Origin of the sequence: Salinicoccus halitifaciens, from assembly GCF_021026095.1 — a bacterium.
Lineage (GTDB): Bacteria > Bacillota > Bacilli > Staphylococcales > Salinicoccaceae > Lacicoccus > Lacicoccus halitifaciens.
This window is the reverse complement of record NZ_JAJNCU010000001.1, coordinates 403700-519042: the sequence shown is the minus strand read 5'-3', so window position 1 is coordinate 519042 and position 115343 is coordinate 403700. Positions and strand designations below refer to the sequence as shown.

Sequence of the window (115343 nt, the reverse complement as noted above, 5' to 3'; positions counted from 1 at the left end):
TGCAGACTCGATCGCCCGCTCAAGATCTTCAAAGTCATGCCCATCCACGGGGCCGATATATTTGATGCCGAGCTCTTCAAAGAAGATGCCTTCAACAACCAGATATTTCAGGCTGTCTTTGACACGGTCTGCCACATCCCTCAGCCTTGAGCCGACCTGCGGCATTTTCTGTATCGCATCTTCGATATCATGCTTGAATCTGTTGTAGTTGCTGTTCGTCCGGATCCGGCCGAGCATGTTATGAAGCGCACCGACATTCGGCGCGATGCTCATTTCGTTATCATTCAGTATGATTGTCATATCCGTCTTATCGGATCCGATGTGATTGAGCGCTTCAAGCGCCATTCCGCCGGTAAGGGCACCATCTCCGATGACAGGGACGACATGATAATCCTCAGACTTTATATCCCTTGCTTTGGCGATACCCATCGCTGCAGACAAGGAAGTGCTGGAATGTCCGGCTTCCCAGACATCATGTTCTGATTCACGTGTTTTTGGAAAGCCGCATAACCCTTTGTACTGCCTCAAAGTATCGAACTGGCTGATCCTGCCGGTCAATATTTTATGGATATATGCCTGGTGGCCCACATCAAAAATGAATTTGTCTTCAGGGGAATTGAAATGTTTATGCATAGCGATGGACAATTCAACCACCCCGAGATTGGCACCGATGTGGCCGCCTGTAATCGCACATGATTCTATTAGAAATTCCCTGATATCCTGGGAGAGTGATTCCAATTCTTCTGTGTCCAGGGTTTTGAGGAACTTTGGATTTTCGATTTGAAAAAGATTCATAATACATCCAACCTTTAAATTTACTGTTTTCAATTATAACATCACTAACAGTATCTAAGAATACAATAAGTGAAAATAATTCAATTCTCCCTTATTGCAAATTTATTCAGGACGTTTTTCAGCTCGGTGATGTCGATTGTCCTTTTTACAGCGTCCAGTTCCGTTTCTGCGAGTGACACTTTCTGCTCCATCCGTTCTTTCGCACCTTCGAGGCCGAAGGCACTGACGTATGTGACTTTATCCTTCCGCGCATCGCTTCCGGTGTTCTTCCCTGTCACCTTCACGTCGCCTGTGACATCCAGTATATCATCCCTGATCTGAAAAGTGATTCCAAGATACTCGGAAAACCTCAAAAGATGCGACGCAGTTTCGTCGTCGGCCTCTGCAATGGTCACTGCAGCATGGACAGGCGCGCTGATCAGCCTGCCTGTCTTGTATTTATGAATCGTTTCCAATTCTTCGAATGTGATGTCTTCATTTTCCGCCTCGATATCCAGCATCTGTCCGCCGATCATCCCATTCTGCCCGGCTGAATCAGCGATGATGCGTACGAGTTCCAGCCTGGTCCCTGCACTGAGTTTTTCATCATTTACAATTAAATGGAAGGATTCAGTCAGCAGATTATCTCCAGCGAGTATCGCTGCCGCTTCCCCGAAAACTTTATGATTTGTTGGATTCCCTCTCCTTAAATCATCATCATCCATCGCCGGCAGATCATCATGGATCAGTGAGTAGGTGTGGATCATTTCGATGGCACTTGCGGTCTTCAGCCCTTTATCCAACGGGGTTGAAAAAGCATCCAGTGCAGCAAACAGCAAATACGGCCTGAATCTCTTACCACCCGATTTGATGGAATATCTGCTCGCTTCCGCAATGGTGCCTGAAATATGGTTCCCGCCCAGATGGGATAAGATGACCTCATCTATTTTTTTTAAGTATTCTTCAATGTTATTTTTCATTATCCGTATCCTTATTTAAAGTCTCCACTTTCAATTCTGCATCTTTCAGTATGCGTTCGCATTCCCTTGAAAGCTCCACGCCCTGCTTATAAAGTTCGAGAGATTTTTCAAGCGGGACCTCTTCTTTTTCGAGTTCCTGGACGATTTCGTCAAGTCGCTTCATCTTCTCTTCAAAAGTCTCAGTTTTTTGCTCATTCATCTTCGTTCACCTCTATAACTTTCGAGATAATATTGCCTTTAAAGAAATGGCTGGTGATCATCTCACCTTCCCGGAGATCTCCGGCGTTTTTCACCACACCGCCGTCTTTGACAGTATAGGAATAGCCGCGTTTCAATACGGCGCTCGGGCTGAGTGAATCCAGTATTTCCAGCCTGTTGAACAATTTCTGCCGGAGGTTCTGGTTGACCATCCTCATCGCATCGTTCAAATCTTCACTGAGGCCCGCCAGCTGGTTGCGCCCATTATTAATCGCAGGCATCGGGGAGAGATGGCCGATGCTGGACTTCATCTGGTTCAGGGTGTATGCATGCTCCCTGAAATGCCGGTTGAAATTGCCTGTCAGCTTATCTTTTTGCATCATGAGCCTTTCTGTCTGCTGGTCGTAGAGCAATGCCGGTGTTTTAAACTTATAATAACCGGAAAGGGACAGGAGTGCCTGCTTCCTGTACTGTATTGCCTGCAGCTGATTGCGGGTCAGTTTAAGTTCAGTCTCCCTCAGCTTCTCCACTATATCATGGTGGAACGGGACAGTTAATTCTGCGGCTGCAGTCGGAGTCGGCGCCCTTAGATCGGAAATGTAATCCACAAGTGTGGTGTCCGTTTCATGGCCGACCCCGGTGACCACCGGTGTGCGGGTATTGAAGACCGCCATGGCGACGTCCTTTTCATTGAATGTCCATAAATCTTCAATCGAACCGCCCCCGCGTGCAAGCAGAATGACATCTGCCCCAAGACTGTCCGCTTTTTTGAGGTTGGCGATCACATCCTGCATGCTGCCCGAACCCTGCACAAGTGTATCAATCAGTGTAAGTCGGACCAGTGGATACCGTCTTTCAAACGTGGTGATCATATCTTTTACTGCAGCACTCGTGGCCGAACTGACAATCACGATATGATGCGGGTATTTCGGTATGGGCTTTTTATGTTCGCTGTCGAAGTACCCTTTTTCTGCAAGTTCCTTCTTATCTTTTTCCAGCTGCTCAAAAAGCTGGCCAATACCGTCTATTTGAATATCATCCGCATAGATCTGATATTGGCCGTTCATTTCAAATATACTGATCCGTCCCTGAATGAGCACTTTCTGTCCTTCTTCAGGCTTGAATAAAAGCTTCCCCGCAGAAGATTTGAACATGACGCCCCTGATCACCGAGTGGCCGTCTTTCAAAGCAAAATATAAATGGCCGTTCGTATGATGCTTGACGTTGGATAATTCACCTGTAACAAAGACCCGTCGTAAATACGGGTCTTGGTCAAATTTATATTTCAAATATTTTGTCAGGGCCTTCACAGACAGATATTTGTTAGTTTCCATCACGATCATCATCCGTTTCTGTAAAAAACTCAGGGAAGTTCTTAAGTACTCCGTTCACGAATTTATGGCTGTCCTTATCTCCGTAGAGTTTGGCGATCCTGACCGCTTCATTGATGATCACTTTCGGCGGGGAGTCCTGAAGCAGCAGTTCCGCCACCGCCATCCTCAGAACATTTCGTTCAGCTTTGGAGATCCTCTCCAGGGTGTAATTGCTCAAGTGCCTGCTGATGTGGCCGTCCACCGTTTCCTTATTGCTGATGTAGTGGCTGATCACACCATTCATATACTCCTGCTCCTGGAACAGGTTGTGGAAGGCGGCCTCCTCAAGGGCGACTAAATCGTGATCGATCTGGAATAAGATTTGAAATATTTTCTTTCGCTGTTCATGTCTGTTCATAAATAACACCAATCTATCTTCTATTTAATGATGTTCACGATGTGAACATTGATTTCTTTGACCTGCTGCTCCAGCATGGTGTGCAGAGTCTGATTAACATTGGACTGAATATTCTCAGCAACCTTATGAACATTCACACCTTCTTTTAATGCAACGTAAATCGAAAGGATGACTTCATCGTCTTTCAAGTCGACTCTGACTCCGCGTCCGCGGAACTTTTTGCCGAGCTTCTCTATATTTCCACTGGCAAAGTTATTCTGCAGGCTGTGCACACCCGGGGTTTCGGTCACTGCAATGCTCGTTATGACCTCTATGACTTCAGGCGAAATATTGATAACTCCCAGATTTGAATTTTGGGTTGAAATTTTCACTGACATCACCTCTTGGTACCATTATACCATGATATCATTTTCAGCTAAAAAATTTGTGTTGTAGTTATTAGTTATGAAGTCATCATTTTTGAGCAGATTCATATGAAACGGGATCGTCGTGTCGATACCGTCGATTATGAATTCTCCAAGCGCCCTTTTGGAAATATTGATGGCTTCCTCTCTTGAATCGCTGTGCACGATCAACTTGGCGATCATCGAATCGTAATATGGCGGGATAGTGTAACCGCTGTAGGCAGCTGTATCCATCCTGACACCGAAGCCGCCCGGAGTGATGTAATTGGTGATTTTACCGGCGGAAGGCATGAAGTTCTTTGAAGGGTTCTCGGCATTGATGCGGTATTCAATCGCATGGCCGTTGAACTTGATATCCTCCTGCTTGAACGGAATCTCTTCCCTCATGGCGATTTTAAGCTGCATTTTGACAAGGTCTATGCCCGTGATCATTTCCGTGACGGGGTGCTCAACCTGGATGCGCGTATTCATTTCCATGAAATAAAAATTATCATCATTCAGGTCATATATGAACTCGATTGTGCCTGCACCGATGTAATCGATGCTCTTGGCCGCCCTGACCGCCGTCTCACCCATTTCACGGCGTTTCTCTTCCGTGAGCACCGGGCTCGGCGCCTCCTCGACAAGCTTCTGCATACGGCGCTGCACGGTGCAGTCCCTTTCACCGAGATGGACCACATTTCCGTGATAGTCTCCAAGCACCTGTATTTCAATATGACGGAAATTCTCAATATACTTCTCAATGTAGAGGCTCTTATTACCGAAAGCACTTTCGGCCTCCTGCTCCGTCATCTTGTAATTCTGAATCAGCTCTTCTTCGTTGCGTGCAACCCGGATGCCTTTTCCGCCGCCGCCGTAGCTCGCCTTGATGATGACCGGATAACCGACACCCCCGGCGACTTCCATCGCATGTTCAATCGACTGGACGACACCGTCGCTTCCCGGCACTGTCGGGACGCCGGCTTTTTCCATAGTGTTTTTAGCCACGTCTTTGACACCCATCAGCGAAATCGTCTCGTACATCGGACCGATGAAGATGAGGTTCGATGATTCACACATTTCTGCAAAGTCGCTGTTCTCCGCTAAAAATCCATAACCCGGATGTACCGCATCACAGCCGGTCTTCTTGGCAATCGTGATGATGCTGATCATATCCAGATAACTGTCTTTTGAGAGTTTCGGGCCGATGCAGTAGGATTCAGTTGCAATCTTCCGGTGCAGACTGTCCTTATCCGCTTCTGAGTAGATGCTGACAGATTCAATTCCAAGCTCACTGCATGCACGTATGATCCTTACTGCAATTTCTCCGCGGTTGGCAACGAGTACTTTTTTAATCATATTATTCTGAACAATGGCTGATCGTACTCAACCATTTCCCCGTCCTCAACGAGAATTTCTGCAATTTCACCGGAAGTTTCTGCCTGGATTTCATTGAAGAGCTTCATGGCCTCCAAAATACAGACTACGCTGTCATTCGTCACTTTATCTCCGACACTGACGAATGGATCGGATTCAGGAGAAGGTGCTTTGTAGAAAGTTCCAACCATCGGCGCTTTCACAAGCACGCCGTCTTTTTCAGCCGGAGCAGCTTCAGCAGCCTTGGCAGCGGGCTGAGCGGCCGGTGCGGGCTGGGCAGGCGTCTGCACCACTTCTTTTTGCATTTCTTTTTTCAGTTTGATATCGACTTCGCCATCCTTATAGGATATTTCGGACAGGGAAGCTTTTTCCATGCGTTCAATTAATTTATCAAGATCATCAAAGTTCATAGCAATACTCCTTAAGAAAATTTCTTTCTATAATTCTACTTCAGTGGTCATACCAATTCAAGTGAAAATAATAAAAGCAGAGAGTTCTCTGCTTTTATGCTCTGGACAAGTATGACCCGTCTTCGGTGCTGACGATCACGCTGTCCCCCTGGTTGACGAACAGCGGCACCTGGACGGTGATGCCGGTTTCGAGCGTCGCCGCTTTGGTAGCACCCGAAGCGGTATCGCCTTTGATGCCGGGCTCTGCTTCAGTCACTTCAAGCTCCACCGATTTCGGCAGTTCAACGCCGAGCGTCTCATTGCCATACATCATGATGGTCACATTCATATTCGCTTTCAGGAACTGCAGTTCGTGCTTTAGCTGGGAAGCCTGAAGCTCCACCTGCTCGTATGAATTATTATCCATGAATATATGGCTGTCTCCATCCGCATACAGATACTGCATCTTCATATTATCAATCTGCGCCCGTCCGACTTTCTCGCCTGCCCTGAAAGTCTTTTCCTGGATGGCACCGGTTCTCAAGTTCTTCAGTTTGCTGCGTACGAACGCCGCACCTTTTCCGGGCTTGACGTGCTGGAAGTCCGTGACCCTCCATATGCCGCCGTCCGTTTCTATCGTTAAACCTGTTTTGAAGTCATTTACTGATATCATTTAGTCTTCCTCCTATTATTATATTATAAAATGAACAGTTCCTTTGAGCTGTAGGTGAGTTTTTCCAGACCCGTGCCGGTGACCAGACAGTCATCCTCGATTCTGACACCGCCGAGATCTTCAACGTAGATGCCCGGTTCGATCGTGACACACATATTTTCTTCAAGCACCGTATCACTGCTCTTTGCAAGAGCCGGTCTTTCATGGACTTCCAGTCCGAAGCCATGTCCTAGGGAGTGGCCGAAGTTTTCGCCATAGCCGTGTTCAGTGATGACATCCCTTGCCACCTTATCGGCTTCCGCCCCCGTCATGCCGGCTTTGACATGATCCAGTGCCTTCAGCTGTGCTTCGAGAACGATATTATATATGCGTTCCATTTCATCGCTGACACCGCCGACTGCGAATGACCGCGTGATGTCGGAAGCATATCCTTTATAATACGCCCCGAAGTCCAATGTGACCATATCACCGGTCTCAATGATCTTCTCCGACGCCACCCCATGCGGAAGTGCACCTCTGTAGCCGCTGGCCACAATCGTATCGAAGCTTGCACCGCTTGCCCCCAGTTTGGTCATATGGCTTTCAAGCGCATTCTTCACCTGGAGTTCAGTCATGCCGGACTGAACATACTTCAGGATGAATTCATATGATTCATCGGCAATTTCACATGCTTTCCTGATCAGTTGAAGTTCATCCGACGTCTTGTACATCCTGATCTTCTCGACTTCATCCGTCAAAGGTGTCAGTTCGAAATTTTCCTGAAGCCGGCTGTATGTATTATAATTTACATGAGCCCCTTCAAACCCGATGACTTTCAAATTTTTCCCCTTCATGAATTGAATGAGGAAATCCAGCAGGCCCTTCTTCTGCAATACGAATTCGAAATCCGGTGCCTGTTCCCGTGCCTGGGCATCATATCTGAAATCTGATATCAGATACTTCTCATCTTTCGTAATGATCACGGCCCCGCTTGATCCTGTAAAACCGGAAAGGTACCTCCTGTTGTAATCACTCATCACGAGCAGGCCGTCAATCCCTTCGGAATCGATCAATGCGCGAACTTTATCGATTTTAATCATGTTTTCACCTCAAAATGTATTCTACAGTAATTAAGATCCTTTTTCATTTATAAGTATGACATAACATGTTAAAATAATAAAATGATGTTAGGGAGTCAGCGTATGAAAAAATTATTGTTTATAAGTACATTTATATTTATTCTCACTTCATGCGGCGGTCCGTCGCCCGAAGAGGAACTTGCTTCTGCCGAACAGCAGAAGGAAGAGCTCGTGGAAGTGCTGCAGACAGAAACAGTGGAGCTCGAAAGAAACAAACAGAGACTTGAAATTATAGAAAATGAAATTTCCCAGGCTGAAACTTCACAGAGTGATGAGAATGTCCAGGCATACATAACTGTCATTGAGGATTATTCCGCTTCCCTGACCGAAGAACTGGAAGCTCTCGGTTCTGTGATTGAAGAAATCCGGCAGGAGGGGGACGTCGATGAAGCGGATGATGACATTGAGTCCATCATCCGGAACATTGAGGATACCATCAGCACTTATGAATCGGAAGTCAGTGACATTGAATTGAATGAGACTTTGATGAGAAGGCACAATTCCATCCAACTGGCTCATGAGGAGATCCCACAGGCCCTTGAAGCCATCAGAAATGGTGCAGAAGACAACAATTTGAGCATCATTGAAGAAGGCATTTCCGCCCTGAATGATGTCAGTGAATTTTATTAACGAGGAAAGTGGCGTAAATTATGGAAAAAGCAAAGTTTGGCGGCCAGGCAGTCGTTGAAGGTGTTATGTTCCAGTCCTCCAGCAATATGGTGACTGCGATACGGAGGACGAACGATGAAATAGAATATTTTGAAATGGAACGCCCACAGAAGAAATGGATCCAGAATTTAAAGAAGATACCAATATTGAGAGGCAATGTGGCAATTATAGAATCGACCGTATACGGGATGAAACACATGGAATATGCCACGGACCGGTTTGAAAGGGATCCTGAGGATGATGTAAAGATCGAATCGGAAAAACAGTCCGCCAATACGGCCAAAATCGTCGTTTCTACGGTGATCGTCGCAATACTTTCCTTCTTGGTGGGTAAATTCCTCTTCACGCTCATACCGGTATTTGTTGCGGAAATGTTCTCAGGCATCATCACCGGACATTTCGGCCAGGTTGCGCTTGAGACGTTCTTCAAGCTGCTGCTCCTGCTCGGCTATATTTATGCGATATCATTTACGCCGATGATCAAACGGCTCTTCCAGTATCATGGTGCGGAACATAAAGTCATCAATGCATATGAGTCGGATAAGCCCCTCACGGTCGATAATGTACAGAACAGCTCGAGGCTTCATTACAGGTGCGGGAGCTCATTCATACTCTTCACAGTCCTGGTCGGTTTCGTCGTCTACATGTTCGTTCCTGTCGATCCATTCTACGTGCGGATCATCAACAGGATACTCCTCATACCGGTAGTTCTTGGATTATCCTTTGAAGTGCTGCAGCTGACCAATAAGCTGAGGGATATACCGGTTCTCAAATGGCTCGGTCTCCCTGGATTGTGGCTGCAGTATTTGACGACGAAACAGCCTCACGATGATCAGGTCGAGGTTGCGATCCATTCATTCAATCAACTCGTACGGAGGGAAAAAGCTTGAAGAAGATTCTTCTATATTTATTTATAGCAATCGCAATTGTCGGTTTGTTGTTCAATCTTGATATGGTGCTGAATATGATCGTCAGTTCATTGATATTCATCCTTGTACTCGGTGCAGTACTGTATGCGGTGTATTATTTCTTTATATTGACGCCGAGCCAGAGGCAGTACAGACGGGCTGTGCGTAAATCAAAAAGAAAATACAAAAAGAAAAAGTGATTTGATGAATCCGCCGGAAAACTCCCGGCGGTTTTTTCATCGCCCGGCGCCCCCCCCCCTTTCCCTCTGGCGTGCGCCTTACATCACTTTACCCTTTAAAAGTAGGCCGAAGTTAATTATAATATTAGATATGCATGAATTTACGAGGAGGACAAGAAGTGGACACTTGGTTAATAATATTAATCATATTGGCTGTACTTATAGCAATATTATTAATAAATGGGCTTCGGAACATGAAGAGCGTCAAAGCCCTGTCAGAAGATGAATTTAAACAGAATATGCGCAAAGTGCAGGTGGTGGACCTGCGTGAAAAGGAAAAGTTCGAGCACGGGCATATCATCGGAGCAAGAAACATCCCGATGATGAACTTTTCCATGAAAATGAATTCACTCAGGAAGGATAAACCGATCTATCTATATGATCAGAACGGCAGGCTTTCCATCAGGGCTGCAAGGATGCTGAGGAAACAAGGATATACGGATATATACATGTTGAAGAACGGCATCAATAAATGGACCGGTAAAATAAAATCCAAAAACAAATAAAAGCAATTCTCCAGTTTCGGAGAATTGCTTTTTTATCTGCATTGATTTAGTTTTTGTGGAAAGGTGTTTTGACGAACTTGGCTTCCACATCTTTGTTTCTTACTTTGATGATGAATTCTTTGTCAATTTCGTGGAAGTCGGTATCGACCATCACAAAGCCGATTGAACGTTTTGAAGCCGGAGACTGCGTACCGCTTGTCACGACACCGACCTGGTTACCGTCTTTGTCGTACGCTTCATAACCTGTACGTGCGATACCTTTGCCTGTGATTTCAAAGCCTTGGAGTTTGCGGGATGCGCCCTCTTCTTTCTGCTTCTGGAGTACATCTTTACCGATGAAGTCACCTTTATCGAGCTTGACCGCAAAGCCCATTTTCGCTTCGATAGGTGTAATCTCTTCAGTCAGATCCTGACCGTGGAGCGGCAGGCCTGCTTCAAGTCTTAGAGTGTCACGGGCACCCAGGCCACATTCAACTGCGCCTTCTTCTTTGAACAGTTTCCAAAGATCTAAAGTATCTTCGCTCTTACAGTAAATCTCAAAGCCGTCCTCGCCTGTGTAGCCTGACTGGGAAAGGATGACATCCTTGCCAGCGACTGAGATATCCTTTTTGAAGCCGAACATCTTGATGCCGCTGATGTCCTCCTCAACGTGCTTCTGCACCATTTCCCTTGCATTTGGACCCTGAACAGCAATCTGGCCATATTCAGGAGAAACGTTTTCAACCTTCACGTCGAAGCCTTCGATTGAATTCAACCATTCGAAGTCCGCATCAGTATTGCCCGCATTGACTACAAGAAGATACTCATCTTCACCGATTTTGTACGCGACGAGGTCATCGATGACGCCGCCCTTTTCATTACAAAGGAAAGTGTAATGCGCTTTTTCATCAGTCAATTTGGTAATATCATTTGTCAATGTATGATTCAGGAATTCCACAGCTTCTTTACCGGAAACTTTGATTTCACCCATGTGGCTGACATCAAATATTCCAGCGTTTTCCCTTACTGCGTTGTGCTCTTCCTTGATGCTTGAGAATTGGACCGGCATTTCCCAGCCGCCGAAATCCACAAGTTTCGCACCACTTTCATGATAATACTCTTTCAACGGTGTTTTTTTCAATTCTGCCATTGATATTCCTCCTTAAAATAGTTAAAACAGAACAACTGCCCAGTTGCCCTGTTGAATGATCTTCAGGATTGCGTCACAATACTGTTCTTTTGCCTGAGAGATTCACCTGGCGGCTTGCTCCTTCGGCGACGATTCAACGTGCTCTCCAGTATTGATCATACGCTGATTTAACTGTTATTCTGTACACTACTGCATTATACCAATAATGAGAATTGGTAGGCAAGTAATACATCCAATTAAACTATTCTCCCGCCGTTTTTTCGAGATCTGCTATGATTTCAACCGTCTCTTCCACTGAGAGTGAGGCGTCAACCGCATAATGGGACGCCGACTCATAATGAGATATGCGGGACTCATAGAGGGCTTTTGCCGCATCGTATCCCCCTTTCAGCATCGGTCTGTTTTCATCATCCTTGATGCGGTCGTATAATGCATCGAAAGGTGCGGATAGATAATATACCGTGTGATGTCCGTTATTTTTAAGGAGGGACCTCGATTCCTCATATGTAATGATGCCGCCGCCGGTCGAGATGACGGCATCAGTGCTGTTGATGATTTTTTTCAGCGATTCCTTTTCAATCTCCCTGAAACCCGCCTCCCCTTCCAATTCGAAAATCGAAGGGATCGGCCGTCCTTCACTTTCAACGATGTAATGATCGAGATCGATGAACTCTTTCTCCAGTCTTTCCGCGAGCCTTTTGCCGACAGTCGTCTTGCCGCTGCCCATAAAACCTGTCAAAATCATTGTTTCACCTTATTCCGATTATTTGATGGATAGAGTTTTCATAAGTCAATATCAGGTTTGTCCTGATCTCTATGATCATCATATATCTATTATAAAAATGAAAGTACAGGGTAATCAAATAAATCAACACTATATAAAGTGAAAAACTGATAAAGCCGTCATTTTCTGATAATAATCGTTTCATCAAATTCCCCATTCGTTTTTATCCTGATACTCACCGCTTCCTCCTCGTTTGAGATCTTCCACTCCACTACGTCGAACAACATGGTGATGAAGCCTTTGCCGTCAATGCTCTTGATGATCCTTGAATCACGGTATCTGTATTCTTCAAGCCCTCTTTCTGTCTCGAAAGCGATCATGTCCCTTCCATTCGTAACGACTTCTTCTGCAGCCTCTGAAACTTCGATGATATCCATGACAAGTATATCACCATCCAGATTTGCATCCACCATCTTCAGCTGGGAGAAGACACCAAACACACCGGGCAGTATAAATGCAATCATACTCATGATTGAGAGAGAAAATAACACCTCAATATAGCTGAAACCCTCATTCCTGGTAGCGGAGGCATAAATCTTCATTCGATTTCTCACATATCTCATCCTGTCTGATAATGTATATTTCATTTCCGGTCTTGAATTCATCGAAATCTTCATATGCTTTCAGATCAAGGAACAACTGCCTGCTGAATTCCAGCTGTTCTTTCGTTTTGATGTCATACTGCACCAAAATGATCAAGGCAGGCAGGAGTATACTGGTGATGATGCCGAGCATCATCAGTGATAATAACGAATCAGCAAGCAGAAAGCCTTCATCTTTCGATTCTGAACTGGCCCTTTTGTATTTGAAACACAAAACTCACATCCTCCCCCCCGCATTTCAAATTCACTCTCCCAAAAGCGTTTGTGTCTCCTGAAGCAATGTACATGAATCTCTTCAACCCGCTGGCAGACAACCGGCAGGCAGTCAGGGCATAAACGTAAGTATCGCTGCCATCCGAAGACCTTGCAATCAACTGGTTGTTCTCATGATCCATCATGACGATATGGGCGGACTCCTCGTATATCGTTTTGGTCTGTGCCGCTTTGAAGAAATAGGAAATATTGCTGATTTCATCATCTGTGTTCAGTACATCATAGTCGGGAAGTGCGCTCACGGATATCAGCAAAATGATGCTGACGACTGCCAGTGTCAGCATCATTTCCATCATTGTAAATCCGTCAGTTCCCTGCTGCCCGTTGTGCCTGACCATTTGTCACCACGATTTGAACATTGTTCGCACAAGTGGTCTGTTCACTTGTTATATATCCGCCAGTGACGAGCGCACCGATATTTGCAGGGTCCGAACCTTCGTTCAACGTATATGCTTCCACCTGGCTCTGGACCATTTTCACTTGTGCGTCACACCCCGTGTCCTGCACATTCGAACTTTGGGCAGCAATATTTGGGATGATGAGTATAATCAGTACTGAAATGACGAGAAGCACCAAAAGCATTTCTATCAATGTGAACCCGTCTTCCTCTTTAAAGAATTTTTTCATAAATGATTTCTTCATATTAAATCCTCCATTTTTTAACCGACGACCGACATCATCTGAAATATGGGCAGAACGATCACCAGGTAAAGGCAGACAATCAGGGCACCCAATACAGTGAATATCACCGGCTGTATTTTTTTGGTCAAATTTTCAATTCTCATGATTATCTTCTCAAGCGTATATTCACTGAAAATGATCAGTTCTTTACCGACTTCGCTGTTCAGTTCCCCGTGACTGATGAACGTTGCGAGCTTATCGTCAAGGGCGGGAATATGGCTGACAGCCACAGAGAGGGAATCCCCCCGGTTCAGATCATTTTCGATAAGTGAAGCGATGTAACTTAAGTGGACGCTCAAAGATTGGTTTTTAAACAATGTTATAATCTCTTTCACTTCAAGTCCGTTATTGATGAAATATCCGAATTCCCTGGAAAAACGGTAAGTATGATAATTCATTACATAGAACTTCACAAGGGGAAATTTGAGCAGGATGTTCAATTGACCTCCAACAGGTGCATATTTGATGATGACATAAATGAGAAATGCAAGGGCGGCAACCCCCGTCAATCCAATCATCACTGCGCCGGGCAGAATTTCCAGCAGGAGCGTAAGTATGCTGACCACCCCATCTGCTTCAGCTCCGACTGATACATACAGAGACTGGAACTGAGGGATGACGGTATAGTTCAGCACGATCAGCATGACTATGAATATGCTGATCAACACCACCGGGTACTGAACCGCTTTGATCAGCTTCGAAGCTGTCGCCCTTCTGTTCTCCAGATAAAGCGATGATTCTTTTAAATTATTTATCATCTCTCCATGAATTTCGGCAAAAGTGATCTGCATGATGATGGATTTGCCAAAACCCAGTACTTTCAGAATTTCACTGAGCTTTTCCCCTTCGTCTATCATCCGCCCTGCCTCTTCTTTAGTGCCTTGTTTGAGGACATCATACTGTTCGAGCAAAAACTTCAATGCATTGTACATCGTAAAACCGCTGTTCATCAGAGCACTCAATTTCAACAGGAAATGGGCATCGTAATTCTTGAGTTTATTGGAATTTCTGGCTGTAAAAAATGAACTTTTCATGATTAAGATAACCTTCTTTTTTTAATGAGATGAGCCGGTCGTTTAATCTCGTGTACTCCACCGGCCTGCCCATCAAGTAATCATTAATCTGTGGTGCAGTTAAAAACTCATATATGATGAAACTTTCAGCATCCGAATGAAGGATTCTCTGATTGACGATAAGGGAGATGCTCTGTTTCAATTCCTCGTCATAGAGACCGAAATCCTTCAGTCTGCTGAGGGTGCTGATGGCCGACTTGCTGTGGAATGTGCTGAATACAAGATGGCCTGAGAGGCTGGCGCGTATCAATTCCCTTGCAATCGTCTTATCTCTGATCTCCCCGAACATCAACACATCCGGATCACACCTCAGGGCACCCTTAAGCAAAGGTGCATAGGATATATCCGCTTTTTCGTTGATCTCCACCTGCACCATGCCGTCAATCTCATATTCCACCGGGTCTTCAATGCTGATCACCTGGCGTGTGCCTTCCTTTATGATTTCATTGAGCAGATTGAACATAAGTGTGGATTTCCCGGAGCCGGTCGGTCCCGTGAACAGGATGAGGCCCTGGGATAACTGCATGTATTTTTTAAAGAAGTCGAATTCGGCGTCATTTAAAAATAAGGACCCGGCCTGCCGCTTTGCCAGGGAACCCAAAATCCTGATGACGACGACTTCATCCATTAAGGTGAGAGGCAATGTGCTGACCCTGATTGCCAGCTCCTCATCGTTCACCTGCATGGCCGTCTTTCCGCTTTGAGGGATCTTATGTTCATTGATATCGAGTTCAGCTATGAATTTTAAGTAATTCACTATACGCTTGAATTCATCTTTTGTGATTTCCATGAAATCTTTCATTATGCCCTTTTGCCGGAACCTTATTTTTCCGCAGTCGCTTTCAAGGATGATATGGATGTCCGTCGCCTGGCCTTTTTTAGCATTCTCCAAAATATCGATAATTTTATTTTTCATAAATAACCCTCCTACTATATATATGCCAATAAACTCGCTTTTTGATCTTTTCTGAGTTAATTCGGCAATTTTTCCGATTCTCTCTATATAATTGAGGGTGATTATAGTATTATGTAATTAACTGACAGCAGATTTAATATAAAGCCTATTTACTTTACTAAATTCTTTACTTATAATTGATAGTGATGAAATGTTTATAACTATCACCTCGATGAAAGGACTGTTCCTATGGATAAGGTATTTAAAACTTTAGGTTTCTGGACAGCGATGTTTACCATTCTGTTCTACGTGGGAGATATGATGATGATGTCTTTATTCTTCCTTGCACAGACAGGATTCTTCGTCCTACTCGGATATATGAAATTGACAGAGAGAATGTATATGTATGTATTTGCAGCTTATCTTGTATTCTTCTTCGTTGGATTTACATACTACACGACATTTATTATGGAGCCGTCATTCGGCTAAGACAAAAAAGGTTCAAACCCGAGGGTTTGAACCTTTTTTATTAATATATATACGGATTTGTCGCTTTTTCATGCTTCACCGATGTCTCCATGCCGTGACCCGGATACACCACCGTGTCGTCCTCCAGCCGGAAAAGTTTATCCTTGATCGAGCGCCTCAGCACATCAAAGCTGCCTTCAAGCAGGTCAGTCCTTCCGACACCGCCATTGAACAGTACATCGCCTGAGAATATCTTCTGTTCATCCCTGAAATAAAAGCTCATGCTTCCGGGGGAATGTCCGGGCGTATGTAGTATCTCAAAGTTGAAGCTGCCGATGGAATACGGCCCTTCACTCAAAATGACGGGGCTGATCTCACTCGCAATCGGCTCGATGCCCATGGAAGCGCGTTTTGCGGACATGTTGAGTTCAGGGTCCCTGATCCATTCCCTTTCCTCACTGCCCATATGGACGTCCACCCCGTACTTCTCATGGACTGCATCCAATGCGCCGATATGATCGTAGTGTGCGTGGGTCAGCAGGATGGCCGACACCGGCAGTCCAATCTCCTCCACAGCATTGAAAATCACCTCAGCCTCAGCTGCAGGGTCGATGATCAGCACTTCCTCTTCGTTTGACAACACATAACAGTTCGTGCCGAGCATTCCCAACGATAAAGTTTTCACATTCATATAACCACTCCCTAAAATTCTTCTAGACATGGTACAATATTAATTATACAATAACAATGAGCTTAAAGAGAAATATGGGGGGTTAAAATACTATGCCTTTCTTAGACACAGGAGAGTTATTTGAAATTGGCGGCGTCACGATCCGCATCGGTCTGAATGCTTTCGCATTGCTGATGGTCATCGTCACTGCCTTTTCAATCTGGGGCATCGTCGGTGCACTTAGAGCAAGAAATATACTGGCTGTTGTATTCAGTATAGCCGCAACTTTGACATTCGGTTTCTTTACGGTGGCTACAATACTTACATACGGCTATCCGGAACTCGGAGTTTAAATTGTAAATCATTGAGATTAGGATATCCTAATCTCTTTTTTTATATTATATAAGGAGTGACTTGAATGAGATATGTATTCATTACGGGAACATCCAGAGGTCTTGGCAATGCTTTACTTGAGATGTTCCAGGAAGACAGGATCATCAGCATTTCACGCAGCGAAGTGGAGACGGACTACCCTTTACATAAGATTTTCCATATCGATTTCCTTGATGAGGGCAGGCTGGAGCAGTCCGTGGACGAAATTTTCTCCTCCATTGATCCCGAGTCCGGCGATGAAATATTCCTGATCAATAATGCCGGAATCGTCGACCCGGTGAAATCTGTCGCAAACATAGATGCTGAAAGCTTCCTGAATAATTATAAGGTCAATGTCCTGGCGCCTGCGCTCTTCATGAAAGGGTTCGTCAACCATTTCAAAGACCATCAGGGTGCAAAGAGGATCCTCACAGTTTCAAGCGGTGCCGCACTGAATCCGATTGAAGGATGGGCCGCGTACTGCAGTTCGAAAGCAGCCGTGAACATGGTCAGTGACGTTTTGAGACTTGAAATGGACAGATTGAAATATCCGATTTTCAGTGCGACTTTCAGGCCCGGGGTCATCGATACGGATATGCAGGAGGAAATCAGGGCTTCGGAAGAAGAAGATTTCCCTGACGTCGCCCGTTTTCAGAAGTATAAGGAAACCAATAAACTGTACAATAAAAAGACCGTCGCCTATGTGCTGAAACGTGTGATCACGTCGGATAACTTCGCCTTCAGCGAAAGCTTCAGCATCAGCGACTTTCTATAAAGATAAAGACTGCCCTCCGGTGATACATTCATCACCGGAGGGCAGTCTTTATTCATTTATGACCGGTATATTGCGCCACTATTTTTGCAGCGCCGTATATCCCCGCATCATTACCGAGTTCTGCAGGTACGATCTCAGTGCCTTCTGCTGCAGGGGGGAAGGCATATTCTTCAAAATAAGTCCGCACCCTGCCGAGCAGAAAATCTCCCGCCCGGCTCAGACCTCCGCCTATAATGATGTGCGAAGGGTTCGTCAGCGATGCGAGGCTGCTGATCCCGACCCCGAGATAGAATGACATTTTGTCCACAAGGAACAGGCTGAGCGGATCTCCGGCCTCCGCATTTTTAAAAACCGTGATGGCTTTCAGGCTGCCGTCCTCGATATGCGTCTTGAGTGCTGATGATTCAAAATCTCCGGAGTACTTCAAAGCAAGGTTTTTAAGCCCGATCGTTGAAGCCACGGATTCGAGGCAGCCGGTCCCGCCGCAGTTGCATTTGAAGTTCTCTCCCACTGCAACTTTCATATGGCCAATCTCCCCTGCACTGCCGTGTGCACCATGCACCAGGTGATGGCCTGCGATGATGCCGCCCCCCACCCCGGTGCCGAGTGTAAGCATGACGACGTCGCCATGGCCTTTTCCTGCCCCGAAAGCCTGCTCGCCGAGGGCTGCGAGGTTTGCATCATTATCCACCACGGCAGGGATGCCGCTGAAGCGTTCAAACTCCTGCCTGATATTTTTATGCGTCCGCCAGTTCAGGTTGATCGCACCATTCACAATGCCCGTACTGAAATCCACGGGGCCCGGCACACCGATGCCGATACCCCGGCAGTCGCCGTAACCCAGCCCCGATTCCTCAAGTTTTTGTTTGAAGGACATATGGACCGCTTCGAGTATGCCACTCCCCTCACGGCTCGTATCCGTCGGAATCTGCCATTTTTCAACCTGTTTCAGGGAGGCATCGAATATGCCGAGCTTGCATGTCGTCCCGCCTATATCTGCTGCTAAAATCATTTTTCTTCAGCCATCCTTCCATTGATGATCAAAATGGAATTCAAATACTCTTCCTTCGTTATCAGCCCGTTTCTGTGAAGCTCCTGGATCTCCATCTTCATCAGCATCAGCCTGTTGACCATGTCCCGATCGTAAACATAGATTCCAAAACGCAACAGTATGTCATTTATATATGTCAGATCATTCTTCAATTCCATTTAGCTCCTCAATGATCAGCTGCAGTTCGGGGTCGCTTACGTCATCCAGCTGGCTTGCCACGGCCTGCATTTCCTCGAACTGGCGATATTTGCGCAGCTCCATCAAACGGTGTTTGGCGACCACTTCGCTCTCCGGTGCAATTTCGTAGCTCAAATCATAGTATTCCCGGGCCCTCTCATCTTCCCCTGCACGTTCATACAGCGAAGCGAGGGCGAAGTAAGTGACTCCGGTCCCGTCACCATCGGCAAAAGTCCGGTTCACGATGGCGAGCGCTTCTTCGTACTCTCCATCTCCAATCGCTTCGAGCGCTGCCGTGTCCATCGGCTGTTCCCCGTCCCCGCTGTTGACGATGAAAAAAAGCGGAACCACAACCATCACAATGACCGCTGCGGCTGCCCCGAGATACCATTTCATCTGCAGCCTGTACGGATTATAGAGCACCCCGAGCAGCAGCCCGGAGATGAGGCCCCCGAGATGCGCATAATGATTGACGTTGCTGAATAATGAAGAGAGCACCGCGATGGCGACCAATGCCAGTGCAACTTGAGAGAGCAGTTTATAGCCCAGGCTTTTATTGAGCAGGAGATGCACCACAATCACCCCGAGGAGCCCGTATACTGCCCCGCTGGCACCGAGAGAGACGGCATCAGTGAGGAACATCAGGGAAAACAGGCTGGCAAGTGTACCCGTCAATACGTATGTAAGAAGCATACGCCACTTACCGTATAATGATTCCACAAACTTACCGAGTACGAATAATGCCGTGATATTAAAAAGGAAATGCTCTACGCCGCTGTGCATGAATGTGCTGGTCAGCAGGCGGTGGTAATCGCCGCCCGCTACGGCAGGATGGCTCACAGCCAGCCGGTCCACCATCTCCAATGAGCCCAGTATATTGATGTAAAAGGCATTGATCAGGAAGAGCACTGCATTGATGGCAATCAGAAGATAAGTCATCGGCGTATACTTGGTCAAGTGCGATTCCAAAGGATGGGCGGACATCACTTTCCTGGCATAGTGATTTTCCGTCTTTTTGGTTTTCTGATGCATCTCGAGCCTGTAGAAAGGATGGTTGATCAGGCTGCTGTAGCTGGTCATGCCTCTGTGGGTGATTTTGACCCCGTCATCCTTGATCTTCTCCTTGAAGGGTTCAGGCCCTTCATAATACACCTTGAAGCTCTTGACATTGTATCCGGCAAGCCTTGAGAACTCCATATGCCGGTTCACTATATTCTCTGTCAGCAATTGCCGCCTCTCCGCCGAAAGCGTCCCGTCATTGATGAGCATCATCGTCCGGGTGCCTTCATCCTTCAGCCAGATGATATTGTTGTAATCATCATGGTTGAAGAACGAGTAGTTTGTAAAACGGATGACTTCATAGGCGGTTTTCCATATTTCAGCCATTCATCAACGACCCGCTTCGGCATTCAGTTTTCTTTCGGGCGTGATGATGAAGTCCACCGGGATGTCATGCGCTTCCTTCTCTACTTCACCGAACTGCTCTTCGAAGATGACCGAAACTTTATGCCCTTTGAAATCTTTCAGGAATTTATCATAAAACCCGCCGCCGTATCCGATGCGGTAGCCTTCTTCATCAAATACGAGGCCCGGCACGACGACCAGGTCGAAGTCATTGTATGGGGTCGTCACCGGTGGTATCCTGATACCTTTTTCATCTTTTTTGACTTCATCCATGGTGGTGAACGGATAGAAATTCATGACTTTTTCCTTGTAGTCGCAGACGGGGTTATAAACCTCTATGCCATCATCAAGCAGGCTCAGGATGATGTTGTCGGTATCCATCTCATGAGGCATTGACAGCACTATCCCCACTGATTTGAAGTCATTTCCTTTGATATAGTCGAGCAGCTCGGATTTCAACACGTTTTCCTGCTGCTGCTTATATTCCTCATCGAGATTGGACAGGCGCTCGATCATCTGTTTCCTTGATTCTTTTTTAGACATTCATAATCCCCACTTTCTTTAATATGACTCAATTATAAATATATACAACTTAAAAACAAAATAAAAGTATCCTTAAGGATACTTTTATAAATGATTAATCCAGTTTTTCGATCTTTTCACCGGTCAGAACAAAATAAACATGTTCGGCGATATTCTTGACATGATCACCGATTCTCTCCAGATATTTCGCACAAAGCTGGCTCTGTCCGGTGATGAACAAATCCGTCTCCTCGAATATATCGGAAGTGGTGACGTGGACGAACAGGCTGTCGATATCCTTATCCCGTTCATAAACTTCCTCACACAGCGAAGCATCCTGCTCCTGATAAGCCGTGTAGACGTCCTTCAGCATCAGGGAAGCCAGCTGCTCCATCGTGCTCAGGCGTAGCAGCAGCTTTTCATTCGTGATTTTCACGCGTTTCCTCACTTCGCCGAGGTTGCTGATGTTGTCACTGATCCGCTCAAGGTCGTAGGCGATCTTGATGCTTGAGATGATGATGCGTGTATCCGTTGCGACGGGTGCCTGTGTCGTGATCAGTGTAACGGCATGTGAGTTGATGTTATATTCCAGCCTGTTGACTTCCTTATCGCCCGCCACCAGTTCCCTTGCCGGGGTGATGTCCTCCCTGCTGAGCAGGCCTGTCGCCCCCTGCAGACGCTCATAGCATATATGGCCGAGGTCTATCACTTCATTGACCAGGGACTGGAGGTCGTTTGTATATTTTTCCCTGTAGGACATATTACCCGAATCTTCCGGAAACGTAATCTTCAGTTCTCTGATCCCTCGGGTTTTCAAAGATGACTTTTGTGTCATCGTGTTCAACCACGTAGCCCTGATAGAAGAAAGCCGTCGTATCGGATACCCTCGCCGCCTGCTGCATATTGTGTGTGACCACGATGATGCTGTAGTTCTTCTTCAGCTCATGCATGAGGTCTTCGACTTTCGTCGTTGAAATCGGGTCGAGTGCACTGGTCGGTTCATCCATCAGGATGACATCCGGTTCAGTGGCAAGCGCCCTTGCGATGCATATGCGCTGCTGCTGCCCGCCTGATAAGCCGTACGCATTTTCATTCAGGCGGTCTTTGACCTCGTCCCATATTGCCGCATCACGCAGGCTTTTCTCAACCACTTCATCAAGTATCTTCTTTTTACGAATCCCGTGTACACGCGGACCGTATGCGACATTATCATAGATCGACTTCGGGAACGGGTTCGGCTTCTGGAAGACCATGCCGACTTTCGTCCTCAATTCTTCAACGGTCATTTTACGGTTGAAGATATCCTGGTCACGGTAAAGTATCTCACCTTCGGTTCTGACGATCGGCACAAGTTCGACCATGCGGTTCAACGCTTTGACGAATGTCGACTTGCCGCAGCCCGACGGGCCGATGATCGCAGACACTTCATTTTGGTTGAACCTGAGATTGATGTCCTGCAGAGCGTGGTTATCGCCGTACCATAAGTTGAAGTTATTCGTCTTGAAAACAGGCTTCCGCTCGGCACTTTCCTGTGTCCCCGTATGCGCCCTGTCCTCCAGCACAGCTGTGCCTGCATTTTTTGTGATAGTGTTTGCTTCCATTATATTTACCATTTATGTTCCCTCCAAATTAATAACGTCTTGAAAATTTATTGCGGATGAAAATTGCGACCGAGTTCATCAAAATCAGTATCGCAAGCAGCACTATGATTCCCGCTGCCGCCAAATACTGGAATTCTTCCTGCGGCATCTTGATCCATGCATAAATCTGCATCGGCATCGCCTGGAAGGAATCCAGGAAACCGTCAGGCGTCACGAGCAGTGTCGTCGGTACACCGATGACGACGAGTGGTGCCGTTTCGCCGATTGCACGTGATATTGCCAGTATGATACCCGTGATGATGCCGGGGATTGCCGCCGGCAGGATGATCCTTGATACCGTCTGCCATTTTGTCGCACCCATGCCGATGGATGCTTCACGTACAGTTGAAGGCACTGACCGGATCGCCTCCTGTGATGAGACGACGATGACCGGGAGGATCATCAATGCGAGTGTAAGCCCTGCAGCGAGCACCGAGTTCCCCATCGCCATTGCACGGACGAAAATCGCAAGCCCGAGGAGGCCGAACACCACTGAAGGCACCCCTGCGAGGTTCGAAATGTTGATCTTGATGAAATCCGTCACTTTATTTTTCGGTGCATATTCTTCAAGATAGAGTGCAGTCGCCACAGACAGGAAAATCGCAACGGGCACGGTCACGAACATCAGCCAGAGTGAACCGATGATCGCCCCGTAGAATCCGGCTGATTCAACCCTGGAAGAACTGAAATTCGTCAGGAAATCCATGTTCAGATAGCCGACGGCATCCATCAGTGTATCCACGATGAGTGTCACGAGTACAATCAAGCCGACCATGGTGCAGAGGAAGAATATCCACTTCATGGCATTGTTCAGCGTCAGTCGGCCGGAACGTTTTTTCGCGATTACATTTTTATCGATGAGCTGCATTTAATATTCCTCCCTGTACCGCTTCGTTATCCACTGCGAAATGATGTTCATTGTGAATGTCATTACGAATAATGTCATTCCCACTGCAAATAAGCTGAAATAAAGAGATGATCCGTATGCCGCATCACCTGAAGTGATCTGCACTATGAAGCCGGTCATCGTCTGGAGTGATGATGTAATGTCAAGACTTGCATTCGGGGTACTTCCCGCTGCGATGGAGACGATCATCGTCTCACCGATCGCCCTTGAAACTGCAAGGACGATAGAGGCGATGATGCCCGATACAGCGGCAGGCAAAACGATTTTGAACGTCGTTTCAAGCCTTGTCGCACCCATGCCGAGTGAACCTTCACGCATTGAGTTTGGTACGGAGCTCATGGCGTCCTCACTCAGGCTCGCAATCATCGGGATGATCATGATGCCTACGACAAGGCCCGCACTGATGGCATTGTATAATGAAATCTCAGGCCAGATCGACTGAAGTACAGGCGTCACGAAGTTGATCGCAAAGAAACCGTACACCACTGTCGGAATACCCGCCAGCACTTCGAGGATCGGTTTTATGATCTTTCTGACGCGCTCTGTCGCATATTCGCTCAGGTAGATCGCCGCGCCGAGGCCGACAGGCACCGCAAAAACCGTTGCGATGGCGACCACTTTCATGGTGCCCATCACCAGCGCCCAGATTCCGAACTCAGGCTCTGCCCCGTACGGGCTCCAGTTGGCGGATGTGATGAATGTCATGAATGATTCTCTGCTGAAAAATTCCAGTGACTGGGAGATCAGCGTGTAAAGGATGCCGATGGTCGCTAAAATGGATACAGATGTAATAAGGAATAGTATGACAGGAATCGATTTTTCAACGACCGCACCTTTATTGGATTTATTTTTTTGAATCATTTCTTGTATATTATAATTACTCATGATTTGCCTCACTTTCAGTCAAAAAGGACGGGCAAAGGTCTCCCGTCCGATAGTATGATACTGGTTTCTGATTAGTTCCCGGTATTTGGCAGCTTGTCATATTGTTCCTGTTGAGCATCTTCTTCAAGTGGAACATATCCGACTGCTTCAGCAGCTTCAGTTGAATTCACTACTACGAATTCAAAGAATGTATGAAGCGTTTCATTATTTTCCAGAGCCTCGTTGCTTACATAAGAGTACAGCGGGCGGGAAAGTGGATATTCAAAAGTCATGACATTCTCGTTTGTCGGTTCAACTGCTTCCTCATCTTCAGGCCCCTGGATCGGTACTGCTTTCAGCGTATCCTGATTTTCAAGGTAGAAAGCATAACCGAAGAAACCGATTGAGTTTGGATCACCGACTACAGAAGAAACGACCTGGTTGGTATCCTGGATGAGTTCAGCTTCAACACCTTCTTCATCCATCACTTCTTCATTGAAGAAATCGTGTGTACCATGAGACTGGTCCGGACCGTAAGCAGTGATCGGCTCGTCCGGGAAATCTTCACGCACATCGGACCAGCTTGAAGCTTCACCGCTGTAAATCGTGTTCAGTTCATCGAAAGTCAGTGAATCGACGAAATCATTTTCCTGGTTGACTGCAACAGTCAGGCCATCGGTGGCGATCAGCATTTCCGTGACCTCGACACCCGCATCGTCAAGCTGCTGCTGCTCTTCGTCGGCAATCGGACGTGAAGCGTTCGCAAACTGTGCCGAACCGTCGATCAATGCACTGAAACCTGAACCGGTTCCGTTGCCGCCGAGCTCGACAGGAATGCCGTATTCAGCGTTGAAATCTTCAACAAGAACGTTAAGTATCGGGAATACTGTAGATGAACCTTCACCGACGATCTGGTCGTCTTCTTCGTTGACATCACCCGTTACGGCAAGGCCGTTTCCGTTTGATGCACTTTCATCTTCAGAACCCTCTTCTTCAGTGGATTCTTCGTCCGCCGATCCTTCTTCAGCACTTTCTTCATCTGTCGACTCTTCAGTGGACGCTTCCTCTGAAGTCTCCTCTTCCGACTCTCCGTTCCCGCCACCGCAGGCAACAAGAATGAACATCAAGCTCATAAGCAAAGCCGTAAGAAACAAGCTCTTCTTCATACTAAAATTCCTCCAATTGTCAATGTAGTAACTGCTGTTACATATATACAATAACGGTTGAATGTAAATGTGTAATGAACGAATTGTAAAGTTTATGTAAATTCGGGGAATAAAAAAACCTGCCAGATCATATCTGGCAGGTCAGTAGTCCCCGTATTCCAATTGTGGATAGAACCAGTCGAGGTCGTAGTCGAAAGGCGCTTTCTCCTCCTGGCCGTATTCAATTTCATAAAACTTATTGACGACATCCGCACCGAAATACTGTGCAGGGAAGAATGGTATGGTGTACGGCATGTTCGGGAATATGACCGAAAAGGCCATATCCGGATCATCATAAGGTGCATACCCCAGATAAGTCTGGTTGAAGACGTCATTGCCGTCTTTGAATGTTTCCGCCGTCCCGGTCTTGCCGGCAGCTTTCGGCTCAAGTTCGTGATATGCATCCCAGCCGGTCCCGTAACGGTCCGTCGACTGGTCATGGGTGTTGAACACATCATAGAAACCGTCATGCACCTGCTGCCACTCATCATCCGAGATGTTGACATTGTTCAGGACCCTCGGGTTGAAAGTCTTCAAAACCGGCCCTTCATCGTTGGCATTGCTGCCGCGCACCTCTTTTGCGAGATTGAGTTCCATCCGCTTGCCTTCGGTCGCTATCGTCGACACATACTGGCTCAGCTGCAGGGCCGAGTATGTATCATACTGCCCGATTGATAAATATAAATAGTTGCTGGCCGGATACTGTCCGAAATCCGGTGAAAGCCCCGTTGCCTCGTTCGGCAGGTCGATGCCTGTGGAAACACCGAGCCCGAACTGGTTCAGGCCGTTTCTGAGTGTCTGCCCCGCTGCCGTAATATCGTGCGGCAGTGACATGCCTTCGGCATACTCCAGTCCGGCAAGCCTCAGGGCGATCTTATACATATAGACGTTGGAGGACACCATCAGCGCCTCCTGGTCATCGATCGGGATCTGTGAGTTCCGGTTGAAGAAGGAAGTCCTTGGATTGTCTCCGCTGAAACGGAGCGGCTCATCCAGCATGACCTCCCCTGCTTCGAGTACATCTTCCTGATAGCCGGTCACTACAGTGGCACCTTTGATCGAGGATCCCGGCACAAATGTCGAAGTCAACGTCCCGTAATGGAAGTCGACGATCTCCCCGTCCTCGTTGATCTGCTTACCCACCATGGCCAGCACATCACCGTTGTTCGGGTCCTGGACAACGAGCAGCACCGTGTCGAGATATTCCGGGATGATCGTATAATCGATGCTTCCTGTCACCGCATCCCTCGCATTGACACCTTCAGCAAGTTCCCTTAGGGACGACAGATGATGTTCCGCAAGTTCCTCCAGCTCAAGCTGCAGTTCGATATCGATGGTGAGGTACAGATCATCTCCCGGTTCACCGCTCTCCACCGTCTCCTGTCCGATGATCTTACCTGACTTGTCGGTCGAATACTTGACCTGTTCCTTTTTACCCCTCAGTACATCTTCATACTGAAGTTCGAGGTAGGTCTTCCCGACCCTGTCATTCCGGGAGTAGCCCATGGCCAGATATTCCTCAAGCATCTCCCTCGGCAGGCCTTCATCCGGTGAAGAGACTTCGCCGAATATGGTTTTAAGCGTATTGTCGTAAGGGTAATACCTCTCCCAGTCCATGCCTGTGGAGATGCCTTCAAGGTCATCGAGTGCTGCATTGACGCTCGCGAACTCCTCTTCCGTCACATCTTCATTTTTAATGATGGCAGGGTTCAGTTCCGGCGCATTCACCATTTCCACGTATATGCCAAGGGTGTTCAGGTCTTCCTCGGATAAAATATCATCGACGAAGTCCTCGTCTGCCCTGTTGTAGAATTCCTCATTGAAATCCGCCCTGCTGATATTGCCGTCCTGGAGCAGCGTATATTCATCACTCATCAAAGTGCTGACTTCATCAGGATAATTGTTGATGATGAAATCCTGCTTGTCCCTGAGTGAAATGGTATCTATATCCATCTGTATGTACTCGCTTAATTCGACTGCCACATCCATTATTTCAGATGTGCTCATATTTCTGTGCCTCGTAAAATAAATCGCCGGCCTCGACTCATTGCCGACAAGGAGGTTCCCGTTTCGGTCATAGATTTCGCCGCGCGGCACGCTCTGGTTGATCTCGACATACTGGGCATTTTCAATCTCTTCCTGGTATTCATCACCCTGCACAATCTGCAGATATCCCAGTCTGAAGATCAATATCAGGCACAAAAAGAATATGACTGAAATGATGATATTTATCCTGGCCCTTAAAGTCTGCCTGTTTATGGCTTCCAAACTTTTAACTTTAGCTCTTCTCACTGGACTTCATTCCTTAATACAAAAATACTAACGTCATTTTATCACAGGAGGCCGTTTATAGATATAAAAAAAGACGGGGCCCAAGCCCCGTCCATGACAATTTAATATTATTTAGCAGCTTTATAAAGCTCGTTCACTTTTTCCCAGTTAACAACGTTCCAGAATGCTTTGAGGTATTCAGGACGTTTGTTCTGATACTTGAGGTAGTATGCGTGCTCCCACACGTCCACACCAAGGATCGGTGTTTTGCCGTCAGTGATCGGGTTGTCCTGGTTCGGTGTAGACACAACTTCAAGTTCCCCGTTGTTGACGACCAGCCACGCCCAGCCTGAACCGAATCGACCTGCGCCGGCTGCTTCAAATTCTTCTTTGAAAGCATCCAATGAACCGAATTTTGATTCGATGGCGTCTTTTACGTCACCGCTCGGCTCGGAAGAATCAGGAGTCAGCATCTCCCAGAATAATGAGTGGTTGTAATGTCCGCCGCCATTATTGCGTACTGCAGTCTTGATATCTTCAGGTACAGAGTTCAGATTCTTGATGACCTCTTCGATATCTTTGGATTCAAGATCCGTTCCTTCCACTGCATCGTTCAATTTGGTGACGTACGTGTTGTGGTGCTTAGAATGGTGAATTTCCATAGTTTCTTTGTCAATGTGTGGTTCCAATGCATCATATGCATACGGTAATTCTGGTAGTTCAAAAGCCATAGTTAATTCCCCTCCAATAAGATTTTACATATTAAATATAACAATTCAATGTTAGAATAACAAATGAATTGTTTCAGCTTCCATCATAATCATACCTTCGTATGGTTTTTTATAAACATTACCGGCCGGAGCTGCTGAAATACTGCATGAGATGTGCATCATGGTCCTTTAAAATTTGGTAAAGATTGAGTTAAACGATTCGTTACGGTTACAATTCAATGTTATATTTAGTATAATAACAAATGATTTAAGAAAGTATTTATATGAGGAGTTTGGATATGTCTGAAATTATACATCGTACTAAAACAAGACAGGTGAAGGTCGGCGACCTGACCATCGGTGGTGAGGACCAGATTGTCATCCAGAGCATGACAACGACCAAGACACATGATGTGGAAGCGACTGTTGCTGAAATCAAACGTCTGGAAGAAGCCGGTTGTCAGATTGTTCGAGTGGCATGCCCGAGAGAAGAAGATGCTTTAGCAATTCCTGAAATTAAAAAACAGATCAACATACCTTTGGTTGTGGATATACATTTCGATTATAAACTTGCGCTTCTCGCCGTCGAGGGCGGTGCTGATAAGATCCGTATCAACCCGGGCAACATCGGCCGCCGTGAACGTGTGGAAGAAGTCGTCAAAGCCTGTAAGGCAAAAGGCATTCCGATCCGTATCGGGGTCAATGCGGGAAGCCTGGAGAGGCATATCATCAAAAAGTACGGCTACCCTACCGCAGACGGCATGGTGGAAAGTGCACTGCACCATATCAAGATACTTGAAGATCTCGATTTCCATGACATCATCGTTTCAATGAAAGCCTCCGATGTCAACCTTGCGATCGAAGCATACACGAAAGCCGCCAAGGCTTTTGATTATCCGCTGCATCTCGGCATCACGGAGAGCGGAACTTTATTTGCCGGAACAGTCAAAAGTGCTGCAGGACTCGGTGCAATCATTTCACTCGGCATCGGCAGCACACTCAGGATTTCACTGTCGGCCGATCCGGTGGAGGAAGTCAAAGTCGCAAAAGAACTTCTGAAATCTTTCGGACTGGCAAGTAATGCAGCCACTCTGATCGCCTGCCCGACATGCGGAAGGATTGAAATCGATCTGATCGCCATAGCGAATGAAGTGGAAGAATACATTTCCACGATTAAAGCTCCGATAAAAGTTGCGGTGCTCGGATGTGCCGTCAACGGTCCGGGTGAAGCCAGGGAAGCGGATATCGGCATCGCCGGTGCGCGTGGCGAAGGCCTGCTCTTCATGCATGGCGAGACGGTCAGGAAAGTGCCTGAAGAAACGATGGTCGAGGAACTGAAGAAAGAGATCGACATCCTGGCGGAAGCACATTACGAAAAAGAGCGCCTCGCCAAAGAGGAAGCTTCTGTAAACAAATAAAATATCTTTTAAATGGACATGGGTCTTATCCCATGTCTTTTTTATCGTCATTTGATTGAATATTCCGTCAAATGAAAAATACTTGCATTCCTTTTGCATCCTTAACATATTCTTTACAGAACCACTGGTACTATTTAAATATTTGTAAATTATAATCAAGGCTGAGTCGGATGCGAGGAGGGATATTATAAAATCTGCAATCATACGAAGAATCGATGACCATTACGGCACATTATCAAAAGGACAAAAAGCGATCGCGGATGAGCTGATCAAAAAAGATAACCATTTCGTCTATTTGAACATTGAGGAATTGAGTTCGGACCTCGGCGTCTCCACTGCCTCACTCTCAAGGTTCATAAAGAAAATCGGCTATGAAAACTATTCATCCTTCAAACGGGATATGCAGGCGGTCCAGCATAAAGCCCTGGATCCTTCGATGAAGATGAAATCCTTCCTCTCGGGATTCCAAAGTGATGATGACAACATCAAATCCCAAATTTTGAAGGACATCGATGTCATGTCATCATTCATGCAGTCTCTGGATATGGAGTCCGTAAAGGAATCGGTCCTCAAAATTTCAAGAGCGAAAAGTATAGTGCTCGCAGGGCTCGGCATTTCCAAGTCGCTCGTATATTTCTATGACTTCAGGCTTCAGAGGATGGGCATAAAGACGAAATGCCTGATCAATGGCGGCACCGAATTCATCGAAGCACTCTCAACACTCACAGATGAAGATCTGATCATCGTCATCAGCTTCAAAAGGGAGTATAAAGAAATGGTGCTGGCACTGAAGTACGCCCGTGAAAATAATATCCAGTCGATTGCACTGACCGAAAACGCGCAGGGCAACATCACGAAATACGCAGATACCGTCCTGCATGTCACACGCGGCCCGGATCATGCCCTGAATTCCCTGAGTGTGCCGATGTCCCTATCAAACGCACTGCTGCTTGAGTCGGCTTCCCACAGGAAGGAAGTCATTTACGAACACATGAACAAAATCAAAAATCTGAATGAGGATTACTTTAAAATGGAGGAATGAAATCAATGAAAAAACTTGCTTATCTGACACTTGTATCAATGATTACTGTTTTGCTTGCCGCCTGCGTGAATGGTGAAAATACTGAAGTTGAGGCGGAGACCGGAGGTAACGAAGACTGGCCCGAGACGCTCAGGTTCGGTGCCGCCGATATAGAAGGAATGGAACAGCTCCACACAGAGTTCGAACCGTTCCGTGCGGAACTGGAAGATGCCCTCGATATGGAAGTTGAATTTTTTGCCCTGTCCAACCGTACGACTGCCGTCACTGCGATGGAATATGATCAGGTGGATCTTTTATTTGCCGGCGGTGCTGAATATGTCATGATGGATTCGGCCGATGAGAATACAGAACCGATTGCTGCACTGACACGTCCCGGCTATCTACCGGTGATCATCTCACATGAGGGCAGCGGAATCGAATCGATCGAAGATATGGAAGGTGCAAGCATCGCATTGAGTGATATCGGTTCAACCAGTGCATATATCATGCCGATGAAGATGTTTAATGATGCCGGCTTTGATGTGGAGAACGACATTGAAGCATATACGCTCGGTGATACGATGTATGAGGCATTTTTGACCGGTGAAACGGACACTCTGGCGCTTACCGCCCTGAATTATGAAGATATTGTTGAAGAAGAAGGTGATATCTTCAATGTGGTCGCGGAAGGTCCGGCACTGCCGAACGATCTGATCGTCGCTTCCCCCCACCTGCCTGAAGATCTCGTCGAATTTTTGGAGGAGAAGATGATTGAGAACGGAGATGTGCTCATTGATGCCATCGTCAGCACCGGGGAGAATGACAAGTTCAGTGAATCTGAATTCATCAGCGCAGAGGACAGCGACTACGACGGTTTGAGGGAAGCATATGAGCTTCTCGGCCTCGATTTTGAATGATGCGGAAGGAGATGGATATATGTTTAAAATAGCAACCTCGACGGATGTCATCCGGCATCTCCCTTTTGAAGAAGCCCTGCAGTTGATCCGTGATACCGGTTTTGAAGGTGTTGAAATCTGGATGGGCCATGTGAATCAAAGCGGCCTGTCCGCCCGGGAAATAAAAAAACTGATGTCCCGTCACCGGTTCGATTACCAGGTCCATGCGGATGTGAGGGACGTCAACCTGACATCAATCAACCCCGGGATCAGAAAAGAATCCATACGCCAGACTAAAGAGACACTTGAATTCTGCAGGGATATCGGTGCAGAACTCCTCATCCTCCACCCCGGGCGGATGTCATCGTCGAAGGATAAGCCCGAAGACTTGTGGCCGGTGCAGATTGAAACATTCAAGGAGATCGCGGATCACGCCGAAAAAACGGGTGTCAAAATCGGGATAGAGAATATGGAGAAACGGCCGAAGGAATTCATCAACACGGCCGCAGAAATGTGCCGACTGATCAAAGCCGTGGACCATCCTTTAATCGGAATGACGCTCGATCTCGCCCACTGCCATAGTGTGGGAGATGTTGAGGAATATATCAGGAAAATCGATGTGCCTGTATTCAATGTACATATCAGCCAGGCGGACCATGAAAAGATGCATCTGCCGTTCAACAGCAGCTCCCGGGATCTGATCAACTTTGAAGAAGTGATGCATGTGCTCTCTTCAATCTATTCCGGAATGATCGTCAATGAATCATATGACGGAAAAGACCCGGAAGCTGTACTGAAAGAGGCGTTTCATGCGATGAAGCATCTGAACAGTGAAATAATAAAGTGATAAAAAAAGACTTCCGGGGTGATTTACCCCGGAAGTCTTTTTTATGCGGACGTCCTGCACCTTTGACAAAAGCCGTACAGCTCGACCTTATGGTTCGTAATCTCCACATCCTGCAGTTCCTTCTGCCACGTTTCAAACGGGCAGTAGCGTATCACTTTTGTATCTCCGCATGCTTCGCAGATGAAGTGATGATGATGGTGGTCGGAGCAGGCGATCTTAAACTGCATCTCACCTTCAAAATTCGTGCTTTCAAGCACTTCAATTTCCTTCAAAGTATATAAATTCCTGTAAATCGTGTCGTAACTCAGACTCGGATAGACTGAATGCAGCTTCTCCTGCACTTCCTTCGCACTTAAGTAACGGTCTTCATTTAAAAACAGTTCAATCATCGTCATTCTTCTTGCGGTGATTTTCAGCTTGTTATCCTTAAGCATGTTCTCATACTTCCTGAGCTCTTCTGCCATTCCGGTTCACCCCCAGCTGATTAAATAGTATGGTTCCAAGCAGTATCAATATGGAAATCAAAACGATCGTGCCGCCAGGTGATATATTGAGGTAAAAACTCAGGATCAGGCCGGTGATCACGGAGATCTCCCCAAAAATCACACTGACTGTCATCAGTTGCCTGAAGCTGGATGTTATCCTCATTGCACTGGCCACCGGCAGTGTCATCAGGGCACTGACGAGGAGTATTCCAACGATTCTCATTGAAGCGCTGATGACGAGCGCCACCACGATGATGAAAGCGATGTAAATCCATTTATTGATTTTCATGACATTGGCATACTCTTCATCGAAAGAAACCATGAACAGTTCTTTATACAATAAAAATATGAAAGCGACGACGATGATGCCGATGACTGAAATCAGGATCAGATCATTGAAGCTCACTGCACTGATGCTCCCGAACAGATACCCAAACAGATCCTGGTTGAAGCCGTTCGCAAGGGAGAGGAACACGATGCCCACCGCTATGCCAAGACTCATGATGATCGGGATGGCAAGCTCCTGGTAGTGTTTATATACATTGCGCAGCCGCTCTATGCCGAGTGCCCCTAAAATGGAGAATATGATTCCCGTGATAAGCGGGTTGATCGTGACGGCAAAGACAGAAGACAAATAAACACCGAAGGCAATCCCGCCGAGAGTGACATGGCTGAGTGCATCCGCAATCAGTGACAACCGTCTGATCACTATGAAAGTCCCGATCAGCGGTGCAATGAAACCAGCAATGATGCCGCTGATGAAAGAGTATCTTATGAACTCATAATCCATGAGTGCCTGTATCATCCGCAGCACTCCCTGTCGTGATCGTGGCTGACGAGCTGGAGAGGGAACCCATAAATTTTGGAAAGTTCCGCCTCACCCAGATTTTTGAACTCATGGTTGGTGCCATGAAAATGAAGATGTTCATTCAGGCAGGCAACTTCATTCGCGTGGTCGACGACCACCCCGATATCATGCGTGACCAGGAGTATTGTGACCGAACGTTCCTTCAGTTTCAAAAGCACTTCATAAAATTCCTTGACATGCTTATTGTCGATGCCGACGGTCGGTTCATCAAGGACAAGGATGGACGGGTCATTGATCAAGGCCCTTGCAATGAAAACGCGTTGGGTCTGGCCGCCCGACAATGAGGAGATGTTCTTATCCTTCAGATGCTCTATATCCAAAAGCCTCAACACTTCATCCAGCCTCTCCCGGTCCTTTTTCTTAAACTTTTTGAAAAGGCCTTTCTGCCTGGTGAGGCCGCTCATGATCACTTCACTGACAGATGCGGGGAAACCTTTGGCAAAGCTGTTGGACTTTTGGGAGACATACCCTATTTCCTGTCCGGCATCATACTTTTGATAATTCCGCCCGTTGATATAGATTTCACCCTGCTGCGGTTTTAATGCGCCGAGGATCAATTTTATCAATGTCGTCTTTCCGGAGCCGTTCGGCCCGACAAGAGCTACAAAGTCACCCTTATCAATCTTTAAATTTATATTTTTCAATGCAGGTGTATGTTCAAGTTTATCTTTATAGGTGTATGAAATATTTTTTATTTCAAAGACCGGTTCAGACATTCGATCGCTCCTTTAAAATAATGATCATTTTATTATATCGTAACCATTACGGTCTGTAAATAGGAATGATTACGGAAAAGCCGCAGCATTTTTTAAATGCTGCGGCTCGATATCATTCTGCTTCCGCCATTACAGGATTGATGTCGGTCAACAGATTCGGATTGAATTCACCCTTTTTGATCATTTCAATTTCATGTTTATACGGCGGCTTTTTATTCTTCTTATCCGTTCCGACAAAAGGTGTCTCCAGAATCTTTGGAACCGATTTGAATTCCGGATGGTTGATGATGTAGCTGAGGGCATCGAAACCGATATGGCCGTAGCCGATGTTCTCATGACGGTCCTTATGTGCACCTGCCGGGTTTTTTGAATCATTGACATGCACGACTTTAATGCGGTCGATGCCGATGATCTTATCGAATTCTTCAAGTACACCGTCGAAGTCATTGACGATATCATATCCTGCATCATGGACGTGGCAGGTATCCAGGCAGACGCTCAGGCGTTCATTGTTTTCGACCCCGTCGATGATCTGTGCGAGTTCTTCGAAATTCCTTCCGATTTCCGATCCTTTGCCTGCCATCGTTTCAAGTGCGATCTGGACATCCTGTTCCACACTCAGTGTCTCGTTCAGCCCTTTAATGATCGACTTGATCCCTTCATCCGCACCTGCGCCGACATGGCTTCCCGGATGGAGCACGATTTGATTCGAGCCGAGGTGTTCGGTCCGTACGATTTCCTCCTGCAGGAACTCGACACCATGGTCGAAGACACCGTCCCTCACGGTGTTTGCAATATTGATGATATAAGGCGCATGGACGACGATATTGGAGATGCCGTGGGCTTCCATATGCGCCTTCCCCGCTTCAATATTAAGGTCTTCTATCTTTTTCCTGCGTGTATTCTGCGGCGCACCCGTGTAGATCATAAATGTATTGGCGCCGTAGCCTGCAGCTGATTCACTCGCTGCTTCAAGCATTTTTTTGCCACTCATGGAGACGTGTGATCCTATTAACATATTACCATCCTTAACGATTATTTTTTCTTCTTCGCTGCTTTCGCATGCTGGCGTCTTGCTTTCTGCTTCAATTCACCGAGCTCTCTGGACATCTTCTTTTTATAGCCCGGCTTGACTTTCTTCGGCTTCCTGACTTTATGTTTCAGATCCTGGCCGATATCTTTCTGGTTTTTTTTCCTGTTGACGCGTGCAGTCCGTGATTTGACCGGTTGCAGCTCGCCCTGTTTGACGTCCTCGTGCCTGAACTCATAGCCTTTCTTCTCAAGCTGATCGATCAGTCCTTCTTCATCCGGCGTATAAATCGTGATCGCCACACCTTCATACTGTCCGCGTCCGACACGGCCCACACGGTGTGTGAAGAATTCAATGTCCCTCGGGATGTCGTAGTTGATCACATGGGAGGCACCGTCAATATCGAGGCCGCGTGCAGCAAGATCACTTGCTATGACCCACTCATACTTCAGTTCCCTGATATTTTTGATTTCCTTGGTCCGCTCACGCGGCTTGAGGCCGCCGTGGAAGATGCCGACATTCAGGTTCTCCTGCCTCAAATAGTCGAACAGTTCATCCGCCCGGGCTTTGGAATTTGCGAAAATGATTCCGATATACGGTGTGATGACATCTGTCAGCTCTTTGACTTTCGCCATCTTATCATCCCCTTTTACAGGGACAAGCAGGTATTCTATGGAAGCTTTATTCCTGGGCTGATCAATAATGATGGTTTCAACATGACCGATATATTTTTGGAGGAACTGCTGGAGCATTTCCGGGATTGTGGCGGAGAACACGAGGAACTGTGCCTCCTCCTGCAGGGCATTTGCCAGGATGTCCACATCTTCCAGAAAACCTAGGTCGATCATCAGGTCGGCTTCGTCGATGACGATTGACTTCGACTGACGGATCTTGAGTGCACCTTCCTGCATCAGCTCCTTGATGCGCGTCGGGGTGCCGATGACGATCTGGGGCGACTTTTCAGCCTTTTCAACATCTTTGCTGAAATCCGTCCCGCCGATGAATAAAGTCGTCCTGATTTCCCTGTAATGCTCCAGGATCTCATTGGTCATCTGGAACAGCTGACTTGCAAGTTCCCTTGTAGGTGCTAGAATTATAGATTGAGTTGAGTTTTGGCCCGCGTCAATGCTTTCAATGATCGGCAATAAAAAAGCATGGGATTTACCGCTGCCGGTTTCACTCATTGCAACGACGTTCTCACCTTTCTGGATTTTGGGTATGACTTTTTCCTGCACCAGTGTCGGGTGTGTGAAATTTATTGATTTAATGGCTTCAAGTAAAGAATCATTAAAGTTGAAACGTTTAAATGCGTGACTCATAGTATCACCTTTTCATTATTGAATTCGAACTCAATTATAACTGATATATACAATACATGCTATAATGTAATTTCGGACTTCATGATGATTTCAATTGGATGCGGGAACAGGTATAATGATTATTGAGGAGGAATGTACTCTATGGATATTATAAAAATAACACCACGCGGCTATTGTTACGGTGTTGTCGATGCCATGGTCATCGCAAGGAATGCATCGATGGACAAAACATTGCCGAGGCCGATATATATTTTGGGTATGATTGTGCACAACAAACATGTGACAGACGCTTTTGAAGAGGATGGCATCGTTACGCTCGACGGACCGAACAGGCTTGAAATCCTGGAAAACATCAATGAAGGCACTGTGATTTTCACGGCGCACGGCGTGTCCCCTGAAGTCAAAAGGCGGGCAAAGGAAAAGGGGCTCACCTGCATTGACGCGACCTGCCCGGACGTCCAGGTGACGCATGATCTGATACGTGATAAGACGGAAAAAGGATACGATGTCGTATACATCGGCAAAAAAGGGCATCCTGAGCCTGAAGGTGCAGTCGGTGTGAATCCTGAGCACGTGCATCTCGTCGAGACGATGGATGATATCGAACTGCTGCCTGATGTGCTGCAGGAGAGGAAATTGATTGTGACGAACCAGACGACGATGAGCCAGTGGGACGTCGGCCACCTGATGGATGAGCTGAAGAGAAGATATCCGCATATCGAGGTCCAGCAGGAAATCTGCATGGCGACTCAGGTGCGCCAGGAAGCGGTCGCCGAACAGGCAGATCAGGCAGAGCTGCTGATCGTCGTCGGCGATCCGAAGAGCAACAACTCCAACAGGCTCGCACAAGTATCAAAGGAAATCGCCCACACGAATGCATACCGCATCAGCTCGCTCAGTGAACTCGATACGGACTGGCTGAAAGGCATCAACTCGGTTGCAGTCACTGCAGGCGCCTCCACCCCGACACCGATCGTCAGGGAAGTGATTGATTACTTGAACAAATACAATGAAGAGTCATATGAAGCACCTCAGTCGAAGGTGCCGAAAGATAAGATCCTTCCAAAAATCAAAAAACCGAAACCGGTTGAAATTATGAAATAATGATAAAAGAGCATCCCTCCAGTTCACCTGGAGGGATGCTCTTTTGCTTTTTATATATACTTTGCACGTATTCTCTGTGAGATGTTCTCCACTACCAGGACAAGTATCAAAATGATGATGATGATCATCAATGCCTGATCGAAGTTTCTCAGTGACATTTGTGCACTGAGTTCAACCCCGATGCCGCCGGCACCGACCAGGCCGAGAACAGTCGCACCCCTGATCGATTTCTCCAGTGCAAACAGGCTTGTACCCACAAATGACGGGGTGGCCTGCGGCAGCACTGAACCTGTAATGACACCGAAATATCCGGATCCTGTGGATTCAAGCGCCTCTTTAGGTTTCTTATCCAGCTCATCGATCCTTTCCGAGAAGAACCTGGCACAAAAGCCGATCGTGTCGATGGTGATCGTCAATATCCCTGCAAAAGGACCGAGCCCTACGGCAATCACGAAGAGCAATGCCCATACAAGGTCGGGCACAGTCCTCATGACCGTCACTGCCCCTCTCGTCAGAGAGCGCAGGAATGAAATCGAATTCGTCGTCCTGGAAGACAGGAGCGCAACAGGTATGGATATGATTACACCCGCCAGCGTGCCCACCAGCGCCATCTCGAAAGTTTCAACCATGGCACTCATTATCGGGCCGATACGGCTGAAATCAGGCGGGAAGGCCTGTGCCAGGAAATCCCCGATGTTCATAACGCCGCCGATTACACGGCTTAATGTGATGTTGGCATTATTGATGCCGGTCACGAGAAACAGAAGAACGACGAGTATCAGAATGAAAGACCAGATCGACGGCTTTTCAAATCTTTTTGGAGGCGTCGGACTCATAAGCTTTTAGCCTCCTGTTCCATAGATCCGGGTTTTTCGTCAGCAGGAGGGTCTTTTGGCCCCTCACTGCCGAAAAGTGCCGTCTCAAAATCTTCATCGATGACGGAGACATTATTATCAGCAAACACTTCACCATTTTTCAGTGCGATGAAACGGTCGGCATATTTTTTGGCAATCGGAATCTGGTGCAGGATCATCAGCAGCGTGATGTTCCTTTCAGCAGCGATGTCGGCCAGCAGATCCATGACTTCCCTGCCCGCTTTCGGATCGAGGCTTGCTATCGGCTCATCCGCCAAAATGATTTCCGGGTCCTGCATGAGCATCCTCGCAATCGCGATCCGCTGTTTCTGCCCGCCTGAAAGCCTGTCCGCCCGCCTTTCCGACAAGTGGGCAAGACCCACCCTGTCGAGGCACTCCATTGCACGTGTTCTAAGGGCTTCCGAAGCAAATAAGCTGTAGGTTGCCGGTGCAAACTTGACCTGCCCCAATGCACCGAACAATACGTTTTGAAATACCGAAACGTTATCGACAAGGCCGAAAGCCTGGAATACCATGCCGACTTTCTTCCTGGTTTCGCGCAGATGACGCCGCTTCCCGGGGTCCACTTCCCGGCCGAGTAATGTGACGGACCCTTCGGTCGGTTCCTCGAATCCCGTCAATGTACGGAAGAGCGTGGACTTCCCGGAACCGTTGTGCCCGAGTATGACGACACTTTCACCCTCTTTAATGGTGAACGATACACCATCCAATGCGACATCCCGCTGATTGTAGACTTTCCTGACTTTGTTCACTTCAATCGCATTCATATTATTCCTCGATCTCCAGGCCTAAAATTTCGTAGGTTTCCCTCATGTTGTCATAGTCCTCATCGGAAACTTCGATGATGCCGCCGTCTTCATATTTGTCGTTCTCCTCACTGGATAATATCGCATCCAGCACCTCTTCTTCATTTTCCATCAGTATGTTCAGGAACTCTTCTTTAAATTCTTCGGGCAGGGTATCATTCAGTATGAACGGATCTGCCGGCAGCGGCTCCCCTTCATAAATCAGCCTGAAGTCATCTTCAAGCCCTTCTTCCTGGATGGTATGCCAGTGCTTGACGCCGTCCGCCATGACATCAACCTCACCGTTCAGCAGTGCCTCAAGGGAGCTGTCCCCCAGCAGCTGGATATCAAAATCTGCATCCAGGTCATAACCTTCATCGACCAGCACGCCGCTCGGCCCGATATGTCCGGACGTCGAACCGGTATCTTTCATGGCAATCGTTTCGCCCACTGCATCATCGAGTGATTCAATCCCGCTTTCTTCACTTGCGATGAAGACGACGTGATAATGTCCGTCGGCCCTGTGGACACCGCCGGCAAGCTCGATTTCAGGTTTCGCTTCTTTTGATAATATGTATTCAGATGGTCCGGACAGTACGATGTCGACCTGACCGTATTCCAGTGCCGTGGACGAGACGGTCCTGTCGGAAAGCGCAAAAAGTTCCACCTCCGTATCAAGCATGTCCTCCATCGTCTCCTCGAACGCTTCAAAGCGCAGCAGCAATTCCTCCTGCCCTTCGATGCCCGCTACAGCGAATGTCACGGATTCGGGCCAGTCATCACCGCGTGCTTCCCCGTTACCGTCTGAAGCATCCACTGTATCCCCCGCTTCGCTCTGCGCGCTGCAGGCTCCAAGGACAACAGCAAATAATGCGCCCATCAACAATAAAGCAATTCTTCTCATAAAAAATCCTCCTAATATGATTACTGCTTCACATAATATCAGTGGTTTATTAACCTGATATGGTGAACATGTAAATGTATATTAGGGGGATGTAAAAATTGTGTAAATCCTGTAAAAAGGATAGTTTTTTATTTTCTGTTTTGGAATGGGTCCGTATCCACTTTGCTCGCAGCGACTTTAATATCCATTTTACGGCGTATCAGATCTTCAAGACCTTCTGCCATGAATGACTCAAGATAGTGTCCGGCGTCTATGATGTTGCGGCCGAGGAGTTTTGCATCATAGGCTTCATGGTATTTGACATCGCCCGTGATCAGCACGTCGATCCCCTGCCTGAAGGCATCGTCTGCATAACCCATCCCGGAGCCGCCGATGATGCCTGCCGTTAATATTTCCTTATCATTTCCCTTCACGGCGTTTACAATCCTTCCGCCGGTCTTCTCCTCAATCAACGCCGCCAATGACTCGAGGGAACCTTGGTAATCGAACTTCACGCCGAGGCCCTTGTTCGGTACGTTGTTGATCGTGAATATATCAAATGCCGGCTCTTCATATGGATGAACCTTCAATAATGCATCAATGACCTTATCCTGTTCATCGGACTCGAATATTGCCTCGACGATATATTCATCGACGATTTCAAGCTCATTGTTGGTGCCGATATGTGGATTCGCATCCTCGTTCGGCCTGAACTGGCCGGTGATCGGGTATTCGAAGAAGCACTCACTGTAATCACCCTGGTTGCCCACACCGCTTTCTGAAAGGCCCTGTTTCAGTTCTTCCTTGTTCTCAGCTGGTATGTTGACCCTCAATTTCTTCAGTTCATACTTTTTTGGGATCAGTATTTCCGTGCCGTTGAACCCGAGGGCTTCGGCGATCATATGACTGACACCTTCCGGCTGGTGATCGAGGTTCGTGTGCATCACTATGAGGTTGACGTCATTTTTGATCAGTTTCCTGATGATCCTGCCGTAGAAGTCTTCAGTCACTGCCGAGATTTTCGGGAAAATTAAAGGATGGTGTGCAATGATTGTATTAAAACCGTTACCCACTGCTTCATCGACCGTTTCAAGCGCGCAGTCGAGGGCTGTCAGGATGCCGGTGACCTCATCTTCCATATCACCGACGAGGAGGCCGGTATTGTCCCAGTCCTCACTGTCCTTGAAAGGCGCGATCTCATCAAGTTCCTGTAAAAGTTCCTTAATCTTCATCTTCCAACACCTCTTCTAAAAGTTTGATTTTGGATTTAATTTCTTCTTTCTTATCCGGATTTCTGCCGCCGTCGATACTTTCAAATATCCTCTTCTGATGGTCATATTCCCATTTGATTTTTTTAAGAAACGCCTCTTCCCTCTCCACAAGGTTCAAAGGGCCGAAATGCAGTTCCTTCTGCGACATCCTTTTCCGGTTTTCATCGTAATCGCATACGATGATTTCGTAAAAATGCTTCCCGAGCTTCAGCACTTTTTCATGGACGATGCGGTAATTCAGATTATCGACTGCCTGCCGCAGAGGGTACATATGATTATTCGCCTGGAGGACAAGGCGGGGATGACCGCCGACATTTTCAAAACCCCCGGTCAATATGCGGGCAATCAACGGTCCGCCCATCCCGCATATCGTGATCGTATCCACTTCATCATCCGGAGTCAAAATGTGCAGCCCGTCACCAAGACGTGCCTCGATCTTTTCCTCCATGCCGTATGATGCGATGTTCTTCAATGTAGCCTCATAAGGCCCCTCTGCGACTTCACCGCAAATCGCACCGCCCGCCATGCCTTCCCTTATGGCATAGATTGGGAGGTATGCATGATCGGAGCCGATATCTACAAGGATTTCTCCCTTTATATGATTTGCTGCATACTTCAAACGTTCATCTATCATTCCAACCATCCTTTAAAATAAAAACCTCCACGATCCGTGGAGGTTTCCCGTTAAATATTATTCTGCCCACATTTCATACATTGCAGTCAGTTCTTCATCGCTCACCTGGTCTTCGCTGAACGCTGGCATTGAACCTTGCCCGTTTCTGACGATATCGGTGAACTCCTCTTCACTCAAGTCAGTGCCTGCAAGTGCCGGCCCCATACCGCCTGAGAAATCTTCACCGTGACATGAAGCACAGCTGTTCTGAGCAACGCCTTCTGCGTCGACGTCACCTGATGAAGCGCCATTACCTTCTTCTTCCGAGCCTTCTTCGCCGTTTTCTTCAGTGGCAACTTCCTCGCCTTCTTCCTCCTGGTTTGCACCTTGGGCAGAAAGCAGGAACACCAGACCCACACCTAAAAAGATGATAAGTAAAAATGGTATAATCGGATTCTTATTCAAATGTTGACCCTCCCTTATATTAATGCATATACAATTATAATTGTAGCTCAAATATCAGCAATGTCAAAATAAATTTAGAGATAAAATTACACGTTAATGTGTAATTATTAATCCATGAAATCCTTCAGCCTTTTACTTCTGCTTGGATGGCGCAGCTTCCTGAGTGCCTTCGCTTCAATCTGACGTATTCTTTCCCGCGTGACACCGAAGACTTTTCCGACTTCTTCAAGCGTTCTTGTACGTCCGTCATCCAGCCCGAAACGCAATCTGAGAACGTTCTCCTCACGGTCGGTCAGTGTATCGAGTACATCTTCCAGCTGTTCCTTCAATAATTCATAAGCTGCATGGTCAGAAGGGCTCTGCGCTTCCTGGTCTTCGATGAAATCACCGAGATGGCTGTCGTCTTCCTCACCAATCGGTGTTTCAAGTGAGACGGGCTCCTGTGCAATTTTAAGAATTTCACGCACTTTGTCAGCAGGCAGATCCATCTCTTCACCAATCTCTTCAGGAAGCGGCTCGCGGCCGAGGTCCTGAAGCAGCTGACGCTGGATTCTGATCAGCTTGTTGATCGTCTCCACCATATGGACGGGTATGCGGATGGTTCTGGCCTGGTCGGCGATCGCTCTCGTGATCGCCTGGCGGATCCACCATGTTGCATACGTGGAGAATTTGAACCCTTTTGAAAAGTCGAATTTCTCGACGGCCTTGATTAGCCCCATATTACCTTCCTGGATCAGGTCGAGGAAGAGCATTCCGCGTCCGACGTATCTTTTCGCGATGCTGACCACAAGCCGCAGGTTGGCCTCTGCGAGGCGGCTTTTCGCTACCTCATCACCCTGTTCGATCCTCTTGGCGAGTTCCACCTCTTCAGCAGCACTGAGGAGGTCGACGCGGCCGATTTCTTTAAGGTACATGCGGACCGGGTCATTGATTTTTACGCCGGGTGGTGCACTCATATCATGCAGGTTCAATTTTTCATCTGTATCTGTGGCATCTTTTTCATTTATCAGACGGATGTCATTTTCACCGAGTTCTTCAAAAAATTCATCCATAGCATCTGCATCCAGCTCAAAGTTCGCCAGCTTGTCAGCGATTTCTTCATGTGACAGATGCCCTTCCTTTTTCCCTTTTTCAAGTAGTACCTGTTTAACTTGTTCAATTGAGGTAAACAACTCCGCTTCTTTATTTCCAGTTGTCCCAACGGTATTTTCAGCCATAAATGTACCTCCTAAATATATTACTAACTTTTATATCTGCTGTTGATTTCCAAAAGCTGCTGCATGAGCTGCGCCTGCAGATCGATGTCATTGGCCGATTCGGCTTCCCTGAGGCGGGCGAACAAAATCTGCTTTTCCTTGGCGCTGTTTCTTTTTCCACTCAAATCATCAAGGTAATCATCGATTTCATCCCTCGAAACTTCGCTTTGAATACTGAGATTATCAATATTTATAACGACTTCAAGCAGTTCATGCGGAAGCTGGTGGATAAACGATGATACTTCAAATGTGTCTTGAGTGTCAAAATAATTGCACAACCCTTTAAATATACCATAATAATGGTCTGAGGTTAATACTTCCCTGTCCACCCTGTCTTTCGAATATTCGAAAAGGCTTTTATCGTTCATGAGCGCTTTTAAGAAATAACGTTCCTTTTTTTCCCTGATGGAAAGTCTTTCGGTGTGTTGTATAACACTTTCCCGTTTTTGCGATGTTCTAACAGGAAGTTTGCTTTCTATTTGAGATTTATCCATGCCGTATCTCTCACTGATATGCTGTATGAGCCTTGTCCTGATGGCGTCATCATTCACATAGGTGAGCAGATCCGTCAAAGTGTTGATATTTTGTGAGAATGCCAGGTCATTGTGCATGCTTTCATTCAGCAGCTTCTCCGCAAGGAAGTGGATATAATGCCTTTTCTCGTTCTTTACGAGATAACGGAAACTCTCTTCTCCGCTGTTCTCGATGTACTCATCGGGATCCATCCCGCCGGGCAGCTGGATCACGAATGTGTTCAGTCCGTGCTTCAGCAAAGTCTCCCCTATATCCACCGTCGCCCGCTGGCCTGCCCCATCGCCGTCGAACATCAGCGTTACATTCGAGGCAAGACGGTTGAGCAGATTGATGTTCTCCTCGCTCAGCGCGGTGCCCATCAACCCCACTATATTCTCTATATTCAGCGACTTGACTTTCAATACATCAAGGTGGCCCTCCATCAGGATGATTTCATCCTGGTTCCTGATGGACTTCCTTGCATCGCTCAAGTTGAACATGAGATGCCGTTTTTGGAATACTTTCGTCTCAGGGGTGTTCAAATATTTCGGTTCTGAACCGTCCAGACTTCTCGCAGTGAATCCCACAATATAGTTCTGGTGGTTCTTTATCGGGATCATTATGCGGTTGACGAACCGGTCATAATAAGAGAAATTGGTCTCGTTCCGTGAAAGCAGGCCTGCACTGTACGCCGCTTCTTCTGTAAAACCCTTCTCGAGTATTGCATTTTTGGTGAACGAAGACATCTTCGGCGCAAGACCTATTTTTTCCTTCTTCAGCAGTTCGCTGCTGAATCCCCTATCCAAAAGATAGTTCAGGGCTTCGCTGCCTTCATTGGTATGCATGAGAATGTGATGGAACAGATCTGAAACATGTTCATGCATTTTAATGAACTGCATATCATCATCATCGACCCTGCTCTCATTTGAAGAAACTTCGACTCCAAGCGGCTTCCCGAGCCTTTTCACGGATTCTGTGAAGGAGATGTTTTCAATCTCCATTAAAAACTGAAAAACATTGCCGCCCTTTTTACAACCGAAACAGTGACAGATCTGCTTTTCCGGACTGACACTGAATGAGGGGGTTTTTTCATCATGAAAAGGGCAAAGACCGACGTAGTTCCGTCCCCGCTTCTCAAGTTTGAGATAACCAGAAACCAGATCGGTAATGTCGGTCCTTTCTCTGACATATTCTATTGTTTCCTGCGGGATACTCATAAGCCATCACCCTTTGATATCTATTTTGCCATCAACGTATTTCATAATTTCATTTGCGGTTTCTTCAATGGCTTTTTCAGAGACATCGATGACAGGACAGCCTATCTTTTCAATGATCGAGTCGAAATATGCTAATTCCTCTTCTATCCTTTCATCCCTGGCATAACTTGCCGTGTCTTTCAGACCCAGCTGGGTCAGCCTTTCTTTTCTGATCTTATTGAGTGAAGAGGATTTGATCCTGAGTCCGATGCATTTGGACTTGGGGATTTCAAACAACTCTTTCGGCGGCGTCACTTCAGGCACAAGGGGCATATTCATGACTTTATATTTTTTCAGCGCCAAATACTGGGACAAAGGTGTCTTCGAAGTCCTTGAAACACCGATCAGGACGATATCCGCCTTGTCAAGACCGCCTGCGTCCTTGCCGTCATCATATTTCACTGCAAATTCGATCGCTTCAATCTTTTGGAAATAATCTTCGTCCAGCTTATGCACACGGCCCGGTTCATAATATGGCTCCGCTTCAGTCTTGCCTTCCAAAATCGACATAAGGGGGCCCATCACATCCACCGACGGAATATTTTCCTTCTTCAGTTCTTCTTTGATATACTGCCTGAGCTCCGGGGTTATGATCGTGAAAACCACAGTCGCTCCCTTGCTTTTGGCAAGATCGACGACATCATCTATATTGTCTTCGGAATCGATATAAGGATATTTGATCAGCACATCGGAAGTACTGTCTATATCAAACTGGGCCAAAGCAGCCTTTGCGACAAGTTCACCTGTTTCCCCGACCGAGTCCGATGCAATGATTATTTTTATATTAGACATAGGGACACTCCTTATTCCATTAAATTGACGAACACTCTTGTGATATTGGTTTTGGTGATTCTGCCGATCACCACTTCTCTGCCGTCTTCCTTATCTATTACCGGTATGGAATCGATCTGTTTTTCTATCAGCTGGTTCGCCGCATAAATCAGAAGATCGTTCGGATAGCATGTCGTGATATGGGGCTTGCGGGTCATGATGATGCTCACAGGTGTCTTCTCGATATCATTCTTCCCCATCGTGCCTTTCAGAAGGTCTTTCCGGGATATGACGCCGACCAGTTCCCTGTCATCATCTATGGCATACAATGTACCCACATCTTCAAGGAACATCTTTACAATGGCTTCATAGATGGATGTGTCCTCTTTGATCAAAATCGGCAGGCTTTGTACATCCCTGACCAGAATATTCCGGATTTTGGTGGTTAATATTTCCTCCGGTTCCTTGCCGGTATAAAAATACCCGACGCGTGGGCGGGCATCCAGATAACCGCTCATGGTCAAAATTGCAAGGTCCGGCCTTAAAGTTGCTCTTGTCAAAGACAGCTGTTCAGCGATTTTGCTCCCGGTTATCGGTCCGTGCTGCTTGACGATTTTCAATATCTTTTCCTGCCTGCTGTTCAGTTCCATGGCCTCACTCCCAATATCAATAATTATAATACATCTTGAAAGATAAAGAAATACAATGAAATGTTTGCACTTCCAATTAACATTTTATATAATGGGCTTAAGCGAGTTAAGGACGGTGTGAGCTTAACATCTGTAAATGGCATATATGAATTATTTAACATGAAATTGTATATTAAAAGTGAGTGGAAACACTAATTTGGGTGGAACCGCGGGTATAAACTCGTCCCAGGACAGCATTTCATCGGCTGTCCTGGGACTTTTTTATATTCAAAATTATTTTAAGGAGTGGTATTTATGGACATGGACAAAATTGTCAATTTATCAAAATCACGAGGATTTGTATTCCCGGGAAGTGAAATTTACGGCGGCCTTGCCAACACATGGGACTACGGTCCGCTCGGCATCGAGCTTAAGAACAACGTGAAAGCCGCCTGGTGGAAAAAGTTCATCCAGGAATCCCCGTACAACGTGGGTGTCGATGCTGCGATCCTCATGAACCCGAAAACATGGGAAGCTTCGGGACATTTGAACAACTTCAATGACCCGATGATCGACTGCAAGGAATGTAAAAGCCGTCACCGTGCAGATAAACTCATCGAAAATGTGGTTCAAAAAGAAGACGATACTTTTGTGGCCGACGGTTTGAGCTTCGATGAGATGAAAAACATCATCGATGAGCGTGAAATCAACTGCCCGACCTGCGGTGCACATGATTACACCGACATCCGCCAGTTCAACCTGATGTTCAAAACATTCCAGGGTGTGACGGAATCGTCGACAAACGAAATTTTCCTGCGTCCTGAAACGGCCCAGGGCATCTTTGTAAACTATAAAAATGTCCAGAGGACGATGCGCAAAAAGCTGCCTTTCGGCATCGGCATGATCGGTAAATCATTCCGTAACGAAATCACACCGGGCAACTTCATCTTCAGAACGAGGGAATTCGAACAGATGGAACTTGAATTCTTCTGTCAGCCGGGCACCGAAGTCGAATGGCAGAAATACTGGAAAGATTTCTGTCAGAACTGGCTCCTTGAACTCGGTCTTGCAGAAGACAACCTGCGCATGCGTGATCATGATGAGGATGAGCTTTCCCACTATTCGAATGCCACAACGGATATCGAATATAAATTCCCGTTCGGCTGGGGAGAGCTGTGGGGCATTGCGAGCCGTACAAACTTTGACTTGAAGCAGCACATGGAACACTCGAACGAAGATATGACTTACCATGATCAGGAATCAGGCGAGAAATTCATCCCGTTCGTCATCGAGCCGGCTCTCGGACTCGACCGTGTGACACTCGCCTTCATGAGTGATGCTTATGAGGAGGAAACACTCGAAAACGGTGAATCCAGGACGGTCATGAGATTCCACCCGAGTCTTGCGCCATTCAAGGCAGCAGTCCTGCCGTTATCTAAGAAGTTGAGTGAGGATGCCATCAAAGTCTATGAAAAATTGGCACCTGATTTCAACGTGGAGTTTGACGAATCACAGTCGATCGGTAAGAGATACCGCCGTCAGGATGAAATCGGTACACCTTACTGCATCACATTCGACTTCGATTCACTGGAGGACAACATGGTGACAGTGCGTGAAAGGGATACGATGGAACAGACGAGGATGCCGATTGATGAAGTGAGCGGCTTCCTGAAGGAAAGAATCAAGTTCTAAACAAGCAATATGAAGAACAGGCGATGGAAAATCCGTCACCTGTTCTTTTTCATGTCTTTCTGTCTCATATATGGAACAGTCAGGAGCTCTCATCCGGGCCGGTCATGCCTTTGACCATCTTCCTTGCCTTGAAATACACCCCGGCATATTCATCATAGATCAGTTCCGTGAAATTCAGCAGCCGTCTGCCGTTTTCCGGGGTGACATTGATCGAGTTGATCAGATCCAGCTTGACGTTTTTCATATATGCAGCCAGATATATGATCCGGTTGCCGATGTTCACCGTCCGCTCCAGCGTTTCCTCATTTGCGCAGTGATCACATATTACACTGTGGTATATAAATGAGTAATGGCTGAAAGTGTCATACGCCCTGCTTCCGCAAAGTGCGCACTCATCCACATTGATTTCGATGCCGTACTGAGGCATCAACTTGATGGCCACCATCGATGTTGTCGCATTTTTCTCGTTTTCTTCCTTCTTTTCAAGCAATTTAAAACCTTTCATAAGCAGTTCGAAGTTCTTCGGCGTAACATCCTCGTCATTCAATATACGCGTCACAAATTCCATTATATAACTGCCATAGGAGAACAGCTCAAAATCCTCGTTGATGCCCTTGAAGTGGGAGATCACATCCACTTCGTTCAGCGTGCCGATGCCCTTGAAGCGGTTATAGGTGAACAGCGCCTCCTTGAAACCCTGCCGTAGAACGATGAACGGGCTTTTCGGTTTGTTGAAGCCGCGGGCCATCAGTGGCACCATCACGCCATCTTCATTTAAAATAGTAATGATCCGGCTGGACTCACTGTAATTCGTCTGCCGGATCATTACGCCTTTTTGCTGATATATCATCTCATCACCTAGTATTCATCATCCCTGTAGCCAAGTGAACGTATGAAGTTTGTTTTATTGCGCCAGTCCTTCTGTACTTTCACCCACAGTTCAAGATAGACTTTGCTGCCAAGAAGATTCTCTATATCGACCCTTGCCAGTTTGCCGATTTCCTTGAGCATCTTGCCGCCCTTACCGATGACCATGCCTTTTTGCGACTCACGTTCCACATAGATCGTGGCCTGCACATGTACCTTGCCGCCTTCTTCATTCGCCTTCATCTTTTCCACTTCCACACCGATGGCATGGGGGATTTCCTGGCTCGTCAGATGCAGTGCTTTTTCACGTATGAGCTCACTGACTATGAAATGCTCGGGGTGGTCGGTCACCCTGTCTTCAGGGTAATACATCGGCCCTTCGGGCAGGTAGCTCTCTATGACTTCAAGAAGCTTATCGACATTATTGCCCTGCAGTGCAGATATCGGCACGATTTCGCTGAATTCCAGCGTATCTTTATATACTTCAATCTGTTTGATCAGATCATCGGGGTGTACAAGATCTATCTTATTCAGGACCAGGATGATCGGTGTCGTTGTGTTTTTAAGCATCTCGATGATGAATTCATCACCCCTGCCGATTTCCTCTGCAACATTGATGATGAAAAGGATCACTTCCGTCTCCCTCAGTGTATTGCGGGCGACTTTCATCATATGCTCACCGAGCTGGTGCTTTGGTTTATGGATGCCCGGTGTATCGATGAAGATCATCTGTGATTGGCCGGTCGTGTAGACACCCTGTATTTTATTCCTCGTTGTCTGCGGCTTATCGGACATTATCGCAACCTTTTGGCCCAGCACTTTGTTCATAAAGGTTGATTTTCCTACATTCGGCCGGCCGATGATGCTGATGAAGCCTGATTTGAATTTATCTTCACTCATTTTCCATATCCTTCCCTGAGAAGCCCAGCGGCAGCAGATCATCCACTGTGCGTTTGATCACTTTTCCGGTTTTGCTGGTCAGATATACCGGCATGTCATCGTGGCAGAGCTCCTTCATGACCTGGCGGCATATGCCGCACGGGCTTGCTGCCTCATTCGAATCCGTTACGACGACGAGTGCCTTGAACTCCGTGATGTTGTTCGAATAAGCACTCACCAAAGCGCTGCGTTCAGCGCAGATCGTCGCGGGGTATGATGCATTTTCTATATTTGCACCGTATATATACTGGTCATCTTCAGTCACAAGCAATGCACCCACATTGAAATTCGAGTAAGGTGTGTAGGCGCGGCTCTGTGCTTCAATGGCTTCCGCCAGCCATTCTTCCTTAAAAATCCCGTCGTTCATGTATTCACTCTCCTAAGTAAAAAAAACAATTATTTTCGGGATGAAGATGATCAATCCCGTTATTGCCGCATACAGCGATGCAAGCAGCACAGCAAGGGCTGAAGTGTCCTTAGCACGCTTTGCAAGCTCGTGGAATTCATCCGTCACGAGATCCACCGTATACTCAACGCTTGTGTTGACGACCTCACTGATCAGCACGATGAAGACCGCACCGATGATGAAAAGCCATTCCAGCGTGTTCAGTCCGAATAAAAAGCCGGCTGCTGCAACAAGCAAAGCAAACAGCAAATGCACCGCGAAATGATGATCCTTATCAAACAGGACCCTGATCCCCTGAAGCGCATATTTAAAACGCTTCATCCTCACTCATCTCTCGATACACCGAATTTTTCCAGGATCTCATCCTGCATCCGGTTCATTTCTCTTTCATCCGCTTCTTCCATATGGTCATATCCGAGCAGATGAAGGAAACCGTGAAGTGACAGGAACAATAACTCGCGCCGGTAACTGTGCCCGTAATCTTCCGCCTGCTCCCTGGCGCGGCCGGTGGAGATGATGATGTCACCGAGCGCCCTCGGTGCTTCTTCATGTATCAGGTTGAATTCATCATCTTCCATGGCAAATGAAATGACATCAGTCACCTGGTCTTTATCCCTGTACTGATGGTTGAGCTCACGTATCGCCTCATTGTCAACAAACGACACACTGATTTCCGCATCTGAACCGGCTTCCAGCTCTTCGTAGGCGAAGTTCAGCAAACGGCTGATTTCATCCCTTTCGCTTCCGGAAGTAAACTCTTCTTCATCTATAAAATCGACTGTCAGCATAGTGCACCCCTATTCATAAGCTTTAATGATTTTTGAAACAAGCGGATGTCTGACTACATCAGTTTCGTCCATGCGGTTGATGGCGACGCCCTTTACATCATCAAGCCTTCTCACAGCCTCTATCAGGCCGCTTTTAGTCGCCCCCGGCAGGTCTATCTGCGTCTCATCTCCCGTGACGACCATTTTTGAGCCGAAGCCGAGGCGGGTCAGAAACATTTTCATCTGCATTTCTGTAGTATTCTGCGCTTCGTCGAGGATACAGAATGCATCATTCAATGTACGTCCCCTCATATAGGCGAGCGGTGCAACTTCGATGACGCCGCGCTCCACCAGACGGTCAGTCTGCTCCGTCCCGAGGACGGTGTGCAGGCCATCATATAACGGCCTTAAATAAGGGTCCACCTTCTCCTTCAGATCCCCCGGCAGGAAACCGAGATTTTCCCCCGCTTCGACGGCAGGCCTTGTCAGAACGATCCGTTTGACCTGGCCTTCCCTCAGCATCTGGCATGCAAGCACAACAGCAAGAAACGTCTTGCCTGTCCCCGCCGGGCCGATGCCGAAGGTGAGGTCACTCCGTTTGATGTTTTCAATATATAGTCTTTGTCCGGTGGTTTTGGCACGTATGCCCTTGCCTTTATTGTCTTTGGCAATCACTTCATTATATAGATCAAGGAGATACTCAATCGTCCCGTTCTTCGCCATGGTTGATGCCGATTGAACATCCCTCAAATTCACTTTCATCCCCCGCTGGATGATTTTAAGCAAATGAATGAGCACATCCTCTGCCAGTTCGACATTATCATCATCCTGCCCGCTCACTGTAATCTCATTGCCGAGCGTATGGATGGTGACATCGAACATATCTTCCAAAAATGTAATATGTGCATCATTCGCCCCGATGAGCGCCTGGGCCTCCTCGAGACTGTCTATATTTATTATATTAGGCATGTACAAACCCCTTTAATTTATTTGTGGTTACCTTAAATTTACCATTATAGAAACCCGTCTGCAATAAATTCGCCGGGTCTGGCACAGCCTGCACAATAAAAAAATAAGCCCTTATGAGCTTATTTCACTTTATCATTTTTTTCGAATCTTCTTCCCTCTCCATAACTGCCCTTGCGAAGGGGCATGCCGGGACGATCCTCTTATCTTCTTCCTTGGCATACTCGACCACCATATTAACCAGCGCACTGCCGATGCCCTGACCGCTCAACTGATTGGCGACCTGGGTACTGTCGATGATGAAATCTCCGTCCTCGTCGACTACATAGGAAACAAATGCTTCCGGATTCAGTTCATCTTCTCCGACAAAGAACATGTTTTCACCTTTTTTAATATCCACATTCATATCTACACCTCCTGCTCATTTATCATATTCTCTAATCCCGCCTGTTTGAAACATGAAAAATGACACACAATGCTGTGTGTCATCATATCATTTACGGGTACGAGATCTTGGTTTCCCCAATATTTCGTTGAAGACGACGCCATTCACAATGGCTTTGTTATCAAATGTGAGGTCCTTGGATGAAAATGAAGTTCTCTGTTTCTTTCCTTTTTCATGTATCGAAGTCCGGTCGTCACCATATGAATAACGCACCTCATCGGTGATTTCGCCACCCACGCCTCCGATTGCGCCCACAGGCTCAGCTTTGGTTTCCACAGCACCGGTGCGGACTCTTTCTCTTGCCCGTTCCGCTCTTTCGCTCTGTTTTCTCTCAACGGGTTTTCTGTCCCGGTTGACCTCAGCGCGCGAGCGCTCCCGCATTGAGGCTTCTTTCTTCTCCCGCTGGCGATCAGCTTCAAACTTCCGCCGTTCTTCATCAACGCGGCGTCTGACATCTTCACGGGTCGGTCTTGCGGGCCCTTCCCGACCGGTCTCGGCAGGACCGCCTGCGGTATCTCCTGCAGTGCGCCCCATGGCTTTTTCATATTCACTTTGGAACTCGCGCTTCATCTCGTCGAACATGCCGCGCGGACCCTGTTCCCGCCTTCCCGCCTCCGGCTGCCGGGGTCTCGGGGCCGAGCGTCCCGGCCTTTCCATTTTATCCGGATCGATATCTCTTTTTTCTTCATTCTTATTCCCGCTGCTGGCTATAAGTGAATATATTACCCCGCCTGCAAATATTAACAGAGGCAGTAATACTTCCATGATATCACGCCCTATTCTTCATCTTTGGAACGAGACGGATCTGTCATCTTATTGATGGAATCCCTCATGTTTGTATCTGCTTCGACGTTTTTAAGATCATAATAATCGCTTACTCCGATATTGCCGTTTTCAAGCGCTACAGCAAAAGCGAGCGGCACTTTCGACTCCGCTTCCACAACTTTCGCCCTCATTTCCTGAACGCGGGCTTTCATCTCCTGCTCCTGCGCTACGGCCATCGCCCGGCGCTCTTCAGCTTTAGCCTGTGCAATGTTCTTATCGGCCACCGCCTGCTCTGTCTGGAGGTCGGCTCCGATGTTCTTGCCGATATCCACATCCGCAATGTCTATGGATAATATCTCAAACGCTGTACCTGAGTCCAGGCCCTTTGAAAGTACAGTCTGGGAAATACGGTCAGGGTTTTCCAATACGTCGGAATGCTTGTTCGAAGAACCGATTGTGGAGACGATACCCTCACCGACACGGGCGACGATCGTATCTTCACCGGCACCCCCGACGAGACGTTCAATGTTTGCACGTACAGTAATGCGCGCCTTTGCCTTAACTTCAATACCGTCCATTGCCACACCTGCAATGAATGGTGTCTCGATCACTTTCGGATTGACACTCATTTGAACCGCTTCCAACACGTCACGGCCTGCAAGGTCGATTGCCGCACAACGCTCGAATGTCAAGTTGATATCTGCACGCTGGGCTGCGATCAGTGCATCGACGACCCTGTCGACATTACCACCCGCAAGGAAGTGTGACTCCAGCTGATTGACGGTCAGCTTGATGCCTGCCTTGTCACCTTTGATCATCGGTTCAATGACACGTTTCGGCTTGACACGTCTGAGACGCATCCCAACCAGTGAGAAGATACCCACTTTGACTCCGGCGGAAATGGCTGAAATCCATAAGCCGACCGGGACAAATGACAGGATGAACGACAGGATGATGAATACTATAACGATCAGGAATATGACCGTTAATAATCCGCCACCTATAAACATAAGATCCATATAAAACTCTCCTTTAAATTAATCTATTCTTCAATCGGACGTACAACAACCCTCGAACTTTCAATGAGTATGACCTTCACTTCAGTGTCTGCAGGGATGTAAGACCCTTCCGCAACAGCATCAATCCGCTTCTCACCATACCGTATCGTCCCCGACGGCCTGAGCGGTGTTACAGTCTTCGCTGTGACCCCGAGAAGATCGGACCGGTCATCAAATGATGTATAGCCGGATTCGGCATCGGTCGCATCGCTTAAAATCAACCTGTTCAAAAATGGAATTTTTCTTTTCTTGGATTTGATAAGACCCACCACCATAAAAGATGCAATAATGATTATAATCAGCAGAAATATCGAATAAAGAATCATATTCCCACTGACCAGCACAATGCTCAGCAAAAGGAGAATTATGCCTATTATCCCTAAAAAGGTACCGATTACAAAAAACTCTACAATCACCAGGAAAGAGCCGAGGACAAACAATGCAAGCGCCCATAGGTTGTTTTCACCAGTCAAAAGGTGACCGGAGAAAAATAAGACCATGGCGGCGATTGAAAGCAGGCCATAAAAATTGAATCGTTCGGAGAAAAGCTGCATCACCAGTCCGATGATGAAAATAGCCAGCAGTATAAAGGCAATTACAGGCATGGTAATAACATCGCTGAATGTATGTACAATATTCATAACCAAAAATGTATCAATCCTTGCCATGCAAATCCCCTCCACCTTCATTATACATACTTACCATGCAAAAATAAATAAACTGTACTGACAAGATGTGAAAAAAAGACAGCACTATTAAATAATAGTACTGTCCGTGTATGATAAATTATCCGAGGGAGGATATTTTATCTGAATTTTCTTTTGCGTGCTGCTTCGGATTTTTTCTTGCGTTTCACGCTTGGTTTCTCATAATATTCTCTTTTACGGGCTTCTTGGATAGTGCCGTTTTTAGAGACATTACGCTTAAAACGACGCAGTGCATCTTCGATCGGTTCGTTCTTGTTAACAGATGTTTTAGTCATAAATTTCCCTCCCTCCGAATAACCAAAGGTTAATCTCACATAGCCTTTACTATGTACTCAAACATTATAATATAACAAAGTTTTTTGGTCAACTTAATTTTAATAGTCTGATTCCGACAATCCGCCTGACACGATTTCAATGCCGCTTGAAGCGCCTATGCGTGTCGCTCCGCCCTCTATCATCTTCAGGGCATCTTCAGCTGATCTGACTCCGCCGCTCGCCTTAACGCCCATTTCTTCGCCGACGGTCATGCGCATCAAAGCGACATCCTCCACTTTCGCGCCCTCCCCGTTGAATCCGGTGGAAGTCTTGACGAAATCGGCACCTGCTTTTTTGGCAAGATTGCTGGCACTGACGATTTCATCACCGTCAAGGAGCCCGCTCTCTATGATCACCTTGACCAGCGCATCCGTACCGGCTGCATCGCAGACCGCTTTGATGTCATTATAGACGAGGTCGTGATTGCCGGATTTGAGGGCGCCGATATTGATGACCATATCCACTTCATCGGCACCGTTCTGGATGGCGTTCATCGTTTCAAATGCCTTCACTTCGGATGTGGAGGCGCCGAGTGGGAAGCCGATGACGGTGCACACTTTGACATCGCTGTCCTCCAATATGTCGGAAGCGGTCTGGACCCATGCAGGATTGATGCATACGCTGAAGAATTCATGCTTCATCGCCTCCTGGCAGAGCTCGAATATCTCGTCCTGTGTCACCGCAGGTTTCAATAATGTATGGTCGATATACTTTGAAAGTTTCATGTTTTTGCCTCCAGTTTTTTTTTCAGATCCATTCCGGATTGGATTATTGGATCGTCCGTTCAATATAGGCATAGTTCTTGACCATGGGTTTCTCAAGCACTTTGACGACTTCCCCATGGCTCAGCGGATATCCTGCTTCGGTCACTTTGACTTTCACGAGCTCTCCTGTCAAAGATTCATCCGCATCGATGGCAATCTTCATATAGTTGTCAGCATGGCCGATCAATTTCCCGTCTTTGACCTCTTCCGGGATGATTTCAAGGACATCATCCTTGAAGCCTTCGGCATATTCGAGTGCGAGGCGGTCTGATAAGTCGATCAGCCTTCTGACCCTTTCGTTTTTGGTGTCATTATCGATCTGATCGGTCATCCTCGCAGCCGGGGTGCCGGTCCTGATTGAGTAAGGGAAGACATGAAGTTCGGAGAAATGATGCTTATTGATGAAATCATAAGTTTCCTGGAATTCTTCTTCCGTCTCCCCCGGAAATCCGACGATGACGTCACTCGTTATCGCCACATTCGGCATGATTTCCTTCAGTTTCACGATACGGGATTCAAAGAATTCCATCGTATACTTCCTTCTCATACGTTTCAGGACCGTATCACTGCCCGACTGTATCGGCACATGGAGGTGCCTTACGATCTTATTTGAATCCCTGATGACATCAATGACCTCATCGGTCAGCTGGCTCGCTTCGATGCTTGAGATCCTCAGGCGGTTCAGGCCGTCGACCTGTTCCAGGTCACGCAGAAGCTGGACCAGGTTGTAATCTTTCAGGTCTTCCCCGTAACCGCCGGTATGGATGCCCGTGAGGACGATCTCCTTGTACCCCTGATCCACAAGGTTCTGTGCCTGTTCAATGACTTTCAGCGGATCACGTGAGCGCATCAGCCCCCGCGCCCACGGGATGATGCAGAATGTACAGAAGTTGTTGCAGCCTTCCTGGATCTTCAGGGTCGCACGTGTGCGGTCCGTGAAATAAGGCACATCCATTTCTTCATATGTACGCTTCTTCATGATATTTTTGACGCCGTTGATCGGCTGGCGTTCGCGGTGGTATTGATTGACATACCCGAGCAGTTTATCCCGGTCCTCCGTGCCGATGATGATGTCCACACCCGCTATATCCATGATCTCCTTAGGGGAGGTCTGTGCATAGCAGCCCGTCACGGCGATGACCGCATCCGGATTATTACGGATGGCACGGCGGATGACCTGACGGCTTTTCTTATCCCCCGTGTTGGTCACAGTGCATGTATTGATTACATAGACATCGGCATTCTGTTCAAAATCTATACGTTCGTATCCGTCTTCTTTGAATATCTGCCACATCGCCTCTGTCTCATAATGGTTGACCTTGCAGCCAAGCGTGTGGAAAGCAATTGTTTTTTCATTCATAACCATCAAATCTTTCTTTAATAAAGTATTATGATAACTTTACATATAATAGCATAATATAAAAAGTCATTCAATTACGCGTCATTCCACGATACTGCTTACGGCGGCAAGGAAATAAAGCGGCGCCGTCTCGGCACGGAGTATCCTCGGCCCGAGTGAGAGGGGCACAAAAGAGGTATCCGCCCCAACTTCCTGCTCTGTGAGTCCGCCTTCCGGGCCGAATATGAAAGCGATCTTCCTGCCCGGGCGTATACTCTCAAGATTTGAAAAAGACTTTGCCTTCTGGCCTGCATAACCTTCGAATGCAATGATGACAGAATCATAATCATTGAAGTCCATGGCGTGGAGCTTCCCTTCGAAGCGTATATCGGGGATGGTGAAACGCCTGCTCTGCTCACTCGCTTCCCTGACCACTTTTTGAAAGCGCGCGAGACGCTTCTCCCTTTTTTTCGCATCCAGCTTCACGATACTTCTGTCAGCTTCGTAAATGATGAATGCCGAGGCGCCGAGTTCAGTCGATTTCTGAAGCATCCACTCGAATTTCTCACCCTTCAGCAACGGGCACACCACTGTGATTTCAACAGGCGGTTCAGTACTCGGCTCCAGTCCCCCTTCGGTCATGTAAGAGACTTTCCTGCCGTCCACCCCGATGATCTTACATAAGTAGCCGGCCTTTTTGCCGTCCACCATTTCAAACATGTCATCAACACGAAAACGCATCACATTGAGCATATGATGCGTATCTTCATTCTCTATTTCATATTGTTCATTCAGGTTCAATTTTTCGGATGTAAAATATCTCTGCATGGCAAATCATACCTTTTCAGCTAAAATACTTACCCAGCCGTCTTCTTCAAGGATTTCCACAATGCGGAATCCGGCACGTGTCATTTTCCCTGTAATCTCATCGCGTTTTTCAGAGATGATTCCGGAGGCGATGAAATATCCATCTTCATTCAATTTCTCATACGCATCTTCAACCATATCTTCAATGATGTGTGCAAGGATGTTGGCGATGACGATATCGTAACTGCCGTCTTCCTCTTTAAGCAGATCGGCAGTTTCCAGCCGTATCGCCTGCTCGCAGTCATTGATGACAAAATTCTCATATGCGACTTTTATGGATAACTCATCAATATCGGTCGCTTTCACGGATGATGCCCCCATCATATGGGAGGCGATCGATAAGATTCCCGATCCCGTGCCGACATCAATGACCGAGCTTCCGGGTTTCACCGTCTTTTCTATAAACTTGAGGCACATGCTGGTCGTCGGGTGATCCCCCGTGCCGAAGGCCATCCCGGGATCGAGCTTGATGAGCCGGTCCCTCTCCCGGTACTCGTATTCATCCATTTCCCATGAAGGCACGATCACAAATGTCTCGGAAACCCTGAAACTGTGGAAATGCTTCTTCCATTCGTTTTCCCAATCGGACTCTTCAATGACCTTATGTGAAATATCGATCTCTTCTTTGGACGCGAGGTCCGCCTCCGAGATGAAAGTTTCAATCTTCCCGATCATGGTTTCAACGTCCTGGGTTTCATCGAAATAGACCAGTATCCTGATATCGGAGTCCGGATAATCCTTTGGGTTCAGCTTGAATTTCTCATCGAAATTGGTGATCTTCTGCCTTAAGATATCAATGGAATGCTCGATTGATACACCTTTCGATAAAGTGTTCAGGTAAGCTGAAAGACTCTCTTCATTATCTTCCTTTGTATGAATTGCAACTTCATGCCATTTCATCTTTAATCTCCTTTAAAGAAGCGCTTGGTGCGGTCGAAGATGTTCTCCTGCTGCTCTTCGATCGTCTCCCCGCCTTCTTTCGCAAGTTCCCTGAAGAGTTCGACCTCTCTATTGGAAAGCTTCGTCGGGGTCACCACTTTGACAGTGATGAACTGGTCACCGTAACCGTAGCCGTGTACATTTTTGACGCCTTTCTCTTTAAGGCGGAAACGTTTGCCTGTCTGCGTACCCGCAGGTATCGTCAGCATGACTTCGGAACTGATCGTCGGCACTTTCACTTCGTCACCGAGTGCAGCCTGCGCGAATGAAATCGGCAGTTCATAGTGGATGTCATCCCCGTCACGTGTGAACCTTGAATCCGGCCTCACACGGAAGACGATGTAGAGGTCCCCCGCAGGCCCGCCGTTGATGCCCGGCTCACCTTTGCCGTGCAGTCGGATCTGCTGGCCGTTGTCCACGCCTTCAGGTACTGTAACTTCGATATCCACATCTTTAGTCACTGTACCTGCACCTTTACATTTGTTGCAAGGGTCCTTGATCTCCTGACCCGTACCCTGACATGTCGGACATGTACGTTCCGTCTGGATGCGTCCAAATGGTGTGTTCTGCTCGACAGCCACGCGTCCGGCGCCGCTGCACATGCTGCATGTGCTTTTAGATGTACCCGGCTTTGCGCCGTGGCCGTCACAGACATCACATGTGACTTCCTTTTTGATGGAAATGGTTTTGGTCACTCCGAATACGGCCTCTTCAAAATCGATGGTCATCGTATATTGGAGATCGTCACCCTTTCTCGGGGCATTCGGGTCCGCCTGGCGCCCGCCGCCGAAGAATGAGCTGAAAATATCTTCGAAACCGCCGAAGCCGCCTGCACCCTGGAAGCCGCCCCCGCCGCCAAACTGTGATTTCATGCCCTCATGGCCAAAGCGGTCATACTGGGCACGCTTATCTTCATCTGACAGGACTTCATAAGCCTCCGCGACTTCCTTGAACTTTTCGTCGGAACCTTCTTCCTGGTTGATGTCCGGGTGATACTTTTTTGATAATTTACGATACGCTTTTTTGATCTCATCCTTCGACGCATTTTTCTCGACGCCAAGGATGTCATAATAGTCTCTTTTAGCCATCCGAATCTCCCTCCAACTTCCAAATCATAACATTTAAAAAAGTCAAAGCCAAATGCATTGGCTTTGACTTTTAATCAATGATTATTTTTTATCTTTTTCGTCATCGACTTCTTTGAAATCAGCGTCAATCACATCGTCATCGCTTGATGTGCTGCTTTCGGTATTGCCGCCTTCTGCCTGCTGCTCCTGTGCCATCTGCTCATAAAGCTTCATGGACATGCCCTGCAGGATTTCTTCCAATGCAGACTTTTTGGCATTGATTTCATCCATGTCATTGCCTTCCAGGGCAGTTTTCAGTTCTTCTTTGGCATTCTCGGCTTTTTCCTTCTCATCTGCGTCAACCTTGTCGCCTAAGTCTTCAATAGTCTTATCAGTTGAGAAGATCAGCTGGTCTGCAGCGTTGCGCGTTTCAACTTCCTCGCGGCGCTTTTTATCCTCTTCAGCGTTCTCTTCGGCTTCTTTAACCATTCTGTCAATATCATCATCTGATAAGTTCGATGAGGACTGGATGGTGATCTTCTGTTCTTTTCCTGTTCCCTGATCTTTTGCTGTAACATTCACGATACCGTTCTTATCGATATCGAACGTCACTTCGATCTGAGGCACACCACGTGGTGCAGGTGGAATGTCAGTCAGCTGGAAACGGCCGAGTGTCTTGTTGTCGTTTGCCATCGGACGCTCACCCTGAAGCACATGGATGTCCACAGCCGGCTGGTTGTCTGCAGCTGTTGAGAACACTTCCGATTTGCTTGTCGGGATCGTCGTGTTTCTTTCGATGAGGGTCGTCATGACGTTGCCCATCGTCTCAATACCGAGTGATAAAGGCGTCACATCGAGAAGTACCACATCTTTTACATCTCCTGACAGCACACCGCCCTGGATCGCAGCACCCATGGCCACAACCTCATCAGGGTTCACACTGCGGTTCGGTTCTTTACCCAGTTCTTTTTTGATCGCTTCCTGTACAGCCGGGATTCTTGTGGAACCGCCGACAAGGATTACTTCATCGATCTCATCTTTGCTGAGTCCGGAATCTTTCACCGCTTGTCTTGTCGGGTCCATGGCACGTTTTACAAGATCATCTGACAGTTCTTCGAATTTTGCACGTGTCAGCGTCATTTCGAGGTGGAGTGGGCCCGCATCGCCTGCTGAGATGAACGGCAGTGAAATCTGTGTTGATGATACACCTGATAAATCTTTTTTCGCTTTCTCCGCTGCATCTTTCAGACGCTGCATCGCCATCTTGTCGTTTGACAGGTCGATGCCGTTTTCTTTTTTGAACGCATCCACAAGATGATCGATGATGACATCGTCAAAGTCGTCACCGCCGAGTCTGTTGTCGCCTGCAGTGGCAAGGACATCAAACACGCCGTCCCCGAGTTCAAGGATGGAAACGTCAAACGTTCCGCCGCCAAGGTCGAAAACAAGCACTTTCTGATCTTCGTCCTGCTTATCGAGACCGTAAGCGAGTGCTGCTGCAGTCGGCTCGTTGATGATCCTTTCGACTTCAAGACCGGCAATTCTGCCCGCATCCTTAGTCGCCTGGCGTTCGGAGTCATTGAAGTAGGCCGGAACTGTTATGACAGCCTTCTCCACTTTTTCGCCCAGGTAGCTTTCGGCAGTCTCCTTCAGGTTTTGAAGGATCATCGCAGAGATTTCCTGAGGTGTGTATTCTTTTCCGCCGACCTTCTCTTTATGGTCGGTGCCCATATGCCTTTTGATTGACATAACAGTGTCAGGGTTTGTGATCGCCTGACGCTTCGCGACTTCCCCGACTTGTCTTTCACCGTTTTTAAATGAAACGACTGAAGGAGTTGTACGGTTGCCTTCAGCGTTTTGAATCACTTTAGCTTCTCCGCCTTCAAGGACGGATACTACTGAGTTTGTTGTACCAAGGTCAATACCAATAACTTTACTCATAAGAAACAGCCTCCAAATATATTAATTATTTATCTTTCAGTAAAACTGCACCGGTCATTCGCTGACTTTAACCATGGAAGCGCGGATGACGCGGTCTTTCAGCTGGTAGCCTTTTTGGAATTCTTCAAGGACGATGCCGGATTCTTCCTCTGAAGGTTCCGTCATCACTGCCTGATGGAAATTCGGGTCGAATTCCTTGCCCTCCGCTTCAATGACAGTGATATCACGCTTGTTGAAGATGTTCAGAAATTCGTTATATACCATTTCGACACCTTTTTTCAGTGAAGCGAATGAATCATTGTCACCTTCGATCGCCATCGCCCGCTCGAGGTTATCCAGTACAGGGAGAAGATCTTCTGCGAACTTCTGATCTTTGTATTTATTGTTGAGATCGATTTCCTGTCTGTTGCGGCGCTTGAAATTCTCAAATTCCGCGTAGAGCTTCAAATACTTCTCTTCGTACTCCTGGGCTTCCTGCTTCAGGCGCTCCAGCTCCTGCTGATGTGAATCGGCTTCCTCTGCCGTTTCCTCTGAAACAGCACTGCTTTCCGGAACCGGTTCACTCTCGTCTTCTGCTGAATCCTGTTCATTATCGTTTTCCTGTTCCTCATCTGCCGGATCTTTTGAATGATCATCAAGGTCCTGTTTCTGCTCTTTTTCTTCCCCTGATGCATCTTCCTTCACTTCCTGCATCTGCTCTTTTTCTTCTTCCGTCAAATCATCTTTGACTTTTTGATTGTTGTCGTTGTCGAACAAATCATTCACTTCCTTTTGTGCTCTGATTATTAATCGCATGTAACAATTTTATGACTTTCTTATAGCCCATCATCTCAGGGCCTATAATCATAAGATTTCCATCAAAACCGGCTAACTTGAAGTTTGTTGTGATGATCGAGATTGAATGATAATCTTCAGGCAATTCATCACCAAGATATATATCCACTCCGTCACTGTCAGTGACATCGATGATGCTGTCCAGCTGCTTGGCCTCCAGGTCATCATACAAAGCCCGCAGGGTGTCTGTGTCTTCGCTGATCTGCTGGATCAGATGGTTGAATCCGGAGTAGCCGCTGAATTTCCTCGGCTGGTCGAGATCTTCCCTGATGTGATCGGCGACACTGTTCACTGTGTATTCAAGCGCAGTGTTCTTCAATGACGTCCGGAGCAGTTCCGAAAGGTCCTGCAACGGCGTATCCATGATGATCTGATTGAAATAGTTGGTGAGAATCTTCAATGTTTCAAGTGATACATTGTAATCCATTTTTACGGGTATTTCCTTGATATTACCCGAATCGAGAACTATGATTACAAGCAGTATGCCTTCATTCAATGGAGTGAAATAAATACCCTTGACTGTTTCATCTTTACCAGTAAATGATACGCCAGTCAAATAATTGGTCAGTGCACTGATTTTTTCAGCAGTGCTTTTTGATAAATCTTCAGGATTGTGATGACTTTTCAAATTAAGGTGAATCTGTTCCGACTGTGATTTCTCATCCAGCTTTTCGCTCAATTTCCCAATGTAGAACTTGAGTGCTTCTCTGGAAGGTATTCTGCCTGCCGATGTATGCGGTTTTGTCAAAAAGCCCATTGCTTCAAGCTTAACCATTTCGTTTCTAACCGTAGCACTGGAAATATCGAGTTGATATTTTTGAATAATCTGCTTCGAACTAACGGGAACCATGGCGGCCAGAAATTCATCCACAATTAAAAATAAGATGAGTTCTTGCCTTTTTGTAAGCATTGACTTCACCTCTTTAGCACTCTCTATCATCGAGTGCTAAATATAATTTATCAAATTGGTCAAAGTATGTCAATTGATTGTGCTCATTTTATGATGACTTTAAAAATGCAATGAACACTTCATTGCCGACCATCCTGCCGGAATCGGTCAAGGCGATATGACGGCCGTCGTCCTTGATCCATTTTTTATCTTTCAGGAAAGATAACTCATCTTTATAATATTCATCCATGCCGACACCGTATTTGTCCCTGAAACGTTTTTTGGAGACACCTTCGGTCATTCTGAGGCCGAGGAACATTTCCTCTTCGATCTTCTCGGTTTCAGAAAGCAGGATGGTTTCTTTGACGGCCGAATGATTCTCATTCATCGATTTGATATAGTGCGGGACAGGTTTGACATTATAGTAACGTTCATTATTGATGTAGCCGTGCGCCCCCGCGCCGACACCGTAATAATTGTCATTGCGCCAGTACGTCTTATTATGCTCTGATTCATACTTCCGTTCTGCGAAATTGGAGATTTCATACTGCGGATAACCGAGTGCCTGCAGCCCGTCCATCACATGGATGTATTTCTCCGCTTCCTTGTTGTCGTCGTCGATCTTCAGTCTGCCTTTTTTAATCTCATTATAGAAGACTGTATGCGGTTCTATGATCAGCGAATACCATGAAATATGCTTCGGCTTCAATTCCTCCACGTATTTGAGGCTTGTATCAATGTCATTGAAGGTCTCCCCCGGCAGGTTGTACATGAGGTCCATGGAATAATTTGAAAGCCCGATCTTCTCCAGATGATCGATGCTCCTGAAGATATCATTGAAGTCATGGCTTCTGTTCAGCACCTTCAATATATCGTCATTGAAGGACTGGACCCCGAGACTCACCCTGTTGACGCCGTAATTCTTCAACAGGTCCAGTTTCCCGGTCGTCACTTCGTCGGGATTCGCCTCAAAAGTATATTCTCCGGAAACCGTGAAATTTTCCGAGATGAATCCGAGCAGGCGCTCGAGCTGCGCCTCACTCAATGCTGTCGGAGTGCCTCCCCCCACATAAACCGTTTTGAAATCTTTATGTTCCAGTGTCTTCATTTCCATGATCAATGCGTCTATATAATCGTCAACCGGCTGGTTTTTGATGAGCACTTTCGTAAAGTCGCAATAAGTGCATATCCGGTTGCAGAATGGAATATGAATATACAAGCTTTTCATTTTTACACGTCCTAACAAAATTAAAAGCCACAAAATGTGGCTTCTTCAATCTTCATCCATTTTGAGCACCGACAGGAATGCCTCCTGCGGAATCTCCACAGAACCGACGGATTTCATCTTCTTTTTACCTTCTTTTTGCTTTTCAAGCAGCTTACGCTTACGGCTGATATCCCCGCCGTAACATTTGCTGAGTACGTTCTTGCCCATCGATTTGATATTTGTCCTTGAAATGATCTTCTGTCCGATCGCTGCCTGGACCGGCACTTCGAACTGCTGCCTCGGTATGAGCGTCTTCAGCTTATCAACGATATTTTTACCGCGTTCATATGCAAAATCCCGGTGGACGATGACGCTGAGGGCATCCACTTTTTCATTGTTCAATAAAATATCCATCTTGACGAGCTTGCTCTCGCGGTATCCTATGAGTTCATAATCGAAGGATGCATAGCCTTTCGTATTCGACTTCAGCATATCGAAGAAATCAAAGACGATCTCCGAAAGCGGTATTTCATAGATGATATTGACCCTGATGTCATCCAGATAGTCCATCGTGACGAAGTTGCCGCGCTTCTTCTGGCTGAGCTCCATCACCGCACCGACATAATCATTCGGGACCATGATCTGTGCTTTTACATAAGGTTCCTCGATCTTTTCGATCTTCTGGGGATCCGGCATCTGGGCAGGGTTGTCCACCTTCATGACAGAACCGTCCGTCATCGTGACTTCGTAGATGACCGATGGTGCGGTTGCAATGAGGTCGATGCCGAACTCACGCTCTATCCTCTCCTGTATGATCTCCATATGCAGAAGGCCCAGGAAACCTGTCCTGAAGCCGAAACCGAGCGCCTGTGACGTCTCAGGCTCGTACTGGAGGGAGGAATCGTTCAGCTCAAGCTTCTCGAAGGCTTCCCTCAAGTCGTTGTACTGGTTCGAATCTATCGGATACATTCCACAGAAGACCATCGGGTTCATCTTCTTATAGCCGGCGAGCGGCTCGGCTGCCGGATTGTCTGCGTGGGTGATGGTATCCCCCACCCGTGAATCCCCGACATTTTTGATTGAAGCGACGATATAACCCACATCGCCGACCGAGAGTTCCGAAACCGGCATCGGTTTCGGGGTGTTGATCCCGACTTCCGCAACCTCGAATGTTTTCCCCGTCGCCATCATCTTAATCTTATCCCCCGGCTTTACGACGCCCTCTTTGACCCGGATGGATGAGATGACCCCCCTGTACGGGTCGAACATCGAGTCGAATATCAGCGCCTTCAGAGGTGCCGTGACATCACCTTCCGGCGGCGGGACCATCTCGACGACCGCTTCCAAAATTTCTTCGATGCCGATATTCGACTTTGCGGACGCAAGGACCGCATCCTCCTTCGGAAGCCCGATGATATCTTCGACTTCCTGGGCGACACGCCCGGGATCTGCTGCCGGCAGATCAATCTTGTTGATGACAGGCAGCAGCTCAAGATCGTTGTCGAGCGCAAGATAGACGTTCGCGAGCGTCTGCGCCTCGATGCCCTGTGCAGCGTCCACGACAAGTATGGCACCTTCACAGGCTGCAAGGGAGCGTGATACTTCATAAGTGAAGTCCACGTGACCCGGGGTGTCGATCAGGTGGAAGATGTAATCTTCGCCGTCTTTTGCCGTGTACTTCAGCTGAACTGCATTCAGTTTGATGGTGATGCCCCGTTCACGTTCCAGATCCATTGAATCCAGCAGCTGTTCCTTCATATCGCGGCCTGCCACTGATTTTGTATTTTCCAGTATACGGTCAGCCAATGTGGACTTACCGTGATCTATATGGGCAATAATTGAAAAGTTCCTGATTTTCTCTTGTCTGGCCCTGCGTTCATTATCTGTCATTAGTACCCAACTTTCTGTTCAATCGAATGTCAATATTATATCAATGTTCCGCATTTTCTTCAATTCATTTCGGCTTGGTTATTGCATCTTGCATGGTTGTTTGGTAAAATACATCTTGTTGCAATTAAAGTTGTACAACTAAATTGTGGAGGTGACGTTATGCCTAATATTAAATCAGCAATCAAAAGAGTCAAATCAAGTCAAAAAGCTGAAGAATCAAACATTGCTCAAAAGAATGCCATGAGGACTGCAGTGAAACGCGCGGAAACTGCAAAATCCGAAAATGCCGGGAATACTGACGAGCTTGTTTCATATGCTGTCAAGCAGGTGGACAAAGCTAACAAGAAAAACTTAATTCATTCTAATAAAGCATCACGTATGAAATCAAAGTTAATGGCTAAATAAAACCTTCTTTTACAAGAAGGTTTTTTTTATGCTCAAATTTCCATTATGAAAAGTTCAAAGAGTGTCTCACGGTCAAGGTAGCTGGATTTGAATTTATAATCCATATTGCGGCACATGACCATCTTCTCCTCCAGCTTATCCTGCCTGTGCTTCCTCGCTTCCCGCAGTGCAAGCTTCACCCTGTACGGATGCACTTTAAGATGCTTCGCCATATAATCCTGTGCAAAACCTTCATTTGCCAGCAGCTTGACCTGGTACAGCAGCCTGAACTGGCTGATGATCAGATGCAGCAGCTGGATCGGTTCGTTCTTCTGCAGGATGAGCTGCCTGACCAGGTGCACTGCCGCTTCCTTACGGCCGTTTAGGACGTGTTCGGTCAGCTGGAATATGTTCTGCTCCATGCTCATGCTCACCACTTCCGCAACATCACTCTCGGTGATCCTCCCCTCAGCATAAAGCAGGAGCTTTTCGAGCTCGCTTCTGACATTGCCATAGCTGATCCCCGTCCTCTCGAGGAACATGCCGAGTGCCGGCTCGTCGATATCCATGCCCTCGTCTTCCACCTGACTTCTTATGAAATCCTTTATCTCAGGCTCCGTCATTTCCTTCACTTCTGTCACTGCGCCTTCTTTCAAGATGAGCTTGGTGATCTTTTTCCGCTTATCCAGCTGCTCATTGAACACTTTGAAGATCAGAAGGGTATCGTCATTCTTGTTCTTTATATAATCCAGAAATAAATCCATATTATGTTCAACATCACTTTTCACCTTGGCTCCGGTCAGTAAAAATGCATCATTCAGGATGATCGCTTTCCTGTCCGATAAGAAAGGGAGGGTCTGTGCTTCTTCAATGATGCTTTCCACGCTTGTCTCCCTGTAGTTCAATGATACCAGGCTGAATTCATCCACTTCGTCCAGATATTCCTTGGCAAGCTGCCCGGCCTCTTCTTCTATACGTATCGCATTCGTTCCATAAATCACTTGTATAAGGTTCATTCCGTTCACTCCGTATTAAATCATGAATCTATTATAGCTTTTATTCGTAAATTATCCTATAATAGATGATGAATAGTTTAGGGGGTTTTCTCAATGAATAAATTCGAAAAGAATGTGCAATCAAAAAATAATGACATTGTGGACTCCGGTTTGGCTTTTGTTGTCGGATTCCTCGGCCTTACAGTCATCTACGTCATCGCCCACGTATTCGAAATCGTAGGCAGACTGTGGTAAGACCATAATCATCAAGGGAGCTGATCATTCAGCTCTTTTTTTTATGCATCCATCCAGTGATTCATCGAGCCGGCTCGTGAAACATAATGATTCCCCGCGGATATTCAATTGTACCATGCCGGCTTCTGCGGTATTTAAAATATTGGTATGCGCCACCCTCTCAAGGACTTCTTTGTGCGGATGGCCGTACTGGTTGCCTGCGCCGGCCGAAATCAGAACATGATCCGGTTTCACGAGCTCCAGGAATTCTGCACTGCTCGATGTATCCGAGCCGTGGTGTGCGAGTTTCAAAATATCCGCTTCAAGGCTTCCATGTGCCTCTGCAAGCCTTCTCTCCATCGCTTCAGTGACATCCCCTGTCATCAGGAAATCATAATGGCCGAGCGTCACTTTCAGGACGATTGAAGTGTCATTTGAATCGGCTGGCCGGTAATCATTTTCGAGTGTCAGATTTTCAATATGAATATGCCCTGCTGTAATGTCCCTCACATCTTCCGACCTCAGTATATTCCCGTTGTACATACCGTGGATGTAGTCTTCCGACCACTCCTCATATTTCGGGTCATCAATGTTGACGAGCAGGTTCCTCACATTTTTCTTATCCAGCACATCCCCCACTTCCCCCACATGATCGATATCCATATGACTGAGTATCAAGAGATCGATGTCATCGATGCCCCTCTCCTTCAGATACGGCAGGACAGTCCTTTCAGCAAGCATGGACTCCCGCTCCCCGAAGGTGAACTCGCCGCCCGTATCTATCAGGACCGCGGCGCCGCTCATATGGTCTTCTATCAGGAAAGCATCCCCCTGGCCCACATCTATCATGGTGAATGTGAAATCATCCCTGTCCAGGGCATTGGCTGCGAAAATCACCGTCATGAAAATCCCGCCCTGCAGGCATGCCTTCAAGAACTTCAATCTGCAGATGTTCACAGCCATCATGTAGCTGAGTCCGGCAATCGCAATATATACCGGGTCGATCAGATTTTTTATTGAAAACCGGTGCCTTATGATATTGGCGAGGAAATATATCACCTCCTGGAGGACTGAAAACACCATATTATACAAATAATCGACTGCAGGCACATAAGGCAGCAAAAGCAAGAACTGGAACAAAATCACCATCGGGAAGACGACCATCGAAAATAAAGGCACAAACATCATATTCATGACGATCCCGCTGATGCTGATTTCATTGAACTGGAGCAGAATGACCAGAAGTGTGGACACTTCGGCGATCAGTGTAATCTGGATGAGCTGCACAATCGGTGTGTTGCCATGCAGGAATGGCCGGCTCAGCAAGATGAAATAGGTCGTGATATACGACAGCTGGAAACCTGCATGGAACACTATGTACGGGTTGAATGCAACCTGTATCAGCGCGGTGAGTGATATTACAGTCAAGTACGGCTTCTTCCTGAAGAATGAAGTGAGGATGAGCATGACGGCCATGAAGACGGACCTGAAGACGCTCGGGCTGAATATGTTCAGCATGTAGAACATGACGAGCGACAGGATGAGCAGCACCTTCACGGTCCTTGAAGTCATCCTCATTTTCCTGAAGGCGAAGTAAAGCACTGCCGTGATGAAAGCGACATGCGTACCGGAGATGACATACAGATGGTATATCCCGAGTTTCTGCAATGAGTCGAAGAAATCATTTTCGATATAACTTTTATTACCGACCGTGAGCGTGAGGAGGTCAAACTTATAACTGTGATCCGTATAGTCCAGCACCTTCTGCATATAGAGGTTCCTCAGCTGCGCAAGCCACATCCCAAAATCCTTATCCTGCTCAATGCAGCGCTCTCCTTCAAGCGTCTCCAGGTATATCCTTCCTTTGAGGTCATTCACGGTCAGGCGCAGTGCATCGTCCTGCTTCAGGAAATTCCTCTGCTCCCTGACTGCTGCGATATCGAATCTGCCGGTGCAATGTGTGCCGATCGATTCCAATACGGGGTTTTCCGTGAACAGTTCATACGTCTCCCCGCCGCTCGATACGACATAGTGTACCTCATCGCGGTAATATTTATAATCGATGATCGTGATTTCTTCAATTACTGCCGGAGGCGCCTCCTGCCCGCCACCATTTAAAAATGAAGTGGGCAGCAGGACAACAGGCAGGAACCATAGGATTTGCCTGCGCCCAAGCCTCCTGGCACATGAAATACTTAAAATGACCAAAAAAAATAAGCCCAGCAATGGGCTTTTTACGATTATGCAACCGGTTATGAACGACAGGAATATGTAGAATGCAATCATCTGAAGTTTTCAAAATAACCGGCCACTTTTTGCAGGTCCAGTTCGATTTTTATATAATTGACGCCGGTCTTTTCAAGCAGTTCGATAGCATACGGGTGATTTTTATAATCTTCCGCGTAATATATGTTCTTCACCCCGGCCTGTATCATCGACTTCGTGCAGTGCACACAGGGGAAATGGGTGACGTATACACTTGATCCTTCAGTCGAGACCCCGAACTTCGAGCATTGGAGCAATGCGTTGATTTCAGCATGTATCGTCCGTATGCAGTGTCCGCCCTCGATATAACAGCCCACATCGATGCAGTGGGCCTCACCCGAGACGGAACCGTTGTAGCCGCCTGCGATCACCCTGTTGTCCTTAACGATCAAAGCACCGACTTTCAGCCGTTCACAAGTCGATCTGAGCCTGAGCAAATGGCTCTGCGCCAAAAAGTATTCATGCCAGTCTATCCTCATCCATCATCCCGCCTTTATTCTATTGTAATATATGGTTCCAGGCTGTCAAAAGTTTTTTCACCGATGCCTGTTATATTCATCAAATCCTCTTTGGCCATGAACAAGCCGTTTTGTTCGCGGTATTCCACGATGAGCTGGGCCTTCTTCTCACCGATGCCGTTTAAGATAGTGAGCTCCTCCGCAGTTGCAGTATTGATATTGACGAGTATTTCCGCCTCTATGCCCTGGATGTTTTCTCCGCCGGGAAGCGGAGGGTCTTCAATCTCCCCCTGCTCTGGCACATAGATCACCATCTCATCCCTGACCTTTTCGGACTGGTTGACGGTCATGAGGTCGGCGGACTCCGACACTACGGCCAGGCTTAAAACGTTCGTCACCCTGGCATCCTGCGGCACCTCAAAAACACCGGGATTTTTGACAGCCCCCTTCACTTCCACCATGACATGGGTGGGGGCCGTTTCAATGACTGTGTCCGCCACCTCCGCTTCATGCACATCGCTAGCTTCAGATACAAGTGTTTCATTGACGCTGACTTTACCGCCTCCGTCGAAGAATATACTTGCGATGAACAGGACGGTCATCAATCCGGCGGTGCCTGCACTGACCAGTGTCAGGTGTTCTTTGTACTTCTCATAGTATTCCTTAAGCATTTTCCCATCTCCTTAAAAAAGCCCTTTACTATATTAGGAGGAAAATGCCGTTTTTGATTTATTTTTTCTTCAAATAAATAAAATAATTCAAAAAAACTTTGCAACTATTCGTCACAAAGCCTTTTTGACGATATAAAATATCCTGTCACAAACCGTGGTCACAGAGTTGTTTATATCGAAATCACTGAAAGCAGTATCCAGGTACAGACCCGCTTTTTCGATCATTTTAATGACATCCTTATGCTCATATGTCCTCTGGATATAAGTTTCATCCATCCGTCGGTAAAGGCCTTCATCATTTATGATGAAATATGTCATTTCATGCACTGCGGACAGCGGGGCCTCTCCTTTAAGGGCGTGCCAGATGTACGTGATATGCTCAGTGTCGTCCGTGTAGATCATATCATTGAAGTCGTTTTCCATCTTGTATTTGCTGTGTATGTCGAAGATGAACACACCATCATCATTCAGATGATCATTCACATTTTTCAGTGTGGTGATGAATTCATCTTCATCCTCCAGGTAATTCAGGACGTCCACCGTCGCAGTGACCATATCGAATGTCATATCCAGATTGAAGTCTCTCATATCCGCCTGGAAATAATTTATATCTTCATTTTCCCGCTTTGCGATTTCAAGCATCGGTTCGGATATGTCCATCCCGTATCTCGTCTGGAAATCAAGCTGGCTTGTCAGCCGGCCCGTCCCGCAGCCGATATCCAGGACCGAGCCCGCCTTCCCCTTGAAATGGGATATGATATCGAGCCACAGATCATAAGGGATATCATATGTGAGTTCATTATAGAAGCGGCCGATGGCACTCTCATTGTGATTAAATTCTGCCATCGACATGCTCACCGTTTTTAAACAACCGTTCCAGATTGTAATATTCCCTCTCCGGCCTGTGGAATACATGGACGATGACGTCGTTCAGGTCACATAATATCCACTTTCCCTCACTGTAGCCTTCAACGAGCGGTTCCAGATCATTTTCCTTGGCCTGCTCCTTTATCTCATCGGCGATTGCCTGGACCTGGCGGTCGGAATTCCCGTGGCAGATGATATAATAGTCTGTCACCGAACTTGTTTCTTTGACGTCAAAAGTCATTATATCTTCAGCACGCTTATTATCACATGCTTCAACCATCAATTCGAGTAATGCTTCGCTATTCATTCCTTCACTCCTTGACCATATTATAATAGTTGTAACATTCGATCGTCCTATTATAAATCGGCCGATTTTTTTTCAGCAGATGTTTCAGTGTCATCCTGGTAATTTCATATATTGCCAAATCCAGGTTCTTTTCTTCAAAGACGAGCTCCCTGATTTCTTCGACACCCGGCTGGTCCCTTTCCGGTTCGATGTAGTCCGCAACATAAATGATCTTCTCCACAAGCAGCATCTGCGGCCGGCCGGAAGTATGGTTTGCGATCGCATAGTAGATGTCTTCGTCTTTGACGCCATGTTCAAAACGCATGATCGTCGCGGCGACCGGGCCGTGCAGCAGCTCTGAATTGAAGGCGAGCAATGCCGGGTCCAGATTGTATTTCGTCACATATTGGTACATGCTCCCAAGATCATCATATTTGGAATAATCATGGAGTATGCCGGCAAGATAGCACTTATCTCTGTTCGCCCCAAAAATGCCGGCCATTTCCTTTGCGGTCTCTGCAACTCTTACAGAGTGATCATATCTTTTCTGCGGCAGTTTATCTTCGATTAACTTAAGTGCTGCTTTGTGTTTCATATAGTGCATTCTCCTTAATGTATTCGTAGACCGATGCATGCAGGAAATGCCTGAATGGCAGACCTTCTCCAATGCGCCTGCGGATGAGGGTGGAGGAAACCTCCACCACCAGCTGGTCCGCACGGATGAAAGGTGATGCGATTTCCATATCATCACTGTGTCTCATCATCACTATGAATTTCATCATCTCAAGCAGGTCTTCATACCTGTACCATTTCTCAAAACTTTGATACTGATCCGTCCCCATCAGGAAAAAAAGTTCATCCCCGGGATACTTCTCCTTTAAATAAACGGCTGTGTCGTAAGTGTAACTCACGCCTTTTCTGTCAAGCTCCACGCTGTCCATATGGAAATCACCATACCCGGCTATCGCCTTCTCCACCATAGTGACCCGGTCATCATCAGCCGACGGCACCGTCTCCTTATGCGGCGACTGCCGGGCGGGGATGAAGATGACTTTATCGAGGCCGAACTTCAGCTTCACTTCCATGACGGAGATGATATGGCCGATATGGATGGGATCGAAAGTCCCGCCGAATATTCCTATCTTCATGACAGTTCTATCTTCTTATTCGTATTGGATTCCCGATAAAGGATGATCGTGTTGCCGATGATGCTCACTACGTTGCTGTTTGTCGCCTCACTGACCGTTTTTGCGATATCTTCCTTGTCTTCAAGACAGTTCTGAAGTACAGAAATTTTGAGCAGTTCCCTTTTTTCGAGCACATCATCGATCTGCTCGATGAAATTATCAGTCACGCCGTTTTTCCCCACTTGGAAGATAGGATTCAGGTGATGCGAAGCTTTTTTCAGCTGCTTTATATTTTTGGATGATAATGTCGTCAATTCATCTCACCTCCGAACTTTTTATTCAATTCTTCATATACGGCTTTGTAATTGCCTTTATATTTATCGTCATGCCATATTTCAAATGCATGCAGACCCTGGTTGACCAGCATGGCAAGACCGTTCATCGCTTTTTCATCTTGAAAAGCTTCAAGGAACGGTGTTTTATACGGATTATATATCAGATCTACACCTATCGTCTCTTCCGTGACCGCACTTTTCGGGAACTTCATGATATCAAAGAGATCTTCATTCTTCAGGCCGACGGGCGTCGTATTGATGATCACATCAAAATGCCCGAGACTGTCGAAAGTGGATATTTCAGTGAAATTCCGGTCCTGGAAAGTTTCAAAACTTGCAGGACGGCGTGCATATATGGTGATGTCATCCCCTATCTCACGATGTGCACGGTATACTGCCTTACTGGCACCGCCGCCGCCGAGGATGAGGACATTCCTCGGTGTATCACCGAAGCGTTCAATGTAGGCCTGTTTATACCCCGTCACGTCCGTGTTGAAACCGGTAAGGCGCCCGTCCCTGACCATCACGGTGTTGACGGCATTGACTTCAAGCGCCCTTGGGTCTATATCATCAAGATGCTCCATGATTGTTTCTTTATGGGGGATCGTGACATTGAAACCGTCAAGCTCATGCTGCTCTGCAATGTCCCTGATGGACTTGAGGTCGCCCGGCGTGACGTGCAGGGCCCGGTAAGTATCATCAAGACCGAGCGCCCTGAAATTGGCATTATGGATCATGGGTGAGAGTGTATGCTCGATCGGAGATCCGATTACGGCAAAATTCATGCTTATGAACCACCTTTGAAGATTGTTTGTCTTAAATTCACATCGACACCGCTTGGAACACGGACAGAGACCGTAGCGCCTGCCGAAATGCTGATGAATGCATAGCCGCTGATTTCAATATCACTGTCTTCGTTCACATCGAATGTGTGGAGCTTACCATCCTCCGTCAGTACCGGTGAGTCGATCTCCGGAGGTGCCAGTAGTCCGTTATAATGCTTTTCATAAAAGTCGTCCGCATTGATTGTCTTCGTCCTGTGCAGCGTCAGCTGGTTGGATGCATATACGGTGAAGCTGTTCTTTTCCCCCGATTCAAAATCCACACGCGCAAGACCTGATATGAACAGCGTCTGGCCGCTTTCAAGCTGGAAAGTGACAGGTTTGATCTCTTTTGAAGGTGTGATGTGCTTCAAATCATCTTTGGGGACGAAATGTGCCATCTGGCTCGGTACAATCACCCCAGGTGTATCATAGATGAAGGCATTCCCATCCAGCGGGATGTCAATCAGATCGAGGGTCGTGCCCGGGAATCTGCTCGTAGTGATGACATCGGCATCGCCGGTGGTCATCCTGATGAGCTGGTTGATGAGCGTCGACTTCCCGACGTTCGTGGTGCCGACGACATAGACATCCTTCCCGCGGGCATGCTTCGTCATCGTGTCGATTAGCCGGTCCAGCCCATCGTTTTTCAAGGCGCTGATTGCGACCGTCTCGACAGCAGTGATCCCGTTCTCCTTAAGCATCAGCTTGGCCCTGTGGATCAGCCTGTTGATATTCGTGGATTTCGGCAGAAGGTCCGTCTTATTGATGACCGCGATGACTTTCTTATCGCCGACGATGCGGTTGAATGAAGGTATCAGGCTTGCACTGATATCAAAAGCATCGATCACCTTGATGATGAGCCCGTCCACTTCGTAGAGGGAATTCAGCATCGTCATGAACTCGCCGGAGTCGATGTCCACATCCATGATTTCATTGTAATGTTTCAGGCGGTAGCACCTTCTGCAGATGGCGTCCTCCCTTTTCAAACCGCTCTCGGGTATATAACCTTTTTTATTCTCATTTTCAGACTGCAGCTCAGCGCCGCAGCCGATACATTTTAATTCACTCAATAATTAGTCCTCCTTGACCAGCAATCCTTTTTTTCTGAAATATTTCATGATGAACTTTTCGATTCTCCTGTTCAGAAGGGTCGCAAAGCCATCTTTGCTTTTAACGGGCATGACCAGTATGCTTTTTATGCCGATGAGGTTCGCACCGAGTATATCGGTCATCAGCTGATCTCCCACCATGATGATATGCTGCGGGGGAATGCCCATTGCCGATATGGCTTTTTTATAGTTCCGTGATAATGGTTTCCTTGCATTGAAGATGTAATCGATGTCATGAGGCTTGGCAAACCGGCTGACCCGCTTCTCCTTGCCATTCGAGACGATGGTCACTTTGATGCCGTTCTCCCTCATCAAATCGATCCAATCCAGTACGCGGTCATCCGCATTCATTTCGTCATAGCCGACAAGAGTATTGTCCAGATCGATGATGATTCCCCTGACATCCAGCTGATCCAGCCTTGCCGGGGTGATTTTCGTAAAATCCTCCACATACGAGGTCGGTAAAAAATACTTTTTGATCAATTTAAAAGCTTTCCCCTCTAAACTAATTTATTCTATTTTATCACATTAATAAAAGCACCCTAAATTTTAAGGTGCTTTTCTTTTACTCAATGATATCATTATCTTCGGTTTCGGTGTCGCGGTAAATGACGTATCCAATTATAACTGTCGCTATAATTGATAAAATCATTAATAAAGTCATTATGGTCCCTCCATATTACAGTTCATTTAATAATAATTTTACAGCTTCAGATGAATTTATACAAGCTTTCCCCAAAAATTCATCATATGTCATGTCCGCCTTCTCCCCGGCTTTGTCGGAGATCGATCGGATGATGATGAACGGCACTTCAAACTGGTGGCATGTCTGGGCGATGCTCGCTGATTCCATATCCACGGCAAGACCTGCCCCGAAACGCCCCAATATCTCCGCCTTCTGGTCTTCGCCGGCGATGAACGAATCCCCGCTGACGATCAGGCCGCTGCCGATGTTCACCGCTTCGTTCCCCTGCAGCACACTGAGTGCGGCAGTGACGAGATTTTCATCTGCCGTATAGTATTCCGGCATGCCGGGCACCTGTCCGAATGCGTAGCCGAACTCGGTTGCGTCCACGTCGTGGTAGCAGACTTCAGTGGAGACGACCATGTCGGTGACATCGAGCGCTTTGGATAATCCTCCGGCCACTCCGGTGTTGATCACCATATCGACACCGAACCTTTCGATGAGCAGTGCAGTGATCAGTGTGGAATTCACTTTGCCGATGCCGCTTTCAACCAGGACGATATTTTTGGACTCAAGCGTGCCTGAGTAGACCTCGGAATGTGCAATGGAGGAAGTCTCCCTGATATCCATCCAACTTTTCAGGATTTCCACTTCTTCCTTCATGGCACCGATGATGCCTATGACTCTTCCGCTGCTCTGATCAGTCAATTGAAACAATCTTCACTTTCATGGATGAACCGTTCGGAAGGGGCACGTTGATTTCATCTTCCAGGTTTGCTCCAAGCAGTGATTGCGCCATCGGTGATTCATTGGATATTTTCCCCTCGAAAGGATCGGCCTCCGCGCTGCCGACGATCTGGTACTGTTCTTCATCCCCATCAGGCAGTTCAGTGAAAGTGACTGTTTTGCCGAGCTGGACAGTGTTGTTGTCGCCGTTGTCCTCAATGATTTTTGCATGACGGATCATCTCTTCGATTTTGGTGATCTCCTGTTCGACGAAGCCCTGTTCATCTTTCGCGGCGTCATATTCGGAGTTCTCCGATAAGTCACCGAAGCTCCTTGCCACTTTGATTTTCTCGACCACTTCCGGACGCTTGGTCGTCAGGAGATGTTCGAGTTCCTCCTGTAATTTCTCGTAACCGCTCTGAGTCATTGGATATTCTTTGTTATTGTTCATATTAAAAAACCCTCCGTAAAACTTTACTTTTATTTTTATAATTTTTTGATCAAGCTTCTTATTTTCGTGGTTATGATATCGATTGCAACAATATTTTCCCCGCCTTCGGGGATGATGATGTCACTGAAGCGCTTTGTCGGTTCGATGAACTGCAGATGCATCGGTCTTACAACCGTCAAATACTGGTTGATCACCGAATCCATCGAACGGCCGCGTTCTTTGATGTCCCTCGACAGGCGCCGCAGTATGCGTATATCCGAATCGGTATCCACATAAATTTTGACGTCCATCAAGTCCCTCAGCTGCTCATTCTCCAAGGCAAAGATGCCTTCGATGATGATCACGTTTTTAGGCTCGATTTTGATCGTCTTATCACTGCGAGTATGATTGACATAATCATATGTCGGTATTTCCACGCTTTCCCTGTTGATCAATGATTTCACATGCTCAATCAGAAGATCATTGTCGAATGCGAAAGGATGATCGTAGTTCGTCTTCAGCCGTTCTTCCATCGTCTTATGACTTTGATCCTTATAGTAATAATCCTGTTCTATCAGGGTGATGTCATGCTCCTCAAGGGAAGCGATGATTTTTCTTGTCACCGAGGTCTTGCCTGACCCGGTGCCTCCTGCAATGCCGATAATCGTTGGTTTATTCATCTTCTACACCTGACTTTTTGAAATAACTAATAACCCATCACCTATTGGGAGAAATGATGTGGGATAATCACTTTGACTCATATGCTGATTAAAGGCATCCACTTTTTCCTTCAGCTTCCTTTTGTTCCTGCCGGCGATATCATCTTCGGTGACCAGACCCCTTAAAAGTATATTGTCCACCACGATCAGGCCGTCATTTTTCACAAATGGGCTGAACTTGTCAAAGAAAAGCTGGTTGTTGCCTTTTGATGCATCTATAAATAACAAGTCGACCGACTCTTCTTCCATATTCAATTCCATCGTCTTTGCGTCACCCAGATAGGCATCCACCCTGGATGCGACTCCATACCTTGAAAAATTTTCAACGGCAGTTTCGTAGGCATCGCGATCCTTCTCCATGGTGATCAGATGGGAGTCATCATATACAGATAACAGATGCAGGCCGCTGTAGCCGATTGCCGTACCTATTTCCATGTATGTCTTCGCCCCTTTGATCCTGATGAGATGCTTAAGCGCTGCCAAAGCATCACTGTCTATGATCGGGACCCTGTTATCCACTGCATAGGAATAAACGTCGGGATAGTGCTCCTCGACGACATTCAGACTTTTTACATATTGCGCAATATTCATATAATCACCACATACAAAAAATACAACTGATAACAAAAGTTATCAGTTGTGCATTCATTAAAGAACATGGTACCACACTATTCACTTATTGAAAAGAATGATTTTACTGGTTGTTGATATATTGCTCCCTGTTCTCGATATGTTCTTCAAATGTCTCGGCAAAATGGTTATTGCCTTCACTGTCGGCAAGGAAGTAGAAATAGTCGGTGTTGCTCGGGTTCATCGCACTCTGTATCGACTCCATGCCGGGTGATGAGATCGGGCCCGGCGGCAGCCCCGTATTCAGGTAGGTGTTGTAAGGATCTTCAACTTCAAGATCTTCGAACAATGTGCGTTCCTGATGCTCACCCAGTGCATAAAGCACCGTCGGGTCGGTCTGCAGAGGCATGGCAGGCACTTCAGCCATCCGGTTTAAGAATACGCTCGCTATCATCGAGCGGTCGGCGAGCGAAGTTGCCTCCATCTCGATCAGGGAGGCGAAAGTCAGAAATTCATGGAACGATAAAGACTCCTGCTCCCCTTCGTAATTGATGGTGACGTCCTCAACTGAATTGTAGACCTGGAAGCTGTTGACCTGTGTTGCGTCGAGCATCTGCCTGATGATGTTCTCCACTCCCGGTTCTTCTTCGGTGATGTCATATGTCGCCGGGAACAAGTAACCTTCCAGCGGGAATTTTACCTCTTCATCAAGAATTTCATCGGTGAGCATATCCGGATACTCCTCCATCAGGGACTCTATGAATTCAGTGTCCTCCATCAGCTCCATGAACCTCTCTTCAGCGACGGGGAGATTCTGGCTGAGCTGTGAGGCGATCTGCTCCACATTGTAGCCTTCCGGGATTGCCACCCTGTACTGGACTTCCTCATAAATCGTCCCCGTTTCGAGCGTCTTTGCGATCTGCTCGAAATCCATGGCCGGGGAAAGCTCATATTCGCCCGCCTGGTAGTCGGTGATGCTGTTCAACCTCAAATATACTTCAAACATTCTGCTGTTATCTATAATGCCCTGCTCTTCCAGCTGTTCGCCGATCATTCCTGCTGATGAGCCCTGTTCTATGGTGACCTCCTGAGTCTCCTCGGAATTCGCATCCAGCGGCTCACCGATCGATGAAATGTAAAGGTAGGCAAAAATGGCCGCCACTATCACACCGATCGTCAGCAGGCCGATGATGATCAATGACAGAAAGGAAGATACATTTTTTGAAAATCTGATATCATCATATCTACTCATACAAGACTCCTTATCTTTAAAAATAGCTTCCAATTTTAATTGGAAGCTATTTTTGAATCATTCGTTTTTTACTCTTCCGGCTCATCCATCTGAGTATTTACAACTTCTTCAATCATGTCCCATTCTTCATCTGTTTCCACGGGTAAAAATCTGCCGCCGTCGCCATCTTCGTCCGGCACATTTATCATCGGGATCAGTTCGATATCCCCTTCTTCATCTTCGAAGTTGCCTTCTTCCGCCAGGATTATATAATCTTTGTTGAATTCAGGGTGATGGAATTCCAGCATCTTGCGGTACAGGACCTCATTGCCTTCTTCGTCAAATAAAGTCAGCAGTTCCTCTTCGTTATTAAAATCCAATTCATGAGACATATTCACAGCTCTCCTTTTGCCGGTTTGTCAAGATAGCCCTGCAGTATGAATACTGCAGCCATCTTATCTATTACGGCTTTGCGTTTTTTACGTGACACATCAGCTTCAAGTAAGGTCCGTTCTGCTCCAACAGTACTCAAGCGTTCATCCCACATGATTATTTTAACACTTGGTATATGATTCGCAAGCATTTCACTAAAATGTAATGATCGCTCTCCGCTTTCCCCGATGGAGTTGTTCATATTTTTGGGCAGGCCGACGACCACTGATGATACATCATGCTCTTCTACGATCCGGGCAATTTCTTCCAGTCCGTATTTCCCCTTGTCATAATCGATCTTCAGGGTGGTCAGACCCTGCGCCGTCCAGCCGAATGCATCACTGATCGCAACACCTATCGTCTTCGTCCCGACATCCAGACCCAGCACTTTAGTCATTTATTTCACTGTCGACATAAGTCCTGACCAGCACTTCGATGATTTCATCACGATCGACGTGGCGGATCTGATTCCTCGCTTCATTCTGGCGGGGGATGTATGCAGGATCTCCGCTCTGAAGGTAGCCGACCAGCTGATTGACCGGATTATAATCCCTTTCCTCCAAAGTTTTGTAAACGTTGGTCAGTATCTCTTTGACATGTTTCGCCCGGGATTCATCTACATTGAATTGTACAGTCTCATCAAATTGTCCCACACAAGCACTCCTAACTCCCTATTGATTTGTCCCCATTATATCACTTAAGCCCCCATTAAGTTAGTTATTAATATACTCGTTAACAAACTGTAATGCTTTTGTTAAATTGGCAGGCTTGGTGCCGCCGCCCTGGGCCATATCCGGCCGGCCGCCACCTTTTCCGCCGACGCGTTCAGCCATGCCTTTCATGATGTCCCCGGCTTTGAACTTATCCGTCAGGTCCTTCGGCACGGTGACGACGAGTGAGACTTTTCCATCCGACGCGCTGCCGAGCGCGATGACGGCATCCTGGTTGGCCGATTTCACATCATCCATGACCGACCGGAGTTCCTTTGCGTTCTTCGCATCGACTTCAGTTGCGATCAGCTCGACACCGCCCACTTCCTGCTTGATGTCTTTGAGATCCGACAATTTCTCCTTCGCTGAAGCGGACTTCAGTTCCTTGATCTCCTGCTTCAATGCAGCTCTTTCATCATACAGCTGGGTGATTTTCTTGGTGATGTTCTCTTCTTTGACTTTAAGGCTGGATGCCACTTCCCCAATCAGCTTCTCTTTTTCCTTGTAGTATTCGACGGCATATCTGCTCGTGACCGCCTCGATCCTGCGGATGCCGGCGCCGATGCCTGTTTCGGAAACGATTTTGAAAAGCCCGATATCCGCGGTATTACGGACGTGGATACCGCCGCACAGTTCAACGGAGTATTCTTCCATATCGACGACACGCACGACATCCCCGTATTTTTCACCGAATAAAGCCATCGCACCCTTTTCCCTTGCCTCTTCTATCGGCATTTCGGAAATTCTCACGTCGAGGCCTTCGTATATCCTTTCGTTCACCGCATCTTCAATCGTCCTGATCTCCTCTTCGGTCAAAGGGTTCAGGTGGGAGAAGTCGAAACGGAGTCGCTCCGCTTCAACAAGTGAACCGGCCTGGTTGGCATGCTCACCGACCGCATCCTTTAATGCCTGATGCATCAAATGCGTTGCAGAGTGGTTTTTGATAATGAATCTGCGCTTTTCCTCATTGACATGCAGGCGGTATCTCTCCCCTGCTTCGACGGCGCCGCTCACGACCCTTGCGATATGGACGTTTTGGTTGTTCGGCCCCTTGTAGACCCCTTCGACATGAATTTCCGCCGTATCATTTTTGATCACGCCGGTATCTGCGATCTGACCGCCGCTCACCGCGTAAAACGGTGTCCTGTCGAAGATGAGTTCAACGGTTTCTTCACCGTCATACGAATCGAGCGCCTCGTCATCCTTTACGATCAGAAGGAGTTCCGCCTCTTCATTCATCGAGCTGTAGCCCGTAAAAGTGCTCGGTTTGGTGAAGTTTGCCAGTGTTTTGGACTGGACCTGCATTGATTCGCCCGCTTTGCGTGCACTCCTTGCACGTTCCCTCTGCTTCTTCATCTCTTCCATGAATCCTTCTTCATCGACGGTGAGGCCGTCATTCTCTGCATATTCCTTGGTGAGTTCATAAGGGAACCCGTATGTGTCATACAGCTTGAATGCATCTTCGCCTGAAATGACGCCTGTAGTGTCTTTTACGGATGCTCTGAATGACTCATAAATGCGGATGCCTTCATCCAGAGTGGACAGGAAGCGTTCCTCCTCTTTCCTCACGACCTCCTTGATGAAGTCGCTCTTCTCCTTGACGTTCGGGTAAAAGTCTTCCATGATATCCGCCACCGTATCGACAAGCGAGAACATGAACGCTTCATTGATGCCGAGCTCTTTTGAAAATCTGACGGCGCGGCGCAGCAGGCGGCGGAGCACATAACCCCGGCCTTCATTCGACGGCAGGGCACCGTCCGCAATCGCAAAGCTGACCGTCCTGATATGGTCACTGATCACTTTGAACGCAGCATCCCGGGCATCATCTTCACCGTATGTTTTTCCTGACACCTCTTCGATTTTTTTAATCAGCGGTGTGAAGAGGTCCGTATCAAAGTTCGTCGGCACGTTCTGGACGATGCTCGCCATCCTCTCGAGCCCCATGCCGGTATCGATGTTCTTCTTCGGCAGCGGTGTATAGCTGCCGTCACTGTTATGGTTGAATTCACTGAATACGAGGTTCCATATTTCAAGATACCTTTCATTTTCGCCGCCCGGATACATCTCTTCTGCAGGTGCGCCGTATTCATAATCCGGACCGCGGTCGTAAAAGATTTCACTGTTCGGTCCGCACGGGCCTTCGCCGATGTCCCAGAAGTTGCCTTCTATCCTTATGATGCGGTCTTCACTCAGACCGATTTCGTCGCGCCATATATTGTACGCATCCATGTCTTCAGGATGGACGGTGATATACAAGAGGGATTCATCCAGTGCCATCCACTCCTCGCTGGTCAAAAATTCCCATGCGAGCGCGATGGATTCCTTTTTAAAGTAATCCCCGATCGAGAAATTACCGAGCATCTCGAAAAATGTATGGTGCCTTGCAGTGAAGCCCACATTTTCAATATCATTTGTCCGTATGGATTTCTGCGCATTCACAATCCTCGGGTTCTCAGGCGTGATCCGCCCGTCAAAGTATTTCTTCAGCGTGGCGACGCCGGAGTTGATCCACAGCAGTGAATCATCATCGATCGGTACGAGCGGTGCGCTCGGTTCCACCATATGGTCTTTCCCTTTGAAAAATTCAATGAATAAATCCCTGATTTCGTTGCCGGTTAATTTTTTCATGACATTCACTCCTCAATTTAAATAAAAAAAGCCCCTATATTAAATATAGGGACGAAATATTCCGCGGTACCACCCAGGTTATGGCAAGGCCATCACTCTAAATATTTTTACCTGCCGGGGTGCAGCACGTATATATGCGTATCATTGTTCTCACCGGCCACAATGTCTCTGTCAAATACCGCATATACACTCGATCACTCCGACTTTGATCGTTAATGATAATGATTATAAATTTTAATCGGTGCACTGTCAAATAAAATCGTAGGGTGTCTTCTCCACGTTGATCATCGCAGGGATTTTAAAGAGGTTCTCCTCTGTCAAATATCCGGGGCTTTCATCTTTTTCAGGGGCTTCATCCGCCCCGCCGGGAGTTCTGACATTAAACTTGGCATGCAGTGCATCGACCAGCGTCGTATGCCGGGTGATGCCCTCATTATCCAGCGCATCATAGAAGGCATTCTCATCCCCGCACAGGATCAGTGACTCCTTCGCCCGCGTGATGCCGGTGTATATGATGTTTTTGATCAGCATATGCCTGTAGCTCTTGACCAGCGGCATGATGACGATCGGATATTCGCTGCCCTGCGCCTTATGGATGCTCGTACAGTAGGCATGGGCGAGCTCGCTTAAATCTTTGCGCTCGTAGGCGATATGCTTGCCGTCGTAATCGACGATCACCATATCCTTCTCCGCCTGCCCGTCCTCGTCTTTAAGTATGATCTCGTCGATGATCCCTGAGTCACCGTTGAAGATGTTGTCTTCGCGGCGGTTGATCAGCTGCAGCACCTTATCCCCCGTGCGGAAGTGGATATCGCCGAATTTGATCTCCCTTTTCCCATCGTCGAGGGGGTTCAATATTTCCTGGAGCACCTGGTTGAGCTTGTTGATGCCGGCATTACCGCGGTAGATCGGTGCAAGCACCTGGATGTCCCGCATATCATAACCCTTATCCACGGCACGGCTCACGATATTGTCCACCAGTCCGGAAATCTGGGAGATGTTTGCCGTTATGAACACCCGGTCCTTGAATTTCTGCCGGATATCAATCGGCTGTTCCTCCTTGATGTCATGGGCGAGCTTGATGATGGATGAACCTTCACCCTGCCGGTAGATCTTGGTGAGCTCCGTCACCTTGATGACATCCGATTCGATCAGATCGTTGAAGACCTTTCCCGGCCCGACGGAAGGGAGCTGATCCCGGTCGCCGACGAATACGAGCCTCGTCTCACTCGGCACATTTCTGAGCAGCTGGTAGAACAACCATGTGTCCACCATCGACATCTCGTCGATGATGATCATCTTTGCATTCAGCTCTATATCCAGGAAATCATCTTTTTCCGTATCCTGCCCCCAGCCGATGAGGCGGTGGATTGTCGAGGCTTCGATTCCCGTCGATTCGCTCAGGCGTTTTGCCGCGCGCCCCGTCGGGGCCACCAGTTTGATCGGATATTCGCCTTCATCATATTCCTCGAAATCTTCGAAACCTTCAAGGGCATGATAACAGCCGATGATTCCTTTGACGATTGTCGTCTTGCCGGTGCCGGGCCCCCCGGTGATGATGGAGATTTTTTCATTCACAGCACTGTGGATCGCAGAAATCTGCTCCTCATTATATGTGATGCGTTCATTTCGTTCGATCTCTTCCAGCTCACCGTCGACTTCTTCCTCATCAAACGGATCGTCCGCCGAAAAGTTCAAAATACGGTGGATTTCAACCGCCGATTTATGCTCGGCATAGAAGATCGTCGGCAGGTATATCCTGTCTTCGAATACGACGATCTTTTCATCTTCCTTAAGCTCGGTGAGCACACCGTCGATATCCCGATCTTCAAACTGGTCACGGCCGTTGTACTCAAGGAGCCGCTTCAGCTCGACATTCAGGATATCACGGTCTATATAAGTATGCCCCGTGGAGAGCGTGATGTCCTCGACGATGTATAACAGCCCCGCCTTCAGCCGGCCGAGGTCGTTCGGCATGATGCCCTGTGCAAGCGCGATCTTATCCGCGGTATTGAAACCGACGCCGTCGATGTCCGCCACCATCCTGTAAGGTGACTGTTCGAGGATTTTGAGCGTATGGTCACCGTAATGTCTCAGGATCTTCGCGCTCATCCTGGCGCCGAATCCGAGTTCATTCAGCCGTATGATGATCTCCTCGGTCTTTTTATTCTCCAGAATGGTGTGATGGATCATGTCGATTTTGGCTTTTGACAGGCCGCCGACCGACTTCAATGCGTTTTTATCGTCGGATATGATCTCAAGGGCATCAGACCCGAGTGTATCCACTATTTTTTTGGCAGTCTTCAAACCGATGCCCTTGAAGGTATCACTTGCCAAATACTGGATCACACCCTCATCCGTCTTCGGGAGTTCGAGTTTGAACTGTGTGGCGTTGAACTGCTCGCCGAACCTTGCGTGGTTCTTGATGGTGCCGGAGAACCTGTACGTCTCCCCCTCGGTTATATCATGGAAGTAACCGGTGACGATGGCGTCAAAAACGAAGTTGGTGTTCGTTTCATCTATGTTGACTTTCAATACAAAAAAGCGTGTTTTTTCGCTTTGAAAAATGACACGCTCGACTTCACCGATAATATATTTCTCATCGTAAATTGACGACTGTTCCATCCTGATCACCGCCGTTTAAAATATACTACTCTGAAATCTTCTTCAATGCATGGTGGGCAAGATGATGATCTTCCTGCACCTCGACCGCTTTCTCGAAATGGGTCCTCGCGGCAGCCTTATCATCATCCCGCACCAGCTTGAGGAGGCCGAGGTTATACTCGGCGTCTGCATGCGGGGTGCTTTCTGCAACCTGCGTCAACAGCTTCTCCGCCGGGTCGAACAAGTTCAGCTGACAGCACAAAAGGCCGTACTGGAAGTTCGTCTCGATATCCTCCGGCCTTGCCTGATGCGCCACTTCGAAGAACTGCAGCGCCCTTCCCGGCTCATCCATATGCACATAGCTCATGGCAAGCATGAAATTCAGGTCCGCATCCTCCGGATTCCTGCTGTAGGCGAGCAGATACAGTCTGACCGCCTCCTCATAACGCTCATGGTTGAAATAAATGTTGGCCAGGCTGTAGAAAGCGCTCGTGCTCTGCGGATTCAGGTCGATGGCCTTCTGAAGGAACTTTTCAGCCTCTTCGTCACGCCCGAGCCGGTGGAGCAGATTCCCGCCGTTTATATAATGAACTTCTTCGTCAGGCGCTTCTTCTATGGAGTCGAAAATGAGCTGCAGTGCTGCTTCCGTGTCCCCTTTTTTCAGGGTCTCTTCGTACGGCAGGCTCATCCCAGATACTCCAATACTTTTTCTTCGTTGTAGACCGTGTCGATCGTCGCACCGCCAAGGCATACATCGCCGTCATACAAAACGACGGCCTGTCCCGGTGTCACAGCCCTCGCCGGGCCGTCAAAGACGACTTCGATTGTGCCGTCATCATTTTTATGGACAGTGACAGGAACGTCTTTCTGCCTGTACCTGAATTTTGCCGTACAGTCGAAAGTATCTCCGACGTCATTGATGAAATTCACGTCGGATGCGGTGAGCCTGGTGGAATAAAGGGATTCGTTCTCATACTGTGAAACGACGTACAATTCATTCTCCTTAAGGTTCTTGCCTGCGACGAAATAAGGCCCGCCTTCGCCGCCGATGCCGAGTCCCTGGCGCTGGCCGATCGTGTAATACATCAGCCCGTCATGCGACCCCATGTCTTCACCCGTATCCAGGTTGATCATGCGTCCCGGATTTGCAGGGAGATAGCCGCTCAGGAATTCCTTGAAGTCACGTTCACCGATGAAACAGATGCCGGTCGAATCTTTTTTATCTTTCGTTGCGAGGTCATATTCATGCGCAAGGGCCCGCACTTCCGACTTCTCCATATGGCCGAGCGGGAACATGACTTTCGAGAGCTGATCTTTAGACAGCTGATTCAGGAAGTATGTCTGGTCTTTATTGTTGTCGACACCGCGGAGCATCGTGACGGAATCACCGTCATGCTCGACCCTTGCATAATGACCGGTTGCGACATAGTCGGCGCCGAGCTTCATCGCATGGTCTAAAAACGCCTTGAACTTGATTTCTTTGTTGCACATCACGTCCGGGTTCGGTGTGCGTCCTTTTTCGTATTCTTCCAGGAAATATTTGAACACCCTGTCATAATATTCCCTTTCAAAGTTGACTGAATAGTAAGGGATGCCGATCTGCTCGGCGACCAGCCTTACATCTTCGTAGTCTTCCGTCGCCGTACATACGCCGAACTCATCCGTGTCGTCCCAGTTCTTCATGAATATGCCGATGACATTATAGCCCTGCTCTTTTAACAGCTGTGCGGTCACGGAGGAGTCGACACCTCCACTCATGCCGACGACAACCGTCGTTTTTGATGGATCCATTCAAAACATTCCTTTCTTAATTCAAATCTCTAATTTCCATATAGTCTTTCATATATCGCTTTTAGCTGGCTGACAATCTCCAAAATATCCTCTTCCTCCATCAAGTGGGAGAAACTGAAGCGGATGGATTTCAAGGCCCTTTCCTCATCACCATACATTGCTTGTATGACGTGTGACGGCTGCACCGTGCCGGCGTTGCAGGCCGAGCCTGCCGAAACGTATACCCCCGTCATATCAAGGGCAGTGAGCAGGAATTCCGCCTCGCTCCACGGAAAGTGCAGATTCACTATGTGGCTCGCCTGGCGGTTGACATCGCCATTCACTTCAAATGGGATCTCTTCTGCGGTGAGCTCATTGAGGAACCGTTCCTTCAGCTGCATCTCCTTTAAGCTTCTTGCAGCCCGTTTAGAATCCGCCTTCTCCATAGCGAGTGCCAGCGCTTCAACCCACATGGTGTTTTCCGTCCCCGCCCGCCTTGACAACTCGTGGGAGCCGCCGGTGATCTGGGCGGACAGCTTCGTCCCTTCCCTTAAATAGAGCATGCCGATGCCTTTCGGGCCGTATATCTTGTGTCCGCTCAACGTCAGCATGTCCGCCCCCAGAGCATGGACATTAACTTCCATATGGCCGAATGCCTGGACGGCATCGATGTGGAAGAGCGCCTGGTGATCCTTGAGCACTTTGGCAATTTCATATACAGGCTGTATGCTGCCTGTCTCATTATTGACGAGCATGATGGATACGAGCACTGTATTGCTCTGCAGGCTTTTCTTCAGATCATCGACGTCTATCAGTCCGTTTTCGGAAGCTTTGAGGAAAGTGACATCATACTGTTCACTTAAATCCTGATACGTCGTCCTGACGGAGGCATGTTCAATGTCAGTCGTGATCATATGCGGCTTTTCATGCCGGCCCGCCGTGCCTTTGATCGCGAGGTTGTTCGCTTCGGTCGCACCGCTTGTGATGATGATTTCTTTAGGTTTCGCATTGATTGATTCTGCAATGCGGGTGCGGTGGGCCTGAAGCTTCGCTTTAGCATCCTTGCCGACCCGGTGGATGCTTGACGGATTGCCGAAGACATCTGCGCCGGCCATGACTTTTTCCATTATTTCCTTGTCGAACGGTGTCGTCGATGCATAGTCGACATATACTGACATTTCATTCACCCTTAACCACTTTAAATTATTAACTAATATATTTTAACATGTTTCAATGTAAATTTATAATGTTTGAAACCAATTGTTCGCGAAAATAGGCATTCATTTGTACAATTTCATATAGACACCACAAAACAGGAGATGAAAGAATGCCTAAAAAGTTGAATATTTCAGCACTGAACCTCGTTCCCGTAAGGGCGGGGACCAATGCCTCACAGGCGATTGAAGATATGGTCGACCTCGCCGAACATATCGACGGCTCCAATTATCAAAGGTACTGGATATCCGAACACCATAATATGACATCCATCGCATCATCTGCAACAAGAATACTCATCAAGCACATTCTGGAGAACACGGAACACCTCCGGGTCGGGAGCGGCGGTGTGATGCTGCCGAACCACTCACCGCTGATCGTGGCGGAGGAGTTCGGTACGATGCATGCCATATACGGCGACCGCCTCGATATCGGCCTCGGACGGGCGCCGGGCACGGATATGGCGACTGCCAATGCCATCAGGCGGAGCAACCATGACGGCGTGTTTTCATTCAAAAGTGAAATCGAAGAGCTGAAAAGATACCTGTCGTCCGTGCCGACCCATGTCATCGCCTACCCCGGGAAGGGCACGGAAATCCCGTTGTACATTCTCGGATCATCGACGGATTCTGCGCATATCGCAGCGGAACTCGGCCTGCCGTATGCATTCGCCGCGCATTTTGCCCCGGCCCAGATGGAAAATGCCTTTAAAATCTATGAGGAGAATTTCAAGCCGTCGAATCAGCTTGATGCGCCTTACAAAATGGCGAGTCTGAATGTGATCATGGCGGATACAAATGAAGAGGCGGAATTCATCAAGACCACCCACTACCTCAATATACTGAACCTGATCAGGAACACCCGCGGACAACTGCCGAAACCGGTTGAAAATATGGAGGACAGATGGTCCCCGAGGGAGGAGCAGGCAGTGAAGACGCAGTTCCCGATCGCTTTTTCAGGGGATAAGAAAAAGGCGATGGAAGAACTCAGGCTGTTCCAGAGCCAGTTCAACGTTGATGAAATCATGGCCGTATCCTATATTTACGATATGAATGACCTTAAGAAATCGTACGACCTGTTCGAGGAACTGGTCGGGGAATATAATGGATGACACTATGCCGGGCAGGTCTGCCCGGTATTTTTTTCTGCCGCATATACCAGATTGACTTTCTTTATTTTGAACCTGCTTATTTTGTATTATAAAACGACATTCAGGGTATAATAATCGTTAGAGAAAAAGGAGGAAGGAAAGAAAGTATGAAGAAAAATTCAAAAGTATCGTGTGAAGGTCAGACCGGCGAAGAGCCGGATGATTTAAAGGCGCATGACTGCAGTGTACAGGCGGTGGAGCGCTTATGATTACAGCCTTGCTGACACTGCTGCTTGGCATCATCGTCATTCTTGCGATCATTGCAGCCAATGGTTATTTCGTCGCCCAGGAGTTTGCCTATATGTCAGTCGACCGCACGCGGCTCGCCGTCAAGGCTGATAATGGTGATAAAGCAGCCGAGTCTGCGCTGAAAGTGACGAAGCGGACTTCATTCATGCTTTCAGGTGCCCAGCTCGGCATCACCGTCACAGGCCTGATGGTCGGTTATGTTGCCGAACCGCTTGTCGGTCAGAGTCTGGCCACATTGTTCGGTGGTATCGGAGTGCCTGCTGCTGTCAGTATATCCGTCGGCACCATCCTCGCATTGGCAATATCGACGATCGTCCAGATGATTTTCGGCGAATTATATCCAAAGAACCTCGCGATTGCCAACCCCGAACCGTTATCACTTTCTCTTGCCCGTTCAACAAATATTTACCTCGGTGTCTTCGGATGGCTGATTAAAATTTTCGATTACTCGGCCAATGCCCTGCTGAAATTGTTCAGGATCGAGCCTGTCCATGATGTGGACAGCAGTGCAACCGTGCGTGATCTTGAACACATCGTCGCGGATTCCCGTGAAAGCGGTGACCTTCCGAAAGGTCTGTCACTGATGCTTGACCGGATTCTGGATTTCCCGGAACGCGATGTCGAACATGCCATGATTCCCCGTTCAAGAGCAGATTCCGTCGAACCGGATATGACGATCGGAGAAGTGCGTGCTCTGATGGCTGCGGCGCATACCCGCTATCCGGTCATAAACGATGAGGATGAACCCGTCGGTGTCGTGCATCTCGCGGATATACTGGCGACATCACTGGATGAAGATGCCCCCATCAGTGAAATCATGGCACCGCCTGTAGTGGTGCCCACAGTAATGCCCCTGCCCGAAGCAAGGATGCTGATGATTGAATCGGGTGACGATCTCATCTGTGTCATTGACGAGTACGGGGGATTTGCAGGCATTCTGACGACGGAAGACCTCGCAGAGGAAATCGTCGGTGAAATTACCGACGAGCACGATCCGGAACCGGAACAACCTATAGCCGTTCAAGGGGAAGGCATCTGGCAGATGAGCGGAGATGTCCATATTGATGAAGCAGAACGTGAAATAGGATGGGATTTGCCGCGGGGAGATTATGAAACCCTTGCAGGCCTGCTCATCGCCCATCGCGGCGCCCTGCCCGAAATTGATGATACAGTCACGGTCAGACTGCCTGATGATCCTTCGGACCTGGTTTATGACGAACCTGTTGAACGCTACCTGAATGCCCGGGTGATCGAAGTGGAAAGAAGAGTTCCGACACTGGTCCATCTGACCCTGCATAAAACTTCCGGGAACGATGTTTCAGCTTCTGGTGATAATCTGGTGAGGAGGGACTCTAATGACTAATCCATGGATAGTTCTGGCAGCAACAATACTGCTCATTGTTTTAAGCGCATTTTTTGTCATTATAGAATTTGCACTTCTCGGTGCGCGCAGACACAGGCTTGAAGAGGCGGCTGTCAACAGCCGGGGTGCCCGTGCAGCACTGCGCTCTGTGAACGAGCTGACAATCATGCTTGCCGGCGCACAATTGGGAATTACAGCATGTACCTTTGCACTCGGTGCGATCACCAAGCCCGCTGTGGATTCCTGGTTGTCACCTCTGCTTGCTGATATCGGGCTGCCGATCTGGCTCGCAGGCGGCGCCTCATTCTTTTTATCATTGCTGATTGTCACGTTCCTGCATCTGGTGGTCGGTGAAATGGCACCTAAATCATGGGCAATTGCCCATCCTGAACTTTCGGCAACCATAGTCGGCCTGCCTGCACGCGGCTTCATCTGGCTGTTCAGGCCTTTACTGACCTGGGTCAATGAAATCGCAAACCGTCTCGTAAAAGCATCCGGTGTCGAACCAGTAGACAGCGCCGCAGTCGGGGGGCAGGATGCTGCAACCCTCCGTTACCTTGTCGAACATTCCGCTAATGTCGGTGCGCTTGACGCTTCATTCCGGACCCCGATTTCCGGTGCACTTGAACTGGAAACATTGAAAGTCGACGATCTGGTTACGGCAGACAGTGATCCAACATCCGTGAAATCAGACGCCACAGCCCATGATATTCAAAAGGCGACGGAGTCCACGGGCCATAAACGGATCCTGGTCATCGACGATGATAAAGCAACACCCGGTATAGTGCATGTACGTGATACATTGCTTGAACCGCCGGGCCGGGCCGTCAAGGATCTCTCCCGCCCCGCATTCGTCCTGCAGAGCGGCACACTCGTCCATGAGGCCCTCACAACAATGAGGAAGTCCAGCGAGCAATTTGCCGTCATCATGGACGGTTCCGATTTCATCGGGATCGTCACCATCAATGATATTCTGGATAAGATCCTCCCGCGGGTGACCGACCGAAGATCAGAATCGCGCTCAAAATAAATGAAATTGAACAAAACCAAAAAAGCACTGCCTGATATCTTCAGGCAGTGCTTTTTTATTCACTCATCCATATCCGCAACGACGGTCAGCTGGTAATCGATCAATATCACCGAACGGACGGCAGGACCCTCTCCCCCGCCTTTCGTTATCGGACCGACATAATGGCTCACGGATGAATCTTCCACACCGTAGGATTCAAGCGGACGGTTCAGTTCAAACACCTCGTGAAGTTTATCCTCATCCACTTCCTCCGGCTGCCTGCCGCTGACTGAAGGAACGCCGATGGCATTGATGCCGCCTTCTGCATTCCTTCTTTCAATCAGGTGAGCGAAAGTGAACGGCTCCCCGTCCTGATGCAGGCAGTCCGGGGAGGATACTGCACGCTCCCCTTCTTCATCCACTTCCAATTTGACGAAGTGCACCCCGACATGTATCGGCATGATCATATCCTCTTCGCCCCAGAAAGTTTCTTCATAGTCTGCCATGATGATCTTCTTAAGCAGCGTATTTTCGAGGATGTGCGGGTCGATCGCATGGAATTCACGGTAGGAGCCGGGGTGTTCCGGATTGAATTTCCCCTGGAAATAGGCGGCATACTCCCGGCCGTCCCTCACCACATTCGGCAGCCACTCGATGTTTTTTGAAGCCGGCAGCACGAGCGCACGTGAATATCTCCTGTACCGGTTCAGCTCAGGGGCGTAGTCATCGACCGGCAGATATTCAAAGTACTCAAGCAGCGCCTTATAATCCTCTTCAATGCCTTTATAATTCAAGGCGTCCATATAATCATAAATTGCATAACCTTTATTTTTCAACTGACTCATCATCATCGTTCCTTTGCATTATGTTCTCAATAAATCATTCTAACATAAAATGAGAATTGCATTCAGAACGGCCGGTCATAAAAAAAGACAGGCGGAAGCCGCCTGTCATTTCGTATAGATTTCGAGCTCTTCATGCTCGACATTCCGTATTTTCTTCAAATCGTTCAGGATGCCGCTGACATCCTTCTGATCGCACAGCGTCATGACACTTGGTCCAGCACCGCTGATGACGGTCGCATAGGCGCCGTTTTTCAGGGCACTGTCCTTGATGTCATCGAATTCCTTGATGAGCGGCCGGCGGTAGATTTCATGAAACTGATCCTTCATCATCAGCCTGCCCATATCGATGTATTCTTTGTTGAATAAAGAGAACAGCATGACGTTGTTGATGGCATTCTGGTTCACCGCGGTCTGCCTGTCATATGAATCCGGCAGCGCCCGCCTTGCTTCATTCGTGTTGATCATATAATTCGGCACGGAGACGATCAGTGAAAAATCGATGTCATCCAGTACATGGTAGTAGAGCTCACCGTGGTTGTAATAACCGACGAAGACCCCGCCCGTGATGCACGGGCCGATATTGTCCGGATGGCCTTCGATATCACACCCGAGCATGATTTTATCATGGTCGGTCAAATTCAAATCACAGAAGTAGGCAGCCAGTTCAATGCCTGCGACGATTGCGGACGATGAACTGCCGAGCCCGTGTGCGAGCGGTATTTCACTATCCATCTCCACCGTCACCGGCGGCATCTCCTTATTGTATTTCAGGGCGATGCTTTTCGCGGTGGAGATGACGAGGTTGTCCTCGCCCGGCGGCAGCACTTTCAGTTCGGGGTTCAGGAACTCTATTTTGAAAGCTTCACTTGGATAAGCTTTGATCTTTAAAAACTTTGTGACGGCAACACCGATGGAATCAAAACCCAGGCCGAGGTTTGCGCTCGTGGCCGGGATTTTTAGATTAATTTGCTTCATCGTCGTTCAGACTTTCGATATATTCCGTGATCACCGTTTCATCGTTCGGCAGCACTTTCGGCTGCACCGCCGCTTCGTCGACTGCAGTCTGCGGGTCTTTCAATCCGTTGCCTGTAAGGATCGTGACGACCGTGCTGCCCTTTTCCACACGCCCTTCGGACACTGCCTTGATCAGTCCTGCTATGCTTGCGTTGGAACCCGGTTCTGCGAAGAGCCCCTCTTTCCTTGCAAGCCTTGAATATGCTTCCAGTATTTCATCATCGGTCACGGAATCGATGAGGCCGCCGGATTCGTCCCGTGCCGCCGTTGCGAGGTGCCAGCTTGTCGGATTGCCGATCCTGATGGCGGTGCCGACTGTTTCCGGGTTCTCAATCACTTTATCTTTCGTGATCGCCGCCGAGCCTTCCGCTTCGTAGCCGAACATTTTAGGAAGCTTCGAACCCTTCTTCTCATGATACTCCTTGAACCCTTTCCAGTAGGCGGAGATGTTGCCGGCATTGCCGACCGGTATGAACAGGTAGTCCGGCGCCTCATCCAGTGCGTCCACGATTTCAAATGCGGACGTCTTCTGGCATTCGATCCTGTAGGGGTTGACCGAGTTGACGAGCGTGACACCTTCATTGTTTTCCGCGACTTTGCGGACGATCTTCAGTGCATCGTCGAAGTTGCCCTGGATGGAGACGATCTTCGCACCGTACACGATGGCCTGGGCGATCTTGCCGAGCGCCACCTTGCCTTCAGGGATGACCACGATCGTATTCATCCCGAGCCTTGATGCATATGCTGCAGCGGAGGCGGAAGTGTTGCCGGTCGATGCACAGATCACCGTATGTGCCCCCTCCTCTTTCGCTTTGGCGACAGCAAGGACCATGCCGCGGTCCTTGAACGAGCCTGTAGGGTTCAGCCCTTCGAATTTCGCAAATACGTTGATGCCGTATTCCTCGCTGAACGAGTTCAGTGGGATGAGCGGCGTGTTGCCTTCCTGCAGTGACAATGCAGGTGTCGCATCAGTCACCGGCAGATATTCTTTGAATTCCTCCAATAAACCTTTCCAGTAGGCCATCTCACTCATCTCCAATAACAGGGTATTTGGCTTTTACATCGAGCCCTTCCAATGCGTCTTGCAGCTGGTCGATGTTCAGCTTCGCCGTCACGGCGACGACGGATTCGTGTGCAGTGTTCAATTTATAGTCGACTTTCCCATCAAGCGCTTTTTTGACATCCGCCTCGGAATCGCCAAAACGCAGGTAGTACTGGTATTCGACCGCTTTGTTCTTTATCACTGCATCTTCTGCCGGCTGGAAGTTGCCGTTCGCCGGCTGTGTCAGTACATGGATCAGATCGGACACGACGGCGCTCGCAGTCTCGAGGCTCCCCGCACCGGGACCGTAGTACATCGTCTCGCCCACCGCATTGCCGTTGACGTAAACGGCATTCTTCTCATAATTGACGGATGCGAGCTGATGGTCCGCTTTCAGGAATATCGGCTCGACGCTTGCACTGATGCTGTCGTCGTATTTGCTGATGCCGACGAGCTTCATGATGTAGCCGAGGTCCTTCGCGATCTGTATATCCGCCGCATCGACGTTCGAGATGCCCGTGCTCGGCACGTCTTTGATATCCACTTTCCTGTTGAAGGCGAGCCTCGAAAGCAGAACGATCTTCCTCAGTGCATCGATGCCTTCCACATCATTGGTCGGATCGGCTTCTGCGTAACCTTTCGCCTTCGCATCATCGAGTGCATCTTCATAAGACCAGCCGTCGACAGTCATCTTCGTCAGTATATAGTTGGTCGTTCCGTTCAGTATGCCCATCACTTCGGATATCTGATTTGCATTCAATGAATTTTCGATCGTCCTGATGATCGGGACGCCGCCTGCGACGGCCGCTTCATAATTCAGATGGACATTGTTTTTATTTGCAGCTTCAGTGAGGTCGTCGATCTTCTCAGCAAGCAGGTCTTTATTTGCGGTGACGATATGGATTCCGTTATTCAGCAGCTCCATCATAATGTCATATGTATGGTCGATTCCGCCCATCACTTCTATGGCCGCATCGATGTCCGCGTTGTAAATGTCATTGATATCATCCGTGATCTCAATGCCGGAAAGGTCCACATCACGTGCTTTATCGACATTTTTGGCGAACACGTGGGTGATTTTGATCTCTTCACCGGTCAATGACTCTATCTTTTCTTTGTTGGTGTTCAATACTTTGACGACACCAGTTCCTACGGTGCCCATTCCTAAGACAGCAATTTTCATAACTAGAATCCTCCAATTAAATACTTATAGATACTCATATTAGATTGAAAAGTTTAAAAATTCAAGATAATATTGTCTTAATCTACACATTTTCTTTTATTTCGTGTATTATTAAGTCTAAATTTCTATAAAAGGGTGTCAGCCAAGTGAAAGTAGCAAAATTCGGTGGCAGTTCATTGTCATCATCCAACCAACTGAAAAAAGTATCAAATATCATCCAGAATGATCCGGATATCGGTGCAGTGGTCGTCAGTGCACCTGGACGGCGTTTTGACGATGACATCAAAGTGACGGATCTGCTCATCGCGCTTCATGCGAATAAAATCACCGGGCTTCCGTATAATGAGGCGCTCGATGCGATTTTAAGCAGGTATGAGGAAATCATCACCGGCCTCGGCATCGACCTTGCCATGCTGGAGAAATTCAGGAACACGATCCTCTCATACCTCCAGAACATCAGTGATAATGCAAGGCTCCTTGATGCATTGAAATCATGCGGTGAGGACTTCAATGCCCAGATGCTTGCAGAATATCTGACGGCCGAAGGTACGCCTGCGAAATATTATTCGCCGGAGGAAGCCGGAATCTATGTCACCGATGAGGCAAGCAATGCGCATCTGCTGAACGAGTCATACGAAAACATCGCCAGATTGAAGGATGCTGAAGAAGTCATCGTCATACCGGGATTCTTCGGCATGTCTAAAAATGGCAATATCGTCACGTTCCCGAGGGGCGGATCCGATATTTCCGGTGCGATCGTGGCACGCGGCCTGGATGCGGAAATCTATGAAAACTATACAGATCAGAGCCATATCTATTCGGCACATCCCGGCTTCATCGAGAACCCGCATGCAATCGAGGAGCTGACTTACCGTGAAATGCGGGAGCTCTCCTACTCTGGGTTCGGCATCTTCCATGATGAGGCGCTCGAGCCGCTGTATCAGGTGGAGATACCGGTGATGATCAAAAATACGAATGCACCGCATATCGAAGGTACAAAAATTGTGGCAAAGCGTGAGCTCCTGAAAGACATCCCGGTGATCGGCATCAGCTGTGATGTGGGCTTCACCGCGATCTCCGTCAAGGACTATCTGATGAACCGCCAGGTCGGCTATATGAGGAAGCTTCTGCAGATATTTGAAAACCACCGGGTATCCGTGGAACATATGCCATCGGGCATCGATAACATCTCGATCATCGTCCGCAACAGGAACCTCGACGGCAGCAACAAGATCGAGCAGATCACAGAGGACATCAATGACCAGCTAGAGCCGGAAAAGGTGGAAACCGAAGGCGATCTCGCCCTCCTTGTCATCGTCGGTGAAGGCATGGAGTATACCGTCGGCCTTGCCAATAAGGCGACCAAGGCACTGACTGAAAACGGCATCAACATCAGGATGATGAACCAGGGTGCTTCGGAGTCGAGCATGGTCTTCGCAGTGAAGATGAGTGATTACCAGAAGGCGCTGAACGCGGTCTACAATGAATACTTCAGAAACGTAAATTAAAAAGAGGCCCAAGGGCCTCTTTTTTGTATGTCCGGTATTCAAAACCTGCCTGATTTGAAAATCGAGTACAACAGGCCGAGGAACAGGAATACGGCGAGCACAAAACCGATCTCGATCGCAGGTATTTGCCAGATCACCGTCGTCTGGCCCGCGATTGCGGCACCGACGATCAGACCGACCATTATGATGCTGAAGGACAGGAGGACGATGCTGAACGACAGCCGGTTGCCGATCCGGTCCATCCTTCTGAACAATTCATCAAAACGGCGTAAAGACAGCTGCACCGGCAGCTTTTTATCCCTGAGGGATTCTGAGAATATCCTCAAGTTGTCCGTGACGTCCACAGCGGTGTCACCTACGTCCTGTAAATTGCTGTAGGCCCGGGATGCTATGTTCCTTGGATCGTACTTTTCCCTGACGAGCAGCCGGCCGAAAGGTTCTGCAACATCAATGATGCTGAAATCCGGATCCAGGCTGCTGACCACACTTTCAAGGGTCATGATCGATTTCCCCAGGATGGTGAAATCCTGCGGCAGACCGATACGGTGTTTATTGGCAATATGGAAGATATCCTGCACCGCTTCACCGAGATTCACATCTCCGAGGGGGACTTCGTAATACTTATCCCTGATCTTCTCGGCATCGCGGTTCAGGACGGTCATATCGACGCTCTGGGGCACGATGCCCATTTTGGTGATTGCCCGGACGACAGCGGATGCATCCTTCCTCATCATGCCGATCAGGAGCGTGCCGAAGTTATATTTCATCTCGCTCGACAGCCTGCCGACCATGCCGAAGTCCATGAAGGTGATGCTGCCGTCTTCAAGCACGCTGACATTCCCGGGATGCGGATCCCCGTGGAAGAACCCTTCGACGATGATCTGATGGAACATGGCATCCGACAGCTTTTCAGCCAATGCTTTCCGGGAGAAACCCTTGTCTTCAAGTTCATCGTGGTGGTTGATCGGTATGCCGTCGATATATTCCATGACCAGCACATTCTTTGTGGATAGTTCCCTGACCATCTCAGGAATCTTGATGCTGTCATCATTTTCAAACTGCTTGCGTATCTTATCCGCATTATTGGCTTCGATCGTATAGTCGAGCTCATCCAGGATCGCTTCTGAAAATTCCTCGATCATATCCTTCAGATGATACCGTTTCGCCCACTCCATACGCTGCTCAGCCAAGGTCGCGAGATGATGGAGTATTTCAAGGTCGTTGCGCATCGTCTTCTCGATGCCCGGACGCTGGACTTTCACCGCAACGATCTGGCCCTCCACGGTCTGGGCCTTGTGGACCTGGCCCGTCGAAGCCGAACCGAGCGGCTTTTCATCCATATTCAAAAAGACATCTTCAGTCTTCACGCCGAGTGACTCTTCAATCACCCTTGTCACCTCTTCAAAGCTGAACGGCGGGACATCACTCTGCAGCTTTTCAAGCTCTTCGATGATGTCTTTTGGAATCAGGTCCGGGCGGGTGCTCGCAATCTGGCCGAGTTTGATGAACGTCGGCCCCATCTCCTCGATGAACAGACGGACCCGCTCTCCCCTTGATTTCTCCTCAACACTTTTCTGCTGCCTCAGGATGATGCGCTTCGGCAGGCTCAAAAGCTCGTCCAGGCCGAGTTCCTCTACCAGGAAGCCGAATCCCGCATATGAGAAGTTTATGGCGATTTCCCTGTAACGGTTGATGTATTCGATACGTTTTTTTATTATCATATAAAAACTCCAGAATAATTATTTATATATGGAACATATAGTCATCGAGACCCTCACCGTCATAATCGATCATGTCCTTAAGCGTCGTATGGTCCAGCACATCGCTGATTGCATCCCTAATCCTGCCCCAGAGGAACCTCTCATTCTTGCCGTCCTTTTCATCACTTTCAACTGCGACGATATTTTCCTCTACACTTTTGAAAATCTGGCCAACAGTGATTTCTTCGGGCGGATGGTTCAATTCATAACCGCCGTATGCACCTCTTGTACTCTTCACCAGATTCTCCTTCTTCAAACTGGCAACGATCTGCTCCAGGTAGAGATCACTGATCCCGCGCTCCGTTGCCACGGATTTGACACTTCTTCTCTGCTCGCCGTAATCCCGGGCAAGCTCGAGCATAAAATATAAACCATATCTTCCACGTGTGGATATTTTCATAATACACCTCAGAATATAAACTTTTTAATAAATCCATTTATGTTGTAATATATTAAATATATCATAATAAAACAGTTGGGTGAAAATATGAGTACACAACCATTGAGTTACCGCATGCGGCCAAGAACGATCGACGAAGTGATTTCACAGGAACATCTGGTGGGCGAAGGCGGCATCATCAGACGCATGGTGGAGGCCAGGCGCCTGACATCCATGATCCTGTACGGACCGCCGGGCATCGGCAAGACAAGCATCGCGAGCGCCATTGCAGGGTCCACGAAATATATGTTCAGGACATTGAACGCAGTTTCAAATACGAAAAAAGATATGCAGCAGATTGTGGAAGAAGGGAAAATGAGCGGCACGGTCATCCTCCTGCTGGATGAAATCCACCGTCTGGATAAGGCCAAGCAGGATTTCCTTCTGCCGCACCTCGAGAAAGGTACGATCATCCTGATCGGCGCCACGACTTCCAACCCTTACCATGCCATCAATCCGGCCATCAGGTCGAGGTCACAGATATTCGAGCTCGATTCCCTGGACCAGGACGATATCAGGCTCGCCCTCACAAGAGCCATCGCAGATGAGGAACGCGGGCTCGGCAGGATGAGCCTTGAGGTAAATGAGGAAGCGATGGAACACTTCACCTTGTCCGCCCAGGGGGATGTCAGGAGTGCACTGAATGCCTTGGAACTTGCGGCCCTCAGCACAAAACCCGACGGGGATAAAGTCCGCATCACGCTGGATGATGCGAAAGCCTGCATGCAGCAGTCCGCCTTCCTGCATGACAAGGACGGTGACGCACACTATGACGTGATGAGCGCGTTCCAAAAATCGATCAGGGGCAGTGATGTGGACGCGAGCCTGCACTACTTGGCGAGACTGATCGAAGCGGGAGACCTCGTGACGATTGCTCGCCGGATGCTCGTGATCGCCTATGAAGACATCGGACTTGCGAACCCCCAGCTTGCAACAAGGACATTGAATGCCATCATTTCGGCGGAAAGGCTCGGCTTTCCGGAAGCTCGGATACCGCTCGCCAATGCTGCAATCGAACTTGCACTCTCCCCGAAATCGAACAGTGCCTACAAGAGCCTTGACAGTGCAATTGCAGACATTAAGAAAGGAAAGGCCGGCACAGTGCCTAAACATCTGAAAGACGGGCATTATGCAAGTGCCGAAAAGCTCGGCAATGCCGTCGGCTACAAATATCCCCATAACTTTCCAAATAACGTCGTGGCCCAGCAGTATATGCCTGACACCTTAAAGGACAGGCAGTATTTCATCCCTTCGAAGGACACGAAATACGAAGGGCAGCTTGAAGAGATCTACTCGAAGCTCAGGACGATACTCCGCAAATAACGATAGTAAAATTAAAAAAAAATAAACACCGGACGCATTTGCGTCCGGTGCTTATCATCGAAATATCCAAGCTAAGCCGTGTGTATCTGTTGATTATTTTGGCCTGCTAATTGCAGGTGGGTGTCCTGTTTCCAACTCCAAACGTCCTGGCGAACAGGCTTGTTTTTTGAAGGAAAACCTATTGGACTCCCGTTTAAATTGGTGTTAGGTCAAAATATAATTCAACACATCACGAACTTCTCAGATATTTCTATTAAGGACATTATAGCACAGGCCAAAAACTTTGAGAAGCAAAAAGGTTTTTAAAATGAAGTTATCCGCTGAAGACACTCAGACAACAGCCGCAACTGCTGCTCAGCGGCCCTTTTCATAGTGCCTGTATAAGGCACTGTGGTCCTCCTCCTGAACGTCAGGGTCATCCATAAGTTCCGTCATCATCGCTTTCGTCTGCCGTGTGACCGGTAATCTTTCAATTGTCTCTGCATCCACGCTGCCGAATGCATTGTTCAAGTCTTTCACATGCAGTTTCATCTTAAAGCCGGGGTCATACTTTCCAGCGGCCATCTTCGGGAATTTGGTGTCCATCACGGCACTGCCTGCCAGGCCGCCGCTGATTGCATCATAGACCGTGTCCAGGTCAAGATCCAGCGCTTCTGCAAGGGCCACCCCTTCTGAAAGTGCTGCGATGTTGTTGGCGACGATCACCTGATTGACCAGCTTCACGGCATTCCCGGAGCCGACCGGGCCCGTATGCACGATGCCTGCACCCATGCACTCAAGTAGCGGCATGACTTTGCCGATTGCTTCCTCATCACCGCCGGCCATGATTGATAAAGTGCCCTCGATCGCTTTTTCTTCCCCGCCGCTCACCGGTGCATCAATATACTGATGACCGTGTGCGTTGAGCACTTCAGAGACTTCCCTGCTCGTTTCAGGGTTGATGGAGCTCATATCGATCACTGTCGTCCCGGGGTTGAATTTTTCATGGAGGCCGCTTTCCACAATGACTTCCTGCACCTCGGCGGAATCGGGAAGCATGAGTATGATGACTTCCGATTTCTGCGCGACCGCTTCATAATATTCCAAAACTGCTGCACCGTGATGCGACAGTTCATCATTCGTATGATCATTGGAGCTGCTGATATATACGTCATGCCCGCTTTTAAGCAGATTGGCACACATCGGCTTCCCCATGATGCCGAGGCCGATAAATCCGATATTCATTGAACCACTCCTATATTTCGTATTCGGTCACCATTTCCCATTCATGCAGCTCGTAATCCCTCGCACCATTTATAATGTAAGGGTCCTGCTTGACGAGTTTTTCGATTTCTTCCCCGTCCTGCCCCTTGTATATCACAAGTCCACCGGCGCCGTCCGTAAAGCGCCCGTTCATCACCACCACATCTTTTTCCCTCAGGCCATCAAGGAATTTCAAATGTTCCTCCCTGTGGATGCTGCTCTTTTCTTCGTCCAGCATCGATAAGAAAACTGCAAAATATTTCATCTCGGCTCCACTCCGTTTTTTATTTAATGATATCAAATTTTTTGAAAACTTAAAGCAAAATGATAAAAGGCCGTAAACCCATACAGTTTACGGCCTTTTATAACATCAGACTTCAGGTACAAAAGCATCTTTCGGTATAGTGACATGGACGCCCTTGTTCGTATTGACCACCTGTGTGATTTGAAGCTCCCCCGCCAGGGCAAGGAATGAATAGGCTTCCTGTTCCGTCATGTCCTGATATTCCTCCAAAAACTCGATGGCCTTCAAGGAAGCCTCTTCTGCCGCATCATCCAGGTTTTCATTGAACGCATGGATATGCCACGCATCCTCCGTCTCGAGCAGAGGCTGCGAAAAGTGAAAATCCTTCCTCACCTTCACTCTGATCAGGCAGTTTGCCGAAGCTTCGACGCCCGTACCGTTCAGTTCGCTGTCGCCCTGTGCGAGGTGGGCATCCCCGAGGGAGAGGAGTGCACCTTTGTTGAAAACGGGATAATACATCGTTGTATCCGCCCCGATCCTCCAGTTGTCGATGTTGCCCCCGAAATTTGAAGGTGGCACGGTACTGATCTTCCCGTCCTCCTCCGGGGCGACACCGATCGTGCCCATATGGAGCTGGGCCGGGATCCGCATTCCCCGAAACCCTTCTTCTTTTGTGATTTCACTTTCGTCAACGATCCGGCCGTTTACGTCATAGGCGCCCGGATATTCGTATTTGTATTTCTGGGTCAGCCACTGGGCATGATCATCCAATTCATAAATCATGACGTGCTCATTTTCCTCATACTTCTCTCTATGGAATAAAAAGCCCCAAGGTGCCGACAGATTAGAGCCGTATGGCTGTCTCGGCTCAATATCGAGAATCTGGACCTCCAGCATATCGCCTGGTTCTGCACCCTTCACTTCAATCGGCCCTGTAAGCAGGTGCGGCCCGGGCTTTCTAGACTCTTCCGGGATATTACGGTATATTTCCTTCGTCGTCTCGTCCATCATCAGCTCTGGTGCATCACCGGCCTGGTGGGTGATCGTTTCCACAAAGACGAAATCTCCAGACTCGACAGTGAGCACCGGGGCGAGGGAATTATCCCAGTGCCCCCAGTGGACCGTGCCGGAGTCCGCTTCCAGTACATGAAGCTTTGCATCTTTTATAAGGTCTGCCAAACTGCTTTTCAAATTTGAATAACGCATTTTTCCACCCCCTTCGTTTATGATATCTTTACCCTCTTATACCAGGAAATAAATGATCAGTGATATTCCGGAGACCATCAGTGCGGCAATGAGCGTGAATATCAGTGTCTGTTTATAGACATCTGCAATCTTATCCTGGATACCGGCGGTACTTGTTGCAAGTATGATATTCGAAGGTGCGATTGCATTACCGATTGCACCACCGGTCGATTGTGCAGCAATGGCCTGCGGCAGCGACAATCCGTCCATCGCATTGGCGACCGAGCCGTGCAATGGCGCGAACACCACGTTTGAAGAAGTGTTCGAGGATGTCATGAATGAACCGATGAGGCCGATGAAGTTCGCCAGAGCAAGGTATACCGGCGGGTTGGCCACGGTGCCGATGCCCAGAGCAAGCACTGTAATCTGCCCTGAAGCGCCCATGACTTCTGTCATGGTCAGGAAACCGGCAATCGCCAGGGATGCACCCAGGGCGTTGTCTTTCACGCCGTCCCAAATTTCCTTCCCGTAGCCGGAATCATATAAACCGAGCCGCTTATACCAGATGACGCCGAATATTGCACCAAGGAGTATATAGATGGCCGGATGCGTGAGGGATATTGGAGAATACTCCGCTGTCCCCTCCTCGGTGAAGCCGTAACCCGTCTCTGTCTCAGGGAACGGCGGGCCGAATTCAATCTGATCCAGGAAATTGCTGATCGTCGGCACGCCGAGTGCGACGACTGTCAGGACAGTAAGGACATAGTATGGCATGAATGCCTTATGGATGGAGATGTCCGGCCTCTCCTCCTCTGTTTCCTCCCGGTCCTCTGGATCCTGCATGATCTTCGTCTTTTCATCAGACTTCGATTTTTCACCGTATTTCTTGGTTTTCGCAAACAGGATCAATGCAGCCATGGCAATCGCAGCCGGTATGAAGGCGCTGAGCTCAGGGCTGAACATCGCAACTATCATCTGGCCTCCGCCATGGATGATCGAGATGGTGATGATGAGCAGGAAACCGTCTTTGATGCCCTGCCATCCAGCATATATGAATGCAATTGACAGGCCTGAGAGCAGGTTCACCGCCCACAGCATGAGGGTGGTGTAAAACAGCGTTGCAGTGATATTTTCTATTTCAACCGCGTTGATGGTCGCTATCCATCCGACGCCGACCGTACCGAACATGTTGGCCCACAAGTGTCCTATCAATGGGATGACGACCGCAGCTACGGGTTTGACGCCGATTCCTATAAGTAAAGGTGCCACCACTGCAATCGGAACACCGAACCCTGCCACACCCTGCAGGAAGGATGAAAATACCCAACCGAATGCAAGGACGAGGAACAGATAGTTCTGGCTGTAATCCTCTATATCTTCCCTGATCACTTCAAATGCCCCGGCTTTTTTCGAGGAATGATAAAGGAATAAGGCTGTCCAGACGACCAGTAGTATGAACAGCGCTTCCCATAACCCTTTACCTACACCGACCGCCATGTTGTCGAGCGGTGCCTCGTAAAGGAAATATGCGATTGCCGCAGCGACTGCTGCGGCAATCCAGCCGGATGTGCCGCCCGACCATCTGAAGACCACCAGCATGATTAAAAGCAGTGCCAGCGGCAGCGCGGCCATCGACCAATGTAGTATATCCAATGGTAGTGAATGATCCATTTCCAATAAACTCCTTTACTATTATTTAATTACCAGCTGAGAGCGATGCCGTCCCCTCTCGGGTCTGCACCCGCTTCGTAAAGTCCGTCTTCAATCCGTATGGCCTGCGCATGCCCCATCGTCTGGGAATAGGCAGGCAGTATCTCCACTTCGTGGCCGAGGCTTTCAAGTGCCTCTATGTTGCTGTCCGCAACACGCTTTTCGAATTTCAGCGAGTCACTGTCATCGCCCCATGTGCGGCCGTACAGCCATCTCGGTGCTTCAATCGCCTGCTGGACGTTGTAGCCGAAGTCGACGATCCTTGTGATGAGGGCACTCTGGGTCTGCGGCTGTCCTTCGCCGCCCATTGAACCCATCAGAAGATAAGGTCTGCCGTTCTTCATCACCATGGCCGGCATGATTGTATGGAACGTCTTCTTGCCTGGTTCCAGCCTGTTGATGTGATTGCCGTCCAGGGAAAAGAACGAGCCCCTGTTCTGCAGCAGGAAGCCGCCGTCTGCCATGAATCCTGAGCCGAATTCATGGTAAACGCTCTGTATCATGGACACGGCATTGCCCTCTCCATCGACTGCTGCGAAATACGTCGTATCCCTGTTGGTTTTAAGCGCAGGCAGACGATTCAGATCTTCCTGTAAATTCGCTTTGTCTTCACTGAAATGATCCAGCATCCGGGTGGTCTGTTCATCCGAGAGCAGTTCATCGACGGGTACATGTTCCTTATCAGGATCTGTCACCCACTGGTCCCTGTATTGAAATGTAATCTTAGCTGCTTCTGCCATGAGGTGGTAATATTGAGGGGTGTTATCTCTTAAGCGGTTGAAATCAAATTGGTTGAAAATATTCAGCATCATCAATGCTGCAACGCCCTGTGTATTGGGCTTCAATTGATAAACTTCATAGTCATCACGGTAAGTCGTGGATATCGGATCCTGCCATTCACTTTTATGATTTTTCAGATCCTCCATCGACAGCAGTCCGCCTGCATCCTGAAGTGAAGCAGTCATCTTCTCTCCCACTTCTCCTTCATAGAAAGCCGAAGCACCTTCTTTTGCGATGCTTTTCAATGTTTCGGCAAGCTCACTCTGCACTAAAATATCATTCGTTTTCAATGGCTCTCCGTCCGGTATGAAAACAGCAGCAGTCTTATCATGCTGATCGATCTTATCCTTCTCCTGGATTATGAAATCCGCAAGCTTCTCCGTCACCGGAAAACCTTCTTCCGCGTGATAAACGGCTTCTTCAAAAAGCTCCGCCCATTCCAGACGGCCGTATTTTTCATGCATCGCTTCCCATGCCGCAACCGTACCCGGCACGGTCCCGCTCGACAGCGGCCCTTCCTCGGGTATGCTGTCATATCCTTTCTCTTTGAAAAAATCGATCGTCGCCTTCCCTGCAGCTTTACCGCTGCCGTTCATGGCACGTACATTGTCCTCATTCCCGTCTTTGATGAGGGCGAATAAATCCCCGCCGATACCTGCCATATGGGGATATACAACCGACAGCACAGCATTCGAAGCAATCGCTGCTTCTACAGCATGGCCGCCTCTTCTTATGATGTTCTCACCGGCCTGCGTCGCAAGGTAATGCGGCGTTGTCACGGCTCCGCGCTTTCCTGTCGCAGGACTTCTGCCGGTTTCCAAAAAATCCATTTCCTGGTTTCCTGATTCCAACATTTATATCACCTTTCCATATAATCATTCAACCCGTGTCTTCCCGCTTCCAACAGTGGAATAAACTTCAAATTGTAGACCTATATGTCAGAAATGTGAAAACCATAATAAACATGCAAGTATAATGTAAATAGTAAATTTTTCACATAAATAAACCGTACAGAGCTATTCTGTACGGTTCCGGGGTAAAACTATTCTTATATGAAATCTCCTGCAGCAGGCAAGTATATCACTCTTCTGTTTTCACGCTGATGTGCAGTTCCTCCAGCTGATCTTCGGATACGGCTGACGGTGCGTTCATCATCAGATCGCTTGCACTTGCGGTTTTAGGGAATGCGATGACGTCCCTGATGTTGTCGGTGCCTGCAAGCAGCATGACGAAGCGGTCGAAGCCGTAGGCGATGCCGCCATGGGGCGGTGCACCGTATGTGAATGCCTCAAGCAGGAATCCGAACTGCTCATCCCGCTCTTCATCGGTGAATCCGAGTGCACGGAACATCCGCTCCTGCAGCACCCTGTCGTGGATGCGGATAGAGCCCCCGCCGAGTTCATAGCCGTTCAAGACGATGTCGTAGGCATTGGCCTTCACTTCTTCCGGTGCAGTCTCAAGCTTGTCTTCATCCTCTTTCTTCGGTGAGGTGAATGGATGGTGGGCGGCGACGTAACGGTCATTGTCCTCATCATACTCAAGGAGCGGCCAGTCCGTCACCCACAGGAAGTTGAACTGTTCCTTATCGATCAGTCCAAGATCTTTCCCGAGCTTGTTGCGCAGGTTCCCGAGTGATGCATGGACGACTTTTTTCTTATCAGCCACAAACAGCACCAGGTCGTTTGAGCCGATGCCGAGCAAAGATTTGAGCTCAGCCTGTTTTTCTTCATCAAAGAATTTCGCAATCGGCCCGGTGAATCCATCTTCCGAAGATTTCATCCACGCGAGACCTTTGGCGCCATATGTCTTCACAAAGCTTTCAAGCTTGTCTATGTCTTTCCTTGAATAAGCATCCGCCTGATCCGGCACGACAAGTGCGTTCACCATGCCGCCCGATTCCGCCGTGGATTTGAATACTTTGAATTCCGTCGTCCTGCTGAATTCGGTGATGTCCTGAAGGTACAGACCGAACCGTGTATCCGGTTTATCCACGCCGTACTTCGCCATGGCTTCATCATAGGTGATTCTCTGGAACGGTGTGGTGACTTCCACGCCCTTGACGTCTTTCATGATCTGCGTGATCATTCTTTCATTCAGTGCGATGACATCTTCCTGACCGACGAATGACTGTTCGATATCGATCTGCGTGAATTCCGGCTGCCTGTCGGCGCGCAGGTCCTCATCCCTGAAACATTTGACGATCTGATAGTACTTCTCCATTCCGGAAAGCATCAGCAGCTGCTTGTAAATCTGCGGCGACTGCGGGAGTGCGTAAAATTCACCTTCATGCACGCGTGATGGGACGAGATAATCCCGTGCACCTTCCGGTGTTGATTTTGAAAGTACAGGCGTCTCAACATCGATGAAACCTTCTTCATCCAAAAAGCGGCTCACACTCTGCTTCAGGCGGTGACGCAGCTTCAGGATGTTCTGCAGTTTCGGCCGCCTCAAGTCCAGATATCTGTACTTCAGTTTGACGTCTTCGGTGACGGTCTCGTCCTGAATATGGAACGGCGGTGTTTTCGCCTTTGAAATCACATCGATTTCATCAACGATGACCTCGATTTCCCCGGTATCGATATTCGGATTGACCTGTGATGCATCCCTCTTTGATATCGTACCGTTTATATTGATGACGTATTCACTCCGTACATCTTCCGCTGTGTTCAGCGCCTTTTCCGAAACTTCCGGATTGAAGACGATCTGGATGACACCGCTCCGGTCCCTGAGGTCAATGAAGATCAGTCCGCCGAGGTCGCGCCTTCTCTGGACCCAGCCGGATAGTTGGACGGATGCCCCCGCCTCTTTGCCAATCGTTTCTGAAATGAATGCTCTAGTCATTTTTTAATCCTCCAAGTAGTTTTTCAGTTCATCTATGTTCATCTTCTGGGACGCCCCGTCCTGCATGCTCTTGAGCTCGACCTCGCCGGAATTGATTTCATCTTCCCCGAGGACGATGACATGTTCAGCACGTTTCCTGTCGGCATCTTTCATCTGGGCTTTCAATTTCCTGCGCTTATAATCCATATCGGCGCTGATGCCCTTCGTCCTGAGCTCATGCAGCAGAGTGCCGGCCTTATCAAATGAATTGTCATCCATCGTGCAGATGTACAGCTTGATGCCTTTAGGCTGTTCAAGCTCAATGCCTTCCGCCTCCAGGGCCATCAGCAGCCGCTCTATGCTGAGTGCAAATCCGATGCCGGTCTCGTGCGGGCCGTCCAGCAGTTCGAGCAGGCCGTTATACCGGCCGCCGCCGCAAAGCGTGGTGATCGCGCCGAAGCCTTCAGCATCACTCATCAGCTCGAAAGCGGTATGTGTATAATAATCGAGCCCCCTGACCAGGTTGTAATCCACTTCATATTCGATGCCTATATCGGTCAGCTTTTCCTTCACCGTCTCGAAATATGCCTTGGACTCTTCATTCAGGAAGTTATAGATGACGGGCGCTGTTTTGACCAGTTCGTGATCCCTGTCTTTTTTGCAGTCGAGGATCCTCATCGGGTTTGTGTCGATTCTGGATTGGCAGTCGGCACAGAATTCATCGATCCTCGGTTCAAAATGGCTGACGAGCGCATCGTTGTATTCCTTCCGGCTCTGATGGTCGCCGATCGAGTTGATATAGAGTTTCAGGTTCTTCAGTCCGAACGACTGGTAAATGTGCATGAGCATGCTCAGCACCTCGACATCAATCAGCGGATCTTCCACACCGATGGCTTCAATGCCGAACTGTACGAACTGGCGGTAGCGTCCCTTCTGTTTCCGCTCGTATCTGAACATCGGTTCCTTGTAGAACACTTTCACCGGCTGGTTGACGTCGTGCTGCATCTTGTTTTCGATATAGCTCCTCACGACCGGTGCCGTGCCTTCAGGCCTCAAAGTCAGGCTGCGCCCGCCCTTGTCCTCGAAAGTGTACATTTCCTTGTTCACGATATCCGTCGAGCCGCCGACGCCCCTCACGAACAGCTCTGTCGCTTCAAAGACAGGGGTGCGGATTTCCCGGTAATTGTAATTTGCAGCGATTTCCCTCAACTTCTCTTCTATGACCTGCCACTTGTAACTTTCCCCGGGCAGTATGTCCTGCGTCCCTCTTGGTATTTGAATCATTCTTCACCACTCCTCATAAAATAAAAAAAGCCCCTTATACCTCGAAAGGTATAAGGGACGAAATTGCCGTGTTGCCACCCTAATTTGACCGATCCCGCTCCGGATCGATCCTTTGGCATGATAACGATTGCCACCGTCTGTCAATGACAGCATCTCCTCCGAAGTGTCGGCAGATATATTTTACGGGTGTTCACTTTCAGCATATGTGAACATCTCTGGAACCCGCTGTGATATACCCTCTTCAGATCAAATGATTTTCATTTATATTAATGTATATATTAGTCATTCGGCCATTCAAAGTCAAGACAATCAATACAAATAATCGTGTATGCCTTCGACGATGGCCCGGGCCATCAAGTCCTGGTATGCTTCATCGGATAACAGCCTGTCGTCGATTTCATTGCTCAAATAACCCAGTTCGATCAGGACTGCGGGATAATCGAGCTGCCATGTGACCTGATAATTCGACTGATGCGTACCGCGGTTGCGGAACTTTGAATATCCGTCCAGTGCAGTGTTCATCGTTTCCGCAAATTCACGCTGGTATTCATACGTGTAATATGTCGTGAAGCCGGTGATGGAAGCGTCGTTCATCGCATCACTATGCAGGCTGATGAATAAGTCCCCCTGGACTTCCCTGTCATCGAGCGAGGCATATTCATCCTGCCCTCTCGTGAATTCGACATCGGCGCCTGCAGCTTCAAGCGTTTCTGCAGTCTTGAGGGCGATGCTGTAGACGATTTCAGCCTCCGTCTTGCCCGATACGCTCGGAGCGCCGGGGTCCCTGCCACCGTGGCCGGGATCGATGATGATTGTCTCCCCGTCGAATGATATATCCGCTTCCTGGTCAAAATCCATCGCGACGTAAGTCCATTCTTCATCATCCCCGCCCCCGGCAAGGGCCGACACGGTCAAAAACATGAAGTAGACAATTGATATGACCGCAACTGCAGATAAAATGAAGAAGAGCGGGATAAGGTAGGCAGGCTTCCTGTTCTTTAAAAACCGGATGAATGTTTGTACGAACCCATCCGCACCTTTCCTTACACTGTTCATCAGAGGATCTTGCCGTCCCTGGACTCGTAAATGATGGTGATGGGGCCGTCGTTATTGATGTAAACATTCATGTGCTCGCCGAAAAAGCCCTCTTTCACCGTCAGGCCATAGCTTTCGAGTGCCGTATTGAATTCTTTGTACAATTCGATTGCACGGTCACTCTTGGCAGCCCGAGTGAAGCTCGGCCGGTTGCCCTTTTTGACATCGGCATACAGGGTGAACTGGGAAATGCTCAAAATTTCGCCTTTGACATCATCGATCGAAAGGTTGATTTTATCTTCATCATCTTCGAAGTTCCTGGATTTTGCGATCTTTTCGGCAAGCTTCACTGCATCCGCCGACGTCGATTCTTCACTGACACCTACAAGGAGTACATATCCGTGATTGATCTCATTATACAGATCCTGTTTCACCACACGGGCATCCCTGACTTTCTGTAGAACCACCTTCATCTTTTCACCTCATTTAAATACTCGCTCGACACTGTAAATATCTTTAAGCTGTTTGATCTTATCGACGATCCGGTACAGGTCGGTCGTATTCTGGACCATCACGGACACATTGACCTTGGCATATTTATCCACGTCGCTTTTGGCATTTACGTGGGTAATCGGGAATTTGGTGCTGGCGATGACATTCAATATTTCGTTCACGAGGCCTGCACGGTCATATCCTCTGATTTCAAGGTCCGCCTGATATTTCCGGTCCTTATTCTTATTTTTGACCCAGCCCACATCGATGATGCGTTCCGTTTCGTTG

At 47.9% G+C, this 115343-nt stretch carries 127 protein-coding genes, 1 other RNA gene and 1 riboswitch (2 of these 129 running past the window's edge); of the genes, 20 read left to right on the top strand and 108 right to left on the bottom strand.

The window, feature by feature from the left end:
• The 10 genes from dxs to LPW40_RS02560 all read right to left on the bottom strand — a co-directional run.
• On the bottom strand, positions 1-795 hold the beginning of the coding sequence (dxs, locus tag LPW40_RS02605; protein ID WP_230820671.1) for a 1-deoxy-D-xylulose-5-phosphate synthase. 1095 nt of this gene lie to the left of the window's left edge; the window shows 795 of its 1890 coding nt (coding positions 1-795); the start codon lies at positions 793-795; its stop codon lies beyond the left edge, outside the window.
• Positions 796-875: 80 nt separating this feature from the next.
• Positions 876-1754: a polyprenyl synthetase family protein gene (locus LPW40_RS02600; protein WP_230820670.1), complete on the bottom strand. Its 879-nt coding sequence runs from the start codon at positions 1752-1754 to the stop codon at positions 876-878.
• Positions 1744-1953, bottom strand: coding sequence for an exodeoxyribonuclease VII small subunit (gene xseB / locus LPW40_RS02595; protein ID WP_097038842.1), 210 nt, complete (start codon positions 1951-1953; stop codon positions 1744-1746). The genes LPW40_RS02600 and xseB overlap by 11 nt, the downstream gene beginning before the upstream one ends.
• Positions 1946-3286, bottom strand: a complete 1341-nt coding sequence (gene xseA, locus LPW40_RS02590) for an exodeoxyribonuclease VII large subunit (RefSeq protein WP_230820669.1) — start codon at positions 3284-3286, stop codon at positions 1946-1948. The genes xseB and xseA overlap by 8 nt, the downstream gene beginning before the upstream one ends.
• On the bottom strand, positions 3276-3683 hold the full coding sequence (gene nusB, locus LPW40_RS02585; protein ID WP_230820668.1) for a transcription antitermination factor NusB: 408 nt from the start codon (positions 3681-3683) through the stop codon (positions 3276-3278). The genes xseA and nusB overlap by 11 nt, the downstream gene beginning before the upstream one ends.
• A 20-nt stretch (positions 3684-3703) precedes the next feature.
• Positions 3704-4054 carry an Asp23/Gls24 family envelope stress response protein gene (locus LPW40_RS02580; protein WP_230820667.1) on the bottom strand — a complete coding sequence of 117 codons (351 nt, stop codon included), beginning with the start codon at positions 4052-4054 and terminating at the stop codon, positions 3704-3706.
• 21 nt (positions 4055-4075) lie between these two features.
• On the bottom strand, positions 4076-5422 hold the full coding sequence (accC, locus tag LPW40_RS02575) for an acetyl-CoA carboxylase biotin carboxylase subunit (RefSeq protein WP_230821059.1): 1347 nt from the start codon (positions 5420-5422) through the stop codon (positions 4076-4078).
• Positions 5422-5853 (bottom strand): acetyl-CoA carboxylase biotin carboxyl carrier protein, encoded by a 432-nt coding sequence (gene accB / locus LPW40_RS02570; RefSeq protein WP_230820666.1) that lies wholly within the window; start codon positions 5851-5853, stop codon positions 5422-5424. Before accB ends, accC begins: the two co-directional genes overlap by 1 nt.
• A gap of 94 nt (positions 5854-5947) precedes the next feature.
• Positions 5948-6505: an elongation factor P gene (gene efp, locus LPW40_RS02565; protein ID WP_230820665.1), complete on the bottom strand. Its 558-nt coding sequence runs from the start codon at positions 6503-6505 to the stop codon at positions 5948-5950.
• Positions 6506-6528: 23 nt separating this feature from the next.
• The gene (locus LPW40_RS02560) at positions 6529-7584 is read right to left on the bottom strand and encodes a M24 family metallopeptidase (protein ID WP_230820664.1); all 1056 of its coding nucleotides are present in this window, start codon (positions 7582-7584) and stop codon (positions 6529-6531) included.
• A gap of 102 nt (positions 7585-7686) precedes the next feature.
• Here LPW40_RS02560 and LPW40_RS02555 point away from each other — a divergent pair, with 102 nt between their 5' ends.
• The 4 genes from LPW40_RS02555 (at position 7687) to LPW40_RS02540 (ending at position 9945) form a co-directional block, all read left to right on the top strand.
• Positions 7687-8253, top strand: a complete 567-nt coding sequence (locus LPW40_RS02555; RefSeq protein ID WP_230820663.1) for a hypothetical protein — start codon at positions 7687-7689, stop codon at positions 8251-8253.
• Positions 8254-8273: 20 nt separating this feature from the next.
• Positions 8274-9182 carry a DUF1385 domain-containing protein gene (locus LPW40_RS02550; RefSeq protein ID WP_230820662.1) on the top strand — a complete coding sequence of 303 codons (909 nt, stop codon included), beginning with the start codon at positions 8274-8276 and terminating at the stop codon, positions 9180-9182.
• Positions 9179-9400, top strand: a complete 222-nt coding sequence (locus LPW40_RS02545) for an SA1362 family protein (protein WP_230820661.1) — start codon at positions 9179-9181, stop codon at positions 9398-9400. The genes LPW40_RS02550 and LPW40_RS02545 overlap by 4 nt, the downstream gene beginning before the upstream one ends.
• Positions 9401-9534: 134 nt before the next feature.
• Complete coding sequence (locus LPW40_RS02540) at positions 9535-9945, top strand: rhodanese-like domain-containing protein (protein ID WP_230820660.1); 411 nt, start codon at positions 9535-9537, stop codon at positions 9943-9945.
• A gap of 46 nt (positions 9946-9991) precedes the next feature.
• Here the strand turns inward: LPW40_RS02540 and gcvT are convergent, their stop codons facing one another.
• From gcvT to comGA, 8 genes are all read right to left on the bottom strand, one after another.
• Positions 9992-11074, bottom strand: a complete 1083-nt coding sequence (gcvT, locus tag LPW40_RS02535) for a glycine cleavage system aminomethyltransferase GcvT (RefSeq protein WP_230820659.1) — start codon at positions 11072-11074, stop codon at positions 9992-9994.
• A 71-nt stretch (positions 11075-11145) separates the two neighbouring features.
• Positions 11146-11233, bottom strand: a riboswitch (glycine riboswitch).
• A gap of 82 nt (positions 11234-11315) precedes the next feature.
• Complete coding sequence (locus tag LPW40_RS02530; protein ID WP_230820658.1) at positions 11316-11813, bottom strand: shikimate kinase; 498 nt, start codon at positions 11811-11813, stop codon at positions 11316-11318.
• 164 nt (positions 11814-11977) lie between these two features.
• A complete protein-coding gene (locus tag LPW40_RS02525) occupies positions 11978-12328 on the bottom strand; it encodes a ComGF family competence protein (protein WP_230820657.1) in 351 nt (116 codons plus the stop codon).
• A 40-nt stretch (positions 12329-12368) separates the two neighbouring features.
• On the bottom strand, positions 12369-12674 hold the full coding sequence (locus tag LPW40_RS02520; protein WP_230820656.1) for a hypothetical protein: 306 nt from the start codon (positions 12672-12674) through the stop codon (positions 12369-12371).
• Positions 12631-13071 carry a prepilin-type N-terminal cleavage/methylation domain-containing protein gene (locus LPW40_RS02515; RefSeq protein WP_269063173.1) on the bottom strand — a complete coding sequence of 147 codons (441 nt, stop codon included), beginning with the start codon at positions 13069-13071 and terminating at the stop codon, positions 12631-12633. Before LPW40_RS02515 ends, LPW40_RS02520 begins: the two co-directional genes overlap by 44 nt.
• Complete coding sequence (comGC, locus tag LPW40_RS02510) at positions 13040-13360, bottom strand: competence type IV pilus major pilin ComGC (RefSeq protein WP_230821058.1); 321 nt, start codon at positions 13358-13360, stop codon at positions 13040-13042. Before comGC ends, LPW40_RS02515 begins: the two co-directional genes overlap by 32 nt.
• 32 nt (positions 13361-13392) lie before the next feature.
• Complete coding sequence (gene comGB / locus LPW40_RS02505; protein WP_230820654.1) at positions 13393-14448, bottom strand: competence type IV pilus assembly protein ComGB; 1056 nt, start codon at positions 14446-14448, stop codon at positions 13393-13395.
• Positions 14411-15403, bottom strand: a complete 993-nt coding sequence (gene comGA, locus LPW40_RS02500) for a competence type IV pilus ATPase ComGA (RefSeq protein WP_230820653.1) — start codon at positions 15401-15403, stop codon at positions 14411-14413. Before comGA ends, comGB begins: the two co-directional genes overlap by 38 nt.
• 228 nt (positions 15404-15631) lie before the next feature.
• Here comGA and LPW40_RS02495 point away from each other — a divergent pair, with 228 nt between their 5' ends.
• Positions 15632-15871, top strand: a complete 240-nt coding sequence (locus tag LPW40_RS02495) for a DUF2626 family protein (protein WP_230820652.1) — start codon at positions 15632-15634, stop codon at positions 15869-15871.
• A gap of 40 nt (positions 15872-15911) precedes the next feature.
• On the opposite strand, the gene LPW40_RS02490 is transcribed toward LPW40_RS02495, so the two are convergent.
• Positions 15912-16541: an MBL fold metallo-hydrolase gene (locus tag LPW40_RS02490; RefSeq protein WP_230820651.1), complete on the bottom strand. Its 630-nt coding sequence runs from the start codon at positions 16539-16541 to the stop codon at positions 15912-15914.
• A gap of 92 nt (positions 16542-16633) precedes the next feature.
• Here LPW40_RS02490 and LPW40_RS02485 point away from each other — a divergent pair, with 92 nt between their 5' ends.
• Together LPW40_RS02485 and LPW40_RS02480 are read left to right on the top strand one after the other, a co-directional pair.
• Complete coding sequence (locus tag LPW40_RS02485; protein ID WP_230820650.1) at positions 16634-16873, top strand: DUF2759 domain-containing protein; 240 nt, start codon at positions 16634-16636, stop codon at positions 16871-16873.
• Between the two features lie 65 nt (positions 16874-16938).
• Positions 16939-17667, top strand: coding sequence for an SDR family NAD(P)-dependent oxidoreductase (locus LPW40_RS02480; protein WP_230820649.1), 729 nt, complete (start codon positions 16939-16941; stop codon positions 17665-17667).
• Positions 17668-17719: 52 nt separating this feature from the next.
• Here the strand turns inward: LPW40_RS02480 and LPW40_RS02475 are convergent, their stop codons facing one another.
• The 11 genes from LPW40_RS02475 to LPW40_RS02425 all read right to left on the bottom strand — a co-directional run bounded on the left by LPW40_RS02475 (position 17720) and on the right by LPW40_RS02425 (position 28439).
• Positions 17720-18679 carry an ROK family glucokinase gene (locus LPW40_RS02475; RefSeq protein ID WP_230820648.1) on the bottom strand — a complete coding sequence of 320 codons (960 nt, stop codon included), beginning with the start codon at positions 18677-18679 and terminating at the stop codon, positions 17720-17722.
• A complete protein-coding gene (locus LPW40_RS02470) occupies positions 18676-18876 on the bottom strand; it encodes a YqgQ family protein (RefSeq protein ID WP_230820647.1) in 201 nt (66 codons plus the stop codon). Before LPW40_RS02470 ends, LPW40_RS02475 begins: the two co-directional genes overlap by 4 nt.
• On the bottom strand, positions 18860-20281 hold the full coding sequence (locus LPW40_RS02465; RefSeq protein ID WP_230820646.1) for a rhomboid family intramembrane serine protease: 1422 nt from the start codon (positions 20279-20281) through the stop codon (positions 18860-18862). Before LPW40_RS02465 ends, LPW40_RS02470 begins: the two co-directional genes overlap by 17 nt.
• 3 nt (positions 20282-20284) lie before the next feature.
• Positions 20285-20842: a 5-formyltetrahydrofolate cyclo-ligase gene (locus LPW40_RS02460; protein WP_230820645.1), complete on the bottom strand. Its 558-nt coding sequence runs from the start codon at positions 20840-20842 to the stop codon at positions 20285-20287.
• 94 nt (positions 20843-20936) lie between these two features.
• Positions 20937-21581: a phosphate signaling complex protein PhoU gene (phoU, locus tag LPW40_RS02455; protein WP_230820644.1), complete on the bottom strand. Its 645-nt coding sequence runs from the start codon at positions 21579-21581 to the stop codon at positions 20937-20939.
• A gap of 1 nt (position 21582) precedes the next feature.
• Positions 21583-22425: a phosphate ABC transporter ATP-binding protein PstB gene (gene pstB, locus LPW40_RS02450; protein ID WP_413775987.1), complete on the bottom strand. Its 843-nt coding sequence runs from the start codon at positions 22423-22425 to the stop codon at positions 21583-21585.
• Positions 22426-22450: 25 nt separating this feature from the next.
• A complete protein-coding gene (pstA, locus tag LPW40_RS02445) occupies positions 22451-23329 on the bottom strand; it encodes a phosphate ABC transporter permease PstA (RefSeq protein ID WP_230820642.1) in 879 nt (292 codons plus the stop codon).
• Positions 23330-24256, bottom strand: a complete 927-nt coding sequence (pstC, locus tag LPW40_RS02440) for a phosphate ABC transporter permease subunit PstC (protein ID WP_413775986.1) — start codon at positions 24254-24256, stop codon at positions 23330-23332.
• A 68-nt stretch (positions 24257-24324) separates the two neighbouring features.
• Positions 24325-25398, bottom strand: coding sequence for a phosphate ABC transporter substrate-binding protein PstS family protein (locus LPW40_RS02435; protein ID WP_230820641.1), 1074 nt, complete (start codon positions 25396-25398; stop codon positions 24325-24327).
• Between the two features lie 141 nt (positions 25399-25539).
• On the bottom strand, positions 25540-27639 hold the full coding sequence (locus LPW40_RS02430) for a peptidoglycan D,D-transpeptidase FtsI family protein (protein ID WP_230820640.1): 2100 nt from the start codon (positions 27637-27639) through the stop codon (positions 25540-25542).
• Between the two features lie 197 nt (positions 27640-27836).
• Positions 27837-28439, bottom strand: coding sequence for a superoxide dismutase (locus LPW40_RS02425; RefSeq protein ID WP_230820639.1), 603 nt, complete (start codon positions 28437-28439; stop codon positions 27837-27839).
• Between the two features lie 278 nt (positions 28440-28717).
• Here LPW40_RS02425 and ispG point away from each other — a divergent pair, with 278 nt between their 5' ends.
• The 4 genes from ispG (at position 28718) to LPW40_RS02405 (ending at position 32600) form a co-directional block, all read left to right on the top strand.
• On the top strand, positions 28718-29836 hold the full coding sequence (ispG, locus tag LPW40_RS02420; protein WP_269063171.1) for a flavodoxin-dependent (E)-4-hydroxy-3-methylbut-2-enyl-diphosphate synthase: 1119 nt from the start codon (positions 28718-28720) through the stop codon (positions 29834-29836).
• 148 nt (positions 29837-29984) lie between these two features.
• A complete protein-coding gene (locus LPW40_RS13660) occupies positions 29985-30878 on the top strand; it encodes a MurR/RpiR family transcriptional regulator (protein ID WP_330166173.1) in 894 nt (297 codons plus the stop codon).
• Between the two features lie 5 nt (positions 30879-30883).
• The gene (locus LPW40_RS02410) at positions 30884-31774 is read left to right on the top strand and encodes a PhnD/SsuA/transferrin family substrate-binding protein (protein ID WP_230820638.1); all 891 of its coding nucleotides are present in this window, start codon (positions 30884-30886) and stop codon (positions 31772-31774) included.
• Between the two features lie 19 nt (positions 31775-31793).
• On the top strand, positions 31794-32600 hold the full coding sequence (locus LPW40_RS02405; RefSeq protein WP_230820637.1) for a sugar phosphate isomerase/epimerase family protein: 807 nt from the start codon (positions 31794-31796) through the stop codon (positions 32598-32600).
• Between the two features lie 41 nt (positions 32601-32641).
• On the opposite strand, the gene LPW40_RS02400 is transcribed toward LPW40_RS02405, so the two are convergent.
• The 5 genes from LPW40_RS02400 to LPW40_RS02380 all read right to left on the bottom strand — a co-directional run bounded on the left by LPW40_RS02400 (position 32642) and on the right by LPW40_RS02380 (position 37018).
• Positions 32642-33064, bottom strand: coding sequence for a Fur family transcriptional regulator (locus LPW40_RS02400; protein WP_230820636.1), 423 nt, complete (start codon positions 33062-33064; stop codon positions 32642-32644).
• The gene (locus LPW40_RS02395) at positions 33039-33890 is read right to left on the bottom strand and encodes a metal ABC transporter permease (protein WP_230820635.1); all 852 of its coding nucleotides are present in this window, start codon (positions 33888-33890) and stop codon (positions 33039-33041) included. The genes LPW40_RS02400 and LPW40_RS02395 overlap by 26 nt, the downstream gene beginning before the upstream one ends.
• A complete protein-coding gene (locus LPW40_RS02390) occupies positions 33887-34669 on the bottom strand; it encodes a metal ABC transporter ATP-binding protein (RefSeq protein WP_230820634.1) in 783 nt (260 codons plus the stop codon). The genes LPW40_RS02395 and LPW40_RS02390 overlap by 4 nt, the downstream gene beginning before the upstream one ends.
• Before the next feature lie 112 nt (positions 34670-34781).
• Complete coding sequence (locus LPW40_RS02385) at positions 34782-35687, bottom strand: deoxyribonuclease IV (RefSeq protein WP_230820633.1); 906 nt, start codon at positions 35685-35687, stop codon at positions 34782-34784.
• A gap of 17 nt (positions 35688-35704) precedes the next feature.
• Complete coding sequence (locus tag LPW40_RS02380; protein ID WP_230820632.1) at positions 35705-37018, bottom strand: DEAD/DEAH box helicase; 1314 nt, start codon at positions 37016-37018, stop codon at positions 35705-35707.
• Positions 37019-37159: 141 nt separating this feature from the next.
• Here LPW40_RS02380 and LPW40_RS02375 point away from each other — a divergent pair, with 141 nt between their 5' ends.
• Entirely contained in the window at positions 37160-38122 is a 963-nt protein-coding gene (locus LPW40_RS02375; protein ID WP_230820631.1) for a 4-hydroxy-3-methylbut-2-enyl diphosphate reductase, read from the top strand.
• A 50-nt stretch (positions 38123-38172) separates the two neighbouring features.
• On the opposite strand, the gene phnE is transcribed toward LPW40_RS02375, so the two are convergent.
• The 10 genes from phnE to LPW40_RS02325 all read right to left on the bottom strand — a co-directional run bounded on the left by phnE (position 38173) and on the right by LPW40_RS02325 (position 47460).
• On the bottom strand, positions 38173-38958 hold the full coding sequence (gene phnE / locus LPW40_RS02370; protein ID WP_230820630.1) for a phosphonate ABC transporter, permease protein PhnE: 786 nt from the start codon (positions 38956-38958) through the stop codon (positions 38173-38175).
• The gene (gene phnC / locus LPW40_RS02365) at positions 38955-39764 is read right to left on the bottom strand and encodes a phosphonate ABC transporter ATP-binding protein (RefSeq protein WP_230820629.1); all 810 of its coding nucleotides are present in this window, start codon (positions 39762-39764) and stop codon (positions 38955-38957) included. Before phnC ends, phnE begins: the two co-directional genes overlap by 4 nt.
• Before the next feature lies 1 nt (position 39765).
• Positions 39766-40686: a phosphate/phosphite/phosphonate ABC transporter substrate-binding protein gene (gene phnD, locus LPW40_RS02360; RefSeq protein WP_230820628.1), complete on the bottom strand. Its 921-nt coding sequence runs from the start codon at positions 40684-40686 to the stop codon at positions 39766-39768.
• A 128-nt stretch (positions 40687-40814) separates the two neighbouring features.
• Entirely contained in the window at positions 40815-41897 is a 1083-nt protein-coding gene (locus LPW40_RS02355) for a Nif3-like dinuclear metal center hexameric protein (protein ID WP_230820627.1), read from the bottom strand.
• Positions 41887-42570 (bottom strand): tRNA (adenine(22)-N(1))-methyltransferase, encoded by a 684-nt coding sequence (locus LPW40_RS02350; RefSeq protein ID WP_230820626.1) that lies wholly within the window; start codon positions 42568-42570, stop codon positions 41887-41889. Before LPW40_RS02350 ends, LPW40_RS02355 begins: the two co-directional genes overlap by 11 nt.
• A gap of 57 nt (positions 42571-42627) precedes the next feature.
• Complete coding sequence (locus LPW40_RS02345; RefSeq protein WP_230820625.1) at positions 42628-43014, bottom strand: c-type cytochrome; 387 nt, start codon at positions 43012-43014, stop codon at positions 42628-42630.
• 107 nt (positions 43015-43121) lie between these two features.
• A complete protein-coding gene (gene rpoD / locus LPW40_RS02340) occupies positions 43122-44231 on the bottom strand; it encodes an RNA polymerase sigma factor RpoD (RefSeq protein ID WP_230820624.1) in 1110 nt (369 codons plus the stop codon).
• A 23-nt stretch (positions 44232-44254) separates the two neighbouring features.
• Positions 44255-46000: a DNA primase gene (gene dnaG, locus LPW40_RS02335; protein WP_230820623.1), complete on the bottom strand. Its 1746-nt coding sequence runs from the start codon at positions 45998-46000 to the stop codon at positions 44255-44257.
• 6 nt (positions 46001-46006) lie between these two features.
• Positions 46007-46831, bottom strand: a complete 825-nt coding sequence (locus LPW40_RS02330; RefSeq protein WP_230820622.1) for a pyruvate, water dikinase regulatory protein — start codon at positions 46829-46831, stop codon at positions 46007-46009.
• An 11-nt stretch (positions 46832-46842) separates the two neighbouring features.
• On the bottom strand, positions 46843-47460 hold the full coding sequence (locus LPW40_RS02325) for a helix-turn-helix transcriptional regulator (protein ID WP_230820621.1): 618 nt from the start codon (positions 47458-47460) through the stop codon (positions 46843-46845).
• Between the two features lie 294 nt (positions 47461-47754).
• On the opposite strand from LPW40_RS02325, the gene LPW40_RS02320 reads away from it, so the two are divergent.
• Positions 47755-49131, top strand: a complete 1377-nt coding sequence (locus tag LPW40_RS02320) for a glycine--tRNA ligase (RefSeq protein WP_230820620.1) — start codon at positions 47755-47757, stop codon at positions 49129-49131.
• Between the two features lie 79 nt (positions 49132-49210).
• On the opposite strand, the gene recO is transcribed toward LPW40_RS02320, so the two are convergent.
• The 21 genes from recO to lepA form a co-directional block, all read right to left on the bottom strand.
• Complete coding sequence (gene recO, locus LPW40_RS02315; protein WP_230820619.1) at positions 49211-49981, bottom strand: DNA repair protein RecO; 771 nt, start codon at positions 49979-49981, stop codon at positions 49211-49213.
• 8 nt (positions 49982-49989) lie between these two features.
• Positions 49990-50898 carry a GTPase Era gene (era, locus tag LPW40_RS02310; protein ID WP_230820618.1) on the bottom strand — a complete coding sequence of 303 codons (909 nt, stop codon included), beginning with the start codon at positions 50896-50898 and terminating at the stop codon, positions 49990-49992.
• Entirely contained in the window at positions 50891-51304 is a 414-nt protein-coding gene (cdd, locus tag LPW40_RS02305) for a cytidine deaminase (RefSeq protein WP_230820617.1), read from the bottom strand. Before cdd ends, era begins: the two co-directional genes overlap by 8 nt.
• Positions 51305-51316: 12 nt before the next feature.
• Positions 51317-51664, bottom strand: coding sequence for a diacylglycerol kinase family protein (locus tag LPW40_RS02300; protein ID WP_230820616.1), 348 nt, complete (start codon positions 51662-51664; stop codon positions 51317-51319).
• A 2-nt stretch (positions 51665-51666) separates the two neighbouring features.
• On the bottom strand, positions 51667-52131 hold the full coding sequence (gene ybeY, locus LPW40_RS02295; protein ID WP_230820615.1) for an rRNA maturation RNase YbeY: 465 nt from the start codon (positions 52129-52131) through the stop codon (positions 51667-51669).
• Positions 52132-52140: 9 nt separating this feature from the next.
• Entirely contained in the window at positions 52141-53079 is a 939-nt protein-coding gene (locus LPW40_RS02290; protein WP_230820614.1) for a PhoH family protein, read from the bottom strand.
• Between the two features lie 124 nt (positions 53080-53203).
• Positions 53204-53482 carry a GNAT family N-acetyltransferase gene (locus LPW40_RS02285; RefSeq protein WP_230820613.1) on the bottom strand — a complete coding sequence of 93 codons (279 nt, stop codon included), beginning with the start codon at positions 53480-53482 and terminating at the stop codon, positions 53204-53206.
• 87 nt (positions 53483-53569) lie between these two features.
• Positions 53570-54286 (bottom strand): hypothetical protein, encoded by a 717-nt coding sequence (locus LPW40_RS02280; RefSeq protein WP_230820612.1) that lies wholly within the window; start codon positions 54284-54286, stop codon positions 53570-53572.
• Positions 54287-54297: 11 nt separating this feature from the next.
• Positions 54298-55305, bottom strand: a complete 1008-nt coding sequence (gene floA / locus LPW40_RS02275) for a flotillin-like protein FloA (RefSeq protein WP_230820611.1) — start codon at positions 55303-55305, stop codon at positions 54298-54300.
• Between the two features lie 23 nt (positions 55306-55328).
• Positions 55329-56012, bottom strand: a complete 684-nt coding sequence (locus LPW40_RS02270) for an NfeD family protein (RefSeq protein ID WP_230820610.1) — start codon at positions 56010-56012, stop codon at positions 55329-55331.
• A 137-nt stretch (positions 56013-56149) separates the two neighbouring features.
• Positions 56150-56326: a 30S ribosomal protein S21 gene (rpsU, locus tag LPW40_RS02265; protein WP_072707963.1), complete on the bottom strand. Its 177-nt coding sequence runs from the start codon at positions 56324-56326 to the stop codon at positions 56150-56152.
• A 99-nt stretch (positions 56327-56425) separates the two neighbouring features.
• A complete protein-coding gene (gene deoC / locus LPW40_RS02260; protein WP_230820609.1) occupies positions 56426-57091 on the bottom strand; it encodes a deoxyribose-phosphate aldolase in 666 nt (221 codons plus the stop codon).
• Positions 57092-57134: 43 nt separating this feature from the next.
• Positions 57135-58490 carry a tRNA (N(6)-L-threonylcarbamoyladenosine(37)-C(2))-methylthiotransferase MtaB gene (mtaB, locus tag LPW40_RS02255; RefSeq protein WP_230820608.1) on the bottom strand — a complete coding sequence of 452 codons (1356 nt, stop codon included), beginning with the start codon at positions 58488-58490 and terminating at the stop codon, positions 57135-57137.
• A gap of 81 nt (positions 58491-58571) precedes the next feature.
• On the bottom strand, positions 58572-59297 hold the full coding sequence (locus LPW40_RS02250; protein ID WP_230820607.1) for an RsmE family RNA methyltransferase: 726 nt from the start codon (positions 59295-59297) through the stop codon (positions 58572-58574).
• Between the two features lie 6 nt (positions 59298-59303).
• Positions 59304-60236 carry a 50S ribosomal protein L11 methyltransferase gene (prmA, locus tag LPW40_RS02245; RefSeq protein ID WP_230820606.1) on the bottom strand — a complete coding sequence of 311 codons (933 nt, stop codon included), beginning with the start codon at positions 60234-60236 and terminating at the stop codon, positions 59304-59306.
• 2 nt (positions 60237-60238) lie between these two features.
• Complete coding sequence (dnaJ, locus tag LPW40_RS02240) at positions 60239-61363, bottom strand: molecular chaperone DnaJ (protein WP_230820605.1); 1125 nt, start codon at positions 61361-61363, stop codon at positions 60239-60241.
• 81 nt (positions 61364-61444) lie between these two features.
• Entirely contained in the window at positions 61445-63283 is a 1839-nt protein-coding gene (gene dnaK, locus LPW40_RS02235) for a molecular chaperone DnaK (protein ID WP_230820604.1), read from the bottom strand.
• A 54-nt stretch (positions 63284-63337) separates the two neighbouring features.
• Positions 63338-64078 (bottom strand): nucleotide exchange factor GrpE, encoded by a 741-nt coding sequence (grpE, locus tag LPW40_RS02230; protein WP_230820603.1) that lies wholly within the window; start codon positions 64076-64078, stop codon positions 63338-63340.
• Positions 64041-65027, bottom strand: coding sequence for a heat-inducible transcriptional repressor HrcA (gene hrcA, locus LPW40_RS02225; RefSeq protein ID WP_413775980.1), 987 nt, complete (start codon positions 65025-65027; stop codon positions 64041-64043). The genes grpE and hrcA overlap by 38 nt, the downstream gene beginning before the upstream one ends.
• 88 nt (positions 65028-65115) lie before the next feature.
• Entirely contained in the window at positions 65116-66234 is a 1119-nt protein-coding gene (gene hemW, locus LPW40_RS02220; RefSeq protein ID WP_230820602.1) for a radical SAM family heme chaperone HemW, read from the bottom strand.
• Positions 66235-66279: 45 nt separating this feature from the next.
• Positions 66280-68103, bottom strand: coding sequence for a translation elongation factor 4 (gene lepA / locus LPW40_RS02215; RefSeq protein ID WP_230820601.1), 1824 nt, complete (start codon positions 68101-68103; stop codon positions 66280-66282).
• 159 nt (positions 68104-68262) lie between these two features.
• Here lepA and rpsT point away from each other — a divergent pair, with 159 nt between their 5' ends.
• The gene (gene rpsT / locus LPW40_RS02210; RefSeq protein ID WP_230820600.1) at positions 68263-68508 is read left to right on the top strand and encodes a 30S ribosomal protein S20; all 246 of its coding nucleotides are present in this window, start codon (positions 68263-68265) and stop codon (positions 68506-68508) included.
• Between the two features lie 32 nt (positions 68509-68540).
• On the opposite strand, the gene holA is transcribed toward rpsT, so the two are convergent.
• Positions 68541-69503 (bottom strand): DNA polymerase III subunit delta, encoded by a 963-nt coding sequence (holA, locus tag LPW40_RS02205; protein WP_230820599.1) that lies wholly within the window; start codon positions 69501-69503, stop codon positions 68541-68543.
• A gap of 93 nt (positions 69504-69596) precedes the next feature.
• Between holA and LPW40_RS02200 the strand changes: the two genes are divergently transcribed.
• On the top strand, positions 69597-69737 hold the full coding sequence (locus LPW40_RS02200; protein WP_230820598.1) for a YqzM family protein: 141 nt from the start codon (positions 69597-69599) through the stop codon (positions 69735-69737).
• 24 nt (positions 69738-69761) lie between these two features.
• Here LPW40_RS02200 and LPW40_RS02195 read toward each other — a convergent pair whose 3' ends face one another.
• The 24 genes from LPW40_RS02195 to LPW40_RS02080 form a co-directional block, all read right to left on the bottom strand.
• Positions 69762-71942 carry a DNA internalization-related competence protein ComEC/Rec2 gene (locus LPW40_RS02195; protein WP_230820597.1) on the bottom strand — a complete coding sequence of 727 codons (2181 nt, stop codon included), beginning with the start codon at positions 71940-71942 and terminating at the stop codon, positions 69762-69764.
• A gap of 56 nt (positions 71943-71998) precedes the next feature.
• A complete protein-coding gene (locus LPW40_RS02190; RefSeq protein ID WP_230820596.1) occupies positions 71999-72460 on the bottom strand; it encodes a ComE operon protein 2 in 462 nt (153 codons plus the stop codon).
• A 14-nt stretch (positions 72461-72474) separates the two neighbouring features.
• Positions 72475-73110, bottom strand: coding sequence for a helix-hairpin-helix domain-containing protein (locus tag LPW40_RS02185; RefSeq protein ID WP_230820595.1), 636 nt, complete (start codon positions 73108-73110; stop codon positions 72475-72477).
• A 111-nt stretch (positions 73111-73221) separates the two neighbouring features.
• On the bottom strand, positions 73222-73956 hold the full coding sequence (locus LPW40_RS02180; RefSeq protein ID WP_230820594.1) for a class I SAM-dependent DNA methyltransferase: 735 nt from the start codon (positions 73954-73956) through the stop codon (positions 73222-73224).
• Positions 73943-74284, bottom strand: coding sequence for a ribosome silencing factor (rsfS, locus tag LPW40_RS02175; RefSeq protein WP_230820593.1), 342 nt, complete (start codon positions 74282-74284; stop codon positions 73943-73945). Before rsfS ends, LPW40_RS02180 begins: the two co-directional genes overlap by 14 nt.
• 4 nt (positions 74285-74288) lie before the next feature.
• On the bottom strand, positions 74289-74858 hold the full coding sequence (gene yqeK, locus LPW40_RS02170) for a bis(5'-nucleosyl)-tetraphosphatase (symmetrical) YqeK (RefSeq protein WP_230820592.1): 570 nt from the start codon (positions 74856-74858) through the stop codon (positions 74289-74291).
• Entirely contained in the window at positions 74836-75411 is a 576-nt protein-coding gene (gene nadD, locus LPW40_RS02165) for a nicotinate-nucleotide adenylyltransferase (RefSeq protein WP_230820591.1), read from the bottom strand. Before nadD ends, yqeK begins: the two co-directional genes overlap by 23 nt.
• Positions 75408-75704 carry a ribosome assembly RNA-binding protein YhbY gene (yhbY, locus tag LPW40_RS02160; RefSeq protein ID WP_230820590.1) on the bottom strand — a complete coding sequence of 99 codons (297 nt, stop codon included), beginning with the start codon at positions 75702-75704 and terminating at the stop codon, positions 75408-75410. Before yhbY ends, nadD begins: the two co-directional genes overlap by 4 nt.
• Positions 75701-76510: a shikimate dehydrogenase gene (gene aroE, locus LPW40_RS02155; RefSeq protein ID WP_230820589.1), complete on the bottom strand. Its 810-nt coding sequence runs from the start codon at positions 76508-76510 to the stop codon at positions 75701-75703. Before aroE ends, yhbY begins: the two co-directional genes overlap by 4 nt.
• A gap of 2 nt (positions 76511-76512) precedes the next feature.
• On the bottom strand, positions 76513-77619 hold the full coding sequence (gene yqeH, locus LPW40_RS02150) for a ribosome biogenesis GTPase YqeH (protein ID WP_230820588.1): 1107 nt from the start codon (positions 77617-77619) through the stop codon (positions 76513-76515).
• Positions 77620-77622: 3 nt separating this feature from the next.
• Positions 77623-78141, bottom strand: a complete 519-nt coding sequence (locus tag LPW40_RS02145; protein ID WP_230820587.1) for a YqeG family HAD IIIA-type phosphatase — start codon at positions 78139-78141, stop codon at positions 77623-77625.
• A 196-nt stretch (positions 78142-78337) separates the two neighbouring features.
• Positions 78338-79060 (bottom strand): 5'-methylthioadenosine/adenosylhomocysteine nucleosidase, encoded by a 723-nt coding sequence (locus LPW40_RS02140; RefSeq protein ID WP_269063169.1) that lies wholly within the window; start codon positions 79058-79060, stop codon positions 78338-78340.
• Complete coding sequence (gene greA, locus LPW40_RS02135) at positions 79044-79520, bottom strand: transcription elongation factor GreA (RefSeq protein ID WP_230820586.1); 477 nt, start codon at positions 79518-79520, stop codon at positions 79044-79046. Before greA ends, LPW40_RS02140 begins: the two co-directional genes overlap by 17 nt.
• Before the next feature lie 35 nt (positions 79521-79555).
• Entirely contained in the window at positions 79556-80179 is a 624-nt protein-coding gene (gene udk / locus LPW40_RS02130; RefSeq protein ID WP_230820585.1) for a uridine kinase, read from the bottom strand.
• Between the two features lie 3 nt (positions 80180-80182).
• Positions 80183-80809: an O-methyltransferase gene (locus tag LPW40_RS02125; protein WP_230820584.1), complete on the bottom strand. Its 627-nt coding sequence runs from the start codon at positions 80807-80809 to the stop codon at positions 80183-80185.
• 103 nt (positions 80810-80912) lie between these two features.
• Positions 80913-82040 carry an endolytic transglycosylase MltG gene (mltG, locus tag LPW40_RS02120; RefSeq protein WP_230820583.1) on the bottom strand — a complete coding sequence of 376 codons (1128 nt, stop codon included), beginning with the start codon at positions 82038-82040 and terminating at the stop codon, positions 80913-80915.
• A gap of 68 nt (positions 82041-82108) precedes the next feature.
• Entirely contained in the window at positions 82109-82411 is a 303-nt protein-coding gene (locus tag LPW40_RS02115; RefSeq protein WP_097038643.1) for a DUF1292 domain-containing protein, read from the bottom strand.
• A gap of 2 nt (positions 82412-82413) precedes the next feature.
• Positions 82414-82848: a Holliday junction resolvase RuvX gene (ruvX, locus tag LPW40_RS02110; RefSeq protein WP_230820582.1), complete on the bottom strand. Its 435-nt coding sequence runs from the start codon at positions 82846-82848 to the stop codon at positions 82414-82416.
• Positions 82841-83104 (bottom strand): IreB family regulatory phosphoprotein, encoded by a 264-nt coding sequence (locus tag LPW40_RS02105; protein WP_097038639.1) that lies wholly within the window; start codon positions 83102-83104, stop codon positions 82841-82843. Before LPW40_RS02105 ends, ruvX begins: the two co-directional genes overlap by 8 nt.
• Before the next feature lie 60 nt (positions 83105-83164).
• A complete protein-coding gene (alaS, locus tag LPW40_RS02100) occupies positions 83165-85789 on the bottom strand; it encodes an alanine--tRNA ligase (protein ID WP_230820581.1) in 2625 nt (874 codons plus the stop codon).
• A gap of 249 nt (positions 85790-86038) precedes the next feature.
• The gene (recD2, locus tag LPW40_RS02095) at positions 86039-88414 is read right to left on the bottom strand and encodes an SF1B family DNA helicase RecD2 (RefSeq protein ID WP_230820580.1); all 2376 of its coding nucleotides are present in this window, start codon (positions 88412-88414) and stop codon (positions 86039-86041) included.
• A 25-nt stretch (positions 88415-88439) separates the two neighbouring features.
• Positions 88440-89081 (bottom strand): tetratricopeptide repeat protein, encoded by a 642-nt coding sequence (locus LPW40_RS02090; RefSeq protein ID WP_230820579.1) that lies wholly within the window; start codon positions 89079-89081, stop codon positions 88440-88442.
• A complete protein-coding gene (gene mnmA, locus LPW40_RS02085; protein ID WP_230820578.1) occupies positions 89078-90184 on the bottom strand; it encodes a tRNA 2-thiouridine(34) synthase MnmA in 1107 nt (368 codons plus the stop codon). Before mnmA ends, LPW40_RS02090 begins: the two co-directional genes overlap by 4 nt.
• Before the next feature lie 29 nt (positions 90185-90213).
• Complete coding sequence (locus LPW40_RS02080) at positions 90214-91341, bottom strand: cysteine desulfurase family protein (protein WP_230820577.1); 1128 nt, start codon at positions 91339-91341, stop codon at positions 90214-90216.
• A gap of 149 nt (positions 91342-91490) precedes the next feature.
• On the opposite strand from LPW40_RS02080, the gene LPW40_RS02075 reads away from it, so the two are divergent.
• From LPW40_RS02075 to LPW40_RS02065, 3 genes are all read left to right on the top strand, one after another.
• On the top strand, positions 91491-92489 hold the full coding sequence (locus tag LPW40_RS02075) for an LLM class flavin-dependent oxidoreductase (protein ID WP_230820576.1): 999 nt from the start codon (positions 91491-91493) through the stop codon (positions 92487-92489).
• Positions 92490-92733: 244 nt separating this feature from the next.
• A complete protein-coding gene (locus LPW40_RS02070; protein ID WP_230820575.1) occupies positions 92734-94140 on the top strand; it encodes a hemolysin family protein in 1407 nt (468 codons plus the stop codon).
• On the top strand, positions 94133-95170 hold the full coding sequence (locus tag LPW40_RS02065) for a hemolysin family protein (RefSeq protein WP_230820574.1): 1038 nt from the start codon (positions 94133-94135) through the stop codon (positions 95168-95170). Before LPW40_RS02070 ends, LPW40_RS02065 begins: the two co-directional genes overlap by 8 nt.
• 59 nt (positions 95171-95229) lie before the next feature.
• On the opposite strand, the gene LPW40_RS02060 is transcribed toward LPW40_RS02065, so the two are convergent.
• The 4 genes from LPW40_RS02060 to LPW40_RS02045 all read right to left on the bottom strand — a co-directional run bounded on the left by LPW40_RS02060 (position 95230) and on the right by LPW40_RS02045 (position 99233).
• Positions 95230-95994: a 2OG-Fe dioxygenase family protein gene (locus tag LPW40_RS02060; RefSeq protein WP_230820573.1), complete on the bottom strand. Its 765-nt coding sequence runs from the start codon at positions 95992-95994 to the stop codon at positions 95230-95232.
• Between the two features lie 105 nt (positions 95995-96099).
• The gene (gene thrB / locus LPW40_RS02055; protein WP_230820572.1) at positions 96100-96969 is read right to left on the bottom strand and encodes a homoserine kinase; all 870 of its coding nucleotides are present in this window, start codon (positions 96967-96969) and stop codon (positions 96100-96102) included.
• The gene (thrC, locus tag LPW40_RS02050; protein WP_230820571.1) at positions 96956-98032 is read right to left on the bottom strand and encodes a threonine synthase; all 1077 of its coding nucleotides are present in this window, start codon (positions 98030-98032) and stop codon (positions 96956-96958) included. Before thrC ends, thrB begins: the two co-directional genes overlap by 14 nt.
• Before the next feature lies 1 nt (position 98033).
• Positions 98034-99233, bottom strand: a complete 1200-nt coding sequence (locus tag LPW40_RS02045; protein WP_230820570.1) for a homoserine dehydrogenase — start codon at positions 99231-99233, stop codon at positions 98034-98036.
• A gap of 146 nt (positions 99234-99379) precedes the next feature.
• Between LPW40_RS02045 and LPW40_RS02040 the strand changes: the two genes are divergently transcribed.
• Positions 99380-100741 carry an aspartate kinase gene (locus LPW40_RS02040; RefSeq protein WP_230820569.1) on the top strand — a complete coding sequence of 454 codons (1362 nt, stop codon included), beginning with the start codon at positions 99380-99382 and terminating at the stop codon, positions 100739-100741.
• Positions 100742-100779: 38 nt separating this feature from the next.
• Here the strand turns inward: LPW40_RS02040 and LPW40_RS02035 are convergent, their stop codons facing one another.
• Together LPW40_RS02035 and LPW40_RS02030 are read right to left on the bottom strand one after the other, a co-directional pair.
• A complete protein-coding gene (locus LPW40_RS02035; protein WP_230820568.1) occupies positions 100780-102462 on the bottom strand; it encodes an ABC1 kinase family protein in 1683 nt (560 codons plus the stop codon).
• 22 nt (positions 102463-102484) lie between these two features.
• A complete protein-coding gene (locus LPW40_RS02030) occupies positions 102485-102901 on the bottom strand; it encodes an RrF2 family transcriptional regulator (protein ID WP_230820567.1) in 417 nt (138 codons plus the stop codon).
• An 87-nt stretch (positions 102902-102988) separates the two neighbouring features.
• On the opposite strand from LPW40_RS02030, the gene LPW40_RS02025 reads away from it, so the two are divergent.
• Positions 102989-104263, top strand: coding sequence for a replication-associated recombination protein A (locus LPW40_RS02025; RefSeq protein ID WP_230820566.1), 1275 nt, complete (start codon positions 102989-102991; stop codon positions 104261-104263).
• 59 nt (positions 104264-104322) lie between these two features.
• Here LPW40_RS02025 and ssrS read toward each other — a convergent pair.
• The 11 genes from ssrS to LPW40_RS01970 form a co-directional block, all read right to left on the bottom strand.
• A non-coding RNA gene (ssrS, locus tag LPW40_RS02020) (6S RNA) lies at positions 104323-104513 on the bottom strand.
• Positions 104514-104617: 104 nt separating this feature from the next.
• Positions 104618-105487 carry an NAD(P)-binding domain-containing protein gene (locus tag LPW40_RS02015; protein ID WP_230820565.1) on the bottom strand — a complete coding sequence of 290 codons (870 nt, stop codon included), beginning with the start codon at positions 105485-105487 and terminating at the stop codon, positions 104618-104620.
• A 10-nt stretch (positions 105488-105497) separates the two neighbouring features.
• Entirely contained in the window at positions 105498-105770 is a 273-nt protein-coding gene (locus LPW40_RS02010) for a YciI family protein (RefSeq protein ID WP_230820564.1), read from the bottom strand.
• A 105-nt stretch (positions 105771-105875) separates the two neighbouring features.
• Positions 105876-106955 (bottom strand): acetamidase/formamidase family protein, encoded by a 1080-nt coding sequence (locus LPW40_RS02005; RefSeq protein ID WP_230820563.1) that lies wholly within the window; start codon positions 106953-106955, stop codon positions 105876-105878.
• Between the two features lie 36 nt (positions 106956-106991).
• Positions 106992-108605 (bottom strand): L-lactate permease, encoded by a 1614-nt coding sequence (locus LPW40_RS02000; RefSeq protein WP_230820562.1) that lies wholly within the window; start codon positions 108603-108605, stop codon positions 106992-106994.
• 29 nt (positions 108606-108634) lie between these two features.
• Positions 108635-110278, bottom strand: a complete 1644-nt coding sequence (gene ggt, locus LPW40_RS01995; RefSeq protein ID WP_230820561.1) for a gamma-glutamyltransferase — start codon at positions 110276-110278, stop codon at positions 108635-108637.
• 226 nt (positions 110279-110504) lie between these two features.
• Positions 110505-112265: an aspartate--tRNA ligase gene (gene aspS, locus LPW40_RS01990; protein WP_230820560.1), complete on the bottom strand. Its 1761-nt coding sequence runs from the start codon at positions 112263-112265 to the stop codon at positions 110505-110507.
• Positions 112266-112268: 3 nt separating this feature from the next.
• Complete coding sequence (gene hisS / locus LPW40_RS01985) at positions 112269-113528, bottom strand: histidine--tRNA ligase (protein WP_230820559.1); 1260 nt, start codon at positions 113526-113528, stop codon at positions 112269-112271.
• Positions 113529-113837: 309 nt separating this feature from the next.
• Positions 113838-114584, bottom strand: coding sequence for an N-acetylmuramoyl-L-alanine amidase family protein (locus LPW40_RS01980; protein ID WP_230820558.1), 747 nt, complete (start codon positions 114582-114584; stop codon positions 113838-113840).
• The gene (dtd, locus tag LPW40_RS01975; protein ID WP_230820557.1) at positions 114584-115036 is read right to left on the bottom strand and encodes a D-aminoacyl-tRNA deacylase; all 453 of its coding nucleotides are present in this window, start codon (positions 115034-115036) and stop codon (positions 114584-114586) included. The genes LPW40_RS01980 and dtd overlap by 1 nt, the downstream gene beginning before the upstream one ends.
• 9 nt (positions 115037-115045) lie before the next feature.
• Positions 115046-115343: the 3' end of a RelA/SpoT family protein gene (locus LPW40_RS01970; protein WP_230820556.1), read on the bottom strand. 1859 nt of this gene lie beyond the right edge of the window; 298 of the gene's 2157 nt are visible here — the last part of the coding sequence; the start codon falls outside the window, past its right edge — the gene reads right to left on this strand; the stop codon is at positions 115046-115048.

Excerpts from the sequence above, each read along its gene's own strand:
- phnC (WP_230820629.1), bottom strand. The coding sequence starts at position 39,764 with ATGAATGCGATTGAAGTGAACAAAGTCAGGAAAGTCTACAATCAGCGG.
- LPW40_RS02065 (WP_230820574.1), top strand. The coding sequence starts at position 94,133 with ATGACTAATCCATGGATAGTTCTGGCAGCAACAATACTGCTCATTGTT.
- gcvT (WP_230820659.1), bottom strand. The coding sequence starts at position 11,074 with ATGGCAGAATTGAAAAAAACACCGTTGAAAGAGTATTATCATGAAAGT.
- mnmA (WP_230820578.1), bottom strand. The coding sequence starts at position 90,184 with ATGGATCCATCAAAAACGACGGTTGTCGTCGGCATGAGTGGAGGTGTC.
- LPW40_RS02320 (WP_230820620.1), top strand. The coding sequence starts at position 47,755 with ATGGACATGGACAAAATTGTCAATTTATCAAAATCACGAGGATTTGTA.
- nadD (WP_230820591.1), bottom strand. The coding sequence starts at position 75,411 with ATGAAGATAGGAATATTCGGCGGGACTTTCGATCCCATCCATATCGGC.
- aspS (WP_230820560.1), bottom strand. The coding sequence starts at position 112,265 with ATGACTAGAGCATTCATTTCAGAAACGATTGGCAAAGAGGCGGGGGCA.
- dnaK (WP_230820604.1), bottom strand. The coding sequence starts at position 63,283 with ATGAGTAAAGTTATTGGTATTGACCTTGGTACAACAAACTCAGTAGTA.
- LPW40_RS02490 (WP_230820651.1), bottom strand. The coding sequence starts at position 16,541 with ATGAATGTGAAAACTTTATCGTTGGGAATGCTCGGCACGAACTGTTAT.
- LPW40_RS02005 (WP_230820563.1), bottom strand. The coding sequence starts at position 106,955 with ATGCGTTATTCAAATTTGAAAAGCAGTTTGGCAGACCTTATAAAAGAT.
- xseA (WP_230820669.1), bottom strand. The coding sequence starts at position 3,286 with ATGGAAACTAACAAATATCTGTCTGTGAAGGCCCTGACAAAATATTTG.
- holA (WP_230820599.1), bottom strand. The coding sequence starts at position 69,503 with ATGAACCTTATACAAGTGATTTATGGAACGAATGCGATACGTATAGAA.
- LPW40_RS01980 (WP_230820558.1), bottom strand. The coding sequence starts at position 114,584 with ATGAACAGTGTAAGGAAAGGTGCGGATGGGTTCGTACAAACATTCATC.
- phnD (WP_230820628.1), bottom strand. The coding sequence starts at position 40,686 with ATGAGAAGAATTGCTTTATTGTTGATGGGCGCATTATTTGCTGTTGTC.
- LPW40_RS02435 (WP_230820641.1), bottom strand. The coding sequence starts at position 25,398 with ATGAAGAAGAGCTTGTTTCTTACGGCTTTGCTTATGAGCTTGATGTTC.
- recO (WP_230820619.1), bottom strand. The coding sequence starts at position 49,981 with ATGATATATCAGCAAAAAGGCGTAATGATCCGGCAGACGAATTACAGT.
- LPW40_RS02035 (WP_230820568.1), bottom strand. The coding sequence starts at position 102,462 with ATGATAATAAAAAAACGTATCGAATACATCAACCGTTACAGGGAAATC.
- LPW40_RS02070 (WP_230820575.1), top strand. The coding sequence starts at position 92,734 with ATGATTACAGCCTTGCTGACACTGCTGCTTGGCATCATCGTCATTCTT.
- LPW40_RS02060 (WP_230820573.1), bottom strand. The coding sequence starts at position 95,994 with ATGAGTCAGTTGAAAAATAAAGGTTATGCAATTTATGATTATATGGAC.
- LPW40_RS02465 (WP_230820646.1), bottom strand. The coding sequence starts at position 20,281 with ATGGCTGAAATATGGAAAACCGCCTATGAAGTCATCCGTTTTACAAAC.
- LPW40_RS02270 (WP_230820610.1), bottom strand. The coding sequence starts at position 56,012 with ATGGCAAGGATTGATACATTTTTGGTTATGAATATTGTACATACATTC.
- cdd (WP_230820617.1), bottom strand. The coding sequence starts at position 51,304 with ATGAACGACGGGATTTTTAAGGAAGAATGGCTGGCGGAAGCCATTGAA.
- xseB (WP_097038842.1), bottom strand. The coding sequence starts at position 1,953 with ATGAATGAGCAAAAAACTGAGACTTTTGAAGAGAAGATGAAGCGACTT.
- LPW40_RS02395 (WP_230820635.1), bottom strand. The coding sequence starts at position 33,890 with ATGATACAGGCACTCATGGATTATGAGTTCATAAGATACTCTTTCATC.
- LPW40_RS02090 (WP_230820579.1), bottom strand. The coding sequence starts at position 89,081 with ATGAGCCTGCCGTACGAAGAGACCCTGAAAAAAGGGGACACGGAAGCA.
- floA (WP_230820611.1), bottom strand. The coding sequence starts at position 55,305 with ATGGATCTTATGTTTATAGGTGGCGGATTATTAACGGTCATATTCCTG.
- comGC (WP_230821058.1), bottom strand. The coding sequence starts at position 13,360 with ATGAAAAAATTCTTTAAAGAGGAAGACGGGTTCACATTGATAGAAATG.
- LPW40_RS02280 (WP_230820612.1), bottom strand. The coding sequence starts at position 54,286 with ATGGAAGTATTACTGCCTCTGTTAATATTTGCAGGCGGGGTAATATAT.
- prmA (WP_230820606.1), bottom strand. The coding sequence starts at position 60,236 with ATGAAATGGCATGAAGTTGCAATTCATACAAAGGAAGATAATGAAGAG.
- LPW40_RS02475 (WP_230820648.1), bottom strand. The coding sequence starts at position 18,679 with ATGATTTTAGCAGCAGATATAGGCGGGACGACATGCAAGCTCGGCATA.
- lepA (WP_230820601.1), bottom strand. The coding sequence starts at position 68,103 with ATGACAGATAATGAACGCAGGGCCAGACAAGAGAAAATCAGGAACTTT.
- LPW40_RS02010 (WP_230820564.1), bottom strand. The coding sequence starts at position 105,770 with ATGAAATATTTTGCAGTTTTCTTATCGATGCTGGACGAAGAAAAGAGC.
- LPW40_RS02185 (WP_230820595.1), bottom strand. The coding sequence starts at position 73,110 with ATGCTTAAGGAATACTATGAGAAGTACAAAGAACACCTGACACTGGTC.
- LPW40_RS02200 (WP_230820598.1), top strand. The coding sequence starts at position 69,597 with ATGAATAAATTCGAAAAGAATGTGCAATCAAAAAATAATGACATTGTG.
- LPW40_RS02000 (WP_230820562.1), bottom strand. The coding sequence starts at position 108,605 with ATGGATCATTCACTACCATTGGATATACTACATTGGTCGATGGCCGCG.
- LPW40_RS02285 (WP_230820613.1), bottom strand. The coding sequence starts at position 53,482 with ATGAATGTGGATATTAAAAAAGGTGAAAACATGTTCTTTGTCGGAGAA.
- comGA (WP_230820653.1), bottom strand. The coding sequence starts at position 15,403 with ATGAAAAATAAAATTATCGATATTTTGGAGAATGCTAAAAAAGGCCAG.
- LPW40_RS02350 (WP_230820626.1), bottom strand. The coding sequence starts at position 42,570 with ATGATAGATGAACGTTTGAAGTATGCAGCAAATCATATAAAGGGAGAA.
- LPW40_RS02115 (WP_097038643.1), bottom strand. The coding sequence starts at position 82,411 with ATGTCTCATGAATTGGATTTTAATAACGAAGAGGAACTGCTGACTTTA.
- LPW40_RS02380 (WP_230820632.1), bottom strand. The coding sequence starts at position 37,018 with ATGAGTCACGCATTTAAACGTTTCAACTTTAATGATTCTTTACTTGAA.
- thrC (WP_230820571.1), bottom strand. The coding sequence starts at position 98,032 with ATGGCCTACTGGAAAGGTTTATTGGAGGAATTCAAAGAATATCTGCCG.
- dnaJ (WP_230820605.1), bottom strand. The coding sequence starts at position 61,363 with ATGGCTAAAAGAGACTATTATGACATCCTTGGCGTCGAGAAAAATGCG.
- LPW40_RS02390 (WP_230820634.1), bottom strand. The coding sequence starts at position 34,669 with ATGTCTGAACCGGTCTTTGAAATAAAAAATATTTCATACACCTATAAA.
- LPW40_RS02300 (WP_230820616.1), bottom strand. The coding sequence starts at position 51,664 with ATGAAGCGTTTTAAATATGCGCTTCAGGGGATCAGGGTCCTGTTTGAT.
- LPW40_RS02190 (WP_230820596.1), bottom strand. The coding sequence starts at position 72,460 with ATGAGGATAGACTGGCATGAATACTTTTTGGCGCAGAGCCATTTGCTC.
- rpoD (WP_230820624.1), bottom strand. The coding sequence starts at position 44,231 with ATGGCTGAAAATACCGTTGGGACAACTGGAAATAAAGAAGCGGAGTTG.
- greA (WP_230820586.1), bottom strand. The coding sequence starts at position 79,520 with ATGAACAATAACAAAGAATATCCAATGACTCAGAGCGGTTACGAGAAA.
- mltG (WP_230820583.1), bottom strand. The coding sequence starts at position 82,040 with ATGAGTAGATATGATGATATCAGATTTTCAAAAAATGTATCTTCCTTT.
- LPW40_RS02290 (WP_230820614.1), bottom strand. The coding sequence starts at position 53,079 with ATGCCTAATATAATAAATATAGACAGTCTCGAGGAGGCCCAGGCGCTC.
- nusB (WP_230820668.1), bottom strand. The coding sequence starts at position 3,683 with ATGAACAGACATGAACAGCGAAAGAAAATATTTCAAATCTTATTCCAG.
- ybeY (WP_230820615.1), bottom strand. The coding sequence starts at position 52,131 with ATGCTGACAGTCGATTTTATAGATGAAGAAGAGTTTACTTCCGGAAGC.
- era (WP_230820618.1), bottom strand. The coding sequence starts at position 50,898 with ATGAGTGAAGATAAATTCAAATCAGGCTTCATCAGCATCATCGGCCGG.
- rpsU (WP_072707963.1), bottom strand. The coding sequence starts at position 56,326 with ATGACTAAAACATCTGTTAACAAGAACGAACCGATCGAAGATGCACTG.
- LPW40_RS02460 (WP_230820645.1), bottom strand. The coding sequence starts at position 20,842 with ATGTCTAAAAAAGAATCAAGGAAACAGATGATCGAGCGCCTGTCCAAT.
- LPW40_RS02385 (WP_230820633.1), bottom strand. The coding sequence starts at position 35,687 with ATGTTAATAGGATCACACGTCTCCATGAGTGGCAAAAAAATGCTTGAA.
- phnE (WP_230820630.1), bottom strand. The coding sequence starts at position 38,958 with ATGAGTCCGACGCCTCCAAAAAGATTTGAAAAGCCGTCGATCTGGTCT.
- LPW40_RS02375 (WP_230820631.1), top strand. The coding sequence starts at position 37,160 with ATGGATATTATAAAAATAACACCACGCGGCTATTGTTACGGTGTTGTC.
- hrcA (WP_413775980.1), bottom strand. The coding sequence starts at position 65,027 with ATGCTTACAAAAAGGCAAGAACTCATCTTATTTTTAATTGTGGATGAA.
- LPW40_RS02495 (WP_230820652.1), top strand. The coding sequence starts at position 15,632 with ATGGATAAGGTATTTAAAACTTTAGGTTTCTGGACAGCGATGTTTACC.
- LPW40_RS02540 (WP_230820660.1), top strand. The coding sequence starts at position 9,535 with ATGAATTTACGAGGAGGACAAGAAGTGGACACTTGGTTAATAATATTA.
- rpsT (WP_230820600.1), top strand. The coding sequence starts at position 68,263 with ATGCCTAATATTAAATCAGCAATCAAAAGAGTCAAATCAAGTCAAAAA.
- hemW (WP_230820602.1), bottom strand. The coding sequence starts at position 66,234 with ATGAAAAGCTTGTATATTCATATTCCATTCTGCAACCGGATATGCACT.
- rsfS (WP_230820593.1), bottom strand. The coding sequence starts at position 74,284 with ATGAATAGCGAAGCATTACTCGAATTGATGGTTGAAGCATGTGATAAT.
- LPW40_RS02250 (WP_230820607.1), bottom strand. The coding sequence starts at position 59,297 with ATGCAGAGATATTTTACATCCGAAAAATTGAACCTGAATGAACAATAT.
- thrB (WP_230820572.1), bottom strand. The coding sequence starts at position 96,969 with ATGAAGCAAATTAATCTAAAAATCCCGGCCACGAGCGCAAACCTCGGC.
- LPW40_RS02560 (WP_230820664.1), bottom strand. The coding sequence starts at position 7,584 with ATGATTAAAATCGATAAAGTTCGCGCATTGATCGATTCCGAAGGGATT.
- LPW40_RS02030 (WP_230820567.1), bottom strand. The coding sequence starts at position 102,901 with ATGAAAATATCCACACGTGGAAGATATGGTTTATATTTTATGCTCGAG.
- deoC (WP_230820609.1), bottom strand. The coding sequence starts at position 57,091 with ATGAAACTTTCAAAGTATATCGACCATACATTATTGAAACCTGCGGTG.
- dnaG (WP_230820623.1), bottom strand. The coding sequence starts at position 46,000 with ATGAGTATCCCGCAGGAAACAATAGAATATGTCAGAGAAAGGACCGAC.
- LPW40_RS02550 (WP_230820662.1), top strand. The coding sequence starts at position 8,274 with ATGGAAAAAGCAAAGTTTGGCGGCCAGGCAGTCGTTGAAGGTGTTATG.
- LPW40_RS02425 (WP_230820639.1), bottom strand. The coding sequence starts at position 28,439 with ATGGCTTTTGAACTACCAGAATTACCGTATGCATATGATGCATTGGAA.
- LPW40_RS02015 (WP_230820565.1), bottom strand. The coding sequence starts at position 105,487 with ATGAATATCGGATTTATCGGCCTCGGCATCATGGGGAAGCCGATGTGT.
- LPW40_RS02400 (WP_230820636.1), bottom strand. The coding sequence starts at position 33,064 with ATGGCAGAAGAGCTCAGGAAGTATGAGAACATGCTTAAGGATAACAAG.
- LPW40_RS02025 (WP_230820566.1), top strand. The coding sequence starts at position 102,989 with ATGAGTACACAACCATTGAGTTACCGCATGCGGCCAAGAACGATCGAC.
- pstA (WP_230820642.1), bottom strand. The coding sequence starts at position 23,329 with ATGCAGCTCATCGATAAAAATGTAATCGCGAAAAAACGTTCCGGCCGA.
- LPW40_RS02080 (WP_230820577.1), bottom strand. The coding sequence starts at position 91,341 with ATGTCAGTATATGTCGACTATGCATCGACGACACCGTTCGACAAGGAA.
- ggt (WP_230820561.1), bottom strand. The coding sequence starts at position 110,278 with ATGTTGGAATCAGGAAACCAGGAAATGGATTTTTTGGAAACCGGCAGA.
- LPW40_RS02515 (WP_269063173.1), bottom strand. The coding sequence starts at position 13,071 with ATGGTCAGGCACAACGGGCAGCAGGGAACTGACGGATTTACAATGATG.
- LPW40_RS02125 (WP_230820584.1), bottom strand. The coding sequence starts at position 80,809 with ATGAATATTGCGCAATATGTAAAAAGTCTGAATGTCGTCGAGGAGCAC.
- LPW40_RS02480 (WP_230820649.1), top strand. The coding sequence starts at position 16,939 with ATGAGATATGTATTCATTACGGGAACATCCAGAGGTCTTGGCAATGCT.
- recD2 (WP_230820580.1), bottom strand. The coding sequence starts at position 88,414 with ATGGAACAGTCGTCAATTTACGATGAGAAATATATTATCGGTGAAGTC.
- alaS (WP_230820581.1), bottom strand. The coding sequence starts at position 85,789 with ATGAAAAAATTAACCGGCAACGAAATCAGGGATTTATTCATTGAATTT.
- LPW40_RS02355 (WP_230820627.1), bottom strand. The coding sequence starts at position 41,897 with ATGAAGATTAAGGAACTTTTACAGGAACTTGATGAGATCGCGCCTTTC.
- udk (WP_230820585.1), bottom strand. The coding sequence starts at position 80,179 with ATGAATAAACCAACGATTATCGGCATTGCAGGAGGCACCGGGTCAGGC.
- hisS (WP_230820559.1), bottom strand. The coding sequence starts at position 113,528 with ATGATTCAAATACCAAGAGGGACGCAGGACATACTGCCCGGGGAAAGT.
- LPW40_RS02330 (WP_230820622.1), bottom strand. The coding sequence starts at position 46,831 with ATGTCTAATATAAAAATAATCATTGCATCGGACTCGGTCGGGGAAACA.
- ispG (WP_269063171.1), top strand. The coding sequence starts at position 28,718 with ATGTCTGAAATTATACATCGTACTAAAACAAGACAGGTGAAGGTCGGC.
- accB (WP_230820666.1), bottom strand. The coding sequence starts at position 5,853 with ATGAACTTTGATGATCTTGATAAATTAATTGAACGCATGGAAAAAGCT.
- LPW40_RS02180 (WP_230820594.1), bottom strand. The coding sequence starts at position 73,956 with ATGGCAGAATTTAATCACAATGAGAGTGCCATCGGCCGCTTCTATAAT.
- phoU (WP_230820644.1), bottom strand. The coding sequence starts at position 21,581 with ATGTCCTACAGGGAAAAATATACAAACGACCTCCAGTCCCTGGTCAAT.
- LPW40_RS02075 (WP_230820576.1), top strand. The coding sequence starts at position 91,491 with ATGCCTAAAAAGTTGAATATTTCAGCACTGAACCTCGTTCCCGTAAGG.
- LPW40_RS02485 (WP_230820650.1), top strand. The coding sequence starts at position 16,634 with ATGCCTTTCTTAGACACAGGAGAGTTATTTGAAATTGGCGGCGTCACG.
- LPW40_RS02555 (WP_230820663.1), top strand. The coding sequence starts at position 7,687 with ATGAAAAAATTATTGTTTATAAGTACATTTATATTTATTCTCACTTCA.
- comGB (WP_230820654.1), bottom strand. The coding sequence starts at position 14,448 with ATGAAAAGTTCATTTTTTACAGCCAGAAATTCCAATAAACTCAAGAAT.
- LPW40_RS02410 (WP_230820638.1), top strand. The coding sequence starts at position 30,884 with ATGAAAAAACTTGCTTATCTGACACTTGTATCAATGATTACTGTTTTG.
- yqeK (WP_230820592.1), bottom strand. The coding sequence starts at position 74,858 with ATGAAACACAAAGCAGCACTTAAGTTAATCGAAGATAAACTGCCGCAG.
- grpE (WP_230820603.1), bottom strand. The coding sequence starts at position 64,078 with ATGCGATTAATAATCAGAGCACAAAAGGAAGTGAATGATTTGTTCGAC.
- LPW40_RS02045 (WP_230820570.1), bottom strand. The coding sequence starts at position 99,233 with ATGAAAATTGCTGTCTTAGGAATGGGCACCGTAGGAACTGGTGTCGTC.
- aroE (WP_230820589.1), bottom strand. The coding sequence starts at position 76,510 with ATGAATTTTGCCGTAATCGGATCTCCGATCGAGCATACACTCTCACCC.
- mtaB (WP_230820608.1), bottom strand. The coding sequence starts at position 58,490 with ATGAATGAAAAAACAATTGCTTTCCACACGCTTGGCTGCAAGGTCAAC.
- efp (WP_230820665.1), bottom strand. The coding sequence starts at position 6,505 with ATGATATCAGTAAATGACTTCAAAACAGGTTTAACGATAGAAACGGAC.
- LPW40_RS02470 (WP_230820647.1), bottom strand. The coding sequence starts at position 18,876 with ATGGAATTGAAGAATGATCTGACATATATAAATGACATACTGTTGCGT.
- LPW40_RS02405 (WP_230820637.1), top strand. The coding sequence starts at position 31,794 with ATGTTTAAAATAGCAACCTCGACGGATGTCATCCGGCATCTCCCTTTT.
- ruvX (WP_230820582.1), bottom strand. The coding sequence starts at position 82,848 with ATGACTAAAGTGCTGGGTCTGGATGTCGGGACGAAGACGATAGGTGTT.
- dtd (WP_230820557.1), bottom strand. The coding sequence starts at position 115,036 with ATGAAGGTGGTTCTACAGAAAGTCAGGGATGCCCGTGTGGTGAAACAG.
- LPW40_RS02525 (WP_230820657.1), bottom strand. The coding sequence starts at position 12,328 with ATGAGTATGATTGCATTTATACTGCCCGGTGTGTTTGGTGTCTTCTCC.
- LPW40_RS02325 (WP_230820621.1), bottom strand. The coding sequence starts at position 47,460 with ATGGAACTGAACAGCAGGCAGGAAAAGATATTGAAAATCGTCAAGCAG.
- LPW40_RS02600 (WP_230820670.1), bottom strand. The coding sequence starts at position 1,754 with ATGAAAAATAACATTGAAGAATACTTAAAAAAAATAGATGAGGTCATC.